Annotated in this window: 105 protein-coding genes, 1 tRNA gene, 2 pseudogenes and 1 riboswitch (2 of these 109 only partly in view); of the genes and pseudogenes, 48 read left to right on the top strand and 60 right to left on the bottom strand. The window is 56.0% G+C overall.

From position 1 onward, the window contains the following. The 13 genes from dxs to ACTYEO_RS06265 all read right to left on the bottom strand — a co-directional run. On the bottom strand, positions 1-1,872 hold the 5' portion of the coding sequence (gene dxs, locus ACTYEO_RS06325; protein ID WP_449322867.1) for a 1-deoxy-D-xylulose-5-phosphate synthase. Its footprint begins 51 nt before the window's first position; 1,872 of the gene's 1,923 nt are visible here — the first part of the coding sequence; it begins with the start codon at positions 1,870-1,872; its stop codon lies beyond the left edge, outside the window. A gap of 173 nt (positions 1,873-2,045) precedes the next feature. Further along, positions 2,046-3,179, bottom strand: a complete 1,134-nt coding sequence (gene pufC / locus ACTYEO_RS06320; protein ID WP_449322866.1) for a photosynthetic reaction center cytochrome PufC — start codon at positions 3,177-3,179, stop codon at positions 2,046-2,048. A 1-nt stretch (position 3,180) separates the two neighbouring features. Beyond that, complete coding sequence (pufM, locus tag ACTYEO_RS06315; protein WP_449322865.1) at positions 3,181-4,182, bottom strand: photosynthetic reaction center subunit M; 1,002 nt, start codon at positions 4,180-4,182, stop codon at positions 3,181-3,183. A gap of 3 nt (positions 4,183-4,185) precedes the next feature. Next, positions 4,186-5,046, bottom strand: coding sequence for a photosynthetic reaction center subunit L (gene pufL, locus ACTYEO_RS06310; RefSeq protein ID WP_449322864.1), 861 nt, complete (start codon positions 5,044-5,046; stop codon positions 4,186-4,188). Positions 5,047-5,182: 136 nt separating this feature from the next. Next, positions 5,183-5,338 (bottom strand): light-harvesting antenna LH1, alpha subunit, encoded by a 156-nt coding sequence (gene pufA, locus ACTYEO_RS06305; protein ID WP_340253520.1) that lies wholly within the window; start codon positions 5,336-5,338, stop codon positions 5,183-5,185. Positions 5,339-5,351: 13 nt separating this feature from the next. After that, entirely contained in the window at positions 5,352-5,501 is a 150-nt protein-coding gene (gene pufB, locus ACTYEO_RS06300) for a light-harvesting antenna LH1, beta subunit (RefSeq protein ID WP_449322863.1), read from the bottom strand. A gap of 210 nt (positions 5,502-5,711) precedes the next feature. Beyond that, positions 5,712-5,930, bottom strand: a complete 219-nt coding sequence (gene pufQ / locus ACTYEO_RS06295; RefSeq protein WP_449322862.1) for a cytochrome PufQ — start codon at positions 5,928-5,930, stop codon at positions 5,712-5,714. After that, positions 5,927-7,408: a chlorophyllide a reductase subunit Z gene (gene bchZ / locus ACTYEO_RS06290; RefSeq protein WP_449322861.1), complete on the bottom strand. Its 1,482-nt coding sequence runs from the start codon at positions 7,406-7,408 to the stop codon at positions 5,927-5,929. The genes pufQ and bchZ overlap by 4 nt, the downstream gene beginning before the upstream one ends. Next, positions 7,408-8,982 (bottom strand): chlorophyllide a reductase subunit Y, encoded by a 1,575-nt coding sequence (bchY, locus tag ACTYEO_RS06285; RefSeq protein ID WP_449322860.1) that lies wholly within the window; start codon positions 8,980-8,982, stop codon positions 7,408-7,410. The genes bchZ and bchY overlap by 1 nt, the downstream gene beginning before the upstream one ends. 4 nt (positions 8,983-8,986) lie before the next feature. Beyond that, positions 8,987-9,991 (bottom strand): chlorophyllide a reductase iron protein subunit X, encoded by a 1,005-nt coding sequence (locus ACTYEO_RS06280; protein WP_449322859.1) that lies wholly within the window; start codon positions 9,989-9,991, stop codon positions 8,987-8,989. Then, positions 9,988-10,929: a chlorophyll synthesis pathway protein BchC gene (gene bchC / locus ACTYEO_RS06275; RefSeq protein ID WP_449323007.1), complete on the bottom strand. Its 942-nt coding sequence runs from the start codon at positions 10,927-10,929 to the stop codon at positions 9,988-9,990. The genes ACTYEO_RS06280 and bchC overlap by 4 nt, the downstream gene beginning before the upstream one ends. An 88-nt stretch (positions 10,930-11,017) precedes the next feature. After that, on the bottom strand, positions 11,018-12,070 hold the full coding sequence (locus ACTYEO_RS06270; protein WP_449322858.1) for a methyltransferase: 1,053 nt from the start codon (positions 12,068-12,070) through the stop codon (positions 11,018-11,020). Positions 12,071-12,192: 122 nt separating this feature from the next. Next, a complete protein-coding gene (locus ACTYEO_RS06265) occupies positions 12,193-13,065 on the bottom strand; it encodes a polyprenyl synthetase family protein (RefSeq protein ID WP_449322857.1) in 873 nt (290 codons plus the stop codon). Positions 13,066-13,175: 110 nt separating this feature from the next. On the opposite strand from ACTYEO_RS06265, the gene crtD reads away from it, so the two are divergent. The 5 genes from crtD to hslU are packed head-to-tail and all read left to right on the top strand — an operon-like array spanning position 13,176 to position 18,591. After that, positions 13,176-14,714, top strand: coding sequence for a 1-hydroxycarotenoid 3,4-desaturase CrtD (gene crtD, locus ACTYEO_RS06260; RefSeq protein ID WP_449322856.1), 1,539 nt, complete (start codon positions 13,176-13,178; stop codon positions 14,712-14,714). Then, on the top strand, positions 14,711-15,577 hold the full coding sequence (gene crtC, locus ACTYEO_RS06255) for a carotenoid 1,2-hydratase (RefSeq protein WP_449323006.1): 867 nt from the start codon (positions 14,711-14,713) through the stop codon (positions 15,575-15,577). The genes crtD and crtC overlap by 4 nt, the downstream gene beginning before the upstream one ends. 53 nt (positions 15,578-15,630) lie before the next feature. Continuing rightward, positions 15,631-16,191, top strand: a complete 561-nt coding sequence (gene hslV / locus ACTYEO_RS06250) for an ATP-dependent protease subunit HslV (RefSeq protein WP_449322855.1) — start codon at positions 15,631-15,633, stop codon at positions 16,189-16,191. After that, positions 16,184-17,269, top strand: coding sequence for a hypothetical protein (locus ACTYEO_RS06245; protein ID WP_449322854.1), 1,086 nt, complete (start codon positions 16,184-16,186; stop codon positions 17,267-17,269). The genes hslV and ACTYEO_RS06245 overlap by 8 nt, the downstream gene beginning before the upstream one ends. Beyond that, positions 17,266-18,591, top strand: coding sequence for an ATP-dependent protease ATPase subunit HslU (gene hslU, locus ACTYEO_RS06240; RefSeq protein ID WP_449322853.1), 1,326 nt, complete (start codon positions 17,266-17,268; stop codon positions 18,589-18,591). The genes ACTYEO_RS06245 and hslU overlap by 4 nt, the downstream gene beginning before the upstream one ends. A 19-nt stretch (positions 18,592-18,610) precedes the next feature. Here the strand turns inward: hslU and ACTYEO_RS06235 are convergent, their stop codons facing one another. Genes ACTYEO_RS06235 through ACTYEO_RS06225 form a run of 3 tightly spaced genes read right to left on the bottom strand, consistent with a single transcriptional unit; the run spans position 18,611 to position 20,908 of the window. Then, positions 18,611-19,210, bottom strand: coding sequence for a Smr/MutS family protein (locus ACTYEO_RS06235; RefSeq protein WP_449322852.1), 600 nt, complete (start codon positions 19,208-19,210; stop codon positions 18,611-18,613). Between the two features lie 3 nt (positions 19,211-19,213). Further along, complete coding sequence (gene mltA / locus ACTYEO_RS06230) at positions 19,214-20,245, bottom strand: murein transglycosylase A (RefSeq protein WP_449322851.1); 1,032 nt, start codon at positions 20,243-20,245, stop codon at positions 19,214-19,216. A 3-nt stretch (positions 20,246-20,248) separates the two neighbouring features. Beyond that, positions 20,249-20,908 carry a Tim44/TimA family putative adaptor protein gene (locus ACTYEO_RS06225; protein WP_449322850.1) on the bottom strand — a complete coding sequence of 220 codons (660 nt, stop codon included), beginning with the start codon at positions 20,906-20,908 and terminating at the stop codon, positions 20,249-20,251. Between the two features lie 126 nt (positions 20,909-21,034). Here ACTYEO_RS06225 and ACTYEO_RS06220 point away from each other — a divergent pair, with 126 nt between their 5' ends. Then, the gene (locus ACTYEO_RS06220) at positions 21,035-21,508 is read left to right on the top strand and encodes an FxsA family protein (RefSeq protein ID WP_449322849.1); all 474 of its coding nucleotides are present in this window, start codon (positions 21,035-21,037) and stop codon (positions 21,506-21,508) included. A 54-nt stretch (positions 21,509-21,562) separates the two neighbouring features. Continuing rightward, on the top strand, positions 21,563-22,066 hold the full coding sequence (secB, locus tag ACTYEO_RS06215; RefSeq protein ID WP_449322848.1) for a protein-export chaperone SecB: 504 nt from the start codon (positions 21,563-21,565) through the stop codon (positions 22,064-22,066). A gap of 6 nt (positions 22,067-22,072) precedes the next feature. On the opposite strand, the gene dnaQ is transcribed toward secB, so the two are convergent. Genes dnaQ through ACTYEO_RS06195 form a run of 4 tightly spaced genes read right to left on the bottom strand, consistent with a single transcriptional unit; the run spans position 22,073 to position 24,774 of the window. Continuing rightward, positions 22,073-22,765 carry a DNA polymerase III subunit epsilon gene (dnaQ, locus tag ACTYEO_RS06210; RefSeq protein ID WP_449322847.1) on the bottom strand — a complete coding sequence of 231 codons (693 nt, stop codon included), beginning with the start codon at positions 22,763-22,765 and terminating at the stop codon, positions 22,073-22,075. Further along, a complete protein-coding gene (gene coaE / locus ACTYEO_RS06205) occupies positions 22,758-23,351 on the bottom strand; it encodes a dephospho-CoA kinase (RefSeq protein ID WP_449322846.1) in 594 nt (197 codons plus the stop codon). Before coaE ends, dnaQ begins: the two co-directional genes overlap by 8 nt. Further along, positions 23,348-24,181 carry a shikimate dehydrogenase gene (locus tag ACTYEO_RS06200; RefSeq protein WP_449322845.1) on the bottom strand — a complete coding sequence of 278 codons (834 nt, stop codon included), beginning with the start codon at positions 24,179-24,181 and terminating at the stop codon, positions 23,348-23,350. Before ACTYEO_RS06200 ends, coaE begins: the two co-directional genes overlap by 4 nt. Then, on the bottom strand, positions 24,178-24,774 hold the full coding sequence (locus ACTYEO_RS06195) for a Maf family protein (RefSeq protein ID WP_449322844.1): 597 nt from the start codon (positions 24,772-24,774) through the stop codon (positions 24,178-24,180). Before ACTYEO_RS06195 ends, ACTYEO_RS06200 begins: the two co-directional genes overlap by 4 nt. Before the next feature lie 555 nt (positions 24,775-25,329). On the opposite strand from ACTYEO_RS06195, the gene rho reads away from it, so the two are divergent. Genes rho through ACTYEO_RS06165 form a run of 6 tightly spaced genes read left to right on the top strand, consistent with a single transcriptional unit; the run spans position 25,330 to position 32,155 of the window. Beyond that, positions 25,330-26,601, top strand: coding sequence for a transcription termination factor Rho (gene rho, locus ACTYEO_RS06190; RefSeq protein WP_449322843.1), 1,272 nt, complete (start codon positions 25,330-25,332; stop codon positions 26,599-26,601). Positions 26,602-26,649: 48 nt separating this feature from the next. Beyond that, positions 26,650-27,939, top strand: a complete 1,290-nt coding sequence (mnmE, locus tag ACTYEO_RS06185; protein ID WP_449322842.1) for a tRNA uridine-5-carboxymethylaminomethyl(34) synthesis GTPase MnmE — start codon at positions 26,650-26,652, stop codon at positions 27,937-27,939. Positions 27,940-27,941: 2 nt separating this feature from the next. Next, a complete protein-coding gene (gene mnmG / locus ACTYEO_RS06180) occupies positions 27,942-29,816 on the top strand; it encodes a tRNA uridine-5-carboxymethylaminomethyl(34) synthesis enzyme MnmG (protein WP_449322841.1) in 1,875 nt (624 codons plus the stop codon). Beyond that, positions 29,813-30,439: a 16S rRNA (guanine(527)-N(7))-methyltransferase RsmG gene (rsmG, locus tag ACTYEO_RS06175; RefSeq protein ID WP_449322840.1), complete on the top strand. Its 627-nt coding sequence runs from the start codon at positions 29,813-29,815 to the stop codon at positions 30,437-30,439. The genes mnmG and rsmG overlap by 4 nt, the downstream gene beginning before the upstream one ends. Then, positions 30,432-31,235, top strand: coding sequence for a ParA family protein (locus tag ACTYEO_RS06170; RefSeq protein WP_449322839.1), 804 nt, complete (start codon positions 30,432-30,434; stop codon positions 31,233-31,235). The genes rsmG and ACTYEO_RS06170 overlap by 8 nt, the downstream gene beginning before the upstream one ends. Then, positions 31,232-32,155 (top strand): ParB/RepB/Spo0J family partition protein, encoded by a 924-nt coding sequence (locus ACTYEO_RS06165; RefSeq protein WP_449322838.1) that lies wholly within the window; start codon positions 31,232-31,234, stop codon positions 32,153-32,155. Before ACTYEO_RS06170 ends, ACTYEO_RS06165 begins: the two co-directional genes overlap by 4 nt. Here the strand turns inward: ACTYEO_RS06165 and hemW are convergent. The 3 genes from hemW to rph are packed head-to-tail and all read right to left on the bottom strand — an operon-like array spanning position 32,152 to position 34,628. After that, positions 32,152-33,342 (bottom strand): radical SAM family heme chaperone HemW, encoded by a 1,191-nt coding sequence (gene hemW / locus ACTYEO_RS06160; RefSeq protein ID WP_449323005.1) that lies wholly within the window; start codon positions 33,340-33,342, stop codon positions 32,152-32,154. The genes ACTYEO_RS06165 and hemW overlap by 4 nt on opposite strands. Continuing rightward, positions 33,302-33,913 carry an RdgB/HAM1 family non-canonical purine NTP pyrophosphatase gene (gene rdgB / locus ACTYEO_RS06155; protein ID WP_449322837.1) on the bottom strand — a complete coding sequence of 204 codons (612 nt, stop codon included), beginning with the start codon at positions 33,911-33,913 and terminating at the stop codon, positions 33,302-33,304. The genes hemW and rdgB overlap by 41 nt, the downstream gene beginning before the upstream one ends. 1 nt (position 33,914) lies before the next feature. Further along, a complete protein-coding gene (gene rph, locus ACTYEO_RS06150; RefSeq protein WP_449322836.1) occupies positions 33,915-34,628 on the bottom strand; it encodes a ribonuclease PH in 714 nt (237 codons plus the stop codon). Between the two features lie 116 nt (positions 34,629-34,744). Between rph and hrcA the strand changes: the two genes are divergently transcribed. Together hrcA and ACTYEO_RS06140 are read left to right on the top strand one after the other, a co-directional pair. Then, the gene (gene hrcA / locus ACTYEO_RS06145) at positions 34,745-35,809 is read left to right on the top strand and encodes a heat-inducible transcriptional repressor HrcA (RefSeq protein WP_449322835.1); all 1,065 of its coding nucleotides are present in this window, start codon (positions 34,745-34,747) and stop codon (positions 35,807-35,809) included. A gap of 11 nt (positions 35,810-35,820) precedes the next feature. Further along, complete coding sequence (locus ACTYEO_RS06140; protein WP_449322834.1) at positions 35,821-36,393, top strand: nucleotide exchange factor GrpE; 573 nt, start codon at positions 35,821-35,823, stop codon at positions 36,391-36,393. Here ACTYEO_RS06140 and mutS read toward each other — a convergent pair whose 3' ends face one another. Further along, on the bottom strand, positions 36,394-39,036 hold the full coding sequence (gene mutS, locus ACTYEO_RS06135; protein WP_449322833.1) for a DNA mismatch repair protein MutS: 2,643 nt from the start codon (positions 39,034-39,036) through the stop codon (positions 36,394-36,396). A 128-nt stretch (positions 39,037-39,164) separates the two neighbouring features. On the opposite strand from mutS, the gene ACTYEO_RS06130 reads away from it, so the two are divergent. Next, a complete protein-coding gene (locus ACTYEO_RS06130; protein ID WP_449322832.1) occupies positions 39,165-41,426 on the top strand; it encodes an NADP-dependent malic enzyme in 2,262 nt (753 codons plus the stop codon). Between the two features lie 46 nt (positions 41,427-41,472). On the opposite strand, the gene dnaJ is transcribed toward ACTYEO_RS06130, so the two are convergent. Both dnaJ and dnaK read right to left on the bottom strand, forming a co-directional pair. Beyond that, positions 41,473-42,633 (bottom strand): molecular chaperone DnaJ, encoded by a 1,161-nt coding sequence (dnaJ, locus tag ACTYEO_RS06125; protein ID WP_449322831.1) that lies wholly within the window; start codon positions 42,631-42,633, stop codon positions 41,473-41,475. Positions 42,634-42,709: 76 nt separating this feature from the next. Further along, positions 42,710-44,611 carry a molecular chaperone DnaK gene (gene dnaK / locus ACTYEO_RS06120; RefSeq protein WP_449322830.1) on the bottom strand — a complete coding sequence of 634 codons (1,902 nt, stop codon included), beginning with the start codon at positions 44,609-44,611 and terminating at the stop codon, positions 42,710-42,712. A 207-nt stretch (positions 44,612-44,818) separates the two neighbouring features. Between dnaK and ACTYEO_RS06115 the strand changes: the two genes are divergently transcribed. Further along, entirely contained in the window at positions 44,819-45,430 is a 612-nt protein-coding gene (locus tag ACTYEO_RS06115) for an alpha-ketoglutarate-dependent dioxygenase AlkB family protein (protein WP_449322829.1), read from the top strand. Between the two features lie 15 nt (positions 45,431-45,445). Here the strand turns inward: ACTYEO_RS06115 and ACTYEO_RS06110 are convergent, their stop codons facing one another. After that, complete coding sequence (locus ACTYEO_RS06110; protein WP_449322828.1) at positions 45,446-46,219, bottom strand: ABC transporter permease; 774 nt, start codon at positions 46,217-46,219, stop codon at positions 45,446-45,448. Positions 46,220-46,408: 189 nt separating this feature from the next. On the opposite strand from ACTYEO_RS06110, the gene cysQ reads away from it, so the two are divergent. The 8 genes and pseudogenes from cysQ to ACTYEO_RS06070 all read left to right on the top strand — a co-directional run bounded on the left by cysQ (position 46,409) and on the right by ACTYEO_RS06070 (position 55,649). Beyond that, entirely contained in the window at positions 46,409-47,206 is a 798-nt protein-coding gene (gene cysQ / locus ACTYEO_RS06105) for a 3'(2'),5'-bisphosphate nucleotidase CysQ (protein ID WP_449322827.1), read from the top strand. Beyond that, the gene (locus tag ACTYEO_RS06100) at positions 47,203-48,000 is read left to right on the top strand and encodes a 3-deoxy-manno-octulosonate cytidylyltransferase (protein ID WP_449322826.1); all 798 of its coding nucleotides are present in this window, start codon (positions 47,203-47,205) and stop codon (positions 47,998-48,000) included. Before cysQ ends, ACTYEO_RS06100 begins: the two co-directional genes overlap by 4 nt. Then, entirely contained in the window at positions 47,997-49,208 is a 1,212-nt protein-coding gene (locus tag ACTYEO_RS06095; protein WP_449322825.1) for a glycosyltransferase family 2 protein, read from the top strand. Before ACTYEO_RS06100 ends, ACTYEO_RS06095 begins: the two co-directional genes overlap by 4 nt. A gap of 143 nt (positions 49,209-49,351) precedes the next feature. Further along, entirely contained in the window at positions 49,352-50,245 is an 894-nt protein-coding gene (gene galU / locus ACTYEO_RS06090) for a UTP--glucose-1-phosphate uridylyltransferase GalU (RefSeq protein WP_449322824.1), read from the top strand. A 20-nt stretch (positions 50,246-50,265) separates the two neighbouring features. Beyond that, complete coding sequence (locus tag ACTYEO_RS06085) at positions 50,266-51,498, top strand: glycosyltransferase family 4 protein (RefSeq protein ID WP_449322823.1); 1,233 nt, start codon at positions 50,266-50,268, stop codon at positions 51,496-51,498. Positions 51,499-51,509: 11 nt separating this feature from the next. Then, positions 51,510-52,520, top strand: a pseudogene (locus ACTYEO_RS06080) (glycosyltransferase family 2 protein). Beyond that, positions 52,517-54,214: a DUF5927 domain-containing protein gene (locus tag ACTYEO_RS06075; protein WP_449322822.1), complete on the top strand. Its 1,698-nt coding sequence runs from the start codon at positions 52,517-52,519 to the stop codon at positions 54,212-54,214. Before ACTYEO_RS06080 ends, ACTYEO_RS06075 begins: the two are co-directional and overlap by 4 nt. A gap of 4 nt (positions 54,215-54,218) precedes the next feature. Further along, positions 54,219-55,649 carry a nodulation protein NodH gene (locus ACTYEO_RS06070; protein ID WP_449322821.1) on the top strand — a complete coding sequence of 477 codons (1,431 nt, stop codon included), beginning with the start codon at positions 54,219-54,221 and terminating at the stop codon, positions 55,647-55,649. A 4-nt stretch (positions 55,650-55,653) separates the two neighbouring features. Here the strand turns inward: ACTYEO_RS06070 and ACTYEO_RS06065 are convergent, their stop codons facing one another. The 7 genes from ACTYEO_RS06065 to ACTYEO_RS06035 form a co-directional block, all read right to left on the bottom strand. Next, complete coding sequence (locus ACTYEO_RS06065) at positions 55,654-56,118, bottom strand: PTS sugar transporter subunit IIA (RefSeq protein WP_449323004.1); 465 nt, start codon at positions 56,116-56,118, stop codon at positions 55,654-55,656. A gap of 38 nt (positions 56,119-56,156) precedes the next feature. Further along, positions 56,157-56,726 (bottom strand): ribosome hibernation-promoting factor, HPF/YfiA family, encoded by a 570-nt coding sequence (hpf, locus tag ACTYEO_RS06060; RefSeq protein WP_449322820.1) that lies wholly within the window; start codon positions 56,724-56,726, stop codon positions 56,157-56,159. Between the two features lie 237 nt (positions 56,727-56,963). Next, positions 56,964-57,737 (bottom strand): LPS export ABC transporter ATP-binding protein, encoded by a 774-nt coding sequence (gene lptB, locus ACTYEO_RS06055; protein ID WP_449322819.1) that lies wholly within the window; start codon positions 57,735-57,737, stop codon positions 56,964-56,966. Next, on the bottom strand, positions 57,734-58,237 hold the full coding sequence (locus ACTYEO_RS06050) for an LptA/OstA family protein (RefSeq protein ID WP_449322818.1): 504 nt from the start codon (positions 58,235-58,237) through the stop codon (positions 57,734-57,736). Before ACTYEO_RS06050 ends, lptB begins: the two co-directional genes overlap by 4 nt. A gap of 8 nt (positions 58,238-58,245) precedes the next feature. After that, positions 58,246-58,842 carry an LPS export ABC transporter periplasmic protein LptC gene (gene lptC / locus ACTYEO_RS06045; RefSeq protein WP_449322817.1) on the bottom strand — a complete coding sequence of 199 codons (597 nt, stop codon included), beginning with the start codon at positions 58,840-58,842 and terminating at the stop codon, positions 58,246-58,248. Between the two features lie 6 nt (positions 58,843-58,848). Beyond that, positions 58,849-59,460 carry a ribonuclease D gene (locus ACTYEO_RS06040; RefSeq protein ID WP_449322816.1) on the bottom strand — a complete coding sequence of 204 codons (612 nt, stop codon included), beginning with the start codon at positions 59,458-59,460 and terminating at the stop codon, positions 58,849-58,851. 32 nt (positions 59,461-59,492) lie between these two features. Then, positions 59,493-59,579, bottom strand: a tRNA-Leu gene (locus ACTYEO_RS06035). 306 nt (positions 59,580-59,885) lie between these two features. On the opposite strand from ACTYEO_RS06035, the gene ACTYEO_RS06030 reads away from it, so the two are divergent. Next, on the top strand, positions 59,886-60,869 hold the full coding sequence (locus ACTYEO_RS06030; protein WP_449322815.1) for a complex I NDUFA9 subunit family protein: 984 nt from the start codon (positions 59,886-59,888) through the stop codon (positions 60,867-60,869). On the opposite strand, the gene ACTYEO_RS06025 is transcribed toward ACTYEO_RS06030, so the two are convergent. Further along, positions 60,866-61,669 (bottom strand): undecaprenyl-diphosphate phosphatase, encoded by an 804-nt coding sequence (locus ACTYEO_RS06025; protein WP_449322814.1) that lies wholly within the window; start codon positions 61,667-61,669, stop codon positions 60,866-60,868. The two genes, ACTYEO_RS06030 and ACTYEO_RS06025, sit on opposite strands and share 4 nt — an antisense overlap. Positions 61,670-61,883: 214 nt before the next feature. Here ACTYEO_RS06025 and ACTYEO_RS06020 point away from each other — a divergent pair, with 214 nt between their 5' ends. From ACTYEO_RS06020 to gltB, 3 genes are all read left to right on the top strand, one after another. Beyond that, positions 61,884-63,317, top strand: coding sequence for an NAD(P)-dependent oxidoreductase (locus tag ACTYEO_RS06020; RefSeq protein ID WP_449322813.1), 1,434 nt, complete (start codon positions 61,884-61,886; stop codon positions 63,315-63,317). Positions 63,318-63,367: 50 nt separating this feature from the next. Beyond that, positions 63,368-64,093: a hypothetical protein gene (locus ACTYEO_RS06015; RefSeq protein WP_449322812.1), complete on the top strand. Its 726-nt coding sequence runs from the start codon at positions 63,368-63,370 to the stop codon at positions 64,091-64,093. 77 nt (positions 64,094-64,170) lie between these two features. Beyond that, the gene (gene gltB, locus ACTYEO_RS06010) at positions 64,171-68,709 is read left to right on the top strand and encodes a glutamate synthase large subunit (protein WP_449322811.1); all 4,539 of its coding nucleotides are present in this window, start codon (positions 64,171-64,173) and stop codon (positions 68,707-68,709) included. Positions 68,710-68,775: 66 nt separating this feature from the next. On the opposite strand, the gene serB is transcribed toward gltB, so the two are convergent. Beyond that, entirely contained in the window at positions 68,776-69,651 is an 876-nt protein-coding gene (serB, locus tag ACTYEO_RS06005; RefSeq protein ID WP_449322810.1) for a phosphoserine phosphatase SerB, read from the bottom strand. A gap of 121 nt (positions 69,652-69,772) precedes the next feature. On the opposite strand from serB, the gene ACTYEO_RS06000 reads away from it, so the two are divergent. From ACTYEO_RS06000 to xylA, 3 genes are read left to right on the top strand one after another with little or no spacing between them, the layout of a single operon-like run. Then, positions 69,773-71,254 (top strand): alpha/beta hydrolase, encoded by a 1,482-nt coding sequence (locus ACTYEO_RS06000; protein ID WP_449322809.1) that lies wholly within the window; start codon positions 69,773-69,775, stop codon positions 71,252-71,254. A gap of 55 nt (positions 71,255-71,309) precedes the next feature. Then, a complete protein-coding gene (xylB, locus tag ACTYEO_RS05995) occupies positions 71,310-72,773 on the top strand; it encodes a xylulokinase (protein ID WP_449322808.1) in 1,464 nt (487 codons plus the stop codon). Next, positions 72,770-74,071 carry a xylose isomerase gene (gene xylA / locus ACTYEO_RS05990; protein WP_449322807.1) on the top strand — a complete coding sequence of 434 codons (1,302 nt, stop codon included), beginning with the start codon at positions 72,770-72,772 and terminating at the stop codon, positions 74,069-74,071. Before xylB ends, xylA begins: the two co-directional genes overlap by 4 nt. A 16-nt stretch (positions 74,072-74,087) precedes the next feature. Here the strand turns inward: xylA and ACTYEO_RS05985 are convergent, their stop codons facing one another. From ACTYEO_RS05985 to ACTYEO_RS05925, 13 genes and pseudogenes are all read right to left on the bottom strand, one after another. Beyond that, a complete protein-coding gene (locus ACTYEO_RS05985) occupies positions 74,088-74,870 on the bottom strand; it encodes a TonB family protein (protein WP_449322806.1) in 783 nt (260 codons plus the stop codon). Beyond that, positions 74,867-75,253, bottom strand: coding sequence for a biopolymer transporter ExbD (locus ACTYEO_RS05980; protein WP_449322805.1), 387 nt, complete (start codon positions 75,251-75,253; stop codon positions 74,867-74,869). The genes ACTYEO_RS05985 and ACTYEO_RS05980 overlap by 4 nt, the downstream gene beginning before the upstream one ends. Continuing rightward, positions 75,250-75,627, bottom strand: coding sequence for an ExbD/TolR family protein (locus ACTYEO_RS05975; protein WP_449322804.1), 378 nt, complete (start codon positions 75,625-75,627; stop codon positions 75,250-75,252). The genes ACTYEO_RS05980 and ACTYEO_RS05975 overlap by 4 nt, the downstream gene beginning before the upstream one ends. Beyond that, positions 75,624-76,223 (bottom strand): annotated as a pseudogene (locus ACTYEO_RS05970) (MotA/TolQ/ExbB proton channel family protein); the annotation flags it as partial. The gene ACTYEO_RS05975 and the pseudogene ACTYEO_RS05970, both read right to left, overlap by 4 nt. Before the next feature lie 8 nt (positions 76,224-76,231). Continuing rightward, complete coding sequence (locus ACTYEO_RS05965; RefSeq protein ID WP_449322803.1) at positions 76,232-76,879, bottom strand: adenosylcobinamide amidohydrolase; 648 nt, start codon at positions 76,877-76,879, stop codon at positions 76,232-76,234. Continuing rightward, positions 76,876-77,634, bottom strand: a complete 759-nt coding sequence (locus ACTYEO_RS05960) for an ABC transporter ATP-binding protein (protein WP_449322802.1) — start codon at positions 77,632-77,634, stop codon at positions 76,876-76,878. The genes ACTYEO_RS05965 and ACTYEO_RS05960 overlap by 4 nt, the downstream gene beginning before the upstream one ends. Continuing rightward, positions 77,631-78,614, bottom strand: a complete 984-nt coding sequence (locus tag ACTYEO_RS05955) for a FecCD family ABC transporter permease (protein WP_449322801.1) — start codon at positions 78,612-78,614, stop codon at positions 77,631-77,633. The genes ACTYEO_RS05960 and ACTYEO_RS05955 overlap by 4 nt, the downstream gene beginning before the upstream one ends. Further along, a complete protein-coding gene (locus ACTYEO_RS05950; RefSeq protein WP_449322800.1) occupies positions 78,614-79,435 on the bottom strand; it encodes an ABC transporter substrate-binding protein in 822 nt (273 codons plus the stop codon). Before ACTYEO_RS05950 ends, ACTYEO_RS05955 begins: the two co-directional genes overlap by 1 nt. Then, positions 79,422-81,233, bottom strand: a complete 1,812-nt coding sequence (locus ACTYEO_RS05945) for a TonB-dependent receptor plug domain-containing protein (protein WP_449322799.1) — start codon at positions 81,231-81,233, stop codon at positions 79,422-79,424. Before ACTYEO_RS05945 ends, ACTYEO_RS05950 begins: the two co-directional genes overlap by 14 nt. A gap of 135 nt (positions 81,234-81,368) precedes the next feature. Continuing rightward, a riboswitch (cobalamin riboswitch) is annotated at positions 81,369-81,564 on the bottom strand. A gap of 63 nt (positions 81,565-81,627) precedes the next feature. Continuing rightward, positions 81,628-82,545: a metal ABC transporter permease gene (locus ACTYEO_RS05940; RefSeq protein WP_449322798.1), complete on the bottom strand. Its 918-nt coding sequence runs from the start codon at positions 82,543-82,545 to the stop codon at positions 81,628-81,630. Continuing rightward, positions 82,542-83,738 (bottom strand): metal ABC transporter permease, encoded by a 1,197-nt coding sequence (locus tag ACTYEO_RS05935; RefSeq protein ID WP_449322797.1) that lies wholly within the window; start codon positions 83,736-83,738, stop codon positions 82,542-82,544. Before ACTYEO_RS05935 ends, ACTYEO_RS05940 begins: the two co-directional genes overlap by 4 nt. Positions 83,739-83,743: 5 nt before the next feature. Further along, entirely contained in the window at positions 83,744-84,520 is a 777-nt protein-coding gene (locus ACTYEO_RS05930) for a metal ABC transporter ATP-binding protein (protein WP_449323003.1), read from the bottom strand. Positions 84,521-84,546: 26 nt separating this feature from the next. Further along, the gene (locus ACTYEO_RS05925; RefSeq protein ID WP_449322796.1) at positions 84,547-85,497 is read right to left on the bottom strand and encodes a metal ABC transporter solute-binding protein, Zn/Mn family; all 951 of its coding nucleotides are present in this window, start codon (positions 85,495-85,497) and stop codon (positions 84,547-84,549) included. Between the two features lie 144 nt (positions 85,498-85,641). Here ACTYEO_RS05925 and ACTYEO_RS05920 point away from each other — a divergent pair, with 144 nt between their 5' ends. The 5 genes from ACTYEO_RS05920 to ACTYEO_RS05900 all read left to right on the top strand — a co-directional run bounded on the left by ACTYEO_RS05920 (position 85,642) and on the right by ACTYEO_RS05900 (position 92,661). Continuing rightward, complete coding sequence (locus ACTYEO_RS05920; protein WP_449322795.1) at positions 85,642-86,448, top strand: alpha/beta hydrolase; 807 nt, start codon at positions 85,642-85,644, stop codon at positions 86,446-86,448. A 155-nt stretch (positions 86,449-86,603) separates the two neighbouring features. After that, positions 86,604-87,758 carry a phosphoserine transaminase gene (locus ACTYEO_RS05915; RefSeq protein ID WP_449322794.1) on the top strand — a complete coding sequence of 385 codons (1,155 nt, stop codon included), beginning with the start codon at positions 86,604-86,606 and terminating at the stop codon, positions 87,756-87,758. 75 nt (positions 87,759-87,833) lie between these two features. After that, entirely contained in the window at positions 87,834-89,429 is a 1,596-nt protein-coding gene (gene serA / locus ACTYEO_RS05910; RefSeq protein ID WP_449322793.1) for a phosphoglycerate dehydrogenase, read from the top strand. Positions 89,430-89,586: 157 nt separating this feature from the next. Next, positions 89,587-90,762 carry an acetyl-CoA C-acyltransferase family protein gene (locus ACTYEO_RS05905; RefSeq protein ID WP_449322792.1) on the top strand — a complete coding sequence of 392 codons (1,176 nt, stop codon included), beginning with the start codon at positions 89,587-89,589 and terminating at the stop codon, positions 90,760-90,762. An 87-nt stretch (positions 90,763-90,849) separates the two neighbouring features. Further along, positions 90,850-92,661, top strand: coding sequence for an ATP-binding protein (locus tag ACTYEO_RS05900; protein ID WP_449322791.1), 1,812 nt, complete (start codon positions 90,850-90,852; stop codon positions 92,659-92,661). Here ACTYEO_RS05900 and ACTYEO_RS05895 read toward each other — a convergent pair. Beyond that, positions 92,658-93,665, bottom strand: a complete 1,008-nt coding sequence (locus ACTYEO_RS05895) for an asparaginase (RefSeq protein ID WP_449322790.1) — start codon at positions 93,663-93,665, stop codon at positions 92,658-92,660. The two genes, ACTYEO_RS05900 and ACTYEO_RS05895, sit on opposite strands and share 4 nt — an antisense overlap. Positions 93,666-93,837: 172 nt before the next feature. On the opposite strand from ACTYEO_RS05895, the gene ACTYEO_RS05890 reads away from it, so the two are divergent. Both ACTYEO_RS05890 and rlmN read left to right on the top strand, forming a co-directional pair. Continuing rightward, the gene (locus ACTYEO_RS05890) at positions 93,838-94,368 is read left to right on the top strand and encodes an invasion associated locus B family protein (RefSeq protein ID WP_449322789.1); all 531 of its coding nucleotides are present in this window, start codon (positions 93,838-93,840) and stop codon (positions 94,366-94,368) included. Positions 94,369-94,444: 76 nt separating this feature from the next. Then, positions 94,445-95,632, top strand: coding sequence for a 23S rRNA (adenine(2503)-C(2))-methyltransferase RlmN (gene rlmN, locus ACTYEO_RS05885; protein ID WP_449322788.1), 1,188 nt, complete (start codon positions 94,445-94,447; stop codon positions 95,630-95,632). Positions 95,633-95,711: 79 nt separating this feature from the next. Here the strand turns inward: rlmN and ACTYEO_RS05880 are convergent, their stop codons facing one another. Continuing rightward, complete coding sequence (locus ACTYEO_RS05880; protein ID WP_449322787.1) at positions 95,712-95,891, bottom strand: hypothetical protein; 180 nt, start codon at positions 95,889-95,891, stop codon at positions 95,712-95,714. A gap of 150 nt (positions 95,892-96,041) precedes the next feature. Beyond that, positions 96,042-96,641 carry a L,D-transpeptidase gene (locus ACTYEO_RS05875; protein ID WP_449322786.1) on the bottom strand — a complete coding sequence of 200 codons (600 nt, stop codon included), beginning with the start codon at positions 96,639-96,641 and terminating at the stop codon, positions 96,042-96,044. Between the two features lie 173 nt (positions 96,642-96,814). Here ACTYEO_RS05875 and ACTYEO_RS05870 point away from each other — a divergent pair, with 173 nt between their 5' ends. Next, the gene (locus ACTYEO_RS05870; protein WP_449322785.1) at positions 96,815-97,366 is read left to right on the top strand and encodes a CAP domain-containing protein; all 552 of its coding nucleotides are present in this window, start codon (positions 96,815-96,817) and stop codon (positions 97,364-97,366) included. A gap of 3 nt (positions 97,367-97,369) precedes the next feature. On the opposite strand, the gene ACTYEO_RS05865 is transcribed toward ACTYEO_RS05870, so the two are convergent. The 6 genes from ACTYEO_RS05865 to ACTYEO_RS05840 form a co-directional block, all read right to left on the bottom strand. Continuing rightward, positions 97,370-97,861: a L,D-transpeptidase family protein gene (locus tag ACTYEO_RS05865; RefSeq protein WP_449322784.1), complete on the bottom strand. Its 492-nt coding sequence runs from the start codon at positions 97,859-97,861 to the stop codon at positions 97,370-97,372. A gap of 68 nt (positions 97,862-97,929) precedes the next feature. Next, positions 97,930-98,790: an SDR family oxidoreductase gene (locus ACTYEO_RS05860; RefSeq protein ID WP_449322783.1), complete on the bottom strand. Its 861-nt coding sequence runs from the start codon at positions 98,788-98,790 to the stop codon at positions 97,930-97,932. Further along, positions 98,787-99,818 (bottom strand): tRNA epoxyqueuosine(34) reductase QueG, encoded by a 1,032-nt coding sequence (queG, locus tag ACTYEO_RS05855; protein ID WP_449322782.1) that lies wholly within the window; start codon positions 99,816-99,818, stop codon positions 98,787-98,789. The genes ACTYEO_RS05860 and queG overlap by 4 nt, the downstream gene beginning before the upstream one ends. Next, positions 99,815-100,480 (bottom strand): FtsZ-binding protein FzlA, encoded by a 666-nt coding sequence (gene fzlA, locus ACTYEO_RS05850; RefSeq protein WP_449322781.1) that lies wholly within the window; start codon positions 100,478-100,480, stop codon positions 99,815-99,817. Before fzlA ends, queG begins: the two co-directional genes overlap by 4 nt. Positions 100,481-100,535: 55 nt before the next feature. Beyond that, the gene (gene mtgA, locus ACTYEO_RS05845) at positions 100,536-101,147 is read right to left on the bottom strand and encodes a monofunctional biosynthetic peptidoglycan transglycosylase (RefSeq protein WP_449322780.1); all 612 of its coding nucleotides are present in this window, start codon (positions 101,145-101,147) and stop codon (positions 100,536-100,538) included. 210 nt (positions 101,148-101,357) lie between these two features. Further along, entirely contained in the window at positions 101,358-101,549 is a 192-nt protein-coding gene (locus tag ACTYEO_RS05840) for a YgaP family membrane protein (RefSeq protein WP_449322779.1), read from the bottom strand. A gap of 131 nt (positions 101,550-101,680) precedes the next feature. Between ACTYEO_RS05840 and ACTYEO_RS05835 the strand changes: the two genes are divergently transcribed. From ACTYEO_RS05835 to ACTYEO_RS05825, 3 genes are read left to right on the top strand one after another with little or no spacing between them, the layout of a single operon-like run. Next, a complete protein-coding gene (locus ACTYEO_RS05835; RefSeq protein WP_449322778.1) occupies positions 101,681-102,031 on the top strand; it encodes a hypothetical protein in 351 nt (116 codons plus the stop codon). Then, positions 102,021-102,638: a cob(I)yrinic acid a,c-diamide adenosyltransferase gene (gene cobO / locus ACTYEO_RS05830; RefSeq protein WP_449322777.1), complete on the top strand. Its 618-nt coding sequence runs from the start codon at positions 102,021-102,023 to the stop codon at positions 102,636-102,638. Before ACTYEO_RS05835 ends, cobO begins: the two co-directional genes overlap by 11 nt. Positions 102,639-102,645: 7 nt before the next feature. Beyond that, positions 102,646-104,091 carry a cobyric acid synthase gene (locus tag ACTYEO_RS05825; protein ID WP_449322776.1) on the top strand — a complete coding sequence of 482 codons (1,446 nt, stop codon included), beginning with the start codon at positions 102,646-102,648 and terminating at the stop codon, positions 104,089-104,091. A 2-nt stretch (positions 104,092-104,093) separates the two neighbouring features. Here ACTYEO_RS05825 and ACTYEO_RS05820 read toward each other — a convergent pair whose 3' ends face one another. Together ACTYEO_RS05820 and ACTYEO_RS05815 are read right to left on the bottom strand one after the other, a co-directional pair. After that, positions 104,094-105,122, bottom strand: a complete 1,029-nt coding sequence (locus ACTYEO_RS05820) for a Hint domain-containing protein (protein WP_449322775.1) — start codon at positions 105,120-105,122, stop codon at positions 104,094-104,096. A gap of 85 nt (positions 105,123-105,207) precedes the next feature. Continuing rightward, the gene (locus tag ACTYEO_RS05815) at positions 105,208-106,767 is read right to left on the bottom strand and encodes a Hint domain-containing protein (RefSeq protein WP_449322774.1); all 1,560 of its coding nucleotides are present in this window, start codon (positions 106,765-106,767) and stop codon (positions 105,208-105,210) included. Positions 106,768-107,037: 270 nt separating this feature from the next. Between ACTYEO_RS05815 and dapE the strand changes: the two genes are divergently transcribed. The 5 genes from dapE to ACTYEO_RS05790 form a co-directional block, all read left to right on the top strand. Then, positions 107,038-108,180, top strand: a complete 1,143-nt coding sequence (gene dapE, locus ACTYEO_RS05810; RefSeq protein ID WP_449322773.1) for a succinyl-diaminopimelate desuccinylase — start codon at positions 107,038-107,040, stop codon at positions 108,178-108,180. A 55-nt stretch (positions 108,181-108,235) separates the two neighbouring features. Further along, positions 108,236-110,500, top strand: coding sequence for a ribonuclease R (gene rnr / locus ACTYEO_RS05805; protein WP_449322772.1), 2,265 nt, complete (start codon positions 108,236-108,238; stop codon positions 110,498-110,500). A 103-nt stretch (positions 110,501-110,603) separates the two neighbouring features. Further along, positions 110,604-111,878 carry a lytic murein transglycosylase gene (locus ACTYEO_RS05800; RefSeq protein WP_449322771.1) on the top strand — a complete coding sequence of 425 codons (1,275 nt, stop codon included), beginning with the start codon at positions 110,604-110,606 and terminating at the stop codon, positions 111,876-111,878. 61 nt (positions 111,879-111,939) lie between these two features. Beyond that, positions 111,940-113,610: a Y-family DNA polymerase gene (locus ACTYEO_RS05795; protein ID WP_449322770.1), complete on the top strand. Its 1,671-nt coding sequence runs from the start codon at positions 111,940-111,942 to the stop codon at positions 113,608-113,610. A gap of 731 nt (positions 113,611-114,341) precedes the next feature. Continuing rightward, positions 114,342-114,650 carry the start of a calcium-binding protein gene (locus ACTYEO_RS05790; RefSeq protein ID WP_449322769.1) on the top strand. 1,203 nt of this gene lie beyond the right edge of the window, so 309 of the gene's 1,512 nt are visible here — the first part of the coding sequence; it begins with the start codon at positions 114,342-114,344; its stop codon lies beyond the right edge, outside the window.

The raw sequence follows: 114,650 nt of genomic DNA, 5'->3' as shown, positions 1-114,650 counted from the left end.
CAGCGCGGCATTGGCAATGTCATGGGCAGAGAGACCTGCATCAGCATACATATCGGCGGGGCTGGCCTGATCAATGAAACGGTCGGGCAGGCATAAGGTGCGAATGGCCAAGCCACCATCCAGCTTCCCTGCACGCGCCAGATGGTGAAGGACCATGCCCCCAAATCCAAGCATCGCGCCTTGCTCAACCGTAATCAGTGCTGAATGATCTGCCGCCAAACGCTCGACCAAACCGGTATCAAGGGGTTTGGCAAAACGGGCATCGGCGATGGTGACACTCAATCCTCGCACCTCAAGCTCGCGCGCAGCCTCGGTTGCTTCGATCAGATGCGCCCCGAAAGACAGGATCGCAACATCGCGCCCCTCTTGCAGAACGCGGCCTTTGCCAATCTCAAGAACCTCGCCCTGCTCGGGCATCTCGACACCCGTGCCCTCACCCCTTGGATAGCGCAAGGCGATGGGGCCACTGTCATGGGCAACGCAGGTCGCCATCATATGGACCAGCTCGGCCTCATCAGCGCAGGCCATCACGGTCATATTCGGAAGGGCCGCGAGATAGCCGATATCAAACGCCCCCGCATGGGTCGGGCCATCCGCACCCACAAGGCCCGCACGGTCAATCATAAAGCGGACAGGCAGATTTTGCAGGGCCACATCATGCACGATCTGGTCATAACCTCTTTGCAGAAAACTGGAGTAAATCGCGCAAAACGGCTTGAGGCCACCTGCCGCCATTCCAGCCGCAAAGGTCACGGCATGCTGTTCGGCAATGCCCACATCGAATACACGGGACGGCATCGCTTTTTGCATGACATTCAGCCCCGTCCCACCTGGCATGGCGGCGGTGATACCTACCACTTTGGGGTCGCGCTCGGCCTCGGCCAGCAGCCGCGCGCCAAACACACCCGTATAGCTCGGGGCATTGGCCACCGATTTCTTCTGAATACCCGTTTCAGGGTCAAACTTCGCCACACCATGATAGCAATCATCGGCCCCTTCGGCAGGCGCATAGCCTTTGCCCTTCGCGGTGACCGCATGGATCAGAACAGGCCCTTCGGCACGCGCTTTCGCGCTGCGCAAGACATTGAGGAGTTCTGGCACATTATGCCCGTCAACAGGGCCGATATAGGTAAAGCCCAAATGCTCGAACAAGGTGGCCGAGGCCTGCTGCCCCGTCACCAATTCCCGCGCGCGTTCAGCGCCTGCGCGCAAAGGCTCGGGCAGGAATTCGGCCATGCCGTCAGCGATATCCTTCAAGGCGGCCAAAGGCGAGTTGCTGGACAGATCATTGAGGTAGCGCGACATCGCCCCGACAGGCGGCGCGATGCTCATGTCATTGTCATTGAGGATCACAAAAAGACGGCGGTTCAGATCACCCGCATTATTCAGGGCTTCATAGGCCATGCCCGCACTGATCGAGCCATCGCCGATCACGGCAATTGCATCACCCGTCGCCTCGCCTAATTCATGTGCCATGGCAAAGCCAAGTGCGGCTGAAATACTGGTCGAGGAATGGGCCGCACCGAAGGGGTCATAGGCGCTTTCGGCACGTTTGGTGAAACCGCTCAACCCGTCTTTCTGGCGCAAGGTCCGGATCCGGTCACGGCGGCCCGTTACGATCTTATGGGGATAGCATTGATGCCCCACATCCCAGACCAGCTTGTCATAAGGCGTGTTGAATACCGAATGGATCGCGACGGTCAGTTCCACGACACCAAGGCTGGAGCCAAGATGCCCGCCCGTCTCGGAAACCGCGCTGATGGTTTCGGCGCGCAATTCATCGGCAAGGCGGGTCAATTCCGCATCGCTCATGCGGCGCATATCGGCAGGGCTGTGAACTTTATCAAGCAAAGGGGTGGTCGGTCTGTTCATAATCTGGTCCTCCTCGGCCAGAGAAGAAGATCGCTGCGGCAGGGGGAGAAAACCCGACCGCAGCGCAAGTCACCCACGAGGGGACGTTAGGTGACCTAGGTCTGAAAAAGCGCTCCAAGGGCCGTGGCTGGCACAGCCCTTGAAGAAAGTCATATGGCCAGTGGCCCGACCCATTACTGGAAGGCCGAGTAGTCTGGCTCACCCGAGGTGGTCGCAAGCTCGGGGTAGTTGACGATGACATTCATCCCACGCATCGGGCGTTGCTGCCCTTGGTGACATGTGCGGCAAGCTGCCAATGGAGCATCGCCAAAGACAGGGCCAAGCCGCTCGGGCGGATACACATCTTGCAGTGGAAGAAGATGCTGCTCGATGATCTCCTGAACCATCAAGATACCAAGGCTTGCCGTGGACCACTGCAAGGTCACCTGGCCTGGGTCATAGAAGGCGCGGCTGTTGTGACAGAACACGCAATTCACACCCAGTGAGTTGGCAAAATAGTTCATGAAGGCATAGGTCCGCTCGGTATGCTGGATCAGCGGATCACCGGGCTGTTGCTGCACACGGCTTTCCAGATCATGCACGCCGATACGGGCATAGGAGCCATCCTCTGCGGCGAGAAGATATGTCTCGAGATAGTCAGACGGCAGCGATGTCGAGTTCGAGACCAAGGTCGCGCGGTTCTGGTTTGCAGACCATCCCGCCATGTTCTCGTTCACATCCCCCATCCGGAACCAGATATTATTCGGAACCGGCTGGCCGCGGTGACAGGTGTAGCACACCACACCGACTTCGGCATTTGCGTTGACGTGACCGCCCCATCCTTCATTGATGGATTGGGTCATCTCGATCATCTGACGCGCAACGACCTTGGTATAGAGATCATCCGACCCATAGGTCGAAAGATCGCCGTCACCATGGCAATATACGCAGCCTTCCTCGGGCGCGACCCATTGGGTCATCGCGTTCATCAGCCTGTTGAAATTGGCATCGGTCAGACCGCCGAGAACTTGAACATTCTCGTAGATATCACCCGCCAGCTCTTCACCAGGCTCAGGAACAAAAGGCTCGTCAAAATAGTAATCCGCCACGGTCGGATCACCTGCTGCGAGGGCTGCCTCGAATTCAGGCACACTCATCCCCGTCCCGCGAGGGCCGGTTTGCAGGCTATCCGTTGCGAAAGGCTGACCGAAAGAGACCAGCATTGCCGCCGCGAATACCGCGCCACCTGCGGCCCCCACCAGAATGGCGGGGCCGAAGATATTGGTTGGATTCTTGGTATTCCAGTCGCCGAACCACTTGGGAAACATATCAGTTACCTCCCGCGTCTTGACCGATGAAGCCTTCGTAGGAACCGTAAGCGTCATAGCCATAAGGTTCGAGATAGGTCGGAGCGAAGTTATGCTCTTGTGCCCATATGAACCAGTTATCCACCACAGTGCCGGTCAGCAGGATGCCAATACCGCCTGTGATTGGGGTGAGAACCGCAAACCACCAAGCCCAACGGTGAATCCCTTCCATCGTGGCATTGAACCCCATGGTCCAGCGCCAGAAGAGAGCCGCACGCTCAGAAGCTGTTCCGCGGTCATAGATCTGCTCCAACTCGCGGTCGCCACCAAAGCGGCTGACACCGAGAATGGTCGCAGCGTGCATCGCAAAGAGCAGCACCGAGCCATAGAGGAACACGATCGAGAGACAGTGGAACGGGTTATAGTAAAGGTTGCCGTAGCGGATGGAGAAGGCCGTCGTCCAATCGAGATGCGGGAAGATACCGTAAGGCACCGCCTCGCTCCATTGTCCCATCAGGACAGGACGGAACAGACCCAGCACAAGGAACAACCATATCGCAGACAAGAAAGCCCAAGCGATATGTTTGCCCATCTTATGCTCCACCGCGAGCAGATAGGTTCTGAGCCACCATGACATGACACTCACCAACAAGAAGAAGCTGGCGATGATATACCAACCCCCATCATTGAGCGGTGGCATCGACAGGCCGTATTCAGGGCTGGGTGGCTCAAGCGCCAACCAGAAGAGCTGCCGGATAAATTCCGGAATGCTCCAACCAACCTGCGCCAGCATGTTGAAGCCAACGATGTTGAACCACACCAGACCGGTTGCAAGACTGATCGTGCCCGCCCAACCCAGATAAACCGGGCCAAGCTGCGCGTTACCAACCAGACCTGCCAAGGTCGAGAAACTGGCCTTCTGGGTGCGCTCCGCACTCAGGGTGCCGGCATCATCCATACCCATCTCGGGTTTGCCTTGAACCTGCACCTGCGTGAAGATGTTTTGATATTCAAAGTAAGCCATGGCTCACATCCCTCCCATATTCGAGGCGACGGGGCTTGGATCGGGCCAGATTGGCAGCGTCAGCCACCAGTTCCACCACTCGGGCCAGCCAGACGTCCAGACGGGACCAGAGATGATGATACAGACCGCACTCCAGAAGACCGCATTCAGCGCCAGCAAAAGACCCAGACGGTGGATGCCCAATGTGCCGATCGAATAGCCGATGAGGTCACGGAAGAATGTGTCCTCATGATCAGGGCTCTTGGCTTCCTCACCCTTTTCAGGGTTCGCCGCTGACAGGATCAAACCGCCATGCAGCGCCAGCGCCAGCGTCGTGGTGAAGAAGAAGGTCACCGCGATCATATGCGCAGGGTTGTAGTGGAAATGCAGATAGGCATAGCCCGTATTGGAAACCCAATCGAGATGGCTGAAGATACCGTAAGGAAAGCCATGCCCCCAAGCGCCCATCAAAAGCGGGCGGAAAATCACCAGCGTGACATAGGCGAGAATCGCGAAACTGAAGGCGAAAGGCACGTGATAGCCCATCCCGAGTTTGCGGCAGATTTCCACCTCACGCAGCGCCCAACTTACAAAGGCGCCCGTCGCACAGATCGTAATGATCTGCCATAAACCGCCCTCCATAAGCGGCGCCATACCCAGACCATAGCTCAGGTCAGGGGGCGCGATATTGATCGTCCAGGGGTTGAAATTGCCATCCATGGCAGCCCCCCAAAAAATCAGAATTGTTCCAAGGGCAGCAAAGAAGATTGTCGTAACTCCGAAGAAGCCCACATAGAAAGGCCCCACCCAGAAGTCGAACAGGTCGCCGCCAATTAGCGTCCCTCCGCGGACGCGGTATTTTCGTTCAAAGCTAAGCAAAGCCATGCATCTATCCCCGCGTTTGGCGGCCTATTCGCGAAGCGTTCAGCCGTCAGTTAAGTTCCAATGGCCGCGGGCGGAGGCACGCACCGCCCGCAGCATTCTTTTGCGCTTCAGCACGCCCCGGGGCGTGCCGACACTCTTACATGCCGGCTGCTGCCGCCGCCTCAAACCAGTTGAGACCCGAGCTCAGAACCACCAGGTGGATCATCGCTGCAAGCAAGAAGAGGAAAACGCCCTGAGCCACGAAAACGCGGCGCGGATCAAAGATCAGCCAGATTTTATAAAACTTGGACATATCTTGTTTCCCCTCAGAACCACGGACGCCAGATGTACGTGGCAATATGAGCGAGCAGGGCAATGCCTGCGAAGAGCCAAAGGCCACTCATATAGACCGCGTGCAGCTCTTGCGCCTGCTCGTCGGTAAGACCCGTGAAGGACAGGTCGGTGTTATCAGCCATTAACTTTCCTCCGGAATGTTAGACCGATGCCGCACACCCTGCGGCCGGGCTCCGGCAAGGGTCTCATACCCCGCCGGCATTCCGCCAACTGCCCTGCTGGACATTTGGCGAATTCGGTATCGGCTCCGGTCGTCACGCCGAGGTTTTTATGCGTCTCTTGTTATGCCTCACCTGGGTCTAATCAGGCTCTAACAGCATAGTTAGAGACGTTTAGGCGGCGAAAATCATCGGTGTGATGATCCGAGCTTGGCTCAACGCGCGCTTAATGGGTCCTTTGGTGGTCAAGCTTCCCGAACGGATTGCCGCCAGCGCCCAAGTCAGGGTCGCCAATGGCAATGTCGCTAGGAAAATGATCCCAAAGTAGAACATGAACTCCGTCTTCAGCGGCTTGCGCCGTGTGACGTGGGTATCTGATGTGAAATCAGTCATTTCTCTCTTCCCTCGTTCTCCATGGGAAGGTTCGCTGGTGCGAGCTTCTCCACAGTTTCACGGACAACGCGTTCAGCGCCCTCTTCGAGGGCCGCTTTCTCGGCGGCGTCACGTAAACTCTTGGCTGCCGAAATCCGTGTCAGGATCGGATGTTCGGCGACGATTCTGTCCAGAAGGGTCTGCGCATCCGTATCCCATGGGAAATCACGGCGGAGCGTGGTGGGCGTGGCCTCGACACTGTCCATCTCGCTGCCCAAAGGCAGGATGTGGAACAAGGCATCGAACAAGCCGTTGCAGACTTCTTGCATGATATAAGTGGCCCCTGCATATCCCATGAAGGGGGTTCCCGTTGCGCGCCGGATGGCAGCGCCAGGGAAGCTGGCAGGGATGAAATTCGGGCGCGGGCCAAAGCCACCCGACATCTCGGCCAGATACATTTTCTCGTTGATCGACCCCATAAGGACCAAAGGCCGCTTGCCATGGATCATGGCGCGCACTTCGTCATTATTGGTCTTTTTGCCAGCGGTCCGCGCGACCGCAAAGGCACAGGGAAGCCCCATGTCGTTTTCAAGATAATTGCGAACACCACGGGCATAAGTCTCATTGGCGACAATGCCGAAACTGGCGGTCGCAAAGAAATCCTGCGTGACCGAGCGCCAGAGATCCCAAACAGGTTTGATGGTGGAATGCTTCTCGCGCTGGATGAAGGGCTCGGGATCAAGGCCGAGCATCTCGCCCAATGTCCGAAGGAATTTCGTGGTTGATTCTATCCCGATTGGCGCTTGCAGATAGGGCTTGCCCAATACCTCCGACAATCCGCGCCCGAATTCGCGATACATGCAAATATTCACATCGGCATTCACGAGGTTGCGCATCTCGGCCAGATGGCTGCCAAGCGGCATGACCATATTCACCTCGGCCCCGATGCCTTCCACCAAGCGGCGGATTTCATGCAGATCGGAAGGCATATTGAAAGTGCCATACATCGGCCCAAGAATATTGACCCGAGGGGCAGCCCCGTCTTCGCGTTTCTTTTCAGGCGGCATACGGCCTTTGGTCATGCCAAATTCCGTGAAAATCCATGTCATCGCACGATCAGCCGCTTCCCATTGATCCTCGTCAATGGTGCGCGGAAGGAAGCGCTGGATATTGGTGCCCATGGGCGTCACGCCACCGCCGATCATCTCGGCGATGGAGCCTGTGACAACAACCGCAGGCAGTGCAGGATCAAGCGTTTCCCAAGCGCGTTTCATCGCGCCCTCGGTACCGTCACGGCCAAGCTCTTCTTCGCCCAGACCTGTCGTCACAATCGGCAATTCATGCGGCGGCAGGGCATCGGTGTAATGCAACACAGATGTCACAGGCAGGTTTTCACAGCCCACAGGGCCATCGATGACAACCTGCAAACCTTTCACAGCCGTAAAGGCGTAAACCGCCCCCCAATAGCCACCCGCGCGATCATGATCTTGAACGAGCATCAGATCATCTCCTGCGCTTTGGCGGCGCGGGCCGCTTTGTCGAGTTTCTTTTGATGCGCGGCGCGGAATTCGGGCCGCTCATTCGGGCTGCCCTCCCAAATGCCAGCGGTATCGCCCTCGCCAACGCCTTCGAAGAAGTCGCGCATGTGATCCATGCGGCCCTTATTCTCGATCGCGGCATTTACCACTTGGGCCAGAGAGCCTGCACCAGCAGGGCCCATCAAGGGGCGTGCTGAAATCAGGTTGGTGAAATAGAGGCTCGGGATACCAAGCTCTTTGCCTTTTTGGACAACGGGTGTTGTTCCAATGGCGAGATCGGGTTTGATTGCTTCCATCGCGGCGCAATCATCTTCAAGCGAGGCGCGGAATTTCACCTTCACACCGCGGGCTTCAAGCCAGTCCACATCGCTGCGGGACCATTCGGTTTTGGGGCAAGCCGTACCGACATAGGGCACATCGGCACCGCTTTCGATCAACAGACGCGCGACCAGCAGCTCTGAACCCTCATATCCAGAAAGTGTAACTGTGCCCTTGATAGGCGTTGCCGCCAATGCATCTTTGATCGCGGGCAGGAAGGCATTATGCGCCGCCCCGATTTTATCCTCGGACACGCCATAAGCGCGCCCGATATTAGACAGCCAATCCGCCGTGCCGTCATGGCCAACAGGTGCGCTGCCCACAATCTTGCGACCCGCCGCTTCGAATTCACGAATGGCAGAGGTGTAGAAAGGGTGAATTGCAGCAACAACTTCGGAATCAAGTGCTGAATAAAGCTCACGCCACTCACGGCAGGGAACGACCGGACCTGCCGCCAGACCGAGTGGCGCGAGCATCCCACCTATCCCTAAAGGATCTGCAGGAAACATTTCGCCCAACAAAGTGACAGTTGGACGGTCTGATTTACCCGAGATAGGAGCTTGCACTGGACCGGCTTCCACCTCCTTTCGGGCATAGTTAAGCATCGCGCCTGCCAAGACATCCTTGGCTTCGGCATGGGTGGGAATTCCGAATCCGGGCACATCAATGCCTACGATCCGAACTCCGTTGATCTCGTCCGGCAAAAGCCGCAGAGGCACCCCAGATGCTGTTGGAACACATAGATTGGTGACCACAATCGCGTCATAGCGATCAGGGTCGGCCATATCGTGGACAGCCTCGCGGATATCCTCGAACAGCTTACCAGTAACGAGCGTTTCGGAATTGAACGGCACATAGCCGACAGACCGGCGCGCACCATAGAAATGGCTCACGAAGGTAAGCCCATAGACGCAACAGGCCGATCCGCTGAGAACGGTGGCTGTGCGACGCATCCGCAGACCCACACGAAGCGAGCCAAAAGCGGGACACATGCTTTGAGGTTTGTCATGCGGGCCTTGGGGGTAATCCTTGGCGTATTGATCAAGGATTTCGGATTTGCCTGCCATGCGGGCAGCCTTTTCCATCTCGCCTGCGCCCGCATGGCAACCCATGCCATCAACGCCCACGGCCTGCACCGAAGGATCAGATGCGTCGCGGTCCTCGCCGAGGATAACCTCGGCGTCGGCTGCGGTATCGTATCTGATTTCTTCAGTCATCTGTTCATGCCTCGTCGTAAATAACTTCGAGGGATTTTTGCGGCATGGCATTCTTGCCGCGCATGTCTTTGTCGGTGGCGGGTTCCAGCACATAACCCGCACCCGTTTCCGAGCCGTCAAACAGCGCCAGAAGCTCATCTTGGCTTAGCGCGGTTGGCCGCATTGGCGGGGCAACGGCAACATTCTCGCCAAGGGCTGCGAACAGCGCGCCCCATTGGCTCTCATCGGTGCCGACAATCTGGTAATTCGCCGATTTCTTGCGCAGGTCATCATCCTGCGGGATCGAAGCAAGGATCGGAATATCAACCGCTTGTGCAAAGGCCTCAGCCTCGCCTGAGCCGTCATCCTTATTGATCACAAGACCCGCAACGCCGACATTGCCACCAAGCTTGCGGAAATATTCCACGGCGGAGCACACGTTATTAGCCACATAAAGCGATTGCAGATCGTTCGAGGCGACCAAGATCACTTTTTGCGCCATGTCGCGTGCGATTGGCAGGCCAAAGCCGCCACAGACCACATCGCCCAAGAAATCGAGCAGGACATAATCAAAATCCCAATCATGGAAGCCCAGCTTCTCGAGCAATTCGAAACCGTGAATAATGCCGCGACCACCACAGCCACGACCCACTTCGGGGCCGCCCAGCTCCATCGCGAATACTCCGCCGCGTTTGAAGCAGACATCGCCGATTTTCACTTCCTCACCAGCAAGCTTCTTCTTGGTGGAGGTCTCGATAATTGTGGGGCAGGCTTTGCCGCCGAAGAGCAGCGACGTGGTGTCGGATTTCGGATCACACCCGATCAGCAAAACGCGTTTGCCCTGCTCGGCCATCATATGGCTGAGATTGGCCAGCGTGAAACTTTTGCCGATACCGCCTTTGCCATAGATCGCGATGATCTGGGTTTTCTTTGTCGGCTCCCCTTGGGGAACCTCCAGCGTTGGTTCCTCGGAGGCTTCGTCACGAAGGCGCTGGTCGAAATCCTTGAGATTCGGAATATCGAGGGTCATGCGGCGTTCTCCCAGTTGAGGATCATTTTCAAGCAGGACGCATCATCAAAGGCTGTTGGATAAGCCTCCTGAGCAGAACTGGCTGGCACATTATGTGTGATCAGGTTGGATAGGCTCAGCGCGCCATGATCGATCAGGTCGCGCGTCGCCACGAGGTCGTCGCGGGTCCATTCGGCTGCGATGCGGAAACGGGCCTCCCGCATGAAGGCGGGTGGAAAGGCAAAGCTCAAGGGTTCGGCATAAAAGCCTGCCAGAACGATCTCGCCGCCCTTGGCCAAGCGGCCGATGAAACTGTCCAGCAGCGAAGACACGCCCGAGGCATCATAGATGCAATTGTAATCGCGGCGCTCATCATGATCGGGGTGGATAACCTCATAACCCACCGCGCCAGTCGCACGGTCTGGGTTAATCTCCCATACGGTGGGAGGCTTGCCGCCAGCCGCAATGGTCAGACGCGCCAGAAGGCGGCCAAACACACCATGGCCAACAATCAATTCAGGCAATTTCTTATCAAGCCCAGCCATCGCATGACGGGCCGTTGCGGCCAAAGCAAGCAATGCACCTTCGGCCTGAAGCGCGCTATCGATTCGAACAACGCGATCGGCACCCGTGACCAAAGTCGCCGCGGCACCACCGAACAGGCCCTTCACGTCGCTGTAGCAATTCGCACCCGGAACAAAGACGCGATCACCGGTTTTGAAACCCGTATTCACGCCCGCCTCGACCACTTCGCCAGCGGATTCGTACCCAGGCACAAGCGGATAGCCCATGCCTGGAAACGGGGGCATTTCCCCTGAATAGAAAAGCTTTTCGGTACCTGTGGAAATTCCGGAATGGCTAACTTGGACAATCAGGTCATCTGCCATGGGGTCATTCAACTGAACGTCGCCGACGCCTAGTTTTTTTGGACCCTCCAATATGACAGCGCTTGTTTGCACTTTATGTTCCATCCCTCAATTACGCGCCTGTCTGATGAACTGACAGATTGTCGCGTTATGTGTCAATCTACCGTTACACTCTAGTATGTCAAATATTATTGACAGATTTGTCTAACTGATTTGACGGTTTGCGCGCTGTTACCACTCGGGTAATGAAGGGGCGGTCTGTTGCTCTTTGGGAAATATCGGCAAAGCCAACTTCGCTGAGCAGCTGTGAAATCCGATCAGCCGAGCGGACACAGCCCGTGCGCATGGCCATGCAATACAGGGCAAAATAGGCATCTGCCGTGCGATCAGGTTTGGAGCCGCCCGACATCGGTTCAGAAATGATAAGGCTGCCATTCTCCGGCAAAGCATTGAAAACCTTGGCCAGTAATCCGCGAACGGTTTCGTCCTGATGGTCGTATAGAACGCGCACCAAACTGATGGTGCTTGCCCCTTCGGGAATCGAATCCTCGCGGAAACTGCCCGTTGTGATGCTGGCGCGATCCGCCAATCCTTCGCGCTCGAACCGCGCTTGCGCATGGGGGGCGACCTCGGGCAAATCGAATAATTGCAACGCAAGGTCGGGATAGCTGGCCCCGACAGCCGAAAGAAATGCGCCCGTTCCACCCCCGATATCGAGCAGTTTCCCACAAGAAGAAAGATCAACCGCCTTCAATGTTTCCTCGGCCACCAACACCTGACTATCGGACATAAGCTGGGAATAGGTTTGCGCGATTTCAGGGTCCACATCGCCTGCCGCACCGAAGACATAAGGCCAGAACCCCGCGAGTTCCGTATCCGTCTCACCCCGAAAAAATGCCACTGGATCCTGCAGGTCACGGTAGAGAACATCGTGGTGCAAAATCATCTCGCGCAGGCCAGGCACGCCAGGCACCGCGGCACCCAATCGGGCCAGCGCGAATTTGGCGTCTTTGCACCGCTTGAGCAGGCCTAAAGCAGCAGCAGCTTGGCACAGCACCTCCATTCGGCGCTGCGGCACATCACATCTCAACGCCAGATCAGCCGCGCTGCGCGGGCCTGCCTTGAGATGCGTTGCAAGGTCAAAAGCCACAAAGGCTTGCAGGGTTTGCGAATAGGAAAACCCTGCCACCAGATCGAACAGTTTTTCACCATCGCGGCGCGCAAGATATTTCACCAAAGGAAAGCGTGCAGCCCAAGATTGGAACCTGCGAGACCCTGCTAAGCTATTGCGCCATTGTTGAAATTTCTCAAAGAGGTCACCGCCTCTATTGCCCGGATACTCAGTGAGACCCATGGTTATTCTGCCGCATATCTTGCGGGCAGAACGGGCGTCAGCCGCTCGGCATAAACGCGCACCATTTCGCAAAGCGCGGCCTCGCCGGGGCAAGATGGAATCGATGAAATCGCACCTGAAAGAATATCTTCCAAACGGCTGATCGCGCCACGAACGCCTAATTCGGTAACGGCATTGGGTCGGCCATTGATTTCATCCTGCTGTGCAGGTTTGCCAAGCTTTTCTTCATCATAGAGCGCATCACGCAAATCATCGGCGACCTGAAAGGCCTCACCGATTCGAGCGCCAAGCTCGCGCCATGGCTCAGGGTCCTCGCCTGCGGCAGCGGCCCCCATGCAGGTGGCCGCCGTAAACAGAGCCCCCGTTTTGGCGCGGTGATAAGCGGACAGATCAATCTTGCTCTCGCTCTCCCAGCCTTGGCCCGCACAAATGCCACCGGGCATACCCGTGCTGGCGCCAAGAATGCGCATCAATGCAATCGCGCGCTCTGGGTCGGTTGTAGCGGCGCGCGCCAGAACCTCGAAGGCCATTATTATCAGGGAATCGCCTGCAAGAACGGCAAGCGGCTCGGAATAGGCGCGATGCACCGAAGGTTTGCCGCGCCGAATATCGGCATTGTCGAAACAAGGCAGATCATCATGCACAAGGCTGGCGCAATGGATCAACTCAATCGAGATCGCCGCCGCATCTGCCAAAACAGGGTTTGGATCGCCACAGGCCTTTGCAACCGAGAGCGAGATCGTGGGACGAATGCGGGCACCGCCGGGGCTAACCGAATACTCCAAGGCCGAGGCCAGCTTAGCGGGCGTCGATCCCTGCTGGCCTGCTGTGATGGCTGCGCTCAACGCGGTTTCTATACGGGCCTTCAGGGGCATGCTGCCTCCAGAAATGAGAGAATAGGCGTTCGGAATTCGCCTCATACTGTAAATTACACTGGACAGTGTGTGCCCTTCTGTCAACTATATGTGTCAACTAATCTTTACAGATGGGGAGGGCTCTTTTGCCCATAAGACCGAAAAACGCGGTCGTTATAGGAGCTGGTATCGCCGGATTATCGGCGGCTATGCGCTTGGCCCATGCGGGTTTGCAAGTGCAGGTCATTGATCTGCATGACCAGCCCGGCGGCAAAATGCGCACGGTTCCATCTGATGCAGGGCCTGTGGATGCAGGACCAACGGTCATGACCATGCGCCATGTCTTCGAGACGCTTTTTGAAGATATTGGCGAGCGGCTATCCGATCACGTGACCCTTCACCGCGAAGAGACCCTCGCGCGACATTTTTGGCCCGATGGCAGCCAGCTTGATCTTTTCGATGACCCCGATAAATCAGCCAATGCGATTGGCAATTTCGCAGGCGACCGGTCCGAGCGCGAGTTTCGGCAGTTCCAATCAAAGGCGCGCGCGTTGTTTGACGGGTTTGAACAGCCGATGATGATGGCGCCCAGCCCGTCCTTTGCGGGATTGGTGCGCCATGTCGTGACCCGCCCAAATCTGGCGCGCTTGATGGCTCCGGGAAAAACACTCGCGCGCGCGCTTGCACAGCAATTCAGCGACCCGCGCCTGCGGCAGCTTTTTGGGCGGTATGCGACTTATGTCGGCGGCTCTCCCTATCAAAGCCCCAGCCTGCTCTCGCTGATCTGGGAGTCTGAGGCGCGTGGTGTTTGGCGGGTTGAGGGCGGGATGCATAAGCTTGCCCAAGCAATGCATGATCTGGCGAAGGCGCGCGGCGCGGAATTTCATTTTGGGATCGCCGCTTCGCGGATCGAAAAGCAAGGCAGTGCCGTCAGCGCGGTTCACCTGAGCGATGGCCGCAAACTGCCCGCTGATCTGGTGGTGTTCAACGGTGACCCCCGCGCCTTGGCCCAAGGGTTTTTGGGCGAGGCCGCCACCAGCACCATTCCCGCCGATAGCGTTGAGCCACGCAGCCTGTCTGCTTGGGTCTGGAGTTTTGCGGCCAAACCATCTGGCGTTGATCTGGCCCATCACAATGTCTTTTTCGGGCACGACCCCCGCAGTGAGTTCGACCCGATCAAACAGGGCAAAATGCCAGAAGATCCGACGCTTTATATCTGCGCGCAAGATCGTGGGGGCGACGCGCCCTCAGGCCTTGAGCGGTTTGAGATTATCATGAATGCACCGGCCAATATGCCGGGCTCGCAGGAGGAGATTGACCTATGTCGAGCCACGACTTTCCCGATTTTGCGCCAAAGGGGGCTGGCCTTCTCGGAGGAGCCAACCGATCACGCGCTGAGCACGCCCGCGATCTTCAACAGCCTGTTTCCCGGATCGGGCGGATCCCTTTACGGGCTGAGCCCACATGGAATGATGGCCGCCTTCAAACGTCCCACGGTGCGCAGCGCGCTCAAGGGTCTGTATCTGGCGGGGGGCGGGGTCCATCCGGGGGCGGGGATTCCGATGGCTTGTCTCTCAGGGCAGCATGCGGCCGCGGCGATCTTGAGCGACCTAACTTCAACCTCAATGTCCCCGAAGATGGCTACGCGTGGTGGTATGTCGACGGCATAAGCCATGATGGCAGCAAAGCCATTTCGATCATCGGGTTTATCGGCTCGGTGTTTTCGCCTTGGTATCGGTGGTCAGGGCGAAAGAACCCCGCAAATCACTGCTGCCTGAATGTCGTCACCTATGGGCGCGGCGGGCGCTGGACAATGACAGATCGGGGCGAAGACGCGCTCGATCTCAGCGATGATACTTTGCAGATCGGTCCGTCCTCAATGCATTGGGATGGCGATAAACTGATCGTCGATATCAATGAGATCAGCACCCCGCATGCACAGGCGATCCGTGGAACGGTCACGATAAGACCCTCCGCCATTACAGGCATTGAACTACCGCTGACCGAAGATGGTGCCCATATCTGGCGGCCTTTCGGCCCAGTCTCGGATATCGAGGTTAAACTTAACAGATCGGGTTGGGATTGGTCGGGGCATGGCTATTTCGATGCCAATTTCGGCACCCGCGCCCTAGAGGCCGATTTCGATTATTGGACATGGGGCCGCTTTCCGACATCCAAAGGGGCGGCCTGTTTCTATGATGCCGCAAGGCGGGACGGCTCCGAGCTTGCAGCCGCCATCCGCTTTGACAAAACTGGGCAGGCGCAAGCCATGGAGGCCCCGCCCAAAGCCAAGATTTCACGCCCGTTTTGGGGTGTGCGCCGCGAAACCCGCGCAGATGGCGGATTTCAGCCGAGGCAGGTCAAAGCCATGCTAGACGCGCCTTTTTACAACCGCTCAGCCGTCAAAACGCGCATAAATGGTGAAGAAAGCATAGGCGTCCATGAAGCGCTTGATCTGACGCGGTTCAGGAAGCCATGGTTGATGCCAATGCTTGCGGTGCGGGTGCCGCGTCGGAAAAATTGGCCCCTCTAGCGGTTGTTCCGAGACTCTGCCCCGTCCATATAGAGTGAAATGATGGAGGCGATATGAGTTCCAACGAATTTCCCGGATGGCACGGCACGACAATCATCGGCGTGCGCAAAGGCGGCGAGGTTGTGGTGGCTGGAGACGGTCAGGTCAGCCTTGGGCAAACCGTCATCAAAGGCAGCGCGCGCAAGGTGCGCAGGCTCAGCCCCGGTGGCTATGATGTCGTGGCTGGTTTTGCGGGATCGACGGCTGATGCCTTCACTTTGCTGGAGCGTTTGGAGGCAAAGCTCGAAGCGTCACCCGGGCAATTGCAGCGCGCTAGTGTGGAATTGGCCAAGGATTGGCGGATCGATAAATACCTCCAGAAACTCGAAGCGATGCTGATCGTGACCGATGGAACCGATCTTTACGTCATCACTGGCGCAGGCGATGTGCTTGAACCCGAACACGGGATTGCTGCCATTGGATCGGGCGGAAATTTCGCGCTGGCCGCGGCACGTGCCCTGATTGATAGCGATCTTTCCGCCGAGGAGATCGCGCGCAAAGCCATGGTGATTGCCGCTGATATCTGTGTCTACACAAATGGAAACCTGACTGTTGAGCAGATCAGCCATGACTGACATCACCCGCGATGATATTTGCGCAGCCGTTGGCGCAGGCATGATGAGCGAAGCGCAGGCCGCCTCACTGTTATCGCTGGCTGATACGCGGCGTGGTGTGCGCTCTCATATGTCGGGGCTTGATGAACCCTTTGAGTTGTTTCGTGGCTTCAACGAGATTTTCATCGTTGTCGGCATGGCAATTCTTTATATGGGATGGGCGGGCCTGACAGGCCTGTCGATCTTGGCGCTTGAGCAAGGCTATAGCCGCGCCTTGGGTTTTTCAGTGATTGGCATGATCGCCTCGGTTCTATTGGCGCGGTATTTCACCCTGACCCGCAGAATGGTGGCCCCCTCCATCGCGCTGGTGATCTTTTTTGCGCTGAATGCCGTGCAATTCTCGGTGGCTTTGGCGGCTGCTTTCGATGTGGAATTTGGCGGTATTTTCATAACCATTGGTGTGGTGGGAACCGCACTTCTTTGTGGGTATTACCTCTGGTTCCGCGTCCCCTTTGCGGCCGCGCTGATTGCGATCGGGGTGTTCGTCACGCTGTTCAGCCTTCTTGGCAATCTCGACCAGAACCAGCGGAATATATCTGATCTGTTCTTGCTGACGGCTGACGGGCCTTTTGCCTTGGTTACCATCCTTGTCGGCATCGCAACCTTCGCGGTTGCCATGCGTTTTGACATGAGCGATCCGCATCGTCTGACCCGCCGCTCGGCCACAGGCTTCTGGCTGCATGTAATCGCGGCGCCTGCCATCGTGAACACTGTGGCGCTTTCGCTGCTTGATATTGATACCTTCGCCACGCAAATGCTGCTGATTGCCTTTATCGGTTTCATCGCTTTGATGGCGATTGTGATTGATCGGCGTTCCTTCCTCGTCTCGGGTGTGGGGTATATCGTTGCGCTCTCGATCACTTTGATGGAGGGCCAAGCCTTTACCGTGATCCTCATTCTTGGCATGGGATTGATCACGCTCGGCGCAAAATGGGAGGCCATTCGCGGCTCTATCATGCGCCGCTTGCCAGAGTTCAAAGGCAAGGACCGCCTTCCACCATGGGCCGCAATCGAAACACCTCAGGAGATATCCTCGTGACTGATCTAACCCCCCGCGAGATTGTCTCGGAACTTGATCGCTTTATCATCGGCCAGAATGACGCCAAACGCGCCGTGGCCGTGGCCCTTCGCAACCGTTGGCGGCGCAAGCAGCTTGGCGATGATCTGCGCGATGAGGTCTATCCCAAAAACATCCTGATGATCGGCCCCACAGGTGTCGGCAAAACCGAGATCAGCCGCCGCTTGGCCAAGCTGGCTCGTGCGCCTTTCATCAAGGTTGAAGCCACAAAGTTCACCGAAGTGGGCTATGTCGGGCGCGATGTCGAACAGATCATTCGCGATCTGGTGGATGCCGCGCTGATCATGGTGCGCGAACATATGCGCGAAGAGGTTAAGGCCAACGCCCACACCGCTGCAGAAGATCGCGTGATCGAAGCTTTGGCAGGCGAAGATGCGCGTGATCAAACCCGCGAGATGTTCCGCCGCAAACTCCGCTCGGGCGAACTGGACGACACCATTATCGAATTAGAGTTTGCCGATACCAGCAACCCGATGCCGATGTTCGAAATTCCCGGCCAACCCGGCGGTATGGGGGGAATGGGCGGTATGCCCGGTGGCATGAATTTGGGTGATCTCTTTGGCAAAGCCTTTGGTGGCCGCAAAACCCGCAAACGATTGAGTGTTGCTGCCAGCTATGAACTGCTGATCGAGGAAGAAGCTGATAATCTTCTCGACCAAGAAACGGTCAACCGCGAAGCCATCAACGCGGTCGAGCAAAGCGGCATCGTGTTCCTTGATGAAATAGACAAAGTCGCGGCGCGCTCGGATGCGCGCGGGGCCGATGTCAGCCGCGAAGGGGTTCAGCGCGATCTTCTGCCATTGATCGAAGGCACCACCGTTTCAACGAAATACGGGCCTGTCAAAACCGACCATATCCTCTTCATTGCCTCTGGCGCATTCCACATCGCCAAGCCGTCTGATCTGTTGCCCGAACTCCAAGGTCGCCTTCCGATCCGCGTTGAATTGCGCGCTTTGACCGAAGGGGATTTTGTTCGCATTCTCACCGAGACCGACAACGCCCTGACGCGCCAATACACCGCCTTGATGCAAACCGAGGAGGTTGGTGTCAGCTTTACCGAAGACGGGATCGCGGCGCTCGCTAGGATTGCCGCCGAGGTAAATCAAACCGTCGAGAATATCGGCGCGCGGCGGCTTTATACTGTTCTCGAGCGTGTGTTCGAGGAGCTGAGTTTCTCAGCCCCTGATCGCTCGGGCGAGGATGTGGTTGTAGACGCCAGTTTCGTCGAAGAACATTTGGGCGCTTTGATGAGTTCTGCTGATCTCAGCCGCTACGTGCTTTAGGCCTTCGCGCGTCCCCGCATCAGCGGGACTTCTTGAGATAGACATAATAAGCCCCGCTTCCGCCATGGCGGAGGTGGGATTCCCGTACATTCAGAACCATGCGGCCCAAGGGCGGGGCTTTTAGCCAAGTCGGAACATTATGTTTCAACACGCCACGCCGAACGGGCATCGGCCCATCATCGGCACGGTCCTTACCCTTGCCTGTGATGACCAGAACCAACCGCAAACCGCGCTCATGCGCTTCAAAAATGAACCTGGTCAGCGCGGGATGCGCCTCGGCGACTGTCATGCCATGCAGATCAATCCGCGCTTCGGGCTTGAGTTTGCCGCGCAGCATCTTGCCATGAGTGCGGTGATCCATCCGAAGCGGATCTTTCGCGACGCTTTCCGAAATTGACGGTGTCAGAACATGGCCGCTCAAGCCTGATTTGGCCTTCGCCCCAAGTTGAAAAGGTTCAATCGGTTTGGCGGTTGTCTTGGGTTTTGGCTTGTCGAAAATCTCTTTCGGTGGCGTTTCGATTTTCGCGGGGCGGCTGTTTAAAGGGGTGGCCGTCTTGGCAACGCGCGCCCAAAGGTCCCGATCATCAGGAGTTAGGCCCTTTTTTCTGCGCCCAGCCATTCCTCAGACATCCGTGGCAATGCGATGCGCGATTTCAATCGGAAGCAGGGTGATCATGCGCCCAGGATCACGGATACGCCCTGCAACATCGCCCGCGTCATCGCCAGAGCCATAGAAAATATCAGCGCGTTGCGGCCCACGAATGGCGCTGCCTGTATCTTGGGCCACCATCAATCGCCGCATCGGGGCAAGCCCGCCTTTCTCGATCCAGACAGGCGCGCCCAGCGGGGTGAATTCGGGATCGACAGCGATGGTCCTCTCGGTTGTGATCGAACGGTTCATCGCACCAAGGGGGCCATCCGATGGATCATCAATCTCGACCTCACGGAAGAAAACGTAAGAATCGTTGTGATGCAGCAATTCGCGGCCAAGCTGCGGGTTGCGGCGCACCCAATTGCGGATCACCTGCGCGGAAACCTGATGCGGCTCATACACCCCGCGCCGCACCAATTCCTGACCGATCGAGCTATATTGATGCCCGTTTCTGCCACCATAGCCGACACGGATGAACGCCCCGTTATCAAGGCGAACACGGCCAGAGCCTTGGATTTGCAGGAAGAACACCTCTACAGGGTCATCGATCCAAGCAATCTCCAAGCCACGGCCATCCAGAACGCCGCTTTCCTCAATCTCTTGTCTTGTGCGCCAGATACCGCTGACTTCAGGCGGCAAGCGGTAGATCGGGTATTGATAAGGCCCATGCCTACGCAGCGATCCGCGCAATTCCGGCTCGTAATATCCTGTGAACAAGGCGGGGCTATCGCCACCTGTAATCACGGGGCGAAAGAACAGCTCAAAAAAACTGCGGGCATGCTCCAACGGATGGTCGGTTGCCACGGCACATAGAGTTGCCCATTCCGGCTCATCCAGATCGGGACATGTGTTTAGGAAAACGGAAAGGGCCGCGGCATGATCATCCTCAGCCCAGCCTTCGAGATCCCGAAACTCAAGAAGATGCGCTTCAGGCTCGGCCACGGCAGGTGTTCCTAAACAAATAAGCGCAACGAGCGCGGTTTTCCAAACGCTCGTCGCCATAGATCATTCGCCAGTGGCGACCAATACCCAGTTCGGGTCAGAGGACCCCATGCTGCGCGCAAAGGTCCAGACATCACGTTGGCGCTTGATCTCATTGGGGTCACCTTCGACAATCTCGCCATCCGCATTGCGTACAACCGAAGTGAGTTCAGCCATGAGGCGAACCGATATTTCGCCCTCTTTGGTTGCAGCATCAAATGTTGCATCGGCCAAAGCCAATTCACGAATACCGACAAAGCTGGCTTCGATGGTCAGGCCCTGTTCTTCGCGAGCCTGAATGACGGACTCGAATGTTTCCATCACGTCATCGGCAAGGAAAGGCTTCAAACCATCCACATCGCCATTTTCGAAGGCCATCAGAATCATCTCATAGGCACCGCGCGCACCACCCAAGAATTCACTGACCGAGAAACTAGGCTCGGCAGATTTCATCGCGGTGAGCGCTTTGGCTGCATCACTTCCATCTTCGACATGGTCGGTGATGTCGCGATCAGGCCCACCTTCGATGACATCAAAGTCACGCTTGGTCTTGGCCCGTGTCGGCGCCTGAGCGGCTGGTGGTTTTTCAAAACCTTCCCGCGTTCCAAGAACGCTGCGCAAACGCAAAATCAGGAAGATCGCAATACCTGCCAGAACAAGGAGAGAAAGCAGTGAAGAGTTCATAAATTGGCCCTCAAATGGGTCTTGGGGTTTTTTGTTGATCGTCTGAGACATATGTAGGCACGAGGCACGCTCAAGTCCATCTTTCCCGCAGCGATGTCGCACCCGTTTATGCATTGAGGTAGCAATATGTGGCTCTTTCTCGCTTTCCTGACAGTCCCTTTGATCGAAATCGGGCTTTTTATCACGGTTGGTGAGGCGATCGGGCTATGGCCGACCTTGGGAATTGTCATTCTGACTGCTGTTATTGGAACAGCATTGGTGCGTTCTCAAGGAGCGATGGCATTGAACAACCTTCGTGGCAGTTTCAACCAGCTCAATGACCCGACAGAACATCTGGCCCATGGCGCGATGATCATTTTCTCAGGCGCTTTGCTACTAACGCCCGGTTTCTTCACAGATGCTGTGGGTTTCGCGCTGCTGGTCCCGCCTGTCAGGTCTTTTATTTTCCAAGAGCTGCGCAAGCGCATCAAGGTTCAATCCTTTATGTCAGAGAGCCAGCAACGCACACAAAACACATCCCAGACTGGCGAAGTGATCGACGAAACGGGTGAAATCATTGATCCGCCGCGCAATGGCCCTTCGGGCTGGACACGGCATTGAGGCTTTCCCGTCAAACTGCTACACCGCCCCGAACAATTTTTACCGGAGAGTTTCATGGCCGAGAATACTTCTGACGCCACCAATGGCGCAGGCCAAGCCGCACCCGTTATGCCGAAGATGCAAATCCTCGGGCAATTCGTGCGTGATCTATCATTTGAAAACGTAGCCGCCCAAAAAGCGGTTCAGGGTGCAACGCAGCCTGATGTGCAGGTTCGTGTCGGTCTGGATGCACGCAAGCGCCCAACAGAAAACCAATATGACGTCATTGTTAAGCTGAATGTTGATGCAAAAACCAAAGGCGACAAGCCCGAGCCGATCTTCCTGATCGAGCTGGATTACGCTGGCATTTTCCACATCGAAAACGTCCCCGAAGCGCAGATTCAGCCGTTTTTGATGATTGAATGCCCACGGATGCTGTTCCCCTTCATTCGCCGCATCGTCTCGGATGTGACTCGCGATGGCGGGTATTTGCCGCTGAACCTCGAGACGATCGATTTCGTATCGATCTATCGCAATGAGGTTGCAAAACAGATGGCCAATAAAAAGCCGGACGCCTAAAGCGCCTTAGCTATAGGTTTTCCACAAAGCGCCATCGCCCAAGCCATCGATGAAATCGGCATGGGCGGCGGTTTCTTCTTCAGTTATCCGTGATTTCAGCGCTTGCGGGCGTGGAAACGCACGCCACGCGCTGCTTTCACCCGATTTTGACGTATTCCCACCTGACATGGACAGCGCAAAATCAGGTTGTTTGCCACCGATCAGCTCAAGATAAACCTCTGCGAGCATTTCCGAGTCGAGCAAGGCACCGTGTTTCTCACGCATGGAGTTATCGACACCGAACCGTCTGCACAGCGCATCAAGCGAGGCGGGCGAGCCCGGAAATTTGCGGCGCGCAATCATCAAAGTGTCAATCGCACGGTCATTAGGGATCAAAGGTTTTTTGACCCAGCCAAGCTCGGCATTGAGAAATTTCATGTCGAAAGCCGCATTATGGATCACCAGTTTCGCATCTTCGATGAAATCCAGAAAATCCTGCGCAACAGTCTCGAATAAGGGTTTATCGGCCAGAAAGTCATCACCAAGACCATGCACATTGAAGGCCTCGACAGGCACCGATCGCTGCGGATTGATATATTGGTGATAGACCCGCCCAGTTGCGACATGGTTCCACAATTCAATCGCCCCGATCTCGACCAAACGGTGACCTTCGTTTGGTTCAAAACCTGTGGTCTCGGTATCAAGCACGATCTCACGCATGGGGCTCTCCGGTCAGCTTTGCGATCAAGGTTTTCACATCTGCACGGGTTTGTTCAATCTCTCGCGTCTCGATAACGAAATCAGCGCGTTTACGCTTTTCAGCATCGGGCATCTGACGGCTGAGAATGTTTTCAAACATCCCAGACGTCATCGTATCGCGTTCCAGCACACGCTTGCGTTGGATGTCCGCATGAACCGACACGACGAGAACACCGTCCATTTTTGCATCCCCGCCCGTTTCGAACAGCAGCGGAATATCCAGAACCACCAGACCCACCGATTTATGGCTTTCAAGAAATGCTGCTCGGTCTTTGGCAACCAAGGGATGCACGATTTCTTCGAGGATTTTCAGAGCGTCAGGTTCTTCAGCGATCCAGCGCTTCAACTCGGCCCGATCAACCTGCCCGTCATAGACGGCTTTCGGCCAAACAGCAGCAATTTTCGGGGCGGCTTTCCCACCCTTCCCATAAAGGCAGTGAACAGCTTCGTCTGCATCCCAAACGGGGATGCCCTCTTCACGGAAAAACGCTGCTGTCGTTGATTTTCCCATCCCGATCGAGCCTGTCAGGCCCAAAACATAGGTCATGCCGAGAGAACCGCTTTGCGAAGGTCATCATCCACATCGGGCCGCTGACCGAACCAGCGTTCAAAACCTGGGGCTGCTTGATGCAGCAACATTCCCAAACCATCTACGATATTGGCTCCAGCCCGTTCAGCCTGCAGGAGAAAATCAGTCATTAAAGGAGCATAAACGAGATCATTGACGACCGTATCTTTATTGAGCCCTGTAAGGTCAATTTTCAGCGCTGGTTGCCCGACCATACCCAGCGAAGTGGTGTTCACGACGGTTGCAACATGGGGCAGAACTTCTGGAATTTTTGTCCAATCCACCACCTTGATCCGCGCACCGAGTTGATCACGCAAAGCCTCGGATCTGGATCTTGTGCGGTTCACCAAAATAACCTCTGAAACACCATCACCAAGCAAAGCCGAGACAATCGCGCGCGATGCACCACCAGCGCCGAGAACCAGCGCGGACCCGTTCGAGGCTTTCCAATCCGGAAACCTCTGCTTAATATTCGCAAGAAAACCGATGCCATCGGTATTATCCGCCTGAACCGTGCCGGATGTTGTGAAGGTCAAGGTATTGGCCGCACCGATCAAAGCCGCACGATCCGTGATCGTATCCGCGATTTGCAGGGCCGTTTCCTTATGCGGGATGGTCACATTCACACCGCGGAAGCCCATTTTGGGCAGTGTTTTCAGAACATCTGCAAAATCATCCCGTGCGACATGGATCGGGATGTAATGCCCATTGATCCCATACCGCTTGAGCCAATGACCATGCAAAATGGGCGATTTACTATGCCCGATCGGGTCCCCTATGACACCTGCCAGATGAATGTCTTCGCTCATCCTTCGATGATCCCTCTCGTTACTAAATATGCGGACAGTTCCAACAGTGGCAGTCCGAGAACAGTGAAATAGTCTCCATCGACCCGAGTAAAGAGCCGTGAGCCTTCTTTCTCGAGTTTGTATCCTCCGACACTTTCAGCAATATCGGGCCAGTTCCTCTCCAGATACTGTTCAAGATAGCTGTCACTTATGTCACGCATAAGAAGGCGAACTTCACCGATGAAACGCCAAACAGGTTTAGCATCATCATAGATCACCACGGCCGAGAGAAGTTTATGCCGCTCCCCCCGAAGCATACGCAATTGATCAGCGGCCTCTGCAAGACTTTCAGGCTTCGATAAGACCTCGCCCTTGAAATCCAGCACCTGATCGCAGCCCATAACCAATGCATCAGGGAATTTCTCGGCCACACGGAGCGCCTTATACTCGGCCAAAGTATCAGCCACATCGCGCGGTCTGGCGGATTCGGCCCTCAGCGAAAGACGGATCGATTCTTCATCAATTCGCGCTGGAACAGAGGTAAACTCGATGCCAGCTGCTGACAAAAGCCCCTGTCGGGCTGGGGAAGCTGAAGCGAGGATCAAATTTTTCATGGGATAAGCCTGTGGGAGAACCCGTGTAACGCTCTGTTAACAAAATCCTGTATATTTCCATCCCGACGAAGCGGCTACGGGTTTCGGTATGTTTACCCGATTGAAACCATGTTTTTTCCCCAAGGACAGGTTTTCATGCACCGCTGTTTGGAAAAAATCACTTACTTGGCTTACCCGAAATCTATCACCGGCTTATGCACAGGTTTTAATTCCTTAAATCAATGTTATTAAACACTAATATCGATATATTTGGGTTATCAAACCACTTGAGTTTTTCCAAATACGGCACGGGGATAAAGCTTTGGACGGGTTGCGCGTAACCGAGCTATCCTCGTTATCAACGACATAACAACAACAACAATCCTTTAATCTTAATATTTATATTAAAAGAAGATTTGCCTCTTTCCCTCCGATGAGCTGACAATCCTGCCAAGAGTTGACTTGAACAGGTTTGAACTTTACTTGGTTACCCAACGGGCCGTCCGGCGCGCTGATTTTCCATTCCAATGATGTATGACGCGGTGGGTTTCCCCGCGCGAGATCGGTATTTTTTCGATGAGCGACACTTCCTTGAATCTGGCTGACCTGAAAGCCAAATCCCCAAAAGACCTTCTTTCGATGGCTGAAGAGCTTGAGATTGAAAATGCCTCGACCATGCGCAAAGGCGACATGATGTTCGCGATCCTCAAGGAACGCGCTGAGGAAGGTTGGGACATTTTTGGCGATGGAGTTCTCGAAGTCTTGCAGGACGGGTTTGGGTTCCTACGCTCGCCTGAGGCCAATTATCTGCCAGGCCCTGATGATATTTACGTCTCGCCTGACATGATCCGTCAATTCAGCCTTCGGACGGGTGATACCGTTGAAGGTATGATTGCATCGCCGCGCGAGACTGAGAATTACTTCTCACTTACGAAAATGTCGAAGATCAACTTCGAAGAGCCTGAAAAAGCCCGTCATAAAGTGGCCTTTGATAATCTCACACCGCTCTATCCTGATGAGCGGTTGAAGATGGAAGTCGAAGATCCGACGATCAAGGACCGCTCTGCGCGGATTATCGATCTGGTTGCGCCGATTGGTAAAGGCCAGCGTTCGCTGATCGTGGCGCCGCCACGGACTGGTAAAACTGTTCTTCTCCAGAATATTGCCAATTCGATCGAGAAAAATCACCCGGAATGCTATCTGATCGTCCTGCTGATCGATGAACGCCCTGAAGAGGTGACGGATATGCAGCGCAGCGTGAAGGGTGAGGTTGTATCCTCTACCTTTGACGAACCTGCGACACGTCACGTTGCCGTGGCCGAGATGGTGATCGAAAAAGCAAAACGCCTTGTTGAGCATAAGCGCGATGTTGTCATCTTGCTGGATTCGATCACGCGTTTGGGCCGAGCCTTTAACACCGTCGTGCCATCCTCTGGTAAGGTTCTGACAGGTGGTGTGGATGCCAACGCGTTGCAGCGCCCCAAGCGTTTCTTTGGTGCCGCGCGTAACATCGAAGAAGGCGGCTCGCTGACCATCATCGCAACCGCGCTGATCGATACGGGCAGCCGGATGGATGAGGTTATCTTCGAAGAATTCAAAGGCACTGGTAACTCCGAGATCGTGCTGGACCGTAAGGTTGCGGATAAGCGGACCTTCCCTGCGATGGATATCCTTAAATCTGGCACGCGTAAGGAAGAGCTGTTGGTTGATAAGGTCGATCTGCAGAAAACCTATGTTCTGCGTCGTATCCTCAACCCGATGGGCACAACGGATGCGATCGACTTCCTGATCTCGAAACTCAAGCAGACCAAATCCAACGCTGAATTCTTTGACTCGATGAACACATAAGGCGAAACTTGGCGTCAGGTCAGGCTTCCCTTTGGCTCGTGAGGACCAATGGATACGATTTTCGCTCTCGCATCTGCGGCCGGACGGGCCGGGGTGTCGGTCATCCGTATTTCGGGTGAGCGCGCTGTCGAGATTTGCGAAGACCTAGCCGAGCGCGCGCCTGAAGCGGGGCGTTTTGCGCTGCGTAAACTGCGCGATACAGCCGGCAGTCTGATTGACGAGGCCTTGGTGCTGCGGTTCACCGCCCCCGCCAGTTTCACTGGTGAGGATGTGATTGAGCTGCATACCCATGGTAGCCCCGCTGTGGTGGCCCGTGTTTTGCGTTTTCTCGGCGAAAGCGGCAAAGCCAGAATGGCCGATGCAGGTGAATTTACGCGCCGTGCCTTGGAGAATGACAGGCTGGACCTTGCTCAGGTCGAAGGGCTTGGCGACTTGATCGATGCCGAGACCGAGGCGCAGCGTATGCAGGCCGTGCGCCTGTTCTCGGGCGCTTTGGGGGATGTTGTATCCGACTGGCGCGAAAAGCTGCTGAGAGCGGCTGCCCTGCTGGAGGTTACCATTGATTTCGCAGATGAAGAGGTTCCAGTCGATGTCGCCCCTGAAGTTCTTGAACTGATCGGTGAGGTATCAAACTCGCTCGGTCGGGAGATCAAGGGCACCTTTGCCGCTGAACGTATTCGGGACGGGTTTGAGGTGGCCATTCTTGGGGCGCCGAATGCAGGAAAATCTACTCTTCTCAATAGGTTAGCTGGCCGTGAGGCTGCGATCACCTCGGAAATCGCAGGAACCACTCGTGATGTGATCGAAGTTCGTATGGATGTTGCAGGCTTGCCTGTGACGCTGTTGGATACAGCAGGTTTGCGGGACACGGACGATGTGATTGAGCGGGTCGGCGTAGGCCGTGCTCTGGAACGGGCTGAGCGTGCTGATCTGCGAGTTTTCCTGAAGTCTGATCCGCAGGAGGTGCCCTCAGTTACTCTGCGAGACGGCGATATTACGCTGCTTGGCAAAGGTGATATGCACGGTGGTGGCGTGGGCACAGTATCGGGTGCCTCAGGCGAAGGCGTCGATGAGTTGATAGAGCACATCGCTTCTCAGCTCTCAGAGAGAGCATCAGGGGTCGCTACCGCGACGCAGCTTAGGCATCGCATCGCGATGGAGGATGCGAAAGAGGCTTTGGATCAGGCGGTGTTTGAGGTAAAGGCTGGCGCTGAGCGAACAGAGCTGGCGGCCGAGAATCTCAGAACTGCGCTGAGAAAGCTTGATGCGCTGATCGGGCGTGTAGATGTTGAAATGGTATTGGGCGAGATATTCTCGCGCTTCTGTCTTGGAAAATAGGAATGTTTCACGTGAAACATGATGCATTTGATGTGGTGGTAATTGGCGGTGGCCATGCGGGGTGCGAGGCAGCTCATGCTTCCGCACGCGCAGGTGCCAAGACAGCGCTGGTTACCCTGTCCAAGTCAGGCATCGGCGTGATGTCCTGCAATCCCGCTATTGGCGGTTTGGGTAAGGGCCATTTGGTTCGTGAAATCGATGCGCTTGGCGGCGTTATGGGGATCGCCGCCGATATGTCGGGTATCCAGTTTCGTCTGTTGAACCGCCGGAAAGGGCCTGCTGTTCAGGGCCCCCGCACCCAATCTGACCGCGCTTTGTATAAATCCGCCATGCAATCCTTGCTGGGGGATGTGCCCAACCTCACTGTGATTGAGGGGGAAGTCTCCGATCTGATGATGAATGGCGCGTCTCTCGCGGGTGTTGTCCTTGCCGATGGCGCCGAGATCCCCGCGAGGTCAGCTGTTTTAACCACAGGAACCTTCTTGCGCGGTGTTATCCACATCGGCGACCGTTCGCATGAAGGTGGCCGTATGGGTGAAAAACCCTCGGTCAAGCTGGCCGAGCGTTTGGACGGGTTCAACCTTCCCATGGGTAGGCTGAAAACGGGGACCCCTCCCCGCTTGGATGGCCGGACAATTGCGTGGGATGGTTTGGATATGCAGCCCGCGGATGATGATCCAGCGCTGTTCTCTTTCATGTCCAATGGCCCGCATGTGCGGCAGATATCCTGCGGCATCACCCATACAAACGAGAAAACTCACGATATCATTCGCGATAACCTCGATCGCTCTGCCATGTATGGCGGGCATATCGAGGGGATCGGGCCGCGTTATTGCCCTTCGATCGAAGACAAGATCGTGCGCTTCGCGGATAAAACCTCGCACCAGATCTTCCTAGAGCCCGAAGGCCTTGAGGATCATACGATCTACCCCAATGGTATTTCGACTTCTCTGCCCGAGGACGTGCAGATCGATTATGTCCGCTCAATCACAGGTCTGGAAAATGCAGATATCCTGCAACCTGGTTATGCGATTGAATATGATTTCATTGATCCGCGCGCGCTCTCGCCCGTTCTTGAATTGCGGGAAGTCCCTGGCCTGTTCCTTGCGGGCCAGATCAACGGGACGACTGGGTATGAGGAGGCCGCCGCGCAAGGCTTTGTTGCAGGGTTGAATGCGGCATCCAAGGCTTTGGGTAAGGATGAACAAACATTCTCACGCCGTGAAAGCTATATCGGCGTTATGGTCGATGATCTTGTAACGCGTGGTGTATCTGAGCCTTATCGCATGTTTACCTCGCGGGCGGAGTTTCGGTTGAGCCTGCGCGCTGATAACGCGGATCAACGTTTGACGCCTCGGGCGATTGAGCTTGGTTTGGTGGATGAACAGCGCAAAGTGCGGTTTGAAGATAAAATGGAGCGCCTTTCCAAAGGATACGAGGCGGTCACCTCAAAAAGTGTGACGCCGACCCAAGGCAAAGCGCATGGGTTGAACATCAATCAAGATGGCAGCCGCCGCACAGCGCTAGATTTGTTGGGCTTTCCGGACATCACCTTTGACCAGCTAGATGCGATTTGGCCGGAATTGACAGAGCTGGACAGCGACACGCGCGATCAAATCTCGCGAGAGGCGCTTTATGTCTCTTATATCGAACGTCAGGAGCGTGACGTGGCAGCTCTCGCCCGTGATGAGGCGCAGAAAATCCCTGAGGATATGGATTATGCCGCGATCGGTGGCCTTTCCAATGAAATCAGGTCGAAGCTTTCAGCTGTACGCCCGACGACGCTTGGTCAGGCAGGCCGCATCGACGGGATGACACCTGCAGCGCTGAGCCTCGTGCTAGTGAAATTGCGCCAGCATCAGCGTAAATCCGCATGACGGAAGACGACGCCCAGAGCATTATCGCGGCAGATGTTTCACGTGAAACATTGGAGAAGCTGGAGTCATACGTTGCCGCGCTGCTGAAATGGCAGAAAGCGATCAATCTCATCGCTCCCTCGACGATCCCTCATGTCTGGGAACGCCATATCCTTGATTCAGCGCAAGTGTTCAAGCTGCGGCATGTAGATAGTGGATCTTGGTTGGATATCGGCAGCGGCGCGGGCTTTCCGGGCCTCGTCTGCGCTATTATGGCCAGTGAATTCGCGCCCGACCTTTCATTCACCTTTATTGAATCCGACCTTCGCAAAGGCGCTTTTATTCGTGAGGTTGCCCGTATATGCGGCGTAAAGGTTGCTGTTCTGACGCGGCGTGTGGAAGATGCGCCCGCGCAGAACGCGAACATCATTTCTGCGCGGGCTTTGGCCGATCTGCAACGTCTATGCGATTTGGCGTTCCCTCATCTTGCGCCAGACGGTAGATGCCTTTTTCTTAAGGGCGCAAATGCTGAGCAAGAGATCATTGAAGCCAAAGAAATTTGGCAAATGTCATTAGAAACTCATCCTAGTCTGACAAGTACAGACGGACGCATAGTTGAAATTGGAGATCTGTCGCGTGTCTGACCCAGCCCATCCCAGAATTATCTCGGTCGCCAATCAGAAAGGCGGCGTCGGGAAAACCACGACCACCATCAATCTGGGCGCTGGTCTGGCCCTTCTGGGTAAAAAAGTCCTCATTCTGGACCTTGATCCGCAGGGAAATGCGTCAACTGGTCTTGGGATCGATGATCGTGATCTCACAACCTATGACCTGATCCTTGAAGGGCAGCCGCTGGCTGATGTTATTCAAGCCACCGGTGTTGAGGGCTTGGATATTTCGCCAGCGACGACCGATCTCAGCTCGGCGGATGTTGAGCTGGTGAATAATGAAAAGAAGGTGTTTTTGCTGAAAAACGCCCTCTCTGCTGAGGCAACAGCGGCCTATGACTATATCCTGATTGATTGCCCGCCGTCTCTGAGTTTGCTGACCGTTAACGCACTGGTCGCATCCCATGCTGTTTTGGTTCCCCTCCAATCGGAATTTTTCGCGCTTGAAGGACTTTCGCAATTGATGCTGACCGTTCGGCAGGTGCGCGACACGGCCAATCCCGATCTCAGGATCGAAGGTGTTGTCCTCACCATGTTCGATCTGCGCAATAATCTGAGCCGTCAGGTCGAAGAAGATACCCGCGAAACGCTTGGATCATTGGTGTTTGAAACCAAAATCCCTAGAAATGTACGCCTCAGCGAAGCGCCATCCTATGCGATGTCGGTTTTTGAATATGATGCAGCCTCCAAAGGCAGTGAGGCTTATATGAAATTGGCGGAAGAAGTTGTCGCGCGCCATTCTGCAAGCGCAAGTGAAGGAGTAAATGCATGAGTAAACGTGAAAAACGGGGTCTTGGTCGCGGCCTGTCGGCCCTAATGTCCGATATCGACGCCGATGTAACCAGTGGCGATGCGCCTTCTTCTGATGCAACCCCTTCCCCACGTCGGCCTGATGCGCGTTTGCCGATTGAATCTATCCATCCTAACCCCGATCAGCCCCGCCGCAGCTTCACCGATGAAGCCCTGAATGAGCTGGCGAATTCGATCAAGGAAAAAGGCGTAATCCAGCCTCTGATCGTACGCCCTGCTCCTGGTCAGGCTGATCAATATCAGATCGTTGCCGGTGAACGCCGTTGGCGCGCCTCGCAAATTGCGCAATTGCATGATCTTCCCGTCATCATTCGGGACTTTGACGATGCAGAAGTTCTTGAGATTGCGATTATCGAGAATATTCAGCGTGCTGACCTTAATCCAGTGGAAGAGGCCACAGGGTATCGCCAGTTGATTGACCGCTTTGGTCATACGCAGGAGAAATTGGCGACTGCGATGGGTAAAAGCCGCAGTCATATCGCGAACTTGATGCGGTTGCTGCAATTGCCAGAAGATGTGCAAGCTATGCTGACGGCTGGTCAGCTCTCTGCGGGGCATGCGCGAGCCTTGATCACTTTGCCTAATGCTTCCGAATTGGCCCGTGAAATCGTTGCCAAAGGTCTTTCTGTCCGCGACGCGGAGAAATTGGCGGCTGTAAGCGGCACGACAGCCGAGAAGCCTAAGAAAACAAAGGCAAACGCTTCTTCTGACAAGGATGCTGACACCCGTGCCTTGGAGAGTGATCTATCCGCTGCTTTGGGAACCAAAGTGGCAATTGATCACAGCGCTGATACGGGAAAAGGCAAAATCACGATTGAATACAAGGACTTGGAAGCCCTTGATGATCTGATGAGGCTTTTGAACGGATCGCAGCGCGATTAAGCGGTTAATTCTCTAAGAACGCCATTCAGAACAGGTCGGCCCTTGTGGCTGACCTGTAATCGATCCTGATCAATGGAAATCAGGCCGAGATCACCCAAATATTCCAGCTTTGAGGGGTCAAGAATGCCGTTAAAAATAGTCTCTATTCGCCTGATAGAGACCCCTTCGCTCAGTCGAAGCCCCATAAGCAAAGCTTCAAGCGCTTGGTCCTTCGCCTTGATCAATTCGCGGGGGTCTTCGCCATTTCCGAATTCCTCTACGCGCTTTAGCCATTCGGTTGGAGCAAGCGGAGTTGTCGTAGCCATGCGCTGATTGTTCAATGTCAGCCTACCATGCGCGCCGGGCCCGATGCCCGCGTAATCGCCGTAACGCCAATAGATCAGGTTATGCCGTGACCAAGCCATATCACTGGCATGGTTTGAAACCTCATAAGCGGGCATCCCAGCTTGTTCGCAAAATTCTTGTGTGATTTCATATAGTTCCGCGCCCAGATCTTCACTAGGTAGCCCTGGAAGCTTGCCCGCAGCGAAGCGGGTTCCAAAGGCTGTGCCGTCTTCAACGGTCAGTTGATAGAGCGAGAGATGATCAACACTCATCGCAAGCGCCTCAGAGAGTTCTGCTTTCCAGTCATCCGCCGTTTGATATTGGCGTGCATAGATCAGATCAAAACTGATGCGATCAAAGGTTTTTCTTGCGATATCAATGGCTTGTTTGGCCTCTGCGACGGAATGAAGGCGCCCTAAAAGCCGTAAAGGTTCATCCCTAAGGGATTGAATTCCCATCGAAACCCGAGAGACGCCACCATCGCGATACCCTTTGAAACGCCCTGCCTCGACGGAGGTCGGATTGGCTTCGAGGGTGATTTCAAGATCATTGGCACAGGACCAGCGGCTTTTGAGCTTTTCGATAATGGCAGCGACAGTGTCGGGATGCATCATCGAGGGCGTCCCACCCCCAAAGAACACAGAATTCAGGACACGTCCTTGGGTTTCATCGGCAATACGGTCAATCTCGGACAGATAGGCCTTTGTCCAACGCTGATGATCAATGCTGCTCACAACATGGGAGTTGAAATCGCAGTAGGGGCATTTGGCCTGACAAAACGGCCAATGGATGTAGAGGCCAAAGCCCCCATTCATCCAATCTTCAGTCGCGTTCAAAGGCTTTGACCAGCTTGCGGAAAGCATCAGCACGATGGCTGATTTTGTTCTTTTCCCAACGATCCATCTCGCCAAAGGTTATGTCATACCCATCCGGTTGGAAAATCGGGTCATACCCATGGCCCTGCTCACCCCGCATCGGCCAAACCAGTTGGCCAGGCATAACGCCAGGGAAAACTTCATCATGTCCATCTGGCCAAGCAAGAACGAGAGTACAGCAAAACTGCGCTGTCCGAGGGTAAGGTGCGGATATTTCTTCCAGCTCACGATGTGTGCGCTCCATAGCCATGATGAAATCACGACCATTTGGTGTCTCGGCCCAATCGGCGGTATAAACACCGGGGGCGCCGTTCAACGCATCGATCGCAATGCCGCTATCATCCGACAATGACGGTAGACCCGTTGCTTTCGCGGCTGCATGCGCTTTGGTCCGCGCGTTTTCGACGAAAGTGGTGCCCGTCTCTTCAGGTTCGGGAAGGTTATGTTCCTTGGCGGAGGTCACTTTGATCCCGAACCCTGAGAGAAGATCGGCGATTTCTTCCAATTTACCCTGATTATGGGTCGCAACCAAAAGCGTATCGCCGAGGAATTTTCTCATATCAGGCAACCGCCTCGTTTTGTGCGGCCACCAATTCAGCCACACCTTTATTGGCCAGAGCCAACATCGACGCGAATTCATCTGGTGAGAAGGTCGAACCTTCGGCGCTGGCTTGCAATTCGATCATTTGACCGCCGCCTGTCATGACAAAATTGCCATCCGTGCCTGCTTCGCTATCCTCAGGATAATCAAGGTCAAGCACGGGCTGGCCTGCATAAATACCGCAGGAAATGGCTGCAACATTTTCAACAATCGGATCGCTGACAATATCGCCTGCTTTCAGCAGTTTGTTCACAGCCAAACGCAGCGCAACCCAACCGCCTGTGATCGAGGCGCAGCGCGTGCCGCCATCGGCTTGGATGACATCGCAATCAACGGTGATCTGCCGCTCCCCCAAGGCCGAGCGATCAACGCCTGCGCGTAGGGACCGCCCGATCAGGCGTTGGATTTCTTGCGTCCGACCTGATTGCTTGCCGGCAGCCGCTTCGCGGCGCATTCGGGTATGGGTTGCACGGGGCAGCATACCGTATTCGGCGGTTACCCAACCAAGGCCGGTATTGCGCAGAAATGGGGGAACACGCTCCTCAAGGGATGCTGTGCAAAGAACATGCGTATCACCGCATTTGATCAAGCAAGATCCTTCGGCATGTGCAAGCACTCCGGTTTCGATGGAAATCGGGCGCATCTCGTCTAGGTTTCGGCCGGAAGGACGCATAGGTATCTCCTGTAAGGGTATTTAAGTGGGATAATCGCAGTGGGTATAAGGTTGCAACCCCGATTGACCTCTAAGACACTTGCCTCAAATGTGCTTGCTCAGGAAAAGCCCCTAAAATGACAGAGCCGTCGACCACATTATCCGAGATGAATGACCGTTCACGCGAGGTGTTTCGCCGCGTGGTCGAAGCCTATCTGGAATCGGGCGCGCCTGTTGGGTCCCGCACGCTGACGCGCAGCCTGTCCGAGAATGTCTCGGCGGCAACCGTTCGCAATGTAATGCAGGATTTGGAACTGTTGGGTCTTGTCGGCAGCCCGCATGTGTCTGCGGGGCGAGTTCCTACGCAGCTGGGGTTGCGGATGTTCGTTGACGGGCTTTTGGAGGTTGGTGATGTCGATGCCGAAGATCGCGACAGGCTGAATGCCAATCTTGGTGATAATTCCGATAATGTAGGCGGTATGCTTGATCGTATCGGCTCGGCTTTGTCGGGTATTACCCAAGGGGCGAGCCTTGTTTTGGCGCCCAAATACGAGGCCCCGATCAAACATATTGAATTTGTCTCGCTCTCGCCTGATCGGGCCTTGGTTGTTTTGGTTTTCGCCGATGGCCATGTCGAGAACCGCCTGTTTAATCCCCCCATGGGCCACACACCCAGTTCCATGCGTGAAGCCGCGAATTTTCTAAATTCACTGGCTGAGGGGCGGACCATCAGTGAACTCCGCCGCGTGATGGAGGCCGAGGTTACCAAACACCGGCACGAGATTGATGCCCTCGCCCAAAACCTCATCGAATCAGGCATGGCGATTTGGGATGGTTCGGGCGAGCAAAGCGAACGCTTGATCGTGCGCGGCCGCGCCAATTTGTTGCCCGAAAGCCAAGAAGCCGAGGATCTTGAACGCATCAGAACCCTGTTTGATGACCTTGAGCGCAAGCGCGATATCACCGATTTCCTTGAACTGACCGAGGAAGGTGATGGTGTGCGCATTTTTATCGGTTCTGAGAACAAGTTATTTTCACTTTCGGGTTCCTCTCTGGTGGTATCTCCCTATATGAACTCTGATCGTAAAATTGTCGGTGCGGTCGGCGTTATTGGCCCTACGCGGCTTAATTATGGCCGGATCGTTCCGATTGTGGACTACACCGCACAGCTGGTCGGGAAACTCATCTCCGACCGCGGATAAGAGGTTAAAAAATGGCAGACCCCAAGGAAGATCCATTCCTGGACGATGTTGAAGCATTGGAAGAAGCAGAAGCGGCAGCCTATGAGGCCGAGCTTGAAGAGGAAGATCTTCCTTCTGCAAATGTCGACGCGATTATTGAAGAGCGTGATCAACTCAAAGATCAGCTTTTGCGCACGCTGGCGGAATCAGAGAATGTTCGCAAACGGGCCGAACGTGACCGCCGAGAAGCCGAGCATTACGGTTCCTCGAAAATGTCGCGTGATCTTCTTCCCGTTTACGATAATCTTCGCCGTGCGCTGGATGTTGTCGATGATGCGCAGCGAGAAGTGGCGGGTGGCGTGATTGAGGGTGTCGAACTGACCCTGCGCGAATTGCTCAGCGTGTTTTCAAAGCATGGCATTACGCCGGTTGCCCCTGAAAACGGCGATGTTTTTGACCCGCAGATTCACCAAGCGATGTTCGAAGCCCCTGTTCCCGGAACGAAAGCGGGTGAGATCATTCAGGTGATGGCCGAAGGCTTTATGTTGCACGATCGTTTGCTTCGCCCCGCGCAAGTCGGCGTGTCTTCCACACCTGCAAGCTGATCACTGCTCTTTCAGCAGGGATTTCAGCTCATACATCAAAGACAAAGCATCGCGCGCGGTCATCTCATCGGGATGCACCGCGCGTAGTTTTTCCTCGATCTCTGAAGTGCCGCCAACTGGCTGACTGGGCGCTGGCGTGGCCGAGAAAAGTGGCAAATCATCGATCAAGGTCTGCTTTCGATCTTCGCCTTCACGCTCGCCCTTCTCCAAGGCTTCCAGCACGTCTTGCGCGCGCAGGATCACAGCATCAGGCAGGCCTGCAAGCTTTGCCACCTGAACCCCATATGACCGATCAGCGGCACCTGCTTTAACCTCATGCAGGAAGACGATGTCACCTTCCCATTCCTTGACTGAAACAGTGGCATTGGACACGCCTTGCAGACGACCTGCCAGCGAAGTCATCTCATGGTAATGCGTTGCAAAAAGCGCGCGGCATGTATTCACATCATGCATATGTTCCAAAGTGGCCCAAGCAATCGACAAACCGTCATAGGTGGCGGTGCCGCGACCAATCTCATCTAGAATGACCAAGGCGCGGGCATCGGCTTGGTTCAAAATCGTGGCGGTTTCGACCATTTCTACCATGAAGGTCGACCTGCCCCGCGCCAGATCATCCGAGGCTCCAACACGTGTGAAAACTTGGCTGACCAAGCCAATATGGGCCGCCCGAGCAGGCACGAAACTGCCCATTTGAGCCAAAATCGCGATCAAAGCGTTCTGGCGCAAAAAGGTCGATTTACCCGCCATATTCGGACCTGTGAGCAAGACAATCGCAGCCTCAGAGCCGTCAGCGCTCAGATCCGTATCATTTGCGATGAAGGGCTCCCCTGATTTGCGAAGGGCGGCTTCGACAACAGGATGACGCCCGCCCGAGATATCGAAGGCACGGCTGTCATCCATTCTTGGCCTGACCCAATCCTCGCTCCGCGCGAGATCGGCCAAGGCAAGGTACAGATCAATCTCGGCCAAGGCAGATGAGGCCATACTGATTTTCTCATGCAGAGCGAGAACCGCATTTCGCAGGTCTTGGAAAAGTTCTTTTTCCAATTCCAACGCACGATTGCCTGCATTCAGGATCTTGGTTTCCAGCTCGGATAAGGGAACCGTCGTGAACCGCACCGCGTTCGCGGTGGTTTGCCGATGAATGAAGGTTTCGGATAAAGGCGGGTTCATCATCTTCTCGGCATGGGTCGCCGTTGTTTCGATGAAATAGCCCAAAACGTTGTTATGCTTGATTTTCAGCGATTGAACGCCGCAAAGCTCGATATATTCAGCCTGCATGGAGGCCACGACACTTCGGCCCTCATCGCGAAGCTGCCGCGCTTCATCCAGTTCGGAATGATACCCCGAGGCGATAAAGCCACCATCGCGGGCAAAAATAGGTGGCTCTGCGATCAGCGCATCATCCAGAAGGCTGACCAGATCATCATGGCCAAGCAAGGCATCAGTGGCTTTTGACCATAGCTCGGGCAAATCCTTGGTTTGGATCGCGGAATGGATCGAAAGCGCTTGTGCAAGCCCTGCGCGAATGGCGGTCAGGTCCCTTGGGCCAGCGCGGTCCAGTGCCAGCCGCGAAAGGGCGCGATCCATGTCAGGCGCTTTGCGCAGAATTTCCCGCAAATCTGCTGACAAGCGACTGTCAGAGAGCGCGAATTCAACGGCGTCATGGCGTGCCAGAATAGTCTCTAACATGCAGCTTGGGCTCGAAATACGACGCTCCAACAGACGGCCACCTGCCGCTGTAAGGCTTCGATCAATGGTGGCCAACAGGCTGCCTGAACGCCCACCCGATAAGCTGCTTGTCAGTTCCAGATTACGGCGGGTTGCGGCATCAATCTGCATGACGCGACTTGCAAATTGCCGTGATGGTGGCCGCAGCAGGGGCAAGTTCCCCTTTTGCGTGATATCAAGGTAATCCACCACGGCCCCCATGGCAGCGAGGCTGGAGCGATCAAATTCGCCAAAAGGCTCGAGGGTTTTGACCTTAAAAAGAGATTTCAGCCGCTCTTCGGCGCTGGCGCTGTCGAAACTGGTGGGGGAAAGGCGGGTTACCGATGCCCCTATTTCTTCGATCAGCTCGATCCGCATTTCTTCCAAACCGTCAGAAACAAGCACCTCGCGCGGCGAGAGCCGTGCAAGCTCAGGCCCCAATCTCGTGGGTGAGCATTCCAACACATGGAAGGCGCCTGTTGAAATATCTGTCCAAGCCAAGGCCCCTTCGCCCCGCACTTCTGCATAGGCGGCAAGAAAATTATGCCGTCTTGCATCAAGCAGACTGTCTTCTGTCAGCGTTCCTGGGGTGACGAGGCGCACAACTTCGCGGCGCACCACCGCTTTATAGCCGCGTTTCTTGGCCTCGGCGGGGTTTTCCATCTGCTCGCAGACCGCAACGCGAAAGCCTTTGCGGATCAAGGTCAGGAAATAGCCTTCGGCAGCGTGATGTGGCACACCACACATCGCGATATCTTCGCCATCATGCTTTCCACGCTTGGTCAGCGCGATATCCAAAGCCTCGGATGCGGCGACCGCGTCATCGAAAAACATCTCGTAAAAGTCACCCATGCGGTAAAACAAAAGCGCATCGCGATGCTGCGCCTTTATCTCAAGATATTGTGCCATCATTGGTGTGACTTGCGCGGTCATGAACGCCCCCGTTTTCTAGAGCACAGCCTACAAAGCCCCGCGTCGGGATTGAAGCGGCAAAAGGCTGATGTTGTGGCTCTTCTTCTCTGACGTTATGAAACCCTCGGATTAGAGAGGAATTCATTGAAATGTCAGATAAACTCAAGATCACGCGTGAAGAGGCGCTTTCTTATCATCTTGAGCCTCGGCCAGGTAAAATTGATGTACAGGCCTCAACAGCGATGACAACGCAACGCGATCTGAGTCTCGCCTATTCGCCCGGTGTTGCGGTGCCTTGTGAGGTGATCGCCGAAAACCCCGAAGCGGCGTATGACTATACCACCAAGGGCAATATGGTCGCCGTAATCTCGAACGGTACGGCGGTTCTGGGCCTTGGGAATTTGGGCGCTCTGGCATCCAAGCCTGTGATGGAAGGCAAGGCGGTTCTGTTCAAACGGTTCGCTGATATCAACTCCATCGATATTGAGCTGGATACCGAAGACCCTGAGGAATTCATTAACGCGGTGCGTTTGATGGGCCCGACTTTTGGCGGGATCAATCTGGAAGATATCAAAGCGCCTGAATGCTTCATTATTGAGAGCCGCTTGAAAGAGATCATGGATATCCCTGTTTTCCATGATGACCAGCATGGCACCGCCGTAATTTGTGCGGCTGGGCTTTTGAATGCATTGCATCTGTCAGGCAAGAAAATCGAGGATTGTAAGATCGTTCTCAACGGCGCTGGTGCTGCGGGAATTGCATGTATTGAATTGCTGAAATCCATGGGTGCGAAACATGATAATTGCATCACCTGCGACACCAAGGGCGTGATCTACCAAGGTCGTACCGAGGGTATGAACCAGTGGAAATCGGCCCATGCCGTTAAAACGGAACTCCGCTCGCTTGAAGAGGCAATGGCGGGTGCCGATGTTTTCCTAGGTGTTTCGGTTAAAGGGGCTGTGACGCAGGATATGGTAAAAAGCATGGCGGAAAACCCCGTGATTTTCGCGATGGCCAACCCTGACCCTGAAATTACCCCTGAAGAGGCCCATGAAGTGCGCCCTGATGCGATTGTTGCAACTGGCCGCTCGGATTACCCCAACCAAGTGAACAATGTGCTGGGCTTTCCATACCTCTTCCGTGGGGCGTTGGACATTCACGCCCGCGCCATTAATGACGAGATGAAGATCGCTTGTGCCCGTGCCTTGGCCGAGCTTGCCCGCGAAGATGTGCCTGACGAGGTTGCAATGGCCTATGGTCGCAAACTGGCATTTGGCCGCGACTACATTATCCCCGCGCCTTTTGATCCACGCTTGATCCATAAAATCCCTACTGCCGTTGCGCGGGCGGGGATGGATACTGGCGTTGCGCGTCGTCCGATCCTTGATCTGGAGGCTTATAGCGAAAGCTTGCAGGCAAGGATGGATCCGACATCTTCCATCCTACAATCCGTCTATGCTCGCGCGCGCAATGCACAGGCGCGGATGATCTTTGCCGAGGGTGATGACATCCGCGTGCTGCGCGCTGCCGTTGCCTATCAGCGCAATGGTTTGGGCAAATCGCTGGTGGTTGGCCGAGAAGCAGATGTGAAGGAAAAGCTGGAGGAGGCAGGTCTAGCAGATGCCGTGCGTGAGCTGGAGATTGTGAATGCAGCCAACACCGTTCATCTGCCCCGCTACAAGGATCTGCTCTATTCCCGATTGCAGCGGAAGGGCTTTGATCGAACCGATATTCACCGCCTTGCCGCGCGCGACAGGCATGTTTTTTCGGCCTTGATGCTGGCCCATGGCCATGGCGATGGTTTGGTGACGGGGGCGACCCGCAAATCAGCGCATGTGCTTGGCCTTTTGGGGCATGTCTTTGACGTGAGCGCTAAGGACGGCGCGGTTGGTGTCACGGCTTTGCTGCATAAGGGCAAGATTTTGCTGATCGGAGATACGCTGGTTCATGAATGGCCTGAGGCCGAGGATTTGGCCCTGATTGCAAAGCGTGGTGCGGGCGTAGCAAAAGCGCTGGGTCTTGATCCACGCGTGGCGTTTGTCAGCTTTTCGACCTTTGGCTATCCGGTATCGGAACGCGCAGTAAAAATGGGTCATGCGCCTGCAATTCTGGCTGAAGAAGGTGTTGATTTCGAGTTTGATGGTGAAATGACTGTCGATGTGGCGCTGAATGCGGATGTTCTGGCCAATTACCCTTTCGCGAAACTTTCGGGTCCCGCAAATGTTTTGGTCGTGCCAGCGCGCCATTCCGCGTCGATTTCGGTTAAGCTGATGCAGGAAATGGCGGGCGCGACTGTGATCGGCCCGATTTTGACAGGGCTCGATCGGCCTGTTCAGGTGTGTTCCACGGTTTCGACCGCGAATGACATTTTGAATATGGCTGTGATGGCGGCTTGCGAAATCGGCAAGTGACTTAAAACAGGCGGGCCCATGGTTGTGCGGCCCGCCTGTTTTCAATTCAGCTTTTCATATTTTCCCAGAAGGTTTTCACCTTATCGAAGAACCCGCTTGCATGGGGGTTGTTCGATTGACCGCAGTTTTCACCAAACTGCTTGAGAACTTCTTTCTGCTCGGAGGTCAGGTTCACAGGCGTTTCGACCTGCAATTCGATATACATATCACCTGAACCACCGCCACGCACCGCAGGCATGCCTTTGCCCCGAAGGCGCATCTGACGGCCTGATTGTGAGCCTTCATGCACCTTCACACGGCTGCGACCACCGTCGATTGTGGGCACTTCGATGTCACCGCCAAGGGTAGCGGTCACCATGGATACGGGAACCCCGCAGAACAGATCCATGCCTTCGCGTTTGAATATCTGATGCTCGGTCACTTCGATGAAAATATAGAGATCACCTGAGGGTCCGCCACGAAGACCAGCCTCGCCCTCACCCGAGCGGCGGATACGCGTGCCCGTTTCCACGCCGGGTGGAATGGTGGCTGTGATATTGCGCTCTTCATGCTCGCGGCCCGAACCACCACAGGTGCGGCAAGGGTTTTTGACGATCTGTCCCATACCCGAACAGGTTGGGCAGGTGCGCTCGACCGTGAAGAAGCCTTGCTGTGCGCGGACCTTGCCCATACCCGAACAGGTGGGGCAGGTCACAGGTTCGGCCCCGCCTTCTGATCCCGAACCTGAACAGCCTGAACAGCTGACAGATGTTGGAACCACGATGTTGCGTTTCACACCTGCGAAAGCTTCTTCGAGGGATATACGGAGATTATAGCGAAGGTCGGAGCCTCTGGTCGCACGCTGGCCACCGCCGCGCCCGCCACGGCCACCGCCGCCACCCATGAAATCGCCGAACAAATCCTCGAACACATCCGAGAATGCGCTGGCGAAATCACCTCCACCAGGTCCACCACCTGCGCGGGGACCACCAGCCATGCCACCATCAAAAGCAGCATGCCCGAAACGGTCATAGGCTGCCTTCTTCTCGGCATCCTTCAGGATTTCGTAAGCTTCGTTAACTTCTTTGAACTGAGCTTCGGCGTTCGGGTTGTCGGAATTGCGATCGGGGTGAAGCTCTTTGGCCTTCTTGCGATAGCCTTTTTTGATCTCATCCGCGGAAGCGCCGCGTTCAACACCGAGAAGCTCATAGTAATCACGCTTGGACATTCGGTCTTGCCTCTCTCTGAATAGATGGGCCGGCCAAGGGGGTCCCAGGCCGGCCTCACAGGGTCAGTCCATGTGATTACGAGTTCTTTTTGTCGTCGAGATCTTCGAAATCGGCGTCGAGGATATCATCATCAACATCCGCAGGGCCATCTTCGCCACCCTCATTCGCCTCTTCCTGAGCTTTGTAGATCGCTTCACCCAGTTTCATGGCCGCTTCGGTCACGTTCTGGATGCCACCTTTGATCTTGGAGGCCTGTTCGGTCTCAAGCTGCTCTTCGAGGTTCTTGATCGCCAATTCGATGGCTTCGACGGTGGTCGGGTCAACCTTGTCGCCATGTTCCTCAAGCGATTTCTGGGTCGAATGGATCAGGCTTTCGGCTTGGTTCTTCGCTTCAACCAGTTCCTTACGCTCCTTGTCGGCCTCGGAATTTTCCTCGGCTTCACGGATCATGCGTTCGATATCAGCGTCATCCAGACCACCCGATGCCTGAATAGTGATATTCTGCTCTTTGCCCGTGCCCTTATCCTTCGCGGAGACCGACACGATGCCATTGGCGTCGATGTCGAAAGTCACCTCGATCTGCGGCAGGCCACGTGGCGAGGGCGGGATATCTTCGAGATTGAACTGGCCGAGCATCTTGTTGTCGGCCGCCATCTCGCGCTCACCTTGGAAAACGCGGATTGTAACAGCGCTCTGGTTGTCTTCGGCAGTCGAGAAAACCTGGCTTTTCTTCGTCGGGATCGTTGTATTGCGATCGATCAGACGGGTGAAGACACCGCCAAGCGTTTCAATACCAAGCGACAAAGGCGTCACGTCGAGAAGAACAACATCTTTCACATCGCCCTGAAGAACACCCGCCTGAATGGCAGCGCCCATGGCAACAACTTCGTCAGGGTTCACGCCTTTATGGGGCTCCTTGCCGAAGAAAGAGGTCACTTCCTCAATAACCTTGGGCATACGGGTCATGCCGCCAACGAGAACGATCTCGTCGATATCGCCTTTGCTCAGGCCCGCGTCTTTCAAAGCAGCTTGGCAGGGCTTCATCGACGCTTTGATCAGGTCGTTCACAAGGCTTTCCAGCTTTGCGCGGGTCAGTTTCATGACCATGTGCAAAGGCTGACCATTCGATCCCATTGAGATGAAGGGCTGGTTGATTTCGGTCTGCGACGAGGACGACAATTCGATCTTCGCTTTTTCAGCAGCTTCCTTCAGACGCTGAAGCGCCATTTTGTCATCGGTCAGGTCAACGCCATGCTCTTTTTTGAACTCATCCGCGAGGTAGTTCACGATCCGCATGTCGAAGTCTTCACCACCAAGGAAGGTGTCGCCATTGGTCGATTTCACTTCGAACAAACCATCGTCGATTTCGAGGATGGTGATGTCGAAAGTCCCGCCACCAAGGTCGTAGACCGCGATGGTTTTGGTTTCTTTCTTGTCGAGACCATAGGCCAAGGCTGCGGCTGTCGGCTCGTTGATGATGCGCAGAACTTCGAGGCCCGCGATCTTGCCGGCGTCTTTGGTCGCCTGACGCTGGGCGTCGTTGAAATAGGCAGGCACAGTGATAACGGCTTGCGTCACATCTTCGCCGAGATAGGCCTCAGCGGTTTCTTTCATCTTGGTCAGGATGCTGGCCGAGATTTGCGAAGGGCTGAATTTCTCGCCATTCACTTCAACCCATGCATCGCCATTGCCGCCATCGACAATTTTGTAAGGCACGAGCTTTTTATCTTTTTCGACGGCTTCGTCGCCCATGCGACGGCCAATCAGGCGCTTAACCGCGAAAACGGTGTTTTCGGGGTTGGTGACAGCCTGACGTTTTGCAGGCTGGCCAACCAGACGCTCATCATCTGTGAAGCCAACGATCGAGGGGGTTGTACGCGCACCCTCAGAGTTTTCGATAACGCGAGGTTGCGATCCATCCATGATTGCAACACAGGAGTTGGTGGTGCCGAGGTCGATACCAATTACTTTGGCCATGTCTCTTAGGTCCCTTTTTCTTCAAGCGAACTGGCGGGCTGGGTCCGTTATGGCCCCCTTACCGCCCTAGTCATTGCCGGAATGCATATTCCAGCAGGTTTCTGGGCGTATATAGGGATGCAAAAAAGGGCCTGCAAGCCGCGGGGGCACTGGAAAATTCCCGAAACTGCGCAATCTTGGTTAGGGAGATAGCGAAAGCGGGTGATCATGCGACAATTCGACAAGACAGCAATTCGGGGAATCGACCTGTTTTCGGGGTTTTTAAGCCCTGAAGAACAGGAAGCACTGGTTGCCGTTATCAGACATATTGTGGAGCAGGCCCCTTTATTTTCACCTGAGACCTCGCGGGGGCAAAAAATGTCTGTGAGGATGACCTCGGCAGGTGAATTTGGATGGGTTTCTGATCGTCGCGGGTATCGATACGAGAAAACCCACCCCACGGGCGTCAATTGGCCCGCCATCCCCGCATCGGTGTTGTCCATCTGGCGGGAAGTCGTGCCTGAGGCCCGCGATCCCCAATCCTGCTTGGTGAATTTCTACTCGGACGCAGCGCGCATGGGCCTGCATCAGGACCGTGACGAACAGGATTTCTCGCAACCAGTTGTCTCGATCTCGCTGGGGGATGAGGCCCTTTTTCGGATCGGCAATGATACGCGGGGCGGCAAGACTGAATCCGTTTGGCTGAGGTCAGGCGATGTGATGGTGATGGGTGGCGAGGCGCGGCTTCGATATCACGGCATTGACCGCGTGAAACCTGAAAGCTCCACTTTGCTGCCTAAGGGTGGGCGCATTAACCTTACGCTGAGGGTTGTGACCTGACGGACCACCAGCCGCTTATCGGCCAGCATCCCAAGATGCCGAGGCACGTTGCCGCGTGTAGAATTCGGCGATCAAGCCGATCATCAAAAAGGCAATCGACATGATCACAGGATATTGCCAGTTGGAATGATGCGGGAAGTAATTCACGAACATCGCCCCGCGCATCTGGTCAATGATATGGAATAAAGGGTTCCAGTCGAGCATCGAGATAATGATGCCAGGCATCATATTGGCGACAAACATCTTGCCTGATGCGATCATGTTCAGGCGAACATAGATTTGTTGGAGGATCTTGGCCAAATCAGGTGCCCAAGGCTTCATCGCAAGGAAAATTGTTCCGACTGCGCAGCCAGAAAACCACCCAAGCAAATACAGCATGAAGGCAAAGGACCAATCATGGATTTCGATTGGTTGGATCAAGCTGTGCAGGATGAACAACTGCACCAGCAACGCCAACGTGTTGGTATAGAGCGAAGACAGCGCCCCCGATAAAATCGCCACAATTGTGTTCATCGGTGCGTGTTGCATCATAGGCGATGTGGGCCCTTCTGATCCCGCCACCGCACTCAAGGCTTTGATATGGCCCATGTAAATGTAGATGCCTGATAGCAGGTAGAGCATGTAATCGCCACGAATGGCGGCCTCGCGCATGCCCATAACGGCAAAAATCAGGTAGAAACTGCCAACAAACAGAACTGCCTGAAAGATGGTCAACAGCAATGCGATGATCGCATTGCGATGCGTCCCACGCACTTTTCGGGCCGAGGCAACAAAGGTTGTTTCAGCCATGCGCAAAAAGATGCGCCAAGCTGAATTCTGTTGCCTTGTTTCAAACATCGAGGTGATCCTGACCCGTAAAGAGAAGCGCTGCCAAACCGATCCCAGTTATTACGAAGGGATTTCTTGCTGTTTTCGCTTTAGAAAAGGATAACGGCATTTACGTAAACGATCAATCAAGACCACGAAGGGGCAGATTAAGTGGATTATGAGAGGATAGAGCAAGTTTTTCGCCAACTCGCGATTGAGGCAGGCAGAAAGATTATGGATATCTATGAAGCAGATGATTTTGAGGTCAAAGTAAAATCCGATGACAGCCCCGTGACGGCTGCTGATGAGGCCGCCGATGCGTTGATCTCGGCTGGTTTGCGCTCTGCTTTCCCACAGATCGCGCTTGTGACCGAAGAACAAGCCGAGAGCCATGACCAGACAGCACGTGACTTCATCATTGTAGACCCTTTGGACGGCACCAAGGAATTCATCAAACGGCGTGGCGAGTTCACTGTGAATATCGCACTTGTCCTTGATGGTGTGCCGGTGCGTGGCGTGGTCTATGCCCCTGCTAAGGACCGCTTGTTTTACACAGATGCAACGGGCGCAAGCCTTGAAGAAACGGGTGAGTTTGATCCCGTCACCAAGGGGCCGACAAAGCCAATATCTGTGCGCAGCCCTGATAATTCGAACTTGATGGTCGTGGCGTCCAAATCCCATCGTGATCAGGCAACAGATGATTACATCTCGAAATATGCGGTGGCTGATATGACCAGCGCTGGCTCCTCTCTTAAATTCTGCCTTGTCGCCACAGGTGAGGCTGATCTCTATCCCCGTCTGGGGCGCACGATGGAATGGGATACGGCAGCGGGGGATGCGGTCTTGCGCGGTGCGGGCGGGAAAATGGTGCGTTTCGATGATCATTCGACCTTCACCTATGGCAAAGCCGGCTTCGAGAATTCCTTCTTTATTGCCCATGCCGAGGGTGTGGAGTTGAAGACCCCATGAGTGTTGTTTGCATTATCCCCGCGCGATACGCCTCAACGCGCTATCCTGGAAAACCGCTGGCCATGTTGCGCGGTGCCACAGGTGTTTCCCAAAGCCTGATAGAGAGAAGCTGGCATGCCGCAAAGGGTGTGTCGGGTGTGGATGCTGTTTATGTCGCCACCGATGATGATCGTATCCGCGAGGCAGCAGAGGCTTTTGGCGCAGATGTTCTGATGACCTCGCCTGATTGCGAGAATGGCACGGAACGTTGTGCTGAGGCGCTGGGCCTTGTCGGTGATGTCGAGATGATCGTGAATTTGCAGGGCGACGCGCCGCTGACGCCCGCTTGGTTTCTGGAAGATCTGATCGCGGGTTTGCGCAATGCGCCTCAGGCTGGTTTGGCTACACCTGTGTTGCGCTGTGATGGCGAGACATTGTCAGCCCTGAAGGCTGATCGCGCCGCTGGCCGCGTTGGTGGGACAACGGCTGTCTTTGATGGTGATCATCACGCGCTCTATTTCTCCAAGGAAGTCGTGCCCTTTACGTCCCAAGACTACCCTGATGATGCGGATACGCCCGTTTTCCACCATGTCGGGGTCTATGCTTACAGGCCTGATGCGCTGGCGGGGTATCCTTCTTGGAGCCATGGGCCACTTGAACAGCTTGAAGGGTTGGAGCAGCTTCGTTTTCTGGAAAATGGCCATAAGGTGCTTTGCGTCGAGGTGGAGGCAAAAGGCCGGAAGTTCTGGGAATTGAACAATCCAGAAGATGTTCCACGCATTGAGGCCATGCTGAAAGACATGAACCAACCATGAGCGATCTTCTCCGGCTGAGTGTTGTGGTTGCAAGCCATGGTCGGCCGGATCTTTTGTGTCGTTGTCTGGTGGGTCTTTCTCAGCAGGATTTGCCCCAGTTCGAAATTGTTGTTGTCGCGGATAGCGCTGGTCTGGACGCGATTAAAACCCTGCCTTTTGCGGGGCGCATCAAGACCGCAAAGCAGAGTGAGCCCAACATCTCAAAAGCCCGCAACCAAGGGATCGCTCTTGCAGGTGGGGAAGTTGTTGCCTTTATCGACGATGATGCCGTGCCCGAGCAAAACTGGGCTGATCGCTTGCTTGCCCGTTTTGCGGATACGCAGGTCGCCGCGGTTACGGGCAGAGTGCTTGGACGAAATGGAATTTCCGAGCAATGGGGTGAGATGAGCTTTGATCATCTCGGGCGAGATTACCGAGGCGCGGAGCGCGCCAAAGGCCCCTATCTGAAACTTCATGGAACAAACCTCGCGATCCGCCGAAATCTGCTATGTGATTTAGGCGGTTTCGATGAGGCGCTGCGCTTTTATCTTGATGAGACTGATCTGGCGATCCGCCTTCAAAAACAGTCTCTAAATTGCATGTTTGACACTAATATTGTCGTGCATCACGGCTTTGCACAAAGCGCGCGGCGCCAAGAAAACCGTGTTCCGAAAACCTTGTTCGAGATTGGGGCAAGTCTGGCCGTGTTCTTGCGGAAACACGCGCCCTCAGCCGAGATGGAGCCGAGGCTGTCTGAGTTCAAAAAGGAACAGGAAGCGCGCCTGTCGCGCTTTGAAAAGGCGGGTCAATTATCAGGGTCGCGCCATGGCCAACTCATGGATGATCTGGAGGCGGGAATCGATGATGGAAAATCTCGTGATCCGGCGCAGTATCCAGGCTTTGCTGAGCCGGAGGCTTTCCGCCCCTTTCGGGAAGAGGGGGAAGTGGTGGGTGAGACCCGAGTTTTGTCGGGTCGATGGCGGCACAGGCATGAATTGCGTAAGAAAGCGGCAGAAATGGCTGCGCAAGGCCTCCGCCCAACTGTTATCTTGCTTCAATTGACACCCCTGGCGCATCATCTGACCTTTGAAACCCTTGGATATTGGGAACAAAGAGGGGGTCAATTCGGCCGATCTGACCGTCAAAAGCGCAGAGTTCAGTGTTGGAGCTTTCGGTCTCGGGTGAAGGCCGAAATCGAGCGGATAAGAAAATTCAGGCCGAATTTATGAGATATTCACAAAATCGCAGTCCAAATTGCTGTTAACTTTTGTGGTTTGAAGGTATTAATGGATGCAAGAATAATAAACTGTCTGCATGTGGTGTTTGGGGCTCTGCAAGTGGACCGATAAACAGCACTCATGGCGGTTCAAGAATGAAGAGAAAAGTTAGCAAGGCGATCTTTCCCGTTGCGGGTCTGGGGACGAGATTTTTACCTGCAACGAAGTCTATCCCGAAGGAAATTATGACTTTGGTTGATAGGCCGCTGATCCAATATGCGATCGACGAGGCACGCGCCGCTGGCATCAAGGAATTCATTTTTGTGACCTCGCGCGGCAAGAGCGCGCTTGAGGACTATTTTGACCATTCTCCAGAATTGGAATCTGCCCTCCGCAAAAAGGGCAAGACCGAGATGCTTGAGACGCTCAAAACCACCAATATGGAAAGCGGCGCAATTGCCTATCTGCGCCAGCATCGTGCGCTTGGGCTTGGGCATGCTGTTTGGTGTGCAAGGCGGCTTTTGGGCAATGAACCTTTCGCCGTAATCTTGCCCGATGACGTTATCGCAGCCGAGACGCCTTGCTTGCAGCAAATGGTCGAAGCGCATGCCGAAACAGGTGGCAATATGGTTGCTGCGATGGAAGTGCCGCCTGAAAAGGCCTCTGCCTATGGTGTTTTGGATATCAAGGAAGATATGGGCTCGGTCGTGTCGGTGCGTGGAATGGTTGAAAAACCTGCTGAAGGCACGGCACCTTCCAACCTCGCGGTTATTGGCCGTTATATCCTGACGCCAAATATCATGAGCAATCTGAACAAGATCAAATCAGGCACGGGCGGTGAGATCCAGCTGACGGATGCGATTGCGCGTGAGATTGAAGTCTCTGACAATGTCTATGGCTTCCGTTTCCATGGCCAGCGGTTTGATTGTGGCTCCAAGGCGGGTTTTTTGCAGGCTACGGTTGCTTTCGGCCTGTCGCGCCCCGATCTGCGTGATGAGTTTGGAATGTATCTGAACGAAATCACAGCGATGCAGAACGCGGCCCAATAGGTCGTCAGGGTTTTCCCGAAGTGTCCCATTCCCCAATTTGTCTGGACATCACGCGGCTTGTAAGCCGCGTGGGTCTTGGCGCTTTGAGTGGTGTGGACCGTGTTGAACGGGCTTATCTGACTTGGGTTTTGTCCCGTGTTGAGGACCCTTATTTTTTCTGCCGGACCACACGGGGCTATCTGCTTTTTGATCGCAAGGGGGGCGAAAAGCTTGCGCGTCTGATCGATGGGGTTGAACCGCTTGGTCAGGCTGATCTGGCCTCACGTCTGTTCGGAAAGGTCGGAAATGAGCGGCACCGCACCGAAGGCAGCCTGAGGCCTTTGAAAATCGGCAGTACATTGCCGCAGTTTTTGCCGCGACTTCTGCGCAAATGCCTGCCGCCCAAAACTATATATCTGAATGTCGGGCAGAGTAATCTTTCCCAAAACAGCTTGGCGGCCATGGCCCAAGCGGGCGCAGGTATTGCCGCGATGATCCATGATCTTATTCCGATCCAGCATCCGAGTTTGGTTGCCGACGGATCCGTTGCGCGGTTTGAACGTATGCTTACCAATCTGCGCAGCCATGCTGATCTGCTCATTGCCAATTCAAACGACACGAAACAGCATATTAGAGACTATTTTGTTGATTTGGATATTCCCGTCGCAGTGGCCCATCTCGGTATGGTGGACCGACCTGCCGAGGGCGAAGTGCCGCCAAATGCGCCTATGGACAGACCTTATTTCGTCGTTCTCGGAACGCTTGAGCCACGTAAGAACCACGCGCTGCTCTTGGATATTTGGGATATGCTGGCGCAAGAGATGAATGCGGATGACCTGCCGTATTTGCACATCATTGGCCGCCGTGGCTGGAAGAATGAAGATGTTTTTGATCGCCTTGATCATCACCCCCTCAAAGGGAAGGTGATATTCGAGCATGGAGCCCTGCCTGACGGTCAGGCGCGGGCTCTTATCGCGGATGCGCGCGCCTTGCTTTTTCCAAGCCTTGCCGAAGGGTTTGGCTACCCCCCGCTGGAGGCGCTGGAAGACGGAGTGTTGCCCTTATGCGCTGATTTGCCAGTGCTAAAAGAAACCATCGGTGACAGAGCCGTTTACCTTGATGTAACGGACACGTATTCTTGGGCGCAAACGATTACACAACTATGTTCTGGTACTGTTTTTGCACCGGTGGAATCGAATATGAATTTTCCGACTTGGGATGATCATTTTGAGAAGCTGGATGTCGCTCTCAGCGGCATTATGCGGGACGCTTAGAAAGGCAATGAATGTCGGCGCTTGGTCGCTATAAACTGCGCCTTAAACGCAAGAAATATCTGCTGCGTGCCCAACGTAAGGGCAGGCAGTTGGTTTGCGTGGCTGATCGCACGTCCAAAATCCGGAAAACGGATGTGCTGTGTTTCGTGACCCTGCGCAATGAGAAAGTCCGCCTGAAATACTTCCTTGAATATTATCGTGAACGCGGCGTCTCGCATTTTTTCTTTGTTGATAACCAAAGCAATGACGGCACGCGGGAGATGTTGGCCCAACAACCCGATTGCTCGGTTTGGTCTACGGATGCCAGCTATAAGCGATCTCGTTTCGGGATTGATTGACAGAATTACCTTCTGCGCCACTATGCCGACGGGCATTGGTGCCTTGTGGTCGACCCTGACGAATTCCTCGTCTACCCCTTCTATGACACGCGCCCGATCCCTGCTTTGACGGATTGGCTGGATGCGTCATCGGTCAAGTCTTTTGGTGCAATGCTGCTTGATATGTATCCCAAAGGGCCGATCGACGCGCAGACATATCAGGATGGCGAAAACCCGTTCAATATCGCCTGCTGGTTCGATTCAGGAAATTACACGATCCAACGAAATTGGGATTACGGGAATCTGTGGATTCAAGGTGGCCCGCGTGCGCGGTCTTTCTTTACCGAAAACCCCAAACGGGCGCCTGCGCTGAATAAAATCCCCTTGGTGAAATGGAGCAAATCCTACACCTTTGCCAGCTCAACCCACATGCTTTTGCCGCGCGGTTTGAACCTCGTTTATGACGAATGGGGTGGCGAGAAGACGTCTGGTGTTTTGATGCATGCCAAATTCATCGACACCTTTGGTGATAAGGCCAGCGAAGAACTCAAACGCCGCCAGCATTACGCAAATAGCCATGAATACCTTGCCTATCACGAGCGTCTTGCCGAGCATCCTGATCTTTGGACCAAATGGTCCGAGCGGTATATTAATTGGCGCCAGCTGGAAATTCTGGGGCTTATGTCCAAAGGAAACTGGGCATGAGCGTCGGGTTTATCATGCTTTGTCACACCGCCTTGGGGCGTGCGTCACAGGTGGCGCGCAACTGGGCTGAAAATGACTGCCCCGTGGTCATCCATGTGGATCGCCGTGTGTCGCGTCAGAAATTCAATGAATTCAAGCGCGAGCTTTCGGATTTGTCGAATGTGATGTTCTCCAAGCGGCATCGTTGCGAATGGGGGACATGGTCCTTGGTTGCGGCATCGCAAACCGCCTCCGAAATGATGCTGGCCGAGTTTCCAAGCGTTCGGCATGTATTTCTGGCCAGTGGCTCCTGTCTTCCGCTGCGGCCTGTGAACGAGCTGCGTGACTATCTTGCGGTGCGTCCGAAAACGGATTTCATCGAAAGCGTGACCACCGAGGATGTTGAATGGACGGTTGGCGGCCTCAATCAGGAACGCTTTATGTTCCGTTTCCCGTTCTCGTGGAAAAAGAACCGCTATCTTTTTGACAGATATGTCGAGTTGCAACGCAATATTGGCTTTAAACGCAAGATCCCTGACGGGGTTCACCCGCATTTGGGAAGCCAGTGGTGGTGCCTGACGCGCCAAACCCTATCGGCCATTTTGCACGACCCGAAACGCCGCGTGCATGATGCCTATTTCAAGCTGTCCTGGATTCCTGATGAAAGTTATTTCCAGACCTTGGCGCGCAAATATTCCCGCAATATCGAGAGCAGGTCCCTGACCCTGTCGAAGTTCGACTTTCAGGGCAAACCGCATGTTTTCTATGATGACCACCTGCATCTTTTGAAACGCTCGGATTGTTTTGTGGCGCGGAAAATCTGGCCTAATGCCAATAAGCTTTTTGATACTTTCCTGAGCCCCGAGCATACAGGCTCGCAAATGGCTGAGCCCGCGCCAAGCAAGATTGACCGTGTCTTTGCCAAAGCCTTGGAGCGGCGCACCCGTGGCCGCGCGGGCCTTTACATGCAAAGCCGCTTTCCCAATTGGGATTGGGAGAATGGCAAGACCTGTGCACCCTATTCGGTATTCCAAGGCTTTAATGACCTGTTCGAGGATTTCGAACCTTGGCTGTCGCGCCGTTTGGGGAACCGTGTTCATGGCAATCTCTTTGACCCTGTCAAAGCGCGTTTTGCGGGAAATTCCGATGTCTATGCAGGTGGCTTGAGCAGCGCACCTTTGCTGCGCGACTACAACGCGCCCGCGTTTCTATGCAGCCTGATCTGGAACACCCGAGGTGAGCGGCAATGCTTTCAGTTCAGCCCCCGTGACAACCAGAAGATCACGAAGTTTATGGCGGCGGACACCAATGCGCAGATCTCGGTGATCACGGGCGCCTGGGCGATCCCTCTTTTTTCGTCCAACAAGAATTTTGATGAAATCCGCAAGGAAGCCGCGATCCTTCAGCAAAAGGAAGTGGCATTCCTCAACCTGCTGCGCCATGTGCAAAACCGCTCTGAGGTCAGGATTTGGACCTTGGCAGAATTTATTGAAGAGCCGATGGAGAACCTGCAATCCATTCTGGATGCGATTGATGGACCTGCCGCGATGCGGCTGACCGAAGCGCCCAAAATGGCCAATCTTGATGGGTTTGGGCAGTTTCTCCAGAATTTGAAAAACCAAGGCATGAAGCCATTCGTCATGGGTGATTTTCCCGTCAACAATGCGGAACCTAAGTCTATTTCCGAGGCCAGCCGCCCTTATTTGGTAAGGTAAATTTATGTCCAATCGCTTTGAGGCTTTTGTGATGTTCGCCGAGATGCGGACTGGGTCCAATTATCTGGAAGCCACCCTGAATGAGCTGGAAGATGTTCATTCCTATGGTGAGGTCTATAACCCCAGCTTTATGGGGCATCACAAAACCTTTGAGATGTTCGGCATTGATATGGATGGCCGCGAAAAGGACCCGTTGAAAGTGTTCGACGGGATGCTGGCCAATACAGACGGATTGCCCGGTTTGAGGTTCTTCCACGATCACGACCCGCGCGTTCTTGAGCGTATTTTGCCAGACCCGAAGGTCGCCAAGATCATCCTCACCCGAAACCCGCTGGATAGTTATGTATCGCGCAAGATCGCGGGCGAAACGGGGCAATGGCGCCTGACTGATATGAAGCATCAGAAAAGCGCCGAGATCGAATTCAAGATCGATGAATTCGAGGAGATGGTCGCCAAGCTGCAAGCCTTCCAGTTGAAGGTGCAGCGTGGGCTCCAAACCACAGGTCAGAGCGCTTTTTACATCCGTTATGAAGACATCAATGATGTTGATATCATTAATGGTCTGGCCAGCTTTCTGGGGTCAAAGCACAAGCTTTCCGCCACATCGGGCAAGTTGAAAAAGCAAAACCCGCAAAGCTTGGAAAAGAAGGTTTCCAACTATGATGAGATGGTCGCGGATTTGGGCAAGATCGATACATTTGATCTGACGCGCACGCCGAATTTCGAACCCACGCGCCAAGCCGCTGTTCCGGGTTATGTCGCCGCGCCGAAAACGGGGCTTCTCTATATGCCGATCAAAGGAAGCATGGCCGATGCGGTGACGGGTTGGCTGGCTGCGGTGGATAGCGTGTCCAAGGATCAACTCAGAACGAAGATGAACCAAAAGGATCTTCGTCAATGGATGCGGTCCCATTCGGGGTATCGGAGCTTTACCGTCATTCGGCACCCGCTTGTGCGCGCCTATGACGTGTTCAATCAATATATCCTGCCGCAGGGCAAGCCAGCCTATGCCAATACGCGCCGTGTGCTGCGCAACAAATATGGCCTGCCCATTCCTGAGAAAGGCCCAGGCCCTGATTTCACGGCTGCCGAGCAAAAAGCCGCCTTCACGGTTTTTCTGACCTTCCTGAAAGGCAATCTGGCGGGGCAAACAGGTCTGGATGTCGAACAGGCTTGGGCGTCTCAAACAGCGATTTTGCAGGGAATGTCACAGGTTAAATTCCCTGATCTCGTGATCCGCGAGGAAGAAGCCCCTTTCGCTTTGCCCGCCCTTGCGATGGCGCAAGGCCATACTGATGCGTCCTTTGATGGCCCCGCGCCAAGTAGCACAATTCCGCTTGCCGATATCCATGACAAAGAGATTGAAGACCTCGCAATGGAGGCCTATCGGCGGGATTACATGAATTTCGGGTATTCTCGCTGGAAGGCGAAGTAACCGCTCAAGCCGCTTGGACGGCTTCGGTGTTTGTCAAAAGCGTGTGCAGGGTCGCCGCATCGGAATTGGCCCGCAGTTTTTCGCAAAGGGCCTGATCCCGCAAGGTGCGCGATACCAGCGCCAAGGCCTTGAGATGCTCAACACCTGTTTCCACTGGCGCAAACAAGGCGAAGACCAGATCGACTGGTTGGCGATCTGCCGAATCGAAATTGATCGGCTTTTCCAGTTTCAGAAACGCGCCAGTTACGCGGGTCAGTGTGGGAAGGCGTGCATGTGGCAAAGCCACGCCATGCCCGACCCCAGTTGGCCCGAGGCTTTCACGTTCCTGCAAGGCGTCGAGGATTTGAGGGGCAGGAAGGCCAATCAGGCCTTCCGCGATTTCTGAAATGGACTGCATCAAGCGCTTCTTGCTCGAAATATCCGCCATGACCCTTACGGCTTTTGGCTCAAGCAGATTAACCAGTTCCATATTACCCTCTAACTCACGCCAAATCAGGCGCATTCATTCTACTTGGGATCAACCCAGCCGAAATTTCCATCATCTCGGCGGTAGACCACATTCACCGCATTATGCTTTTCGTTCCGGAAGATAAGAAGAGGTGCACCGCTGATCTCCATTTGGAGAACGGCCTCGCCCACCGAGAGAGACGGAATTTTGGTTTCCATCTCGGCTACGATGATGGGCTGCATTGAGCCAGTGTCGTCCTGATCGTCGTCTTCGTTTGTTCCCGCGAGGATATACGAGGAAGCCGCGAAAAGTTCAACTGGCTGCTGCCGCTCCTTGTGGTGGTCCTTCAATCTCCGCTTATAGCGGCGCAATTGCTTCTCCATTTTGGCGCTGCATTTGTCGAACGCAGCATAGATTTCATTGTCATTTGCTTTGGCCGAAGCGGTGAGACCCGTCGAGAGATGGATGGTCGCTTCGCACACAAATTCATGCCCGCTTTTGGAAAAAACCACATTGGCGTCTGTCGGGCGCCCTGCGTATTTTGAAACCGCAATATCGAGGCTCTCCTTTACGTGGATTTGAAGCGCTTCGCCGATATCGATTTGCCTGCCACTGATCTGGTAACGCATGTGTCCTCCAAAAAATAAAAACCCGAGCGCAAAACACGCGTCAGGCTGTGATTGGGAAATAATGATGTTTGGCTATCATCCGCCTGACTGCATCCAATCGGGCGCTTTTGGCGACCGTGAGGAGAGAGGGCTGTGGGATGGTCAACGTCGATCATCCCAAGCATTTGGCGATGAAATTGGTGAGTCTGTCAACGCAAAGACGATTGTCTGGCCAAAACGCGTAACGGCACAAACCCGTTAACCCATGCGGAAACTCTTGCCCAGATAGACGCGGCGGACGTTTTCATCTTCCACCACTTCATCGGCCGTGCCGCTCATCAGGATCTTGCCATCATGCAGGATATAGGCGCGGTCCACGATCTGAAGCGTCTCGCGGACATTGTGATCGGTGATCAATACGCCAAGCCCGCGCTTTTTCAGATCGGAGACCAGCGCGCGGATATCACCAACAGCAATCGGGTCAACGCCTGCGAAAGGTTCGTCCAGCAGCACATAGCGCGGGTTAGAGGCCAAGCAGCGCGCAATCTCGACGCGGCGACGTTCGCCGCCCGACAGCGAAAGCGCTGCGGCACGCCGTAAATGGCCGATGGAAAATTCCGAGAGAAGCTCCTCCAGACGGTCCATGCGTTTGGTGCGGTCCTTCTCGGTGATCTCGAGAATCGCGAGGATATTATCCTCCACGGAAAGGCCACGGAAAATCGACATTTCCTGCGGGAGATAGCCGATGCCAGCTTTCGCTCTGCGATACATCGGCAGCAAGGTCACATCCCTGCCATCAAGCACAACGCTGCCACCATCGGCATTGATCAAACCCGCGATCGAATAAAAGCTTGTGGTTTTGCCCGAGCCATTCGGCCCCAGAAGGGCGACCACTTCACCACGATTGAGCGTCATCGTGACATCGCGAATGACAGGCCGTTTACGATAGCTCTTGCGCAAATTGGTGACATGCAGGCCTTGTTGGCCTTCCGCTACCGTCAACTCGGGACGCGATGTTTGCGCTCCACTCACTCCGATGCATCCTGTGGCTGCAAAACTGTGCGCACGCGCCCGCCATCGACGGCACCAACACCTGTGAGCATATTCACCACCAAGCGCTCGCCCGAGACGGCCCCTGTTCCTTGCGTCACCAGCACTTCGCCTGTCATGGTCAGCAGGTCTTCGGCCACTTCATAAACGGCGCGGTCACCTTCGGCGGCCTCGGTTCCGCGGGTGATCAACACGCTGCCGCTGCCGATCACTTCACGCACATCCTGCGTGTTGCCTTGGTCATCGAGATTATAAACCACCAGAATTTCTGCCGCCGCCATCCGCAGATCGCCCTGCACGGCAATCACATTGCCGATGAAGGTTGCAGTGCCATCTTCCTGATTAACGGCAAGACTGTCGGAGGTGATTTCAATAGGATCACTGGAATTATGCTCTGTTCCCCCGAAACCGACTTGGATTTGGGCGAGGGCCGCATTGGCGAGAAACAGGGATAAAGCGATAGTCGCGGATAAAATACGCATGGTGGTCCTTAGTTATCCAGCTGGTATAGCACTTTCACACCGCCGTTGAAAATCAGAACCTGCGCCCCTTCGGCGCCCGAAAGGTCCATCGAGCCTGCTTCCAGATGAAATCCGGGTCCTTCCACCACCACATCTGTAGGGGAAGACATGGCAAACTCTCTGAAATTAACCAAGAGATTTTCTGTATCGAGGGTATATCCCGTGGAGTCGGCCACTTCGACATCTGTCGATAAATCGGCGATATTTGTCTCAAGGTTGATGACCCCTTGAAGCGATGTGATATCCACGAAACGTGTATCATCCAACTCGACCCTTGCATCGAGGCTGTCTACGGAAATCAGGTCCAATTGCCCATCCACGGGTACGGCTGTTTCCGCCACAACCACCACTTCGCGGCCTGCATTTGTGGTGCCAGCATAGCGCGGGCTGCCTAGCCTTTGTTCCCGCGCCAGTTCTTCCAGATCGACATTGGCAAAAGGAATTGCCCTTTCAGGGTCAGGCGTGCGGGACAGCAGGAACAAGGTCGACAAAATACCGATTGCGATGATCGGAAGCACGATCTTCACATAAGACACAACTTGGGAATATCGGTTCGACCCCGGCATCTGGCTTTAATGCGAGAAGATATCGATTTCGGGCCATCCCGCGATATCAAGGCGTGCGCGGGTTGGCAGGAAATCGAAACAGGCCTGCGCCAATTCGGTGCGTCCCTCGCGGGCAAGCCTGCGATCCAGCTCTTCCTTGATGCGGTGCAGATAGAGGACATCGGACGCGGCATAGGTTTTCTGGGCGTCGTTGAGGTTATCCGCGCCCCAATCCGAGCTTTGCTGCTGCTTGGAAATATCGACATCCACCAATTCCTGACAAAGGTTCTTTAACCCGTGCCGATCGGTAAATGTGCGCACCATTTTCGAGGCAATCTTGGTGCAATACACAGGCGCGGTGAGCGCGCCAAAGGTGTGATCGAGAACAGCGATGTCAAAGCGGCCGAAATGGAAAAGCTTCAACACCGAAGGATCGGTGAGCATCTTCACAAGGTTTGGAGCCTCGGACTGGCCTTTGGCAATCTGCACCACATGCGCGTTGCCATCGCCCGAGGACATCTGCACGAGGCAAAGGCGGTCGCGATGCGGGTTAAGACCCATCGTCTCGCAATCAATCGCCACACTGGGCCCAAGGTCCAGACCATCTGGCAGGTCGTTTTTATAGAAATGGATTGTCACAACAGCCTCTCTTTCAATTCGGTCGAGAAGAGTGGTGCCCAGGAGAGGACTCGAACCTCCACGTCCATACAGACACTAGCACCTGAAGCTAGCGCGTCTACCAATTCCGCCACCTGGGCAGGTGTCGTGGAAGCGGCTGATATAGCGGCCTCCGCCCCCTGTCAACTGGACCTTTGCCCGTTTTGTAAGGTTGCGCCAAATTCATTCGTTTTGGCAGGGATGCGCTGATCGGGCTGCGCTGATCGGCGCGAAAGCTGCCTGTACGGGTCGCATCTGATTGGCCCGAATGTATGTCAGGCCCAAGCCTATGGCCCCTCAACCCTTGGGTGGTGCAAAAAGGCGGGCTTTTGGGACGAATTGCGCCTTGTTCCATGGGCGTCACGGGCGTATCACTCCCCCAACTTACGACCGAAGGACCTTGCCCCATGTCGAAACTTGTAACGATCTTTGGCGGATCAGGATTTGTTGGCCGCTATGTGGCCCGCCGTATGGCGAAAGAAGGATGGCGCGTTCGCGTTGCCGTCCGCCGTCCGAATGAAGCGCTCTTTGTGCGCCCGTACGGTGTCGTCGGTCAGGTCGAACCTGTTTTTGCAAATATCCGTGATGATGCCTCGGTGCGTGCGGCGCTCTTGGGCTCGGATGCGGTTGTGAATTGCGTAGGCATTCTGGCGGAAACTGGAAAGAATCGCTTTGATGCGGTGCAGGCCGAAGGTGCAGGCAGTATCGCGCGGATCGCGGCGGAAGAAGGCGCGACCCGTTTGGTGCATATCTCGGCAATCGGGGCCGATGAGGGTAGCAATAGCGGTTACGCGCGCAGCAAGGCGCTTGGCGAAGCGGCTGTGCTTGAGGCCTTCCCCGATGCGATGATTTTGCGCCCTTCGATCGTGTTTGGCCCTGAAGATCAGTTCTTCAACCGCTTTGCAGGCATGACACGGATGGGCCCGATCCTGCCTGTTGTGGGGGCTGATACGAAATTCCAACCTGTCTATGTGGATGATGTGGCCCAAGCCGCCGTCAAAGGTGTTCTGGGCACGTCCGAGGGCGGTGTTTATGAATTGGGCGGTCCCGAGGTGCTCAGCTTCCGCGCTATGATGCAGATGATGCTGGAGGTGATACGCCGCCGCCGCCTTATCCTGAATGTGCCCTTCTTTGTGGCGCGTCTTATGGGAACATCGCTTGATCTGGTTCAAACGCTCAGCCTTGGCCTGATCAGGAACGGTCTTTTGACCCGCGATCAGGCAGTGCAGCTTGCCAATGACAATGTGGTTGGCCCTGAAATGCGCGGCTTTGCGGATCTTGGCATTACACCGACAGGTGCCGAGGCGGTGCTGGATGAATATCTCTGGCCCTATCGCTCGGGCGGGCAATATTCCGACATTAAGGAAAGCGCGCGTAACCTGCGCGGCTAGCTATAGGCGATGCCCAATAGGATCAAACCGAGGATCACCCTGTAAATGACATAGGGGGTGAAGCTGATGGTTTTGAGCAGGCGCATCATGAAGACAAGTGCGGCCAATGCTGCCACAAACGCCAAGGCCGCTGCGATAGCACCATCGCGCGCGACCGCCGCATCGGCGGTTGAGATCACTTCTGCCCCCAACAGCACACCTGATGCGATGATCGTCGGGATCGACATTAACATCGCCAAGCGGGCGGCGCTTTCACGCGAATAGCCCAGAAAACGACCTGCCGTAATGGTGATGCCCGAGCGCGAGGTTCCGGGGATAAGTGCGATTGCCTGCCATAGCCCCATGATCAGGGCATGTTTCAGCGTCCAGCTTTCGGCTTCGCGCGTCTGCGCGCCAACGCGATCCGCCCAATACAGCACGATCCCGAAGATCAGCATCGTCCAGCCGATCACAGCCATGGAGCGCAACATATCCTCAAACCCTGTCAGTTTGAGGACGAGGCCCACAATCACCACAGGCACGGTCGCGATCAAAAGGCACAGGGCCAAAAACGCACCGCGGGTATCGACCTTGCCTTGGATCAGCCTGAAAGAGCCGAAAAACGCTTCGCGCACATCTTTCCAGAAATACAGGACAACCGCGCCGAGCGTGCCGATATGCACGGCGACATCAATGACCTGCCCTTGATCCTCCATCCCCGTCAGATTCGGCAAAAGAATGAGATGCCCAGAGGAGGAGATCGGCAGGAATTCGGTCAGGCCCTGAATAAGGGCGACAAGGAAAAGGTGGAATATGCTCATAGCTTCGTTAACTACCCCAGTTTTTCGCTTTTGTAACTTGTTGTTTTTTAGACGCGATTCTTATTTTAGTGCAGTCCTATTGACCTATTTTTGGCATTCAGGCGTGACTTTTTGTTCCACAACGCAATAAAACTCTTTAATAGGTCAGCAATTATGTCTTTTATTGTATTTCAGCCCGATATAAGACCAGCTCGAAGATTTTGGGAGAAGTTCCGTGGCCAAGCAACCCATGTTGAAATTCGTGTCGGTAGCCAAAGATACACCTGAGAAGCGCGCAGCCGAAGCGCGTAAGCAGGATTTTGGTGAGATTTACGGGGAATATGCGCGTGAGAAAGCGGCCGAACAGGCCGGACGCTGCAGCCAATGCGGTGTGCCTTACTGTCAGAGCCATTGCCCGCTGCACAATAACATCCCCGATTGGCTGAAACTGACAGCGGAAGGCCGCTTGCAGGAAGCCTATGAGATCAGCCAAGCGACCAACACTTTCCCCGAGATTTGTGGCCGCATTTGCCCGCAAGACCGTCTGTGCGAAGGCAATTGCGTGATCGAGCAATCGGGCCATGGTACCGTCACCATCGGCTCGGTTGAGAAATACATCACCGATACCGCGTGGGATGAAGGTTGGGTCATGCCAATCGCCCCATCGGTGGAGCGTGAAGAATCGGTCGGGATCATCGGCGCTGGCCCCGGTGGTCTCGCCGCTGCTGATCGTTTGCGCCGCGCGGGTCTGCAGGTGACGATCTATGACCGCTATGATCGTGCGGGCGGGTTGCTCACCTATGGTATCCCCGGCTTCAAGCTGGAAAAGCCTGTCGTGATGCGCCGCAACAAGCTGCTTGAAGATGGCGGCGTGAAATTCGTTTTGAACTGCAATATCGGCGACGATATCAGTTTCGAAGATATCCGCGCCAAGCATGATTTTATCGTGATCGCCACGGGCGTCTATAAATCCCGCGATCTGCAAGCGCCCGGCGTTGGGGCGCAGGGTGTGATCCGCGCGCTGGATTATTTGACTGCCTCGAACCGCAAGAGCTTTGGCGATGATGTGCCAGAATTCGACAGCGGTGAGTTGAATGCCGAGGGCAAGAAGATTGTCGTGATCGGTGGCGGTGATACGGCCATGGATTGCGTTCGCACCGCGATCCGTCAGGGCGCGTCCAGCGTCAAATGCCTGTATCGTCGTGACCGCGCGAATATGCCCGGCTCGCAGCGTGAAGTGGCCAATGCCGAAGAAGAAGGCGTTGAATTTGTCTGGCTGACTGCGCCCAAAGGCTTCACCGGTGATAAGGTTGATGGCGTGATGGTGCAGAAAATGCGCCTTGGACAGCCTGACGCGACAGGCCGCCAAAGCCCCGAGATTATCGAGGGTGCGGATTACGTCGAAGAAGCGGATATCGTAGTGATGGCCTTGGGCTTTGAGCCAGAAGCGCTGCCAAGCCTGTGGAATACACCTGAATTGGAAGTGACCCGCTGGGGCACGATCAAGGCGAATTTCCGCACGCATGAAACCGCGCTCGAGAATGTATTTGCTGTTGGTGACATCGTGCGTGGCGCAAGCCTTGTGGTTTGGGCGATCCGCGATGGTCGTGAAGCGGCGGATGCGATCCTTGAAAAAGTGTTCACCACTGCAAGCGTCGCTGCTGAATAAGCAACTCTCCCGCGGGGGATGCCCCGCTACCTGATTTGGAAAAGGTCGAAATGGCTGACTGGAACTTGGCAATTTGCAAGACATCAATCGCTGCGGGGTTTTCCGCAGTGCTTGGTCTTGCGGCCTCGGTCATGCAAGTTCAGGCGCAAAACTCGGCCTCGACCTTTACGCCACCCGCCGGTTGCACCGCCTATCTGACCACGCAAAACCGTGGCTGCACCGTGTCGCATAACTGGATTTGCGAGGCAGACCCAGAAGGCCATCACTGGCGCTTGATGGCTGATGGCGATGGCCCCTTTTATCTGTCCTATACAGATAGCGAGTTTCGCTGGTTGCGAAGCTGGGATCTGCGCTCGGGCGGCCAAAGCGAGCTGATCGAACCCGAAGAAGATCCGGCCAGCATGACGGAGCTGCTTGAGACGGGCGCGGATTCGATGGTGTTTTCCCTGATCCGTGAACAGGACGGAGCGGTTCAACAGCGCGACTACACGGGCTTCGATGCCCTGACTGGGGACAGAGTCGTGATCGACGGACATGAACTGGAAGTCACCAGTTTCGCCTATGAATACGGCACCGGCGAGGGCGCGCGGCAAACCTCGGGCAATCAATTTGTCAGCAGGGAATGGCGTTTGTTTTTCGGAGGGATCGAGACGGTAACTTTGCCGTCGGGCGAAACCTTTGAGTACGATAACAGCCCCGCAGAATTCGCAGAACCCGGTGAGCCCGGTTTCCTGACAACGCAGCCGATCTACGACTGCGGAGAAATCATGTCCTGATCCGGATATCGGACAGGCAAAGCATAGCAAGGCACGTCCCCGCCAGTATTGCGGGCACCGAAGGAAAGGTGACGAAGATGACCAAGTATGATGAAAACTGGGCCGCGGCCGAGGAAGCCAAGCGCGCATGGATGGCCGAAAATGGCATGTATGACGCAACCGAGGAGCATTCCTCCTGCGGTGTTGGCCTTGTTGTGGCCATTGATGGCAAAGCCTCTCGTCAGGTTGTCGATAGTGGCATCAGCGCATTGAAAGCGATCTGGCACCGTGGCGCTGTCGATGCTGATGGCAAGACAGGCGATGGCGCTGGCATCCATGTGCAGATTCCCGTCAATTTCTTTTATGATCAGGTGCGCCGCACAGGGCATGAGCCCTCGACCGACCGTTTGATTGCTGTGGGGCAAGTCTTCCTGCCACGCTCGGATTTCGGCGCGCAGGAGCGGTGCCGCACAATCGTGGAATCCGAGGTTCTGCGGATGGGCCATTACATCTATGGCTGGCGTCATGTTCCCGTGGATAATTCTGTCTTGGGCGACAAGGCCAATGCGACCCGCCCCGAGATTGAGCAAATTCTTATCCGCAACGAAAAAGGCATCGATCACGAAGCCTTCGAGCGTGAGCTTTATGTCATTCGCCGCCGCATTGAGAAGGCCGCGGCTGCGGCTGGTATTCAGGGGCTATACCTCTGCTCGCTCTCCTGCCGGTCGATCATCTATAAAGGCATGATGCTGGCGCAGGATGTGGCCGAGTTCTATCCTGACTTGAAGGATGAACGCTTTGAAAGCGCCTTCGCGATCTATCACCAGCGGTATTCGACCAACACCTTCCCTGAATGGTGGTTGGCGCAGCCATTCCGCATGTTGGCCCATAATGGCGAGATCAACACGCTCAAAGGCAATGTAAACTGGATGCAAAGCCATGAGATCCGCATGGCCTCCACCTATTTCGGTGAGATGGCCGAGGATATCAAACCGATCATCCCGCAAGGTTCCTCGGATTCTGCGGCGCTTGATGCGGTCTTTGAGGTTCTGGTACGCGCAGGGCGCAATGCGCCGATGGCCAAAACAATGCTCATCCCCGAAGCATGGAGCCAGACCGCCAGTGAATTGCCGCAAGCATGGCAGGATATGTATTCCTATTGCAATTCCGTGATGGAACCATGGGACGGCCCCGCCGCCTTGGCGATGACCGATGGTCGTTGGGTCTGCGCAGGGCTTGACCGGAACGGTTTGCGCCCGATGCGCTATGTCGTGACAGGTGATGGCCTGCTGATCGCGGGCTCGGAGGCGGGTATGGTTCCTGTCGATGAAGCCAGTGTTGTCGAGAAAGGCGCGCTTGGTCCAGGGCAGATCATCGCGGTGGATATGCAGGACCAGCGCTTGTTCCATGATGTTGAAATCAAGGATGCGCTTGCCTCGGCACGGCCCTTTGGCGATTGGGTCGGCAAGATCACCGATCTGGCCAAAGAGACCGAAAGCTTGAACGAGACCGCTATTTTCAGCGGGGCTGATCTGCGCAAACGTCAGGTTGCAGCGGGCTACTCCATCGAAGAGTTGGAACAAATCCTCGCGCCTATGGTTGAGGACGGAAAAGAGACGCTGGCCTCCATGGGTGACGACACGCCAAGTGCGGTTCTGTCGACCATGTATCGCCCGCTGAGCCATTTCTTCCGCCAGAACTTCAGTCAGGTGACCAACCCGCCAATCGACAGCTTGCGCGAGTACCGCGTCATGAGCCTGAAGACGCGGTTCGGCAACCTCAAGAATGTGTTGGACGAGGATTCGAGCCAGACTGAAATTCTGGTCCTCGACAGCCCCTTTGTGGCCAATGCGCAATTCGAAGAGATGGTGAAGAATTTCGGTGAATCTGTTGTGACCATCGATTGTTCCTTCCCTGCGGGCGGCGAGGCGAGCAGCCTTCGCGAAGGTTTGGCGCGCATCAGGGCCGAGGCCGAGGATGCCGTACGTTCGGGCGCGGGCCATCTGATCCTGACGGATCGTTTTCAGGATGATGGTAAAGTGCCAATGCCAATCATTCTGGCCACCAGTGCTGTTCATAGCTGGCTGACACGCAAAGGTTTGCGGACTTTCTGTTCGATCAATGTGCGCTCGGCTGAATGTATTGATCCGCATTACTTCGCGGTACTGGTGGGCTGTGGTGCAACCACTGTGAACCCCTATCTCGCGCAAGACAGTATCGCGGACCGTATCGAGCGTGGTTTGATTGATGGCACCCTGACCGAAGCGATGGCACGCTATCGCAACGCGATTGATCAGGGTCTGTTGAAGATCATGGCCAAGATGGGCATCTCGGTGATCTCCTCCTATCGGGGTGGTTTGAACTTTGAGGCCGTCGGCTTGAGCCGCGCCATGGTTGCGGAATATTTCCCCGGCATGACCTCGCGCATTTCCGGCATTGGTGTGTCGGGCCTTCAAAAGAAGGTCGAAGAGGTCCATGCAAAGGGCTGGCTGCGCGGCGAAAGCGTGTTGCCTATTGGCGGTTTCTACAAAGCCCGCCGCTCGGGCGAGACCCATGCGTGGGAAGCGCAGACCATGCATTTGATGCAAATGGCCTGTAACAAAGCCTCCTTCGAGATGTGGAAGCAGTATTCCGCCAAAATGCGGAGCAACCCGCCGATCCATCTGCGTGATTTGCTGGATATCAAATCGCTTGGTGCGCCTGTTCCGATCGAGGAGGTGGAAAGCATCACCTCGATCCGTAAGCGCTTTGTCACGCCGGGTATGTCGCTTGGGGCGCTCAGCCCTGAGGCGCATAAAACGCTGAACGTGGCGATGAACCGGATCGGGGCCAAATCCGACTCGGGCGAGGGGGGTGAAGATCCCGCCCATTTCGTCCCCGAGCCGAATGGCGATAACCCCTCTGCCAAGATCAAGCAGGTGGCCTCGGGCCGTTTCGGTGTCACTGCCGAATACCTGAACCATTGCGAAGAGCTTGAGATCAAGGTCGCCCAAGGTGCCAAGCCCGGTGAGGGTGGCCAGCTTCCTGGTATGAAGGTCACTGATCTGATCGCCCGTTTGCGTCACTCGACCAAAGGCGTGACTTTGATCAGCCCGCCGCCACATCACGATATCTATTCGATCGAGGATTTGGCGCAGCTGATCTATGACCTCAAGCAGATTAACCCGCGCTGTAAAGTGACGGTGAAACTGGTTGCATCTTCGGGCGTGGGCACGATTGCGGCGGGTGTGGCAAAGGCCAAGGCCGATGTGATCCTGATTTCGGGCCATAATGGCGGCACAGGCGCATCGCCTGCGACCTCGATCAAGCATGCAGGTCTGCCATGGGAAATGGGCCTGACCGAAGCGCATCAGGTCTTGTCGATGAACAACCTGCGCAGCCGTATCACCCTGCGGACCGATGGTGGCCTGCGCACAGGTCGTGATATTGTCATGGCCGCAATGATGGGTGCCGAGGAATACGGTATCGGTACGGCTGCCCTGATTGCGATGGGTTGTATCATGGTGCGTCAGTGCCAGTCGAACACCTGCCCTGTTGGCGTCTGTACGCAAGATGAAGGCCTTCGCGCGAAATTCACCGGCAATGCCGATAAGGTTGTGAACCTCATCACCTTCTATGCACAGGAAGTGCGTGAATTGCTGGCCTCTATCGGGGCGCGCAGCCTTGATGACGTGATTGGCCGTGCTGATTTGCTGACGCAGGTCAGCCGTGGTGCCGCGCATCTGGATGACCTTGACCTCAACCCGATGCTGATCACCGTCGATGGGGCTGACAAGATCGTTTATGATTGCAACAAGCCTCGCAATGCGGTGCCTGACACGCTGGATGCGCAGATCGTGGCGGATGCCGCGCGCTTCTTGCAGGAGGGCGAGAAGATGCAGCTTTCCTATGCGGTGCAAAACACGCTCCGCACCATCGGGACGCGTACGTCAAGCCATATCGTTCAGGCCTTTGGCATGCGCAATTCGCTTCAGCCCGATCACTTGACGGTCAAGTTGGAAGGCTCGGCTGGTCAATCCCTTGGGGCCTTCGCGGCACCTGGCTTGAAGCTTGAGGTGTCGGGCGATGCCAATGACTATGTTGGCAAGGGCCTGTCTGGTGGCACCGTTGTGGTGCGGCCTGCGCAGGTGAGCCCGTTGAAAGCCTCCGAGAATGTGATCATCGGCAATACCGTGCTTTATGGCGCAACTGATGGATACCTCTTTGCGGCTGGTCGCGCGGGCGAGCGTTTCGCCGTGCGCAACTCGGGTGCCAAAGTGGTGATTGAAGGCTGCGGCACCAATGGCTGTGAATATATGACAGGCGGGGTTGCCGTGATCCTTGGCAGCATCGGTGCGAATTTCGGTGCAGGGATGACGGGCGGCATGGCCTATCTCTATGATCCTGAGGGTCAGACTGATGTGAATATGAACACCGAAACCTTGGTCACCTGCCCTGTCACCGTTGACCATTGGGAAGCACAGCTCAAAGATCTGATCGAGCGTCATTATGCAGAAACCAACAGCCGCAAGGCTGAGGAGATTTTGCAGAATTGGGCGATTGAGAAAGACAATTTTGTGCAGGTTTGCCCCAAAGAGATGCTCAATAAACTGGCGCATCCGATTGGCATTGAAAGCCAAGCGGTCCCTGCGGAGTAATCGCCGAGACCAAGACAGAAAAAGCCCCACCAAGCGGAACTGCTTGGTGGGGTTTCTTTTTGGAAATCAGCCTGTCACGAAATCCGATTTCGAATAGCCTTGGATATAGAGCAAAGCGGTAAGATCGCCGTGGTTCACGCGGTGTTGGGCCTGTGCCTGAACCGCAGGTTTGGCATGTAGCGCCACGCCCGTGCCTGCCAATTGCAGCATCCCCAGATCATTTGCGCCATCACCGACAGCCAGCACATCTTCAACACCGATTCCAAGGCGATTGGTGATGTCATGCAAGGCCTCGACCTTGGCCTCACGTCCCAAAATGGGTCGGCCAACATCGCCTGTCAGAACGCCATTCTCGATCAGTAGGGTATTGGCGCGATGTTCATCAAAGCCGAGCTTTTCGGCAATCGCTGCGGTGAAGGAGGTAAACCCGCCCGACACCAGCGCGGCATAAGCTCCATTTGCTTTCATCGTTGCCAATAGAACCGGCCCGCCGGGCATCAACTTGATCCGCTTTTCCAAAACCTCGGAAATCACCGATTCAGCAAGCCCTTTGAGCAGGCCCACCCGTTCTGTCAGGGCCCCGTCAAAATCCAGCTCGCCATTCATGGCGCGAGCCGTGATTTCAGAGACGCGTTCACCGACGCCTGCCTCAGCCGCCAATTCATCGATGCATTCCTGCTGGATCATGGTCGAATCCATATCCGCGAGGAGCATCTTCTTGCGGCGGCCTTCCGCAGGTTGCGCCACAAGATCCACGCCCTCGGATTGAAGGCTGTTCCAAATTTCATCCAGATGGTTTGGCAGCGTCTCAACGGCAAATTCAGCGGCTTGGTCTGGGGCCAGCCAAACCGCATCACCCCCGCCAAGCGCATCGCGAAGCGAGGAGACCAAAGCGGGTTCAAGATGCATGCTGGAATTGGTGAAAAGCGTGACGATCTGCATAGGTCTTATCCAAATAATATTTCTTCGGCATAGACCATGTTCGGCCCTTCGATTCCAGCCCTTGGCATAGGGCCTTGATCCGCTACTGTGCAAAAACGGAGCGTTATTGGGGTAGAAACCGTTGAAACCATGGCTCGCATTGGCATTGGTGCTTGGCTTGGCCGCCATCTTGGCGGGCGTGGTTATGTTGGAGAAGCCACGGATCGGGTTGGAGATCAGCCATGACATGGTTGACCAAACCCCTGTCACTCTCATGCAAAGGGCGGATGCTGCTGGCCCTGTTGTGATTATCGCCCATGGTTTTGCAGGCTCGCGCCAGTTGATGTCGGCCTATCAGATTGGCCTTGCCCGAGCGGGCTATATCACGGTGAGTTTCGATTTTGAGGGGCATGGGCGGCATAGCCAACCCCTGCGCGGCGACGTCAATTCGCTTGATGGCACAACGCGGTTGCTGATGGACCAAACGGCCCGTGTCACCGATTGGGCTGTGTCACTGCCGCGCGCCGATGGCCGTGTCGCACTTCTGGGGCATTCGATGGCCTCTGATATCGTCGTAAGGCAAGGCATCGCGGATACGCGGGTGGAAACCATTGTTGGGATTTCCCTATTCTCGCAGGCTGTGACCGAAGATGCCCCACAATCCCTGCTGATCATTAATGGCCAATGGGAGGGTTCGCTGCGAACCGAGGCGCGCCGCATCATGGCCGAGGCTGGCGTCATCGAAGGCATAACTGTTGGCGACCCAGCCACGGCTTTTGCCCGTCGCGCGGCCGTTGCCCCGATGGTTGAGCATGTCGGTGTGCTTTATTCGCCAACGGGGATCACCGAGGCGCGCAATTGGCTGGATCAAAGCTTTGCCATTGACGGGCCTGAGGCTCCAGCTGTTGCTCTTGGCGGTTGGATTGCGCTGGCTTTGGTCGGGGTGGTTCTTTTTGCATTACCGATGGCGCAGGTTTTGCCGCAAGGACAAGCTGCGCCTGATTTGCCTGCGCGGGTTTTCTGGATTTTGGCTTTGGTGCCTGCAGGGCTGACGCCGCTGATTCTGTCGGGGGTAAATCTGCAATTTCTGCCCGTTCTTGTGGCCGATTACCTTGCGCTGCATTTGGGTGTGTATGGCGCATTCGTTCTATTCGGCTTGCTTATGGCGGGCGCTTTCCCTGAACGCCGTGGCATTCTGGCTGGCCTCTTGCTGGCCCTATTCGGACTGGCGCTTTTTGGTGGCATCCTTGATCGCTATGTCGCGAGTTTCTGGCCAAGCGGCCAACGCTGGCTGGTCCTCGTCGCGATCCTGCCTGGCGCGGTTTTGGCGATGCTGGCCGATGCCACCCTTTTGCAGGGCGGGGCGTCGCACTGGGTGCGGCGGTTCGGCCTGAGATTGGCCTTTCTTGCGTCGCTCGGTGTGGCTGTTGCCCTTGATTTTGAAAGGCTGATGTTTTTGCTGATCATCTTGCCTGTCATCGTGCTTTTCTATCTGACCTTCGGCATCATGGGCAGTTTCGTGGGCCGCAGAACAGGCTCACCAATGGCGATGGGGCTGGGTCTTGGGGTGATTCTGGCCTGGGCTTTGGCTGCGACTTTCCCTCTGTTTCAGGGAACTCTTTGAGTAGCTCTTGAGCAATACTTCCGATGCGACTAGCCTTCGCAACGGAGGAAATTTAATGACACGTTTTATCGGGCTCGACCTCGGCACCTCATCGCTGAAGGCCATCCTTATTGATGCCTCGCAGCGTATCCTTGCGGAGCATAGCGTGGCTTTGAATGTTCAGCGTGCTCATGATGGCTGGTCTGAACAAGATGCTTCTGATTGGGAAATAGCGGCTATTGAGGCCCTGTCGGCTTTGGCCTCCAAGGCTGATTGCAGCACGCTGGCTGGTATCGGGCTGTCGGGCCATATGCATGGTGCCACTTTGGTTGGTTCTGATGACCGTCCGCTGCGGCCCTGCATGCTGTGGAACGATACGCGAAGCCATGCCGAGGCCAAAGAGTTCGACACTAAACCGCAGTTTAGAGCCATTTCTGGGAATATCGTGTTCCCGGGATTTACGGCCCCCAAGGTTGAATGGGTGCGGCGAAACGAGCCCGAGGTTTTTGCCAAAATCTCAAAAATTCTACTGCCCAAAGACTATCTTCGCCTGTTTCTGACGGGTGAATATGCCTCCGAGATGTCGGATGCGGCGGGAACAAGCTGGCTTGATACAGGCAAGCGGGATTGGTCGGATGAGTTGCTCTCGGCTTGCCATCTTAGCCGTGCCCAGATGCCGCAATTGGTCGAAGGCTCGGAAGTTTCGGGCAAGTTGCGCCCCGCTTTGGCGGAAAAGCTGGGTTTGCCCGTTGTGCCTGTTGCGGGTGGTGCGGGTGATAATGCGGCGGCGGGCATTGGCGCGGGTGTAATTGAGGATGGTCAGGCTTTCTTGTCGCTTGGAACCTCGGGCGTGCTGTTTGCGGCAAATGATGCTTACCGCGCTGACCCCGAGACCGCCGTGCATAGTTTCTGCCACGCTTTGCCCGCGCGTTGGCATCAGATGGGTGTTATTCTGGCTGCAACGGACGCGCTGGAATGGCTGTCACGGCTTACAGGGCAGAGCGCTGCTGCCTTGACCGCTGATCTGGGCGAGCTTCAAGTGCCATCGCGCAGCCTGTTTCTACCCTATCTGGGTGGAGAGAGGACGCCGCATAATGATGCCTCGATCCGTGGTCAATTCCTCAATCTTGATCATGTGACGGACGCCAAAGAGGCCGCGCGCGCCGTTCTGGAAGGGGTGAGTTTTGCCTTTGCCGATTGCTATGATGCGCTGGCTGCGACGGGCACCAATATCCGCTCTGCCTTGGCGCTTGGCGGCGGGTCGCGCTCGGCCTATTGGCTGGATGCTTTGGCGACGGTCTTGGGCTTCCCGCTGGAATTGCCCCATGACGGAGAATTTGGCGCGGCCCTTGGTGCTGCGCGTTTGGGGATGTTGGCCGCGTCTGACGTGGCTGTTTCCGAGGTGGTGACCAAACCGCCAGTGGCTCGTGTTTTTGAGCCGAATATGCAGTTTAGAGACGATTTCAAGCAGTGCCACGCGCGATACCGCGCCGCCTATCATGCCATCAAAACACTGGACCATGAGGACACCACGCCATGAGCAGGTATTTCGACGCCATCCCACAGATCAAATATGAAGGCCCCGACAGCACCAATGAGTTTGCCTTCCGCCATTACAACCCCGACGAGATCGTCATGGGCAAACGGCTGGAGGATCATCTTCGCTTTGCGGTGGCCTATTGGCATTCTTTCGCGTGGCCTGGTGGTGACCCTTTCGGGCTTGGCACATTCGAGCGTCCTTGGTTCGGGGAAACCATGGACCACGCCAAGCTGAAGGCTGATTGCGCCTTTGACATGTTCAACATTCTGGGCGCGCCTTATTTCTGCTTCCACGATCTGGATATGCGCCCTGAAGGGGCAAATTTTGCCGAAAACACCGCCAATCTGCGCGAGATGACGGATTATATTCAGGGAAAAATGGAAGAAACGGGCAAGAAGCTTCTTTGGGGCACGTCCAATCTCTTCTCGCAGCGTCGCTTTATGTCGGGGGCTGCGACCAACCCTGACCCTGATGTCTTCGCCTATTCGGCTGCGACGGTGAAAACCAATATGGATGCGACCCTGCAATTGAAGGGCGAGAACTATGTGCTCTGGGGTGGGCGCGAGGGGTATGAAACCCTGCTCAATACGGACCTTGCCAAGGAACGCGCGCATATGGGCCGCTTCCTGCAAATGGTTGTCGAGTATAAGCATAAAATCGGTTTCAAAGGCATGATCCTGATCGAGCCGAAGCCGCAGGAACCCTCCAAGCACCAATATGATTACGATGTGGCGACCGTTCATTCCTTCCTCAAGGATTTCGGTCTTGAAGATGAGGTCCGCGTGAATATCGAGCAAGGCCATGCGATCCTTGCAGGCCATAGTTTCGAGCATGAAATTGCATTGGCGCAGGCGCTTGGGATTTTTGGGTCCATCGATATGAACCGCAATGATTACCAATCAGGCTGGGATACCGACCAATTCCCCAATTCTGTGCCTGAGGTTGCTTTGGCCTATTACGAAATTCTCAAAGGGGGCGGCTTTACTTCGGGCGGCACCAATTTTGACTCGAAAATCCGCCGGCAATCGCTTGATGCCGAGGATCTGATCCTTGCGCATGTGGGCGGCATGGATGTCTGTGCGGCAGGTCTGAAAGCTGCTGCAAAGATGCTTGAGGATGGTGAGTTGGAGGCCAAGCGCGACGCGCGATATGCTGGCTGGAATTCGCCTGAAGCACAGGCGATGCTGTCATCTGATCTCGCCTCGATCACCGAGCGGGTCGAGCGTGAAGATATCAATCCTCAGCCAAAATCGGGCCAGCAGGAACGGTTGGAAAATATCGTAAACCGTTACGTCTAAGCTGATCTCAGCGCGTTTACTGGAAACGGATTGGCAGATCGAAGCGGTAGCTTGCATCTGTCAATCCATCCGGTGCTGCGGGAAAACGGCGTGCGCGTTGCACGGCACGAAGGGCGGCTTGATCAAGGCGTTCATCGCCTGAGCTGCCAATAATCATGAGTCCCTCAATCGTGCCATCGCGCGAGACCGCGATCCGAAGGCTGACAGCCCCGCTTTGCGCGACATTGGGCCTGTTTCGCTCGACCCGTGCAATGATCGCGGCACCCCATTGCGACATTAATGTATTGCGCTGTCCTGCCGAAAGCCCTGGTGTCGGGCTTGCTTGGGGTGCTGCCCCTTGTATCTGCCCCCCGCCTGAGCCGCGTGCGACTTGGGCAGCTTGTGGTGCTTCAGCAGGTTGCGGTCTTGCAGGGCGTTGCTGGGGCCGCAGCGAAGGGGCCGCAATTTGTGGCGAAGGATCATGCACAATTGGGCCGCTATCGATCATTGGCTCTGGTTGGGATGGCGGCACGGGAAGTGCCGAAAGCGCCTGTTCGTCAATGCGAGGCAGGCTGGGAAGTGCGGGCGATGCAACCGAAACGGCCTGTGGGAGCGCGCCTTGAATTTGGCCCGTTTCGGGCGGTCGGGTCCAGTTTTGCACCATGCTCTGCGCGCGGGCACTTGAAGCTGCGATACTGGCCTGCGCGGTTCCATTCTCGCCCGCGCTTTCAGCGCCCATCCCTGGCACTCCGACCAAGACCGCTGCATGAACAGCGGCGGAAAGGCCAAGGAATATGGTGACTTGCAAGACCCGCATCATGGCGCCTCCGTGAGCAAGGTCACATCGCTCACTCCAAGGGCGGCCAGTCGCGGCAAAAGGGCGGCGAGAGCCTGCGCGTCGACATCGCGATCAGCGCGGATTGCAAGTGGTGCCTCCGTCGGAAGATGGCTGAATACCGCCTCGCCTCGGGTGGTTTCAAAGGCAAGACTGCCATCTGCGGCAATGAAAAGAATGCCCTCGGGCAGGGTTTCCGATGGATCAGCCAAGGAGCTGGGGGGGCGCACATCAATAGGCTCAGGCGGGGTGATCTGCGCTGTCATCAGGAAGAAAACCAGCAACAGAAAGACAACATTGATCATGGGAACAATATTGCCGTCCCGTGATCCACGCGGCGTAGTGATATGCGCGCCGAAATCCATCATTCCACCAGAACCATGCCCGTGAAACCTGCGCTTTCCAACAGTTCCATCACATCAACAAGCCGCTGCAATGGGGCACCATCAACAGGTCTGAGCAGGATGGTATCGTCATTGCTTTCGGTCAGCGCATTTAGCTCAACCGCCAAATCTTCAACCATACGCCCATTGAGGCGCGTGTCGTTGGGGGAAATATCGATCAAGCGGGGCGGGCCCGCATAGGCCTCAAGCTGCCCGCTTGGCCCCGACACCGAGATTGCGCCGTCCAGCGTAAAACGCGCGGCCAGCATGAAGAACACGAGCAGCAGGAACACCACATCAATCATGGGTGTCAGGCTCGGCTTGCGGCGGTGTGTTTGGGTGGCAAAGACGAAGCTCACTCTTTCCCCCCTTGGATAAAGATGCGCGTTGCTGCGTCTTCCATATCGGTTTGCACATTCTCGATCACACTGTCGAACCAAGTCAGCGCCATGGAAGCGGGGATTGCCACAGCCATGCCCGCGGCTGTGGTCAAAAGCGCCTCCCAAATGCCGCCTGCAAGCACGGCTGCATCCGCGCGCGCGCCTGTGGTTTGCAGCGCTTGGAAGGCCGCGATCATGCCAAGAACAGTGCCTAACAGGCCTAATAGTGGCGCAATCGTTGCAATCAGATCCAGCGCGCGCAGCCCTGAGCGGGCCTCATGCAGGAGCCCTTTCGCCACGCGGGCGGTTTCTTCGCGGGCGGCCTCGATTGGAAGGGCTTGTTTGGCGGTCATCGCGGCCAGAGCAAGCTGCGCCCTGAGCGAGCTGCGCTCGGAGAGTGTGGAGTGCGCGCTTTCTGCGCGTCCACCGACCCAATCGCGGATGGCAGCATCGGTCACTGCCCCATGCGACCACGCGCCCATGCTCCATAATTGCCAGATCTTCCACAGGATAAGGGCCACCGTCAAAACGGAGAGGGCGGCAATGATCCAGATAATAGGGCCGCCTTGTACCAATAGATCATTCATTCCTTGCCCTCCGTTTCAATCCACCGCTTTGCTTCGGTGGCAATCGCCGCATAAGTCGCGCGCCCGATGGCTTCGCCGACATCGGTGTGAAGCCCTGCATAGGCGGTATCTCCTTTTGGGCAAGCGATTGCGATGCAATCCGTCCCTGTCCCTGTGGCGCGCCCCGTGGGCAGATCATGGCCCGCATCCATGACGGCAGCGGTGCGCGCTTGGGTGGCGATGCTTAGGGCTTCGAGCATTGCGGTTTCCGTCAGGCCAGAGGTGATGACGAGCGCCAGATTGATCGTTCCGTAATCGCGCGTTTCTGGGGGCAGACGGGTGCCAACCCTTTCAGCATTGGTTAGGCCCAAGGTCGCAAGGCAACTGACCTCGAAACGTGCCGATTCAGCGGTTCTGAGACTGTTCATGCGGATATTCCGAGAGGTGAGCATTGCAACAGCGGGCTGTTCGGCACGTGTCGAGACCTCTGTCTCCAGCCAACTAATCGCATCAAAATTCTCGGTCAGATCGGCATTGCGAACCTCGCGCCACAGAATATGGCGCGCCGTGACAAACCCCGCGCGATAGGGCGCCCAAGACAGCACTTGCATCTCTTGCCCAAGATCAAGGTCAAGCCAAGGATGGTCGAGCGTCACGCTGATCATTTCGAGACCTCCAGAGGCAGGAAGATCAGGCCGTTTTCGGATTTCTGCAAATAAGCGGTTATCCCGAAAACCTCGCGCAGGTTGTCGGGGGTGAGGACGGTCTCTGGCGATCCATCTGCCATGATGCGCCCATGGTTCATCAAAACCAGACGGTGACAATGCCGCGCGGCCAATCCTAGATCATGCAATGAGACCAGCACCGATTTACCTGCCTGCGCGCTTTGGGCAAAGGTTTGCATTGTCGCAATCTGATGACCGGGATCAAGGCCCGCGACAGGCTCGTCCGCGAGAAGAAGATCGGTATCTTGCGCCAGAGCGCGGGCGATCAGAACGCGGGCCTGCTCGCCGCCTGAAAGCTCGGTGGCACTGCGGCTCTCAAAGCCCTGCAAATCCATCGCAGCGATGGCTTGGGCGACGGCGTCATGATCTGCCTCACTGGGGCGCTGACCTGCCGCCAGATGCGGAACGCGGCCGAGCATCACCAAGGTCTCGACGCTGACGGGCCATGCAATTTCGCGGGCTTGCGGCATCCAAGCAGCCGCTTTGGCCCGCGCCAAAGGAGAGAGGTCGCTTAGCGAGCTTTTGCCCCGATGCGGCAGAAGGCCAAGGGCCGCGCGCATCAGCGATGTCTTGCCTGCCCCATTGGGGCCGATCAGCCCGACCAACTCACCTGCCTGTAGCGATAGGCTCACGTCATTTACCGCCGCGGTCTTGCCGCGCAGGACGGTCAGGTTTTCCAGCCGCAGGCCGCTCATTCCATCGACCTCCGTGTCTTGTAGATCAGGTGGAGGAACAAGGGTGCGCCGACAATGGCCATCAGCACGCCAAGCTTGAGGTCGCGGTCAGGCAGGGCCACGCGCACGGCAATATCGGCCAGCAGCACAAGGGCCCCCCCGCCAAGAGCAGAGGCTGGCAAAAGCGCCGAAGGGCGCGCACCCACAAGAGGCCGCAGAATATGCGGCACCACAAGGCCCACAAAGCCGATGGCCCCTGCCACAGCCGTCGCCGCCCCTACTGAGGCCGCAACACCCGTCACAAGGATAAGCCGCATTTTCGACAGTCGGATGCCAAGCGAACCTGCCGCATCCTCGCCCAAGGTCAGGGCATCAAGCCCGCGCCCTTGCGTCAGGATCAGCACCCAGCCAATCGCCATGAAGGGTAGCGCCAGCCAGACATGGGTGAAGGAGCGATCCGCAAGGCTGCCCATCATCCAGAAGACAATTTCCGAGACAGCGAACGGGTTGGGCGACAGGTTCAGGACCAATGCGGTCAGGGCGCTGGCCAATGCGCTGATTGCGATCCCCGCGAGGATCAGGGTCAAGGACCCGCCGCGTGGCCCCGCCAGTACCAGCAACAGCATCACCGCCATGCCCGCGCCCGCAAGGGCTGCCAATGGCAATGCCAGCGCAAAGGCCGCCGCCACCCCTGTTTGCAGCGCCAAAACCGCGCCGAAGGCAGCAGAGGAGGAGACGCCGATCAATCCCGGCTCGGCCAGTGGGTTGCGCAGAAACCCCTGAAGGGCGGCCCCAGACAGGCCAAGGCTGACGCCCACCATCACCGCCAAAAGTGCGCGCGGCAGGCGGATTTCCTGCATTACCAATGTGATCGCCTCGCCGCCATTGCCAAAGAGCGCCGAGAGGCTTTCACCCACACCAAACCCTGCAGGGCCGATCAGGAGCGAGACCGCAAAAAGCCCCGCCACCAGAAGCGCAAGAAGAGGGAGCAATCCGCGCATCAGCTTCCCTCCAATTCAAGCCGCAAAGCCACAAGCCGCGACAGGGCCGAGACAACCGCAGGTGTGCCGCAAATCCAATCGGAATTGCTGGAGGTGACAGCCGCAGGCAGAGCCTGCAAGGCGGGGTGGGTCATGATCTCCTCGGAGCGGGAGGCGGCAGGGTATAGCTCGGCATGGATCATCACATCGGGGTTGGCGATAACCATCAATTCGAGGGCCAGCCGCCCGCTATGGCCGCGCCCCATCTCGGCGGCGATATGGCGAAACCCTGCTGTGGTGAGGATATCATTGCTTAATGTACCCGTCCCCAAAGCATAGCCATTGGGGTAGTAAAACTCGGCTCGCGGGCCACTGCTGGGCGGGGTGATGCGGGCAAGATCCGCCTCATATTGCGCAACGACATCCTCGGCGATATCCAAGCGCCCCAATAGCGCCCCGACTTCCCTGATCCGTGGTTGTACTTGATCAAGGGCATTCACCAAGCCGATCTGTTCTACCCTGACACCAAGGCGGCGCAGCATCGAGATGACCACAGGGTCGGTATAGACGCCTGCGAGAACCAGATCAGGCGCAAGAAGATAGATTTCCTCGGCTTGGCCATGATTGGTCAAGTAATCACCCGCCTGTTCCGCCATGGGCGACATGCGCGGATCCGAGGCGATATCGGAGATCGAGATCAATTGATCAGGTGCGGCCAGCATCATGGCCAATTGATCGGTACACAGATTCATCGAGACAACGCGCAAAGGCGCATCGGCATGCGCCGCCCCGATGCTGATCAGGGCGGCGCTGATGAGGGATATGATCCTAGAACGTCCCACGGATACCGAAATAGAAGGCGCGGTCAGATGTGCCATAACCTCGTGTCGTCTGGTATTCCTTATCAAAGAGGTTATCGACGCGGAGGTAGATTTCAGCCGCATCATTCACCTGACGCGCGACGGTAAGGTCAGAAACAGTGTAACGCGACATCTCCACAGCCCCATCCAAGCGGTCTGCGACATGCCGCATTGTGAATTGGCCCGACCAATCATTTTGCCATTCCCCAGAAAGCCCCAAGGTAAGATCGTGACGCGGGACGCGGCTAAGCTGCATATTCGCCTGATTGCGGGCATCGGTATAAGTGTAATTTCCGAAGAAGGACACTGCAGTGCTGATCGCGATTTCGCTTGTCAGTTCAAAGCCTTCCGATGTGGTTGTGCCAGCGACTTGGTTGTAGCCACCATTCACATGGTTGATCAGATCGTCGATATCGGTGCGGAACACAGCAAAGCCGAGTTGAGCGCCCCCGAAATCATGCTCGACCCCGATTTCAGCGCTGCGGCTTCTTTCTGGGTTCAGATTTGCATTTGCACCGAAAGGGCCAAACATTTCGTTCAATGATGGCGCGCGGAAGCCAGTGGCGAGAGAGGCCCGAACCACTGTATTGGGTCCTGCGCGCCACGCCAAAGCCGCACGCCCTGTAGTGTTCCCGCCAAACTGTGAATGCTCGTCAAATCGGGCTGAGAGAGAAAGATCGAGATCGGGTGTAAGGTTATTCGTGTATTCAGCGAAAGCAGACCCGATCCAATAATCCGCCGTTAGATAACTCGTGTTCCCGCCAGAGAAATAGGTCTCACTTACATGCTCCGCCCCGAAGGAAAGGGCTTGGGTCGCGCTTAATTCAGCTTGGCCCAAATAGGATAGGCCCGTGCGTGTACCCTCATATGTTGTCGTGGCATAGGTTGGAAATCTGCGAAGGGTCTCGCTGTATTGAATGGCGAATTCATGATCGACGGTCGCACCGTCAAGCTCAGCAAAAATCCGTGCACCGCGCAGGTTCGTTGTCGACGAATTTGTAAGAGACTCGCTATTGAAGTTGTCAAAGTTCACGTAGCTATCTTGCACAATAGCGCTTGCGCCAATCGTTACGCTATCGGTCAGGTCAAAGGCGCCTGCGAAATTCATGGCAGTGGAGTCAAACCCATCAGCTTCGGTATTGCCATTGTTTTCATCCTGAGCCGAGAAGCCATCTGTGGTCACACGGTTGATGCTGAAGGACAGCTCACCCCGATCAAAACGGGTGCCAATGCCAAGCATTCCGCGCCAAGTGTCATAGCTTCCGCCTTCAAAAGCATAGCGCAGTTCAGTGCCGTTTTCTTCAGGTGCGGCAAGGCTTGAGATCGAGATAACCCCGCCAATCGCCTCGGAGCCGTAAATGGCGCTTTGCGAGCCATAAAGAACCTCAACACGGCCAAGCCCCATTGTGTTGAGCGGGCCGAAGTTGAAATTCGTTTGCGTGCTGGAGGGGTCGGTTACATCGATCCCGTCGATCAGAACGGGGATGTAATTCCCGTTCAGGCCGCGAATCCGCAAAGTGGTGGAGGTACCTAAAGGCCCGTTTTGCGTGATATTCACGCCAGGAAGGGTTTCGAGAGCATCCGAGAGTTGCACGACAGAAGTATCTTCAACGGCTTCTTCCGTCAGGACCTCAACACTAACGCCAGTGCGTTCTTCCTCAATCTCCGTCAGACCTGCGGAAAAGATGATTTCATCCAGCGTGAAGACGCCAGCCTCTTGCGAGACGGCGGCGCTGGTGCTGAGTAAAAAGCCCAAAAGGGCTGTTATCGGGTGTTTCATTATATTCCCTAGACATGGATTGGTCATGAGACCGAAGTTTTGAATAGGTCATCGGAGGGAATACCCCTGCCGTCGACGGTGATTGTCGCCACCACGCCGGACAGGTCCGTTGCCCATGACGCCCTCCGCGCCCTGAACAGGGTGATCACCTCGGCAGGTCTCCTGACTTGCGGGTCATTGTTTGATCGGGCCTTCCCGTGGCCCGAATGGGCCGCAGTGGCATATGCCGATCGCACTCACCGCTTACAGTTGCGGGGGCAGTCGCGGTTTCACACCGCGTTCCCTTTTCACCAGACGCGTAAACGCCCAGACCGAAGCCCATTCGGCATACGCCTTTCATGGCCTCCGCTCAAGAGTGCAGAGCGACAAGTTTTGTGAGGAAAGCGAATAACGCCTAGGCCGTCAGCCCTTTTCGACGGGGTCCAGCCAATGCAGCAAGGGCAAGGATCACGCCTGAGACTGTGGCGATCATGCCAGCGGCACTCACCGAATCACTGCGACCGATCCACAAAGGGCCATAGCCTGCGAGGATATAGCCAAGGATCGCCGACAGGGTGGCGAAGCCCACGCTCCACCAAATTTGGGCTTTCAGATGGTCGGTCATCAGACGCGCCGCAGCAGCTGGGCAGATGAACATGGCGATCACAATGATTGAGCCAACAGCATCAAAAGCCGCCACGGCGGCGATGGCGGCAGTCATCACCAAACCAAGACCTATGGCATTGGTGGGAATACCCAAACCATGGGCAAAACCCTCGTCAAACGTGGCGATTTTCAGTGGCCGCCAAAAAACAAACATCAGCGTTACGATGAACAGCAGCACGATTGCCATACGAAGCAATTCATTCGGCAGACCCGCCAGCGCCTGCGGGTCCAACAGGGAATGCCACCCTGTTGCATCCAGCCAGATCAGGCTTTCGAGATTGCCCATCAACGCATGTTCCACATCAAGATGAACGCGGCTTGTATCGCTGCGTTCAAGCAGCAAAACGCCGCCTGCAAATAGCGCAGTAAAGGTCACTCCCATCGCGGCGCCTGTCTCGATCTTTCCAAGGCGACGGATCAATTCGATCAGCACAACCGCCACCAAAGCGGCCGCGGCAGCGCCAAGCATCATGGGGCCTGCCGCAACGCTGCCTGTCACGAGAAAGGCCACAACAATTCCTGGCAAAACCACATGAGAGATCGCATCCCCGATCAAGGCCTGTTTGCGCAGGACAAGAAAATTCCCAGGCAAAGCGCAGGCAATGGCTGCAAAGACCCCGATCAGCATTGGTGTGAGTGACAGCGGGACGAATTCAGCACCGCTCATGCTTTGCCCTCCGCCAGTTTTGCGTCGAGATCGCGCAATTGATCCTTGGTCAGGATCGTCTCAAGCCCTGACAAGCCGTCATAGCGCGCCGCAATGTCTTCATGCGCAGGCATTTCGCGCAAAAGCCGCCAGCGGTGTTCATCTTGCATGGCCGAGGCCGCCTGCCTCTCGCCCGTTTTCGTGGCTACTCCATCAGGGCGGATCAGGCCTTCTTGCGACAACAGCCGCATCGTGTAGCGCTCGTAAATCGGTAGGCCGTTTGCCAGCGCCAGCAAGCCTTGGCGGCGATGCACATGGCGTTGGAACCTGCGATGACGCAGCACGGAAGACAGAGCGCCGCGCGCGGGTGCGAAAAACAGCGAGACAGTAAAGAGAGCAAAGGCCACTAACACGATGATCGGCCCTGTTGGCAGGTTTGGCGCGGACGCCGAGATCGCCGCCCCGAGATAGCCCGCCGCCCCGCCAATCGCGCCCGAGATCAGCCAGACCTCCTCGGCCCGATCTGTCCAGAAACGGGCGGTGACAGGTGGGATAATCAGCAAAGCCACGATCAAAATCAGCCCCACGATTTTCAGGCCAACAACCGTCACTGCCAGCACCAGTCCCATGGTCAAAAGATCAATGCAGCTGACATTTAGACCGTTGGCCGCCGCATAATTTGCATCAAAAGCCACAAGCGTCATGGGGCGCCGAAACAGCAATGCCAGCGCCAGAACCACAGCGCCGCCCGCTGCAATCATCGTGGCATCCGAGAACAACATACCTGCCGTTGACCCCAACAGCAGCGAATCAAGGCCAGCTTGGCGGCCTTGGCTCATGGTTTGGATGACGGTCAACAACACGACACCTGCGCCGAAAAAGACGCTCAAAACCGCGCCAATCGCTGAATCCTCAGACAGGCGCGTGTGTTTGTTGAGCCATTGCACGGTCAAAAGCCCAAGCCATGCCGTAATCGCCGACCCAAGCAAAAGCCCTGCAAGATTGCGCCCGTCGCCGCCGAGGGCGACCATCAGCAGAAAGGCCAAACCCACGCCGGGAAGGGTTGCATGGCTGATCGCATCCGAGACCAGCGCACGTTTGCGCAAGAACAAGAACGTCCCTGTTCCGCCCGCCGCCACCCCAAGCAGCAATGCCCCAAGCGTGACGAGTGTGGCGTTATAGCCAAGCTGCAATGTGAGGGCCTGCCAAAGCATGGCCGTTATCCAACCTCGCTCAAACGGTCGAGCTGTGCTGTTGCAAGCCGCCCGCCATATGTGGATTGCAGATTATCCGCGGTGAAGGTCTCGGCTACGGGGCCTTCGGCGATTTTGCGTTGATTGATCAGGAAAACATGGTCGAAATAGGTCTCGACGGTTGCAAGGTCATGATGCACGGCCACAACGGTTTTGCCCTGCGACTGCAGCGTTTTCAGAACCGCGATGATGGCTTTTTCGGTCGCGGCATCGACCCCTGCAAAAGGTTCATCCAGAAGGTAGATATCGGCCCCCTGCGCCAAGGCGCGGGCGAGAAAAACGCGTTGCTGCTGACCACCAGAAAGCTGCCCGATCTGGCGATCGGCAAAGCTTTCCATTCCGACACGTTCCAAAGCCTCGGTCGCGACCTGCCTGTGCCGCGCCCGCACCAGTTTAAGAAGGCCCAATTCGCGATAAAGCCCCATCAGGACCACATCAACAACGGTTGTTGGAAAATCCCAATCCACACTGGCCCGCTGGGGCACATAGGCGATGCGGTGGCGTTCCATTTCAAGCGGGCGGCCATAAACGGTTGTTTGCCCTGAGAGCGGGTTGATCACGCCAAGAACCGCTTTGAGCAAGGTTGATTTCCCCGCACCATTCGGCCCGACAATCGCCGTCATGGAGCCAGCCTCCACAGTCATGTCGACCGAGAAGACGGCAGGTTTCTCCCCATAGGAAACAGTCAGCCCGCGCACAGCCAGCGCGCTTTTGGCTAGAGCATCATTGGTTTCGCCCTGCAAAACACTGAGATGGGATGTCTTCTTCACTACATGGCCCCGTTCAATTGACCTGTCATTCCAAGCTCGGGTGCGTCACCGCCCAAGGCCCTGCTGATGACCGTTACATTATGGTCAATCATGCCGAGATAAGTCCCTTCATAGCTGCCATCAGGTCCCATAGCATCCGAATACAGCTCACCCCCGATGATCACCTCATGTCCTTGTGCGGCGGCCCCTTCGATCAGCGCGCGAATATTGCGATCAGAAACGGAGCTTTCGACGAAAACCGCGCCAATTTGCCGTTCGACCAGCGTATTCACCAGAGCCGAGATTTGCGCCAAACCCGCTTCGCTTTCTGTCGAGATGCCTTGGATGCCCAAAACCTCGAACCCATAGGCGCGCCCGAAATATTTGAACGCATCATGGGCTGTTACCAGCACGCGGGAGGCTTCTGGGACGCTCACTAAAACAGTCTCTGAATAGCTGTTTAGAGCCTGAATTTGATCAAGATGCGCATCGGTATTCGCGCGGAACATCTCAGCATATTCTGGCGCTGTTTCGATCAGGGCGTCACGAATGTTTCCTAGAACAAAGGCCCAAATCTCGGGGTCCATCCAGACATGGGGGTCGAAACGGTCATGATAATCATCATGGCCAAGCAACAGATCACGCGGCAATGCATCGGCCACGGCCACCACATTTCTGCTGCGCCCGAGATCTGCAAAGAAATCCTCCATTTGCGCCTCAAGAAACAAGCCGTGCCAAAGCACCAGATCGGCGCGGGTCATGGCGACAATATCGCTGCGGGTTTGTCGGTAGCCATGCGGGTCAACCCCCGCGCCCATCAGCGCGCGCACTTCAACTAGATCACCGCCGAGCTGCCGCGCGGCATCCGCGATCATGCCCGTGGTCGCAACAACCTGAAGCCGCTCCTGCGCATGGCTGGCGGCAGAGAGGCTGAGCAGTATGGCAATCGTAGCAATCCAAAGGCGCAACATTCCAGAATATCTCCTGTGAAAACCCAAGACTTGATAATGAGAATAATTCTCAAAAAGTCAATGCAATTGAGAGTCACTCGCAAAAGCTGATATTGCCATGCGCATGTTCGATCGATAGCCCTTTCCCATCGGGGAGGTGCTTGGATGCAGATTACAGATTTCGATGATGCCTATCAGAATGCAGCCTATATTCCCGAGGCTGACCGATTTCTGCTTGAATGGGCCGAAAAGTCTGAGGCTTTTCGTGCCAAACATCCCTTCAAGACCCTGCAATATGGTGATGGCCCCCGTCAGTTTCTGGACCTGTTCGGTGCTGAAGGTGCCGCACAAGGGCTGACGGTGATTATCCACGGTGGCTATTGGCTGCGCTTCCAATGCCGTGACTTCTCGCATCTTGCGGCTGGTGCTTTGGCGCGTGGTCAAGCCGTTGCCATGGTCAATTACACCCTCGCCCCCGAAGCGCAGATTTCCCAGATTGTGGATGAGGTAGAGCGCGCCATTTGCCTCGCCGCAGATCATGTCAGCGGCCCGATCCATATCACAGGCCATTCGGCTGGTGGGCATTTGGCCACGCGCATGATCTGTGAGGATGCTCTGCCAAAACATGTGGCGGATCGGATCATGCATGTCCTTTCAATCTCGGGCGTGCATGATCTTCGCCCGCTGCTGGGCACCACGATGCGAGATTCACTGCGCCTTGATACTGAGGAGGCAAGCGCAGAAAGCGTCGCGCTATTGACCCCGCGCAAAGGTACCCGAATGACCGCCGTGGTTGGTGGGGCTGAGCGGCCCGAATTCCTCAGGCAAACCGATCTTCTGGCCAATATCTGGACGGGTCTGGGTGCAGATACAGCAGCGCTTCACCTGAAAGGCCTGCACCATTTCAACGTGATTGAAGGCTTGGAAACGGCTGATGGGCCCCTGACCACGCTGCTGCTGGGCGGGGGCTGAGCACAGTTTCCGATCGTAAACAGAGGGCAGGTCTTTTTCCTGCTTGCGACAGTCCTTCCCCATTTTCCGACTTGCGCCATGATGCGCCAGCCCGTATCTGCGGCGGTGGGACACCCCTCCCCAACGAGGGGCTCATATCTGTGAGGGTATCACAAATGGCAATTTCTGCTCCGGCCACGCGGCCGGCTAATCCGCGTTTTTCGTCTGGCCCCTGTGCCAAACCCCCCGTCTGGTCTTTGGATAAACTGGCTGATGCAGCGCTTGGTCGCTCGCATCGTGCAGCTGTCGGGAAAACCAAACTTAAAGACGCCATCGAAGAAACCCGCGCCATTCTGGGCGTTCCTGCCGATTATCGCATCGGCATTGTGCCAGCTTCGGATACGGGCGCTGTTGAAATGGCGATGTGGTCGCTTTTGGGTGCACGGCCTTGCACGATGGTCGCTTGGGAAAGCTTCGGTGCTGGTTGGGTGACCGATGTTGTCAAACAGCTCAAGCTCGACGCGCAGGTCATGACGGCTGACTACGGCCAGATCGTGGATCTCGCCAAAATCGACTTCAACACCGATGTCGTCTTCACATGGAATGGCACAACCTCGGGCGTGCGTGTTTCCAATGGCGATGCGATCCCTGCGGATCGCGAGGGCCTGACAATCTGCGATGCAACCTCAGCTGCATTCGCGCAGGATCTGCCTTGGGACAAGCTCGATGTCACCACCTTCTCTTGGCAGAAGGTTATGGGCGGCGAGGCGGCCCATGGCATGATCATCCTCAGCCCCCGCGCTGTTGAACGGCTGGAAAGCTACACTCCCGCTTGGCCCCTGCCCAAGATCTTCCGCATGACCAAGGGTGGAAAATTGATCGAAGGCATCTTCAAGGGTGAGACGATCAACACGCCGTCCATGCTGGCGGTTGAGGATTACCTGATTGGTCTGGAATGGGCCAAATCCATCGGCGGCCTGCCCGCCTTGATGGCGCGTGCCGATGCCAATGCGCAGGCCATCTTTGATTTCTGCGATGCCCGCGACTGGATCGCCAACCTCGCTGAAGATGACGCGACACGCTCGAATACCAGCGTCTGCCTCAAATTCACCGATAACCGGATCACCGATGGCGCAGTTTTCGCCAAAGCGGTCGCCAAACGGCTTGAGGCGGAAGGTATCGCGCTTGATATCGGTGCTTACCGTGACGCGCCTGCAGGTCTTCGCATCTGGTGCGGGGCCACTGTCGAAACATCCGATATCGCAGCGATGCTGCCTTGGCTGGATTGGGCTTTCCATACCGAGATCGAGGCTTTGGCCGACACGGCCTGATCCCATCTTTGCTTCACAAATACTTACATCCCGCCGCATGCAAAACGCGCGGCACCAATTATAGGAGCGCCTGACATGGCCCCCAAAGTTCTCGTATCCGACAAGCTTTCGGAAACCGCCGTCCAGATTTTCAAAGATCGTGGCATTGACGTCACCTTCGACCCCTCCATCGGCAAAGATAAAGACAAGCTGCTCGAAGTGATTGGCCAGTATGATGGTCTCGCGATCCGCTCGGCCACCAAAGTGACCGAAAAGATCATTGCAGCCGCCACCAACCTCAAGGTCATTGGTCGCGCAGGCATTGGTGTCGATAATGTCGATATCCCCGAGGCGTCGAAGAAGGGCATCATTGTGATGAACACCCCCTTCGGCAATTCGATCACCACGGCTGAACATGCGATTGCGATGATGTTTGCGGTTGCGCGCCAAATCCCTGAGGCGAACGCCTCGACCCATGCGGGCAAATGGGAAAAATCGCGTTTCATGGGCGTCGAGTTGACCAATAAAACCCTCGGCGTGATCGGCGCGGGCAATATCGGTGGCATCGTGTGCAACCGCGCGCTTGGCCTGAAGATGAAGGTCGTGGCCTATGATCCCTTCCTCTCGGAAGAGCGCGCCACCCAGATCGGTGTGACCAAGGTCGAGTTGGATGAATTGCTGGAACGCGCCGACTTCATCACCTTGCATGTTCCCTTCACCGAAAAGACCGCCAATATCCTGAGCCGTGAAAACCTTGCGAAAACCAAAAAAGGCGTTCGCATCGTCAATTGTGCGCGCGGTGGTCTGGTGGATGAGCAAGCCTTGGCCGATCTGATCAAGGACGGCCATATCGCAGGCGCGGCCTTTGACGTGTTCAAGGAAGAACCCGCAACCGAGAACCCCTTGTTCAACCTGCCCAATGTTGTTGTCACCCCGCATCTGGGGGCTGCCACAACCGAGGCACAGGAAAACGTGGCGCTTCAGGTGGCCGAGCAGATGTCGGATTACCTGATGACAGGCGCTGTAACCAACGCTTTGAACATGCCCTCAGTCAGCGCCGAGGAAGCGCGGATCATGGGGCCTTGGGTCAAACTGGCGGAAAACCTTGGTGCCTTTGTGGGTCAATTGACCGAAGAGGCGATCACCTCCATCGAGGTGACCTATAATGGTCTGGTCAAGGATATGAACCTCAAGGCGCTGAACTGTGCCGCGATTGCGGGTGTCATGAAATCCACCAATCCTGATGTGAACATGGTCTCTGCCCCCGTAATCGCCAAGGAGCGCGGGATTGAGTTGAGCACCGTCACGCAAGACAAGACAGGTGCTTTTGACGGCTATATCCGTTTGCATGTGAAAACCGCCAAGAAAAAGCGTTCGATCGCGGGAACGGTATTCTCGGATGGCAAGCCGCGCTTTATCCAGATCAAAGGCATTAATATCGATGCCGAGGTTGGTGAGAACATGCTCTACACCACCAATGAAGACGTGCCTGGCATCATCGGTACTTTGGGTAAAACGCTTGGCGAGCAGGGCGTGAATATCGCGAACTTCACCCTTGGCCGCTCCTCGAAAGGTAAGGAGGCGATTGCGCTTCTCTATCTCGATGAACAGCCAAGCACGGCTGCGCTCGATGCGCTCAAGGCAACGGGGCTTTTCCAGCAGGTTCGCCCCCTCAGCTTTGATGCTGCCTAAGACTAAGCGAGCAATTCGAGAAAAGAAAAACCCCAGCCTGAGCGCTGGGGTTTTTTTTGTGTCTGCAAGACGCGCCTCGCCGTGACGTAAAACTGGACAGAGCCGCCCCCCTAAGCTTCAAACGACGAAACGAGTGGATTTGAGCGAGGGCTACCCCATGGATGATATCGTCATTCTTTCCGGAACACGGACTGCAATCGGTGGTTTTGGAGGGGCACTTTCAGGGATTGCGCTGATTGATCTTGGCGCGCATGTCACCAAATCCGCGCTGGAACGCGCAGGCGTTGAGCCCGCCCAGATCGGTCATGTTGCCTTTGGCCATGTCATCAATACCGAGCCGCGCGATATGTATCTGTCGCGGGTGGCAGCGATGGGGGCTGGTATTCCCGACACCACCCCTGCGATGAATGTGAACAGGCTCTGCGGGTCGGGCGCGCAGGCCATCGTCTCGATTGTGCAATCCCTTGCCATGGGCGATGCCGATTTTGGCGTGGCAGCAGGCGCTGAAAGCATGAGCCGCGCCCCCTATGTCATGCCTGCTGCGAGATGGGGCCAGAAGATGGGGGATGCAGCCGCGCAGGATATGATGCTGGGTGCGTTGAACTGCCCCTTCGGCACGGGGCATATGGGTGTCACGGCTGAAAATGTCGCCGCCGAGCATGAGATTACGCGCGCCGCCCAAGATGCCTTTGCGCTGGAAAGCCAGACGCGCGCCGCCAAGGCGATCGCCGAGGGGCGTTTCAAGGAGCAGATCACGCCAATCGATGTGAAGGTAAAGCGTGATATGGTGCCCTTTGACACCGATGAGCATCCCAAAGCCACCACCATGGAGGCTTTGGCAGGCTTGCGCACCGTGTTTCAGAAGGACGGGACAGTGACGGCGGGCAATGCCTCGGGCATTAATGATGGGGCGGCGGCGCTAGTTCTGGCACGCGGAGAGGCTGCTGATCGCGCGGGCCTTGTGCCGCGCGCGCGTATTCTTGGCTATGCGCATGCGGGCGTGCGCCCTGAGGTTATGGGCATCGGGCCTGTGCCTGCGGTCGAGACGCTTTTGGCGCGGATCGGTTTGCAGATCAGTGATTTCGATGTGATCGAATCGAATGAGGCCTTTGCCGCGCAGGCTTTGGCCGTGAATAAGGGCCTTTCGCTTGATCCTGCGCGTGTGAACCCGAATGGAGGTGCGATTGCGCTTGGCCACCCAGTGGGGGCGACAGGGGCGATTATCACCGTAAAAGCCCTGTATGAGCTGGAGCGGATCGGTGGCAAACGCGCCTTGATCACCATGTGTATCGGCGGTGGTCAGGGGATTGCCCTTGCGATTGAGCGCCCCTGACGCGCCATTTAAACGGGCATTAAGGCCATCTTCACCCTGATCTGGGATGCTCTGCACTGACTGGTTGGTTCAGGGCAGACAGGCGCAATGTCAGGGCTGAGATTTGATGACAGGTTGGCGCAGGAACGCCGCGCTCGGCTTCAGGCTGAACGTTTGCTTGCGCAAAAATCCGAGGAACTTTACGCCGCCAACAGGAAACTGGCCGAACATGCCGATAGCCTGAGTGATCAGGTCATCGAGCAGCGCGAAGAAAACGCCGCCTTGCTTGGGCAAGCCACCCAAACGGCCGCCAAACTGGAAGTCGCCACCGAAAAGGCCGTCATTGCCGAAAGGCGTTTGTGGGATTCGATTACCTCTATCGAAGACGGATTTGCGATTTTTGACAGCGATTGGCGGATGGTGGCGGCCAACACAGCCTTTTTGGGTGTGTTTGACGGGCTTGATGATGTCGCGCCCGGCGCCAGCTATGAGGCGGTTTTGCGATTGGCGGTTGATGAAGGCGTTGTCGATCTGGACGGGGTCATGGGGGATGACTGGATCGATGCCATGATCGCCCGTTGGGAGGCCGACCCGATCCCTGAAAGAACGCTTCGATTGTGGAATGGTGCCTATATCCGCTTGGTTGATACGCGCACGCCCGAGGGGGATACTGTTTCGCTCTCGCTCAACATCACCGATACCATAAGGCGCGAGGCAAAGTTGAAAGATGCCCGCCAAAAGGCTGAGGTCGCCAGCCGCGCGAAATCGGCCTTCCTTGCCAATATGAGCCATGAAATCCGAACGCCGATGAACGGGGTGGTCGGCATGGCTGATCTGATGCTGGACGGCCCGCTGGATGAGGATCAGCGCCTTTATGCACAGACCATTCGCAATTCGGGCGAGGCATTGCTGAGCATTATCAATGACGTGCTTGATTACTCCAAGATCGAGGCAGAACGCCTTGTGATCCATCCCGCACCATTTGATCTGCGCCAATTGCTGGAAGAGGTGATCAACCTTCTCAGGCCAAGCATCGAAGGCAAGCCGATCGAGTTGCGCCAAAAGGTGCAAAACGGCCTGCCGTCGAGCCTGATCGGCGATGCGGGACGGGTGCGGCAGGTGCTGACAAACCTCATCGGCAATGCGCTGAAATTCACCGCTGAGGGTCAGGTTCTGGTCAGCCTCACCGCAAAGCCAGCGGCAGATGGCACGCTTGGTGCGAGCTTTACCATTGAGGATACAGGCATCGGGATCGCGCCTGAGAAACAGGCCCTTATTTTCGGTGAGTTCAATCAGGTTGAAGATCAGGCCAACCGAAATTTTGAAGGTACAGGCTTGGGCTTGGCAATCTCGCAGCGCTTGGTCGAAATGATGGGCGGGAATATTTGGGTCACTTCGGAACTGGGTCGTGGTTCCGTTTTCGGCTTTACGCTTCCGCTTGGGTTGGAGGGGTCTGAGCCCATTGCACCCGAGCCGAGCGCAGAGGGCGAACCTGTTCCTGCCCGAAAATTGCAATTGCTTGCGGCGGAGGATAACAAGACCAACAGGCTGGTCTTTCAGCGGCTTTTGAAGACGCTTGGTTTTGATCTTGAGCTGACCCTGACCAATAACGGGGCCGAACTGGTTGCGGCCTATAAAGACGCGCCGCCTGATCTGGTCTTCACGGATATCTCCATGCCGATCAAGGGCGGGCTAGAAGCATCAGGCGATATCCGCGCATACGAGCTTGAACACGGGCTTGACCGCGTGCCCATCATTGCGATGACGGCCCATGCCATGGCCGAGGATGAGGCACGGATTTTGGCTTCGGGCATTGATCGATACATCACGAAACCGCTGGCCAAGGCGAAGATTTCCGCCGCAATTCTGGAGCTGGCCCCTGAGGAGTTGGGCCTGAATGCCCCGCTTGAGGGGGATTAAAGGGACCAATCCCTGAGGCTTTGTGCGGTCACATATTCCCCAGTCACCACGGCGCGACGATTGGTTATCGGGCCTTGTGTCAGGGATTTGGCCACAGGGTGGTTGGCCTCCAACACGCCTGCACCGATCAAAAGCTGGGTAATCGTGGCTTCGGCTGCGCGGGTTGTGCCATCTTCTATCTTTAGGGCGATCCCCAGTTTCTTTTCGGGAATGATTGCCACAAACACGGCCTCCGCGCCTGTTTTGACCGTTACGCGCCCTTCCATCGCACGCATCAAATTGGTGCAGGCGCGCCCTTCGCCCGCAACCAAAACGGGATGCGCCGCCATTGCGTGGGTCAGGCGGTACATGGCTTTTTCGCGGGCCGAGCCTGTCTCGCTCGCCGCTGCATAGCTGGCCATGGCGCGGGCGAGGCCCGAAACTGTGCTGGCGAAATTCGGAGCCGAGCAGCCATCAATCCCGTATCCGGGGCTGGTTTCTTCGGTCAGTTCCTCAAAAGCGGCTTTTGCGGCTTTTTGGACGGCATGATCCACCTCGATATATTCGGAACCGCCACCCAGATGTTTGTTCAATGTCAGGAAACCGCAATGCTTCCCCGAGCAGTTATTATGCCGTTGATCGGGGTGGTGATGACCACAAATCAGATCATTGCGCGCTTCGATATCATTGGGTTCTTGTGGCCCACAGCGCAGATCGGTCTCAGTCAGGCCAAGATCGGCTAGCCATGCATCAACCATATCGGTATGCACATGCGCGCCCTGATGCGAGGCGCAGGCAAAGGCCAATTGTGCCTCGGTCAGGCCAAAATGATCGGCCGCGCCGCTTTCCACCAAGGGCAAAGCTTGCAACATCTTGCTGGATGAGCGCGGCAGGATCACTTTTTCAGGGTCGCCCCAAGCTGCAACAATATCGCCGCCCGCATCCCAAATAACCGCATGTCCGCGATGTTGGCTTTCATTGAAGGGGCCGCGATGGACCTCCAGCAGAATCTCGGCCTCGGACATGGGTGTGTCTCCTCATCACAGAATGGCGATTTTCCGCCTGTGGGGCTTTTACCATTGAGGTGTTTCAGGTTAATCTGCGTCATGCAATGAGAATTGCCCGATGCCAAAACAGGCAAAATGACAATAGGCATGCGGGGCACAGAGGCAGTATCGGCTGGAGGCTGTTCGAACTATGAAAAATTTGGTTGTGGCAACGCTACTTGGATCGGCGATTTCCCTGACAGGCTTTGTGGGGCATGCGCAGGAGCAGTCTACAAACCGCGTGAATGCCGAAACCGATTGGTCGGTTTTCGTTGAAGATGACCCGACACAATGCTGGGTCGTCTCGACACCACGTGAAACGGTTAACACCCGCGACGGTCGCGTTGTCGCCGTGCGCCGTGGTGAGATTTTGATGTTTGTCAGCTTCTGGCCACAGCAGGATCGCTTGGGTGAGGTCTCCTTTACAGGCGGCTATCCTTTTGCCGAAGGCTCGACCGTGAATATGCAAATCGGCTCATCCAGCTTCGAGCTGTTCACCGATGGCGAGATGGGTTGGGCTGCATCGCAGCAGGAAGACCAGCAAATCATCACAGCGATGAAGCGTGGGTCCGAAGCGGTGCTGACGGCAAGATCAAGCCGTGGAACCCAGACGCAGGATACATTCTCGCTGCTCGGCTTCACCGCAGCGGTTGAAGATGCGGAACAGCGCTGCAGCGGTTAACCCCGACAAACAGCTTGGGTTTGCGTCAAGGCGCGGATGCATATATGTGTCCGCGCGTTCCAAAGGATTCTGAGCCATGACGACCAGCGCCCCCATCACGCAGGATTATCTGACCATTCCACGCAAAAAACCCGAAGGGGATCGCGTGAATTTGGTGGGGCTGACCCGTGACCAGTTGCGCGAGGCCCTGATCGCCCATGGCACGGCTGAAAAGCAGGCCAAGATGCGCGCGGGCCAAATCTGGCAGTGGATTTACCATTGGGGTGTGCGCGAATTTGAGGTCATGACGAACCTTGCCAAGGCCTACCGCGCTGAATTGGCCGAGAATTTCGTGATCGAGTTGCCTGAAGTTGTGTCCAAGCAGGTCTCATTGGATGGCACGCGGAAATATCTGATGCGTATCGCAGGCGGTCACGAGGTTGAGACGGTGTATATTCCTGAAGAAGATCGCGGGACGCTGTGCATTTCCTCGCAGGTTGGCTGCACTTTGACCTGTTCTTTTTGCCATACAGGCACGCAAAAACTGGTGCGAAACCTGACCGCTGGCGAGATCGTCGGCCAGATCATGGTCGCGCGCGATGATCTTGGGGAATGGCCCCTTCCAGGTGAAGGTGCTGATGCCCGACCGCGTCTTTTGTCCAATATCGTCCTGATGGGCATGGGGGAGCCGCTTTATAATTTCGATCAGGTACGCGATGCGATGAAGATCGCGATGGACCCAGAAGGGATCAGCCTGAGCCGCCGCCGGATCACGCTTTCAACCTCGGGCGTTGTGCCTGAAATTGCCAAATGCGCGACCGAGATTGGTTGTTTACTGGCGGTTAGTTTTCATGCCACGACCGATGAGGTGCGTGACAAACTGGTCCCCATTAACAAGAAATGGCCGATTTCGGATTTGCTGGATGCGCTGCGCGACTATCCAAAAGCCTCGAATTCCGAGCGTATTACCTTTGAATATGTGATGCTGAAGGATGTGAATGACAGCGATGAGGATGCCCGCCGATTGGTCAAGCTGATCCAAGGCATTCCAGCCAAGATCAACCTTATTCCGTTCAATGAATGGCCAGGTACGCCTTACACCCGCTCGGATTGGGAACGAATCGAACGCTTTGCCGACGTCATTTACAAAGCAGGCTATGCCAGCCCGATCAGAAAGCCGCGCGGTGAAGATATTATGGCGGCTTGCGGTCAGCTGAAATCAGCAACCGAGCGTGCGCGTAAATCACGCGCTGCGATTGCCGCTGAAACGGGTCTTTCGACCTGATCAACGCAAAATCGCGACGTTGGACATAGAAAAGGCGGCGCCCGAAGGTGCCGCCTTTCTGATAGACAATGCTGTCTGATTAGCTGGATGCAGCAGCAGCCAACAGGATCAGTGCCAGGATTGGAACAATGATGCCACCTGCGGAAGACGAAGTGTCCTCAGCGATAACAACTGGTTCCATCATTGGCTCGGCAACACCACCGGCATAAGCGCCAGTAGCAGCAACCGAAATAACAGCGGCGAGAGCAAGTTTTTTCATAGTATATATCCTCCAAGATACGCCCCTTTAACGCGTTATTGCGCACAGTGGGGCACCCAAGACTGTACCTCGTGAGAGGTTTTAAGCAGCAATTCTGACTTATTGCAATGCCACGAAAATACCGCAAAGTCGACGCGGTAAAATATGTCGTCAAATTAGCAACACTTGTGTGCCAATGCGAGCAAAATTGTAAAGTTCTGCAATATGTTCATTGTAGAGCCCGATGCAGCCATTCGATGAGCGCCGCCCGATCTTGCGCGTGTCATGGGTTCCATGGATGCGATAATACTGCCAATCCAAGTGCAAAGCATGTGTTCCGAGCGGATTATCCGGACCAGGCGGGATGTAATCGGGCCATTCGGGATTCCGCTCGCGCATGGCGGGGGTTGGGCTCCAATCGGGGCCATCAACGCGTCGCGTGATCACGGTTCTGCCGCGGCGTGTCAGATCTTCGGTCATTGGAACGGATGTGGGGTAAAGACGATAGATTGACTGGTCTTCGCTCCAGAAATGCAGGGCACGCGACGTGATATCGACCAAAATCGCGCCATTTTGTGTGTTGCTGAAATAGGGCTGCCAATTCAACGTCCGGAAGCTCGAGATGTTATGGCGCACGGATTGCGAGACATCGCTTTCGAGTTCTGTGGTTTGGCCTAGATTTTGGGCAATGGCAGGCGTGCTCAAACTGGCGGCCATGCCAGACCCAATGAATAGGCGGCGCGAAAGCCGCTTGGGAATATGGTTCGTCATTATCTGCCTCCGGTCGGGGTCTTGTGCCCGCTTTTGATGGCAAAATATGGCCGCGGAGCCTCTGTCGCAAATCAAAGCAGCGTCATAACGGCAAAAAAATGCCAGTTGTGTTTGATTGGCTGCATCTGCGGATGTATCCAGTTTTAAAGAAAAACCATAATTTGAGCAGCCTAATGAAACGCCGTGCCTTTTTTGCCTCAATGGCCTGCATGGGCCTGACAGCTTGCGTGGGAACTGCGCCAAGCCCGCGTTTGGGTGCTGATGGTTTGCCGCTTCCCGTGATTTACCGCATCAATCCCAACGATACAGCGCGCATTCAGTTCCGCGTTCTGGATTCGGTGAACTCCTTGCGCGCGGCCGCGGGTGGGCAACCGATGCAGCTCAATGCTGAATTGAACGCCTCCGCTGCCACGCATTCGCGCGATATGGCTGTTCAAAACCGTCCTTGGCATTTCGGCTCGGACGGGTCTTCCCCCATCGATCGGGCGCGGCGCGTGGGGTATTCGGGCACTGTTCTGGGCGAAAATATTTCGGAAACCTACGAATCCGAGCTTGAGACAGTTGCCGCATGGATGCAGCAGACCGATACGCGCCAAGTGATCACTGATCCGCGTGCGCGTGATCTTGGCTTTGCGTTTTTCCAAGAAGAGAACGGCAAGATCTGGTGGACGATGGTTGTTGGCGATGGCGGCAATGCAGGGCCTTCCAACGCGCCGCGTGGCTAGACCTTAAGGGTAGATGTCAATGACGGTGCCGTTTTGCACCATGGCATAAATCTGACGCATCGCAGGGTTGGAGACGGCGATACAGCCTGCCGTCCAATCATCACGCCCGCGGAAAGGGCGCGTGGTGCCGTGAATAAAGATATCCCCGCCCGCAGAGCGCCCGTTCTCCGCCGCAAAAGCGCGGTCGGTCGCATTTGGGTAACTGATCCCGATTGACAGGTAATAATTCGAATTCGGGTTCCGCCGGTCGATGTAATACCGCCCCTCGGGTGTGCGCCCGTCGCCTTCAAATTGCTTATGGCCTTCAGGCGCGAAGCCCAATTCGAACTCATAGGCTTCGAGGATGTCATCATTATGCAGCAGGTAAAGCATGCGGCTGCTTTTATGCACTTCGATGCGGGTCACTTCTGGCCCGTCATAACTGATGAAACGTGATGAGCAGGCCGAAGCCGTCATCACCAAGCAAGCCAAAAGCAAGAACCGCAAAATACGCATTAAGAACCACTGCCCGTATCAAGTTTTGCAACGGTGATACCTGATTTGCAGAATGCGGCAAGTGACATTCACGTAACCTCTTGGGCAAGAAGCGCGCGAAGCCCTGTTTGATAATCAGGATAGCGCAATGTCACGCCAAGCTCTTCCTTGATCCGAGTATTCCGAACTCGCTTGCTCTCGGCATAAAAACTCCGCGCCATCGGCGATAGATCGGCCTCTTCGAACTTGATCGCTGGTGGGATGGGCAGGCCCAGTAATTCGGCGGCATAGGCAATGACATCCTCAGGGGGGGCGGCATTATCATCGCATAGATTATAGATCGCACCAGCTTTCGGGGCTTGCATCGAGGCCAGCAAAACCTGCGCGATATCCTCCACATGGATGCGCGAGAAAACCTGACCCTGTTTGATAATGCGGCGCGCAGTGCCGTTGCGGACCTTGGCAAATGGCCCCCGATCTGGCCCGTAAATGCCAGCGAGGCGAAAGATATGAAGGCGCGCGCCCGTGGCTTTGGCCAAATCCTGCCACGCGGCCTCGGCTTTGACGCGCGCGCGACCACGTTCTGTCGAGGGGGTGAGAGGGGTGGTTTCATCCACCCAACCGCCAGCATGATCGCCATAAACGCCTGTGGTTGAGAGATAGCCGAGCCATGTCTTGCTGCCCGCTACCTTGGAAATGGCGTCACGTGCCTCGGTCAAAACGGGATCACCCGCCTCGTTTGGTCCTGCCGAGATCAATATATGGGTCGCGCGGGCCAGATCAGCGCTGAGATCGGTGCCGGGGAAAAGGCGCCCGGTGATGCCTCGGGCCTCCATTTCTTTCGCCTTCTCGGGCGAACGTGTGGTGCCGATAATCTCGCAGCCTAAGGGCAGCAAAAGGCGTTCCAAGGCTTGCGCGGAATAGCCGTGCCCGAAGCTCAACAAGATCATGGCAACCTCCCAAAGGCCCAAACCGCCGCATCCGCAACGGTTGGATCAGGGTCATTCATCAACCCCGATGCAACGGGTTTCAAGCGTGCATCGCCGCTATTTCCAATCGCATAAAGCACGTTCCTGATAAATCGGTCCCGTCCGATCCTTTTGATTGGTGAGCCCGAGAATTTCGCCCGAAAGCCAGCATCATCCAGTTTGGCCAGATCCGCGAGCGCGGGGGATTGCAGGTCTTCGCGCCCTTTATAGCGGATCTCATGCGCCTCTTGCGCGAATTTGTTCCATGGGCAGGCAGCAAGGCAATCATCACAGCCATAGATACGATTGCCCATCAGCGCGCGCAGATCTTGGTCAACGGGGCCTTTATGTTCAATCGTCAGATAGGAAATGCAGCGCCGCGCATCGAGTTGAAAGGGCGCGGGGAATGCATTGGTGGGGCAGATATCCAGACAGGATGTGCAGCTGCCACAGTGATCAATCTCGGGCGTGTCTGGCGCAAACTCAACGGTTGTGAAGATCGCACCGAGAAAGAACCAATTGCCCAAATCGCGCGCCAGAAGATTGGTATGTTTGCCCTGCCAGCCAAGCCCCGCCGCTTGCGCCAGCGGCTTTTCCATCACGGGGGCTGTATCGACGAAAACCTTGATTTGATGCTCGGGCGCTTGCTCCAACAACCAGCGCCCCACGCGTTTGAGGCGCTTTTTCACCAGATCATGATAGTCTCTATTCTGCGCATAGACACTGATCGTGGCGCAATCGGGTTTCTCGATGGCCTCCAGCGGATCGGTGTCAGGGGAATAGGGTTCGGCCAGCATAATGACCGATTTTGCCTCAGGCCAAAGCGCTGACGGGTCGCCGCGCCAATCCATGCGTTCGGCCATCCAAGCCATCTGGCCATGGCGGTTCCGCGCCACAAATTCCGCCAGACGTTCTGCAATCTGGGGCACCGCATCTGGTCTGCACACGCCCATCTTGGCGAAACCCGCATTGCGAGCCTCGGTCTCAAGAGCGCGTTTCAGATCTGTCAAAAGTCGAGATTCGCATAGTGGGGAGGTTGCGGGAAGCCCGATAGCTGGTCCGCAAGGATCGAGCGGAACGCGGGGCGGGATTTGATCTTGGCATACCAATCCTTGACGATCTCGGAGCGGTTCCAATCCACATCTGAGATATAGTCAAGGCAGGACAAATGCGCAGCGGCGGTGAAATCGGCCATGGTCATGCGGTCCCCCGCCAACCAGCGGCGATGATCCAGAAGCCACGCCATGTAATCGAGGTGGAACTTGATCTGGGTGGCCCCCGTTTTGATGGCTTTGCCATCGGGATAGCCTGCGCGCATGACCTTTTTATTGACCCGTTCATAGACGAGGTTCTTGGTGACATCATGGTGAAACTTGTCATCGAACCAAGAACACAGGCGCCGTGTCTCGGCGCGCTCTTTGGGGTTTTTCGGCATCAGTTCAGGGGTTGGAACCGTCTCTTCGAGATATTCGCAAATGGCCTGACTTTCGCTCAGCAACAGCCCGTCAATCTTGAGAATCGGCACCTTGCCAGCGGGATTGCGGCGCATGAATTCCGCGTTGTTTTCCCAGTAACGCTCTTCAACCAGCTCAACCTCGATCTTCTTCTCGGCCAGCACAAGGCGGACTTTTCGGCAAAAGGGAGAAAGAGGGAAGTGGTATAAACGGGTCATGTGATGCTCGTTACTATGGGCCTTTGAGCTGTTCTGCATTGTGGCGGGGGGAAATTCAATTCGCAAAACACCTATCGCGGCCATCTGCGCGGATCGTTTCTGCCCCATCGCGGATACTGGCTGCGCGGCGCTCAAGCCAAGGGGTTGGGGTTGCGGCGGATCGGTCCTGCGGGGCAGGCAGAACGGCGGCCAGACGCGCGGCTTGAACAGCGCTCAGCTCGGCTGCGCTGACACCGAAATAATGTTGAGCGGCGGCTTCGGCACCAAAGACGCCTTCGTCAAATTCAGCGATATTGAGATAAACCTCAAGGATGCGCCGCTTGGACCAGATGCCTTCCATCACGGGGGTGATCAGGGCCTCTAGGGCTTTTCGTGTCCAGTTGCGGCCATGCCAGAGAAACGCATTTTTGACGGTTTGCTGGCTGAGCGTAGAGGCACCGCGAGTGCCGCCATCTTCGATCGCATCGCGGATGGCATCCATGTCAAAGCCCCAATGAAGGCAATAATTCGCATCCTCTGCCGCCACGACCGAGCGCTGAAGATCAAGCGCGATATCCTCGATCGGGACCCAGTCCCGCTCAACTCCGCCAAGGCGATAGCTTTCCTGCAACATATAGACTGTCGTTGGAACGGGTAAAAATCCGTAGAGCAGGATCCAAACCAGCATGAAACCAGTTAAGCCCAGAACCACGCGCAACGCCAAGCGCGGCAACCGCGCGATACGTTGCCATATCGTCGGGGAGGAACGCTGGGTCTTCGCGCGCGATTTGCTCGTTTTTCGGGCCACACTGCCTCTGGTGTGTTGGACTGCTTGTTGATTGCGCCCAAGATAGACGGGTTTGCGAGGCAGGGAAACGGGTTTCCCGAAAGGATCAGATCAAGATTTCATCGCACATGTATTGATGCCGAAGATCGAATAGAGCGGGCAATACCCAACAAGCCCTGTCAGCAGCGGGACAATACCGACCCAGCCCCAAGGCGTTTGCGGCCCGATAAAGACCATAGCGATCAGCGCAAGCCCTAACACAATGCGGACAGCTCTGTCGAGTTTACCTTCATTGACAGTCATCAGACTCTCTCCTTTTGACGGTTGTTTAAGCTGGTTTTAAGCGCTGATTGCCCTGCGCACATTGATCTATGTCATCCAAATGATCGGGGACGTCCCTTGACTTGGCCGCCGCCCTCGCGCATCCCGCCGATATGAGTGAAGAAAAACCCAAGAAGCGCCCGCAGGAGGTTTATACCCTCTTGGTGGAAGTTGGCCGCAAGGCCGAGGATGGTTTGCCCAAAGGCGCCACCGGTGCCGCCCTTTTGTGCTATGCCTCTGGCGTCGATGAGGCCGAGGCGGTGCGCGAGACGGTTGCGGTTCTCAAACAGGCGGATTTGAACCCACTGGATGTCACAGGATACGGCACGCTGAGCGAGCGTGAGGATTTGGGCCATGAGATTGAAGCCGATGAACGCGAATTGATGGCGCGGGCCTTGGAAGAGAACTCGGTCATTGTGGCGCAGATGACGCCGTTTTTCGAAGGAGATAAGCGTGACGGATGATGTGAATGCCGCCCATAAGGCGAAGATGCAGGCGCTCAAGGCCGAACGTCACGAGATGATGAAAGAGAAAACCGTTCGTGAGAAAGGTTTGATCATCGTTCATACCGGCGACGGCAAAGGCAAAAGCTCCTCCGCCTTCGGCATGATCATGCGCTGCATTGCCCATAAGATGCCCTGCGGTGTTGTCCAATTCATCAAAGGCACTTGGATCACTGGCGAGAAAGAGCTGTTGCGCAATAATTTCGCCGATGAATGCCGCTTCGTCGTCTCGGGCGAGGGTTTCACTTGGAACACGCAGGATCGTGAGCGGGATATCGCGGCCGCGCGCAATGGGTGGGAGCAGGCCAAGGAGATGATCCGCGACCCCGAGATGCGCTTGGTTGTCTTGGATGAGATCAATATCGCGCTGCGCTATGATTACCTGCCGATCGACGAGATCGTTGAGTTTCTGAGCACCGAGAAACCCGAAATGACCCATGTGGTTTTGACGGGTCGCAACGCCAAGCCTGAATTGATCGAGATTGCTGATCTCGTGACCGAGATGACCGAGATCAAGCATCCTTTCAAATCGCAAGGCGTGGTCGCCCAAAAAGGCGTGGAGTTCTAGGCCGCCAATGCCTGCATTGATGATCCAGGGCACAGGTTCGAATGTCGGGAAATCGATGTTGGTGGCGGGCCTTTGCCGCGCTGCAAAGCGCCGCGGGATCAAGGTTGCGCCATTCAAGCCGCAAAACATGTCGAATAATGCGGCCGTCACCAGCGATGGCGGCGAGATTGGCCGCGCGCAGGCATTACAGGCTCTAGCCTGCGGTTTAGAGCCTGTTTCTGATATGAATCCTGTGCTTCTCAAACCTGAAACCGATACGGGCGCGCAGGTTGTGGTGCAGGGTAAGCGCATCGCACGCGCAGAGGCCGCTGATTACGGTGCGCTCAAGCCGAAATTGATGGACGCGGTTCTTGAGAGTTTCAACCGCCTCAAAGCGGGCCATGATCTGGTGATCGTCGAAGGCGCGGGCAGCCCTGCCGAGGTCAATTTGCGGCCTCGCGATATCGCCAATATGGGCTTTGCTTTGGCTGCAAAAGTGCCCGTTGTTCTGGCGGGCGATATTGATCGCGGTGGTGTGATTGCCCAGATCGTGGGAACCCAAGCGGTGATTGACCCTGCTGATGCCGCGATGGTTCAGGGATTTCTCATCAATAAATTTCGGGGTGACCCACGGCTGTTTGATGATGGATATGACTATATCGCGGCCAAGACGGGTTGGGCCGGTTTTGGCGTTTTGCCATGGTTTCATGACGCGTGGAAATTGCCTGCCGAGGATGCAATTGACCTCAACCGCGCCCCGCATCGCGATGGCCTGCATATTGTGTGTCTTGCCCTGTCGCGGATCGCGAATTTCGATGATCTTGATCCGCTTGCGCAGGAGAGTGGCGTAAGGCTGACCATGCTTGGCCCTGGCCGTGCGCTGCCAGCCGATGCTGATCTGGTGATCCTTCCAGGATCGAAAAGCACGCGCGGCGATCTGGCGTTTTTACGCGCGCAGGGCTGGGATATTGATCTCGCTGCCCATATTCGGCGCGGGGGGCATGTGCTGGGAATTTGCGGCGGCTATCAAATGCTCGGCCAGATCGTACGCGACCCTAACGGCGTGGATGGCGCGAGCGGCGAAACCAAAGGTCTGGGGTTTCTTGATGTCGAGACGGTCATGAGCCCCGCCAAACGCCTTGCGGTCTCGGATGCTGTGCATGTGCCAAGCGGGACGGGGTTTGCAGGATATGAAATTCATATGGGCCAGACGCTCGGCCCCGATTGCGCGCGGCCTTTTGCGATGCTCGGTCAGGCACCTGACGGTGCGCATTCGCTAAATGGTCGTGTGATGGGCACCTATCTCCATGGTCTTTTTGCCAATGACGCCTTTCGCGCCAGTTATCTGGACATGTTAGGCGGGCAGGCCTCGGGCCTCAGTTATTCGGCCGAGTTGGAGTATATTTTGGATGCTTTGGCCGATCACATGGAACAGCATCTTGATATTGGCGGCTTGATCGCCTTGGCGCGCTAGGCTTAGGCGGCGACGCGGCGGGTCTCGGCCTGCATGGCTTGCAGGGTTTGGGCTGTTGCGCGGTCAATCGTTTCAAAGACAGGCTCGAGATCGGAGATCATCGGCCGCGCAAGCGCATCCCCTTGGCCGCCAAGAATATCGCCGAGCAGGGCCGTTTCCATATGGCAAGCGCCGACGGTTACGCAATCATGATCATCGGTCATGATCTGATACATCCGCCGAACGGGCAGGGTTTGATCCTTGATCACCGAAATCCGGTTCACCATGTCACCGGCCCGCGCAAAAATGGCTTCCTTGCCTGTCAGATACTCGACCGTGCTGCCCTGCATAAGCATGCGGGTCATCGGCGAGACATGGATATCATGGGATAAGCCGAAATAGGGCGCGCGGACCAAAAGAGGCGCGGTTGACCCAATGCCAAGCATATCAAGATGCCCGCACCAACGAATGCGAGACGGGCCAGAAACAAGCCCATCCACGATCATTCCAGGCACAAGGTCTTCAACAGCGATCGGGCCTGCAGGCGTGTTGATCAGCGTGCCTTCACCATAGGCGGGCGTGCTGGCCGCCGAGAGGTTGTGATCCGCAAGGGCGACGACTGTCATGCATTTGAAGAAGCTGGATTTGGCGGGCAGGAAATCTTCCAGACAATGCACCTCGCCCTGATAGGGCGCGATGGTGGCGTTTTGATGGGTCACCAAGTTGTGGATTTCGATCCTGCTGCCCCGCGGATTGGCGCTGGCTGAATAGATGATCTTGAAGCTGTCATTTGGCCCAATCAGATCAGGATCAGTTTTTGCATTCAAGCCGCGATGCAGGAATTGCAGTGCTCCATCAGGCATACGGTACACCTGAAAAGAGAGATCGCCGCTTTGCCCTGCCCAAACCCGCACGGGCTTGTCAGATTTACCTGCCAAACTGCCTTCGATTAGGAAGGTTGTGTTTTCGCGCGCAGCCGCTGCCAAGGACAGGGCCTTTGTATCATGGACAACCTGATGTCCCGCAGCATTCCAAACGGAAATCCAGCTCATGGGCGCATCCCCCGCCACGGCCGCGTTTTGGGCAGGATCACTGCGCGCGAGCGTTTGGATTGAAGATATGTCAAAGGTGCGGGGCTCATCCAAAAACCACCTTTGCTTCAAATGATTTCAACGGCAGGCGCACAGTGTCGCCATAGCCTTGGCCCGAGGACGGGTTGAGTGCAGGAAACAGGCTGAACAACCGCTCACGGGTTGCTTCGTCAAAGGCGGCAAGTGTTTGCGCGCCGGGAAACAAGCTCTCGGTGGCCAGGCCCTCGGACCAGATGATTTCATGCTGGTCGAATAGGATGTGGAAATACTCCACATTGCCGCCTTCCTTGACCCAGACGCTGACATTATTGACCAAGTCTTTGGCCGCGATCAGTACCTCGTCTTCTCCAAAAAGAAGTTCGGCTTGGACATTTGAAATCAGGATCCGGTGTAGCGGTGAAATGACCAGTCTTTTGTGAAGGCCAAAGGTGCCTTGCTCGATCACAATGGGGGCAGAGGGGCCTTCCGCTTTGGCCGTACGGGTGCCGATCCAGCGGATTGGACGTGGGCCATGGTCTTGCGTTTCGACCATTTGCCCGACGGTAAGATCTTCCACTGGAACGTAGCCATGAGGGGTCAGAATATGTGTGCCGCGCGTAAAGCAGGGGATCGTGGTGATGGTCGCGAAAGCCGAGTCGCTGATGCCCGAAGCTGTTTCGGCCGTGTAGCTGAAATTCTGGGTTTCAGTCGCAGTGGAGTTCGAGTTTGGAGCCGTAACGCCAAGCCTGCCATCGGACAAAAGCTCGATTTCATGCCCCGATGACAAGGTAACCGTGCCACCTGTGGAAATCTCCTGACCGTTGATATGGGTCACCGACATGCCCGCCGTGTCATTGGCCAAAACATCAAGGGTCAGCGTATGGCCGTGATAGACGGAGCCCGTGTCATTATTCGCGATGACATCACCCTGAATAGAACCCGCTGCGACAAGCAGGGTGGAATCGTAAGAGGAGTCTCCGACATCTGCGATGCCGAGTTTGAGGGAGTTCACTTGGCCGACATTCACGGGAATTGTAACATTCAAGGTGACGGTAAAGCCGTCCATTTCCGTGTTATAGTCGTCGCCCGTATTATCGACATAAAGCGTCTCATTCGCGCCGCCATTGACCGAGTTGATATCGGCGATCGAAAACACAGGCGAGCCGACTTCGACGCCGTTGATCCAGATGCCAACAGCATCATTGAAGATCGAGCCGACATATTCAGGGTATTCTTCGGAGGCGAAGGTGAATTGCATGCTCAAGACCGAGGTCGTCGGGATGAAATCCACCTCAAGGATCGAGGCGTCATAGGTCGAGCGACCAGCCAGCGTGTTGAAGTCGCTATCATTATTGATGCCACTTGTATTCGAGCTGGTGCTGGCGCTTCGGTTCGGATCGCCAAAGGCATTGGTGAAGCTCGTCAACCGGCCCGTGGAAAACATCACACCAGTATCTGATGGGGTAACGCCGGGCGCTATGGCGTCGCCATCTGTCCAGATGCCCGAGGAACCGGCGTCACCTCGATAGTCAGCGTCGACCACGGTCACGCTGTCACCGAAAATCTCCAGTGCCATCTGTAGCGCTGATGCGCCTGTGTTTATTGGCAATTCCTGAGCGGTCGCCATATCATACCCATGCCTCATGGCCGAGGATGACAGTCGCTCATACGTGACAACAGCACGCTTATCTGCGTGTCAGATCGTCAAAACTAAATACCATGCGGATTTTACCGCTCGCCTGCCTCGGCTTATTTTTATACCAACACGCTACACGACTGGCTCAGCGCTGTTAACCATTTTTAATTCTTTGGCTTGAACTAGCTTGGTCATTGAGCGGCTTGTGCCCGAAATGCCACGCCGTTATCGCTGGATAAGTGCAATTAAAGGACAGCCTCCATGCCTGTTGATCCCGTAGCTTTGACAGCTGCTTTGGTGAAATGCCCCTCGGTAACCCCTGAGGAAGGCGGCGCATTGCAGCTTTTGGAGGAGGCGCTTTCGGCGGCTGACTTTGCCTGCACACGCGTGGATCGCAATGGCGTGCCCAATCTATTTGCGCGTTGGGGGAATGGCGGGAATACACGTACATTCGGCTTTAACGGCCATACAGATGTGGTGCCTGTCGGGGACGAGGCCGCTTGGACATACCCCCCTTTCTCGGCGCATATGGAGGATGGCTGGCTTTATGGGCGCGGTGCCACCGATATGAAATCAGGTGTTGCGGCCTTTGTTGCGGCTGCGATTGATTTCGTCACCGAGACGCCGCCCGATGGCAGTGTCGTTATTGCCATCACAGGGGATGAGGAAGGCCCGTCTTCGGATGGAACAATCGCGATCCTTGATTGGATGGCGGCCCAAGGCGAACGCATGGATGCCTGCATCGTCGGTGAGCCGACCTCGCCCGAGGTGATGGGCGATATGATCAAGATCGGGCGCAGAGGCTCGATGACAGTGAAATTCACGGTGCGCGGCAAGCAGGGCCATTCCGCCTATCCCCATAAGGCGCTGAACCCGATGCCTGTGGTCGCTCTTTTGGCGCATCGTCTGGCCAGCCATGAGCTGGACACAGGCACAGATCATTTTGATGCCTCCACGCTTGCGATCACCACGATTGATACGGGCAATACGGCCTCTAATGTGATCCCCGCCAAGACGCATATGACCGCTAATCTGCGGTTCAACGACATCCATACAGGTGCCTCACTGACCGAGTGGCTGACAACCGAGGCCGAGCGTGTTGCAGATGAAACAGGCACCGAGATCACCATGGAGACCCGTATTTCGGGCGAAGCCTTCCTGACCCCGCCTGGGGCCCTGTCTGATCTGGTGTCAAATGCTGTCGAGGCCGAAACGGGCCGCAGGCCTGAACTCTCCACCACTGGCGGCACATCCGATGCGCGCTTTGTGAAATCGCATTGTCCCGTGGTCGAGGTTGGCCTTGTGGGGCACCGTATGCATCAGGTGGATGAGCGGGTCTGGATGCAGGATATCCACGACCTCAAGCGCATCTATTCCCGTATCCTGCGCGACTATTTCGCCTGAGCACCTCTGGTGTTTTGCGCATGACGCGCCTGTGGTGCCGTGTTAACCCATCACCATGAGCCGCATCCCCAATAAAAAAGAAATCCGCGATTGGATTGCTGACCATCCGGGCAGCACCTCCAAGCGCGATATTGCCAAAGCCTTCGGTATCAAGGGGGCGGCGCGGATTGATCTCAAGCGCATCCTCAAAGAATTGCAGGAAGAGGGGCATCTGGCCAAGCGTGGCAAAGCCTATCGCGACCCTGATAAATTGCCGCCCGTTTCGATCCTGCAAGTTCTAGGGCCTGACGAAAATGGTGATGTCTTTTGTCGCCCAATGGAATGGACTGGCGAAGGCCCCGAGCCGCGCATCCTGTTCAGTGCTCGTGCCACGGACCCTGCTTTGGGCAAAGGCGACCGTATCCTTGCGCGTCTGCAAGAGGTTTCGGGCGAGGACTATATTTATATTGCGCGTCTGATCCGCCGCATCGGGACCAACCCTCTCAAAATCCTCGGGATTTTCCGCAAAGGGGCGGAAGGTGGGCGCATTGTGCCGATCTCTAAAGGCTCGGATAAGGAATGGAGTGTTGCCTCGGATGCCACGGGCGGTGCCAAAGATGGTGAATTGGTCGAGGCCGAACAGGCAGGCCCCAAAGCGCGGATGGGTTTGCCCAAAGCGCGGGTCACCGACAGGCTTGGCAATCCTGCGGCCCCCAAAGCCGTCAGCCTGATTGCGATCCATGAATATGGCATTCCCGATTCCTTCCCTGACGCCGTGATTGCCGAGGCGGATGCCGCCAAACCCTGCGATGTGAAGGGCCGCGAGGATATGCGGGATATGCCGCTTGTCACAATCGACCCTGCCGATGCGCGGGATCATGATGATGCCTGCTATGCCCATCCCGATACCGACCCGAAGAATAAGGATGGCCATGTCATCTGGGTCGCGATTGCGGATGTGGCGCATTATGTGCGCCCGGGCTCGGCTTTGGACCGCGAGGCGCGCAAACGCGGCAATTCCAGCTATTTCCCTGATCGCGTTGTGCCGATGTTGCCTGATCGTCTTTCGGGGGATTTGTGTTCGCTTCATGAAGGTGTGCCGCGCGCTTGTCTGGCGGTGCGGATGGTGGTCGACCAAGCAGGCAATAAGATATCGCACAGCTTCCATCGTGGTTTGATGCGCTCGGCCGCCTCGCTGAATTACCAAGAGGTTCAGGCCGCCCAAGATGGCGATGTAAGCGAGAAATGCGGGCCCTTGCTGGAAACAGTGATCAAGCCGCTTTACGCCGCCTATGAAGCATTGAAATCCGCCCGTGCCGAGCGTCAGCCGCTTGATCTTGATCTGCCTGAACGCCGGATCGAGCTTTCCGAGGAGGGCAAGGTCAGCTCGGTCGCGTTCCGTGACAGGCTGGATGCCCATAAGCTGATCGAGGAATTCATGGTGCTGGCCAATGTCGCCGCCGCCGAGACCTTGATCAAAAAGCGCACGCCGCTGTTGTTCCGTGTGCATGAAGAGCCTGATCAGCAAAAGCTCGAATCCCTGCGCGAAGTGGCCCAGACCAGTGGCCTGACTTTGGCCAAAGGGCAGGTCTTGATGACCCGCCATCTCAACCAGCTTTTGTCGCAAGCCGCTGGCAGCGAAAATGCCGAATTGATCAATATCTCCACCCTGCGTTCCATGCAGCAGGCCTATTACAATGCCGAGAATTTCGGGCATTTTGGTTTGGCGCTGAAATCCTATGCGCATTTCACCTCACCGATCAGGCGCTATGCCGATTTGATCGTGCATCGCGCTTTGGTCAGTGCACATGGCTGGGGCAAGGATGGGCTGAGCCCTGCCGAAATCGAGGATTTGGACGCCACCGCCAAGCATATCTCCGAGACCGAGCGGCGCTCGATGATGGCCGAGCGTGATACGACAGATCGCTATTTGGCGGCCTACCTCTCCGACAGGGTCGGTGCAGAATTTTCAGGCCGTATTTCGGGCATTGCGCGGTTTGGCGCATTTGTAAAACTCGATGAGACGGGGGCCGATGGCCTTTTGCCCATGCGGGCTCTGGGGCGGGAATATTTCCACCATGATGCGGATGCGCAAACCTTGATGGGCGCAGATACGGGGCTGACCATCGGCATCGGTGATCGCGTTGTGGTCAAACTGGCCGCCGCCGTGCCTGTTACAGGCGGGCTTGAGCTGGAATTGCTCGAGATCGATGGCGAGAGGCGCAAGCCTTTTGAGGGTCGTGGCCGCGGCAAAGGCAAGGGTCCGCATCGGCGTAAATTCGTGGCCTCCAAGGCGAAATCGGACAAGCTGAAAAAGAAGAAGCTGCGCAAGCGGAAATAAGCCGTTTCGGCAAAGTTCCGCAGAGGCTCTATCTGTCTGCTTCTGATCTTGCGCAAAACAGGCTATATAAAGCGCATAAAAACAAGATCCGAGCAGGTTCATTATGCGTAAATTGGTACCAATGTTTATCGTGGCTCTTTGGGCGCCACTGGCCGCTGCTATGGCCTCTCCTCTGGATATTTCCCCAAGGCCGCTCATCAGGCCTGCGGCCGAGGGTTTGGGACCAGCGGCGGCCATACCCGTTCAGGCCCGCGCGGATAGCGCTGGTTTCACAGCATGGCGGGCTGGGTTCGAGCCGCGCGCGCGCGCCGCAGGTATTTCGCAATCCGTGATTGATGCCGCTTTTTCAGAGATATCGCTTGAGCCTGATGTGATCCGTCTTGATCGCAACCAATCCGAGTTCAACCGAACGCTTTGGGAATATCTCGACAGTGCCGTCTCCGATAACCGGATCAATAGCGGGCGCAGTTCCGCACAGCGCCAGCGCGAGACCCTTGCCGCGATTGAACGGCGCTATGGGGTTGAGGCGGAAATCGTCGTGGCGATCTGGGGGTTGGAAAGTGCGTTTGGTGCTGTGCGGGGGGATACCCATATTCCCAGTGCTTTGGCGACACTGGCCTATGAAGGCCGTCGCCGCGATTTTTTCGAACAGCAATTGATCGCGGCTTTGCGTATTCTGCAATCGGGCGATACGACACCTGCGCGCATGCGGGGATCATGGGCGGGGGCGATGGGGCACACGCAGTTTATGCCGACCAGTTATCTTGACCATGCGGTTGATTTCACGGGCGATGGACGGCGCGATATCTGGGGGGATGACCCGACGGATGCACTGGCCTCGACGGCCAATTACCTGCGGGAATTCGGTTGGACAACGGGCCAGCCTTGGGGGATGGAAGTCACCCTTCCTGCGGGGTTTGATTATGCTCAATCGGGTGAACGGACCAAGCGGAATGTCTCGCATTGGAACGGTTTGGGGGTACGGCTGACCAATGGGCAGTTGATCCCCGATCACGGGCGATCTTCGATCCTTTTGCCTGCAGGCGCGCAAGGTGTGGCCCTTGTGATCTTTGATAATTTCCATGTGATCGAGCGCTATAACCCCGCGGATGCCTATGTGATTGCCGTGGGGCATCTGGCAGACAGGATCACGGGCGGGCCTGCGTTTCAAAGCGCTTGGCCACGCGGTGATCGCGCTCTGTCTCGGGGCGAGCGTGAGGAATTGCAACGTAGATTGACGCGCGCGGGCTTTTCGACTGACGGGATTGATGGGGTGATTGGCCCCAATACAATCGATGCGATCCGCCGCTTTCAGGCCTCACGTGGTTTGGTGGCTGATGGCTATGCCTCGCTTGCCATTTTACAAATACTTCGCTGATTAAGTGGACTCGACTCCAGCTTTCGGGCGCTCTAAATATTAAGAACATTTAGAGAACAAAATGATGCCCGACTTGCAGCGCGATACATCCCGACGATTGTTATCTCTCTGGTTTCCGCGCCTTGGTGTGGACCGGATTCGCCGCCTTGAGCAGCGGTTCTGGGATGCTCCGCTTGCCGTGGTCCGAGAGAGCGGGAATTTGCGTGTGCTCAGCTCGGTCAGCCCTGAGGCGCAGGCGAAAGGGCTGTTTCCAGGTCAGTCCCTGCAAGATGCGCTGAGCCTGTGTTCCAGCCTGATCACACGCCTTGAAGACCCCACGAAGGAGGCGGGTTTCTTAACGGCATTGCGCAGATGGGCGGGAAAATTCTCGCCTTGGGTGTCAGAGCAGGGCCGCGCGGGGCTGATGATTGACCTGACGGGCTGCGCGCATCTGTTTGGCGGGGAAGAGGCGCTGTTGCAGATTGTCGAGGCGGATTGTCTTGATCTTGGCCTTGAGGTGTCTTGCGGCATTGCAGATACGGCAGGCGCGGCTTGGGCCTTGGCGCGTTATGCGGGGCGGGAGATGGCCGCAACGGGCCCGAATGGGGATGCCATTGATCAAGAGGCGCGCGCCACGCGGTCAAGGGCCGTTAAACGCCGCAATTGGGAAAGAGGGGGGGCTGCGCCCCGCATCGCCACGTCACGGAATGCGGCACAGCGAATTTCACCCCCCGGACAGGTTCGGCATAGCATCGCAAAGCTGCCTGTTGCAGCGCTGAGGCTTGATGATGCGGCCAGCGCAGCCCTTGCGCGGCTTGGTTTGCGGCGGGTCGAGGACCTTTACGATATGCCGCGCGCGGCCCTTGCGCGGCGCTTTGGCCAGCATCTGGTCAGGCGGTTGGATCAGGCCTTGGGGCTGGAGCCCGAGCCGATCTCGCCTGCGCGCGCGCCTTTGCATTTCGCCGCTCGGTTGAGTTTCCCTGACCCGATCGGTTTGGAGGACGATATTATGGCGGGGCTTGATCGGTTGCTGCCTGTGGTCTGTGACAAGCTGCGCGATAAAGGGCGCGGCGCGCGCGGGTTCCGGCTTGAGCTGCGCCGTGCAGATGGCGGGGTGCAACAGGTAGAGGTCGGGCTTGCCCGCCCCGCTGATACGCCTGATCGGGTGCGCGCGCTTTTTGCGCTCAAGATCGGGGTGGTCGATCCTGGCTTTGGTATTGATTTGCTGCGCCTTGAGGCCCGCGAGAGCGAGCCTGTTCATGCGGTTCAACATCGGGGTGGACAGGATGCTGCCGCAGAGCGGACCAAAAGCACTGAACTGGATGATCTGATTGGCCGCATCGGGGCGCGGGTTGGGCTTGAGGCAATCACCCGTCAACACCCTGCTGATTCCCATGTGCCTGAAAAAACGTCCAAAACATTAGCGGCTGCATGGTCTGGCCCTGCCGATACGCCTTGGCCGCGTCCCTCCCGCCCGCGGCCTTTGATTTTGTTCCGCTCAGAGCCTGTTTTGGCCGCGCCCGATCCAACGCCCCCCGCTACGTTCCGTTGGCGGGGGCGCGACTTCTGCACGCTTTGCGCCACAGGGCCAGAGAGGATCGCGCCGGAATGGTGGCTTGATGACCCCGAATGGCGCACGGGTGTGCGCGATTACTGGCGGGTGGATACAGATCGTGGATATCGGCTGTGGCTCTATTTCGCGCATGGAGGAATCACCTCAGGTGGCTGGTTTGCGCAGGGTGATTATGGCTGAGCTGCCATTTTTGTTGCAGAAAAACCCCAGCTATAATCGCTAGAATGGTGCAAATCAGACCCGTAAAAAGCCATTGTTTTTCCACAGGATACAATAACCGGTCAAATGCAGCGAAACTGCGGGTTTATTACGAAGAGGCTTGAAAAACCTATCTAAAGTTTGGTCTACTTGCGTCAATAGTTTGGTCTTATGATCGAAAGGTCAAACGGGTACGACCACGCATCGGCCGGATTTTCGCGGCCAAAGCGAGACTGACGCGCCGCTTATCGGCGCATTGAGGTCACCCGATCAGGCTATGCGGTGTGGGTGTTTGTCCGCTCTCTGGGCAGACATCAGGGGATAGGAACGTAAGCTGATTGTCTGTCGGTATCTTTCTGCGGGGGCGGTGATATCGAAACAGGCATCACCGAAAAGAGCGGTCTCAATCTGGTGAGACTGTCTTGCGAAAACCCTTTCTCCTGAGATTGTTGGCGGCATTCGTACAGAATGTAGAAGCGTCGCAATTATCCCCGATATCGCTGGAATAGGGTGCTTGGCCGTCGGCCTAGAGCGCTCAGACAGGACATTGGCGGTGGGTCCAATAGGGGCAGTCGCCAGAACAGTGTTGTCACGTCCCCGCTGGGAGAAGACGAGAGCCCTCGTCCCCCCGAAACGGCACGCGACAATACAAAGACTACCTAGGTCTCTCGCTGCGAGGGGCCACTCAATCGGGTCGTATACCGGGGGATAACATGCTTGGACTTTTACTTTTGGGACCTCTGCTTTCGCTAGGTCTGGGTTTTTATTTTCTGGATGATGACGATGATGATGACAGCTCGTCGGATACGAATACCCAGCCTCGGACAACGACATCAGGTGGGGGCGGAACCACTGGGCCTTTGATCCTTAACGGCAGCGAAGGCCCCCTCTTCCTCGGGGCGACAGCCAATAGTGTGACGGGCAGCAGTCTGCTTGACGACGTCAATCTTGGCGGCGGCAATGACACGATGAATGGCGCTGGTGGCAATGATGTCATCGATGGAAACCAAGGCAATGACAGT

This window comes from Rhodophyticola sp. SM2404 (assembly GCF_053570515.1).
This window is presented reverse-complemented; position numbering and strand designations above follow the sequence as displayed.

What these genes read in the sequence shown, in the direction of transcription:
- rlmN (WP_449322788.1), top strand. Translation starts at nt 94,445, where the DNA reads ATGACGACCAGCGCCCCCATCACGCAGGATTATCTGACCATTCCACGC.
- ACTYEO_RS05980 (WP_449322805.1), bottom strand. Translation starts at nt 75,253, where the DNA reads ATGATGGATTTCGGCGCGCATATCACTACGCCGCGTGGATCACGGGAC.
- pufM (WP_449322865.1), bottom strand. Translation starts at nt 4,182, where the DNA reads ATGGCTTACTTTGAATATCAAAACATCTTCACGCAGGTGCAGGTTCAA.
- ACTYEO_RS06195 (WP_449322844.1), bottom strand. Translation starts at nt 24,774, where the DNA reads ATGAAAAATTTGATCCTCGCTTCAGCTTCCCCAGCCCGACAGGGGCTT.
- ACTYEO_RS05860 (WP_449322783.1), bottom strand. Translation starts at nt 98,790, where the DNA reads ATGATCTTGTTGAGCTTCGGGCACGGCTATTCCGCGCAAGCCTTGGAA.
- hpf (WP_449322820.1), bottom strand. Translation starts at nt 56,726, where the DNA reads ATGCGTTACCAGATCAGTGGCAGGCAAATCGATATCGGCGAAGCGCTT.
- mtgA (WP_449322780.1), bottom strand. Translation starts at nt 101,147, where the DNA reads ATGCTGGTTTGGATCCTGCTCTACGGATTTTTACCCGTTCCAACGACA.
- ACTYEO_RS05800 (WP_449322771.1), top strand. Translation starts at nt 110,604, where the DNA reads ATGCGTAAATTGGTACCAATGTTTATCGTGGCTCTTTGGGCGCCACTG.
- serA (WP_449322793.1), top strand. Translation starts at nt 87,834, where the DNA reads ATGGCCCCCAAAGTTCTCGTATCCGACAAGCTTTCGGAAACCGCCGTC.
- crtD (WP_449322856.1), top strand. Translation starts at nt 13,176, where the DNA reads ATGGGGAGGGCTCTTTTGCCCATAAGACCGAAAAACGCGGTCGTTATA.
- coaE (WP_449322846.1), bottom strand. Translation starts at nt 23,351, where the DNA reads ATGACCTATGTTTTGGGCCTGACAGGCTCGATCGGGATGGGAAAATCA.
- hrcA (WP_449322835.1), top strand. Translation starts at nt 34,745, where the DNA reads ATGACAGAGCCGTCGACCACATTATCCGAGATGAATGACCGTTCACGC.
- rph (WP_449322836.1), bottom strand. Translation starts at nt 34,628, where the DNA reads ATGCGTCCTTCCGGCCGAAACCTAGACGAGATGCGCCCGATTTCCATC.
- ACTYEO_RS06050 (WP_449322818.1), bottom strand. Translation starts at nt 58,237, where the DNA reads ATGCGTATTTTATCCGCGACTATCGCTTTATCCCTGTTTCTCGCCAAT.
- ACTYEO_RS06220 (WP_449322849.1), top strand. Translation starts at nt 21,035, where the DNA reads ATGTGGCTCTTTCTCGCTTTCCTGACAGTCCCTTTGATCGAAATCGGG.
- ACTYEO_RS05890 (WP_449322789.1), top strand. Translation starts at nt 93,838, where the DNA reads ATGAAAAATTTGGTTGTGGCAACGCTACTTGGATCGGCGATTTCCCTG.
- ACTYEO_RS06245 (WP_449322854.1), top strand. Translation starts at nt 16,184, where the DNA reads ATGACTGACATCACCCGCGATGATATTTGCGCAGCCGTTGGCGCAGGC.
- bchZ (WP_449322861.1), bottom strand. Translation starts at nt 7,408, where the DNA reads ATGCTCGTTCAAGATCATGATCGCGCGGGTGGCTATTGGGGGGCGGTT.
- ACTYEO_RS05940 (WP_449322798.1), bottom strand. Translation starts at nt 82,545, where the DNA reads ATGAGCGGTGCTGAATTCGTCCCGCTGTCACTCACACCAATGCTGATC.
- lptC (WP_449322817.1), bottom strand. Translation starts at nt 58,842, where the DNA reads ATGCCGGGGTCGAACCGATATTCCCAAGTTGTGTCTTATGTGAAGATC.
- secB (WP_449322848.1), top strand. Translation starts at nt 21,563, where the DNA reads ATGGCCGAGAATACTTCTGACGCCACCAATGGCGCAGGCCAAGCCGCA.
- mnmG (WP_449322841.1), top strand. Translation starts at nt 27,942, where the DNA reads ATGTTTCACGTGAAACATGATGCATTTGATGTGGTGGTAATTGGCGGT.
- dnaJ (WP_449322831.1), bottom strand. Translation starts at nt 42,633, where the DNA reads ATGTCCAAGCGTGATTACTATGAGCTTCTCGGTGTTGAACGCGGCGCT.
- mnmE (WP_449322842.1), top strand. Translation starts at nt 26,650, where the DNA reads ATGGATACGATTTTCGCTCTCGCATCTGCGGCCGGACGGGCCGGGGTG.
- ACTYEO_RS05895 (WP_449322790.1), bottom strand. Translation starts at nt 93,665, where the DNA reads ATGTCCGAGGCCGAGATTCTGCTGGAGGTCCATCGCGGCCCCTTCAAT.
- ACTYEO_RS05985 (WP_449322806.1), bottom strand. Translation starts at nt 74,870, where the DNA reads ATGATGCGGGTCTTGCAAGTCACCATATTCCTTGGCCTTTCCGCCGCT.
- ACTYEO_RS06065 (WP_449323004.1), bottom strand. Translation starts at nt 56,118, where the DNA reads ATGGAACTGGTTAATCTGCTTGAGCCAAAAGCCGTAAGGGTCATGGCG.
- ACTYEO_RS05905 (WP_449322792.1), top strand. Translation starts at nt 89,587, where the DNA reads ATGGATGATATCGTCATTCTTTCCGGAACACGGACTGCAATCGGTGGT.
- pufC (WP_449322866.1), bottom strand. Translation starts at nt 3,179, where the DNA reads ATGTTTCCCAAGTGGTTCGGCGACTGGAATACCAAGAATCCAACCAAT.
- ACTYEO_RS05935 (WP_449322797.1), bottom strand. Translation starts at nt 83,738, where the DNA reads ATGCTTTGGCAGGCCCTCACATTGCAGCTTGGCTATAACGCCACACTC.
- ACTYEO_RS05820 (WP_449322775.1), bottom strand. Translation starts at nt 105,122, where the DNA reads ATGAGCTGGATTTCCGTTTGGAATGCTGCGGGACATCAGGTTGTCCAT.
- ACTYEO_RS06110 (WP_449322828.1), bottom strand. Translation starts at nt 46,219, where the DNA reads ATGGCTGAAACAACCTTTGTTGCCTCGGCCCGAAAAGTGCGTGGGACG.
- fzlA (WP_449322781.1), bottom strand. Translation starts at nt 100,480, where the DNA reads ATGACCCGTTTATACCACTTCCCTCTTTCTCCCTTTTGCCGAAAAGTC.
- ACTYEO_RS06015 (WP_449322812.1), top strand. Translation starts at nt 63,368, where the DNA reads ATGGCTGACTGGAACTTGGCAATTTGCAAGACATCAATCGCTGCGGGG.
- pufB (WP_449322863.1), bottom strand. Translation starts at nt 5,501, where the DNA reads ATGGCTGATAACACCGACCTGTCCTTCACGGGTCTTACCGACGAGCAG.
- ACTYEO_RS05925 (WP_449322796.1), bottom strand. Translation starts at nt 85,497, where the DNA reads ATGTTGCGCCTTTGGATTGCTACGATTGCCATACTGCTCAGCCTCTCT.
- rdgB (WP_449322837.1), bottom strand. Translation starts at nt 33,913, where the DNA reads ATGAGAAAATTCCTCGGCGATACGCTTTTGGTTGCGACCCATAATCAG.
- ACTYEO_RS06025 (WP_449322814.1), bottom strand. Translation starts at nt 61,669, where the DNA reads ATGAGCATATTCCACCTTTTCCTTGTCGCCCTTATTCAGGGCCTGACC.
- ACTYEO_RS05865 (WP_449322784.1), bottom strand. Translation starts at nt 97,861, where the DNA reads ATGCGTATTTTGCGGTTCTTGCTTTTGGCTTGCTTGGTGATGACGGCT.
- ACTYEO_RS06115 (WP_449322829.1), top strand. Translation starts at nt 44,819, where the DNA reads ATGCGACAATTCGACAAGACAGCAATTCGGGGAATCGACCTGTTTTCG.
- ACTYEO_RS05815 (WP_449322774.1), bottom strand. Translation starts at nt 106,767, where the DNA reads ATGGCGACCGCTCAGGAATTGCCAATAAACACAGGCGCATCAGCGCTA.
- hslV (WP_449322855.1), top strand. Translation starts at nt 15,631, where the DNA reads ATGAGTTCCAACGAATTTCCCGGATGGCACGGCACGACAATCATCGGC.
- ACTYEO_RS05900 (WP_449322791.1), top strand. Translation starts at nt 90,850, where the DNA reads ATGTCAGGGCTGAGATTTGATGACAGGTTGGCGCAGGAACGCCGCGCT.
- ACTYEO_RS06140 (WP_449322834.1), top strand. Translation starts at nt 35,821, where the DNA reads ATGGCAGACCCCAAGGAAGATCCATTCCTGGACGATGTTGAAGCATTG.
- ACTYEO_RS06165 (WP_449322838.1), top strand. Translation starts at nt 31,232, where the DNA reads ATGAGTAAACGTGAAAAACGGGGTCTTGGTCGCGGCCTGTCGGCCCTA.
- rsmG (WP_449322840.1), top strand. Translation starts at nt 29,813, where the DNA reads ATGACGGAAGACGACGCCCAGAGCATTATCGCGGCAGATGTTTCACGT.
- ACTYEO_RS05955 (WP_449322801.1), bottom strand. Translation starts at nt 78,614, where the DNA reads ATGCGCGGATTGCTCCCTCTTCTTGCGCTTCTGGTGGCGGGGCTTTTT.
- ACTYEO_RS06265 (WP_449322857.1), bottom strand. Translation starts at nt 13,065, where the DNA reads ATGCCCCTGAAGGCCCGTATAGAAACCGCGTTGAGCGCAGCCATCACA.
- ACTYEO_RS06070 (WP_449322821.1), top strand. Translation starts at nt 54,219, where the DNA reads ATGTCCAATCGCTTTGAGGCTTTTGTGATGTTCGCCGAGATGCGGACT.
- hemW (WP_449323005.1), bottom strand. Translation starts at nt 33,342, where the DNA reads ATGCTTTCCGCAAGCTGGTCAAAGCCTTTGAACGCGACTGAAGATTGG.
- pufQ (WP_449322862.1), bottom strand. Translation starts at nt 5,930, where the DNA reads ATGACTGATTTCACATCAGATACCCACGTCACACGGCGCAAGCCGCTG.
- ACTYEO_RS05875 (WP_449322786.1), bottom strand. Translation starts at nt 96,641, where the DNA reads ATGACGAACCATATTCCCAAGCGGCTTTCGCGCCGCCTATTCATTGGG.
- ACTYEO_RS06095 (WP_449322825.1), top strand. Translation starts at nt 47,997, where the DNA reads ATGAGCGATCTTCTCCGGCTGAGTGTTGTGGTTGCAAGCCATGGTCGG.
- ACTYEO_RS05840 (WP_449322779.1), bottom strand. Translation starts at nt 101,549, where the DNA reads ATGACTGTCAATGAAGGTAAACTCGACAGAGCTGTCCGCATTGTGTTA.
- rnr (WP_449322772.1), top strand. Translation starts at nt 108,236, where the DNA reads ATGAGCCGCATCCCCAATAAAAAAGAAATCCGCGATTGGATTGCTGAC.
- ACTYEO_RS05870 (WP_449322785.1), top strand. Translation starts at nt 96,815, where the DNA reads ATGAAACGCCGTGCCTTTTTTGCCTCAATGGCCTGCATGGGCCTGACA.
- serB (WP_449322810.1), bottom strand. Translation starts at nt 69,651, where the DNA reads ATGCAGATCGTCACGCTTTTCACCAATTCCAGCATGCATCTTGAACCC.
- ACTYEO_RS06225 (WP_449322850.1), bottom strand. Translation starts at nt 20,908, where the DNA reads ATGAACTCTTCACTGCTTTCTCTCCTTGTTCTGGCAGGTATTGCGATC.
- ACTYEO_RS05915 (WP_449322794.1), top strand. Translation starts at nt 86,604, where the DNA reads ATGGCAATTTCTGCTCCGGCCACGCGGCCGGCTAATCCGCGTTTTTCG.
- dnaK (WP_449322830.1), bottom strand. Translation starts at nt 44,611, where the DNA reads ATGGCCAAAGTAATTGGTATCGACCTCGGCACCACCAACTCCTGTGTT.
- ACTYEO_RS06075 (WP_449322822.1), top strand. Translation starts at nt 52,517, where the DNA reads ATGAGCGTCGGGTTTATCATGCTTTGTCACACCGCCTTGGGGCGTGCG.
- pufL (WP_449322864.1), bottom strand. Translation starts at nt 5,046, where the DNA reads ATGGCTTTGCTTAGCTTTGAACGAAAATACCGCGTCCGCGGAGGGACG.
- ACTYEO_RS06280 (WP_449322859.1), bottom strand. Translation starts at nt 9,991, where the DNA reads ATGACCCTCGATATTCCGAATCTCAAGGATTTCGACCAGCGCCTTCGT.
- ACTYEO_RS05920 (WP_449322795.1), top strand. Translation starts at nt 85,642, where the DNA reads ATGCAGATTACAGATTTCGATGATGCCTATCAGAATGCAGCCTATATT.
- galU (WP_449322824.1), top strand. Translation starts at nt 49,352, where the DNA reads ATGAAGAGAAAAGTTAGCAAGGCGATCTTTCCCGTTGCGGGTCTGGGG.
- dnaQ (WP_449322847.1), bottom strand. Translation starts at nt 22,765, where the DNA reads ATGCGTGAGATCGTGCTTGATACCGAGACCACAGGTTTTGAACCAAAC.
- dapE (WP_449322773.1), top strand. Translation starts at nt 107,038, where the DNA reads ATGCCTGTTGATCCCGTAGCTTTGACAGCTGCTTTGGTGAAATGCCCC.
- pufA (WP_340253520.1), bottom strand. Translation starts at nt 5,338, where the DNA reads ATGTCCAAGTTTTATAAAATCTGGCTGATCTTTGATCCGCGCCGCGTT.
- ACTYEO_RS06030 (WP_449322815.1), top strand. Translation starts at nt 59,886, where the DNA reads ATGTCGAAACTTGTAACGATCTTTGGCGGATCAGGATTTGTTGGCCGC.
- ACTYEO_RS06130 (WP_449322832.1), top strand. Translation starts at nt 39,165, where the DNA reads ATGTCAGATAAACTCAAGATCACGCGTGAAGAGGCGCTTTCTTATCAT.
- xylA (WP_449322807.1), top strand. Translation starts at nt 72,770, where the DNA reads ATGAGCAGGTATTTCGACGCCATCCCACAGATCAAATATGAAGGCCCC.
- ACTYEO_RS05945 (WP_449322799.1), bottom strand. Translation starts at nt 81,233, where the DNA reads ATGAAACACCCGATAACAGCCCTTTTGGGCTTTTTACTCAGCACCAGC.
- ACTYEO_RS06235 (WP_449322852.1), bottom strand. Translation starts at nt 19,210, where the DNA reads ATGGCTGGGCGCAGAAAAAAGGGCCTAACTCCTGATGATCGGGACCTT.
- ACTYEO_RS05835 (WP_449322778.1), top strand. Translation starts at nt 101,681, where the DNA reads ATGAGTGAAGAAAAACCCAAGAAGCGCCCGCAGGAGGTTTATACCCTC.
- ACTYEO_RS05965 (WP_449322803.1), bottom strand. Translation starts at nt 76,879, where the DNA reads ATGATCAGCGTGACGCTCGACCATCCTTGGCTTGACCTTGATCTTGGG.
- ACTYEO_RS05880 (WP_449322787.1), bottom strand. Translation starts at nt 95,891, where the DNA reads ATGAAAAAACTTGCTCTCGCCGCTGTTATTTCGGTTGCTGCTACTGGC.
- bchY (WP_449322860.1), bottom strand. Translation starts at nt 8,982, where the DNA reads ATGACTGAAGAAATCAGATACGATACCGCAGCCGACGCCGAGGTTATC.
- ACTYEO_RS06200 (WP_449322845.1), bottom strand. Translation starts at nt 24,181, where the DNA reads ATGAGCGAAGACATTCATCTGGCAGGTGTCATAGGGGACCCGATCGGG.
- ACTYEO_RS05960 (WP_449322802.1), bottom strand. Translation starts at nt 77,634, where the DNA reads ATGAGCGGCCTGCGGCTGGAAAACCTGACCGTCCTGCGCGGCAAGACC.
- rho (WP_449322843.1), top strand. Translation starts at nt 25,330, where the DNA reads ATGAGCGACACTTCCTTGAATCTGGCTGACCTGAAAGCCAAATCCCCA.
- mltA (WP_449322851.1), bottom strand. Translation starts at nt 20,245, where the DNA reads ATGGCGACGAGCGTTTGGAAAACCGCGCTCGTTGCGCTTATTTGTTTA.
- ACTYEO_RS05825 (WP_449322776.1), top strand. Translation starts at nt 102,646, where the DNA reads ATGCCTGCATTGATGATCCAGGGCACAGGTTCGAATGTCGGGAAATCG.
- xylB (WP_449322808.1), top strand. Translation starts at nt 71,310, where the DNA reads ATGACACGTTTTATCGGGCTCGACCTCGGCACCTCATCGCTGAAGGCC.
- mutS (WP_449322833.1), bottom strand. Translation starts at nt 39,036, where the DNA reads ATGACCGCGCAAGTCACACCAATGATGGCACAATATCTTGAGATAAAG.
- ACTYEO_RS06100 (WP_449322826.1), top strand. Translation starts at nt 47,203, where the DNA reads ATGAGTGTTGTTTGCATTATCCCCGCGCGATACGCCTCAACGCGCTAT.
- gltB (WP_449322811.1), top strand. Translation starts at nt 64,171, where the DNA reads ATGACCAAGTATGATGAAAACTGGGCCGCGGCCGAGGAAGCCAAGCGC.
- ACTYEO_RS05795 (WP_449322770.1), top strand. Translation starts at nt 111,940, where the DNA reads ATGATGCCCGACTTGCAGCGCGATACATCCCGACGATTGTTATCTCTC.